This window comes from Pseudomonas putida (genome assembly GCA_041071465.1).
In the GTDB taxonomy this organism is placed as follows: Bacteria; Pseudomonadota; Gammaproteobacteria; order Pseudomonadales; family Pseudomonadaceae; genus Aquipseudomonas; species Aquipseudomonas putida_P.
This window is the reverse complement of the sequence record CP163498.1, coordinates 4,827,089-4,942,431: the sequence shown is the minus strand read 5'-3', so window position 1 is coordinate 4,942,431 and position 115,343 is coordinate 4,827,089. Positions and strand designations below refer to the sequence as shown.

The following is a 115,343-nucleotide window of genomic DNA, read 5'->3' as shown; positions in this document are numbered from 1 at the left end:
GTCATCGCCCCCCAGGAAAACACCGTGCGCCAACGGGTCAGCGCCGAAGAATGGGAGGTGCGAGTAAAGCTGGCTGCGGCCTATCGCCTGGCTGCCCTGTTCCGCTGGACCGACCATATCTACACACACTTCTCGGCACGCGTGCCTGGGCCCGACGAACACTTTCTGATCAACGCCTTCGGCCTGCTGTTCGACGAGATCACCGCCTCCAACCTGGTGAAGGTCGATGTAGATGGCACGATCATCGATGATCCCCTGGGCCTGGGCATCAACCAGGCCGGCTATGTGATTCACAGCGCCATTCACCGTGCGCGGCCCGACCTCAAGGCCGTGCTGCACACCCACACGCGTGATGGCGCAGCAGTGTCGGCACAACGCGATGGCCTGCTGCCAATCTCGCAGCATGCCCTGGCCTACTACAGCCGCGTGGTGTACCACGACTACGAAGGCGTCGCCCTGGACCTGGACGAGCAGCAGCGGCTGGTGGCCAACCTGGGCGACAGCAATATCCTGATCCTGCGCAACCATGGCCTGCTGACCGGGGGAATCAGCGTCGAGCATGCCTTCCGCGAGCTGCACGGGCTGGAGCGGGCCTGCAACATCCAGGTGGCGGCGCAGGCAGGGGGCAACGACCAACTGCTGTACGCGGCGCCGGCAGCAATTGCCAAGGTGCATGAGCAGTCGAAGCGGTTTTCCGATGGGCTGGGGGAAGGGATCCAGCGGCATTGGGATGCGCTGATACGCCAGCTGGATCGGGAGGGACTGGATTACCAGAACTGACCGCGTTCTTGTGGCCTGTACCGACCTCCGCCGCGGCTGAGTTTCAAGGCCGTATCGACTCCATTTGCAGCACAACCCGCAGGTATTCCGATGAGCAAACGACAGATCCGCCTGGGCGCCATGATCCATGGCGTCGGCCACGGCTGGGGCGAATGGCGCCACCCCGATGCATTGGCCGATGCCAGTGTCAATTTCGGTTTCTACAAACATCAGGCAAAACTGGCGGAGGCGGCAACGTTCGACTTCGCCTTCATTGCCGACAGCCTGCACATCCACGCCCGCTCCAGCCCTCACTACCTCAACCGTTTCGAGCCGCTGACCATCCTCTCGGCGCTGGCTACGGTAACCGAACACATCGGCCTGGTGGCCACGGTCACGGTCAGCTACACCGAGCCCTTCCAGGTAGCACGTCAGTTCGCCTCGCTGGACCTGATCAGCGGTGGGCGCGCGGGCTGGAACGTGGTGACTTCCTGGCTTTCCGGTACTGCTGACAACTTCGGCAAGGCTGAACACCCGCCGCATGCCGTGCGCTACCGAATTGCGCGCGAGCACGTAGAGGTGGTCAAAGGGCTGTGGGACTCCTGGGAAGACGACGCCTTTACCCGCGACAAGCAAAGCGGACAGTTCTTCGACCCGGCCAAACTGCACACCCTCGGCCACCAGGGTGAGTTCTTCAAGGTCAAGGGCCCGCTGAACATCCAGCGCTCGCCCCAGGGCCAGCCACTGATCTTCCAGGCAGGCGTGTCGGAAGAGGGTCGCAACTTCGCCGCGCAAAACGCCGACGCCATCTTCGTCAACCCGGAATCGTTCGACGATGCCCACGCTTACTATCAGGACCTCAAGCAGCGTGCCGCGCGCCATGGCCGTGATCCGGATGCATTGTTCATCCTGCCCGGCATACGCCCGATCGTCGGCCGCGACGCCGAGGAGGTCGAACAGCGTTATCAGCAAGCCGTGGACCTGGTAAGCATCGAAGATGCCCTGGTTGCGCTTGGCCGGCCGTTCAACGACTACGACTTCAGCCACCATGACTTGGACGCGCCCTTCCCCGACCTCGGCACGCTGGGCAATGACAGCCACAAGGGCACCTCGGACCAACTCAAGCAGCTGGCCCGTGATGAAGGCCTGACCTTGCGCGAGCTGGCGCTGCGTTTCTCGCGTCCACGCCGGGACTTCGTCGGTACCCCGGAACAGGTTGGCGATGCCCTGCAGCACTGGTTCGAAAACGGCGCGGCCGACGGTTTCATCATCAACTCGCTGCTACCCGACGGCCTGCAGTATTTCACCGAGCAGGTGGTGCCGCTGCTGCAAGCGCGAGGCCTGGTACGCCAGACGTATGCCGGTACAACCCTGCGAGACCATTTCGGCCTCGACGTGCCGGAAAACCGCAACACACTGCGCCGCACCCAGACAGCGGTTGCCTGAGCCCATCACGACAAGGAGTTCTGTTCCATGAGCCTCGAATTCATCGGCCTCATCGGCCCGCAGGAAAGCAGCGAGTCACAGGCAGCACGCGGCCCGCTGGTCGACCTGGAGTTCATCAAAGCCTTCTCCCAGGCCCAAGAGTATGGTGGCTTTGACAAAGCGCTGCTGGCAGTCAATACCAGCGCGCCGGATTCGTTGATTCTGGCCAGCTATGTGGCCGCCCTCACCGAGCGCATCGGCCTGCTGGTAGCCCACCGCCCTGGCTTCCAGGCCCCGACCTTCGCCGCCCGCCAGTTCGCCACCCTTGACCAGCTGAGCCATGGCCGTGCCTCGATCAACGTCATTACCGGCGGCGACAGCGGCGACCTGCAGCGCGATGGCGACTTCCTGGACAAGGATGCCCGTTATGCGCGCACCGACGAATACCTGCAGGTACTGCGTGACACCTGGACTCGCCATGAACCGTTCGACCACCAGGGCACACATTACCGCGTCGAAGACAACCTGACCCTGGTCAAGCCAGTGCAGCATTTGCCGATCTATTTCTCTGGCGCCTCTGATGCGGCCGTCGAAGTGGCCGCCAAACACGCCGATGTGTACATGATGTGGGGCGAACCGCTGGAACAGGTACGCGAACGCATCGCCAAAGTGCGCAAGGCCGCCGCCCGCTACGGACGCGAAAAGCATATTCGCTTCAGCCTGTCGTTGCGGCCGATTCTGGGCGCTACCGAGGCCGAGGCCTGGGGCCGTGCCGAGCGCATTCTGGCCGACGCCCAGGCGCGGATCGGCATCCACCAGGGCAACCGCCGCGAGAAGAACTTCGGCAAGAGCAATGCCGGCTCTGAGCGTCTGGTGCAGCTGGCCAGCCAGCGCAAAGTGCATGACACCCGGCTGTGGACCGAGATTGCCGCGCTGGGTGGCGGTGCCGGTAACTCTACGTCGCTGGTGGGGACTGCAGAGCAGGTGGCAGAGGCCGCATTGGCTTACTACAAGCTTGGGGTGAGCACTTTCCTGTTCCGCGGTTTTGACCAATTGCGTGATGCGGTCGAGTACGGGCAGGACCTGATCCCGCGCATTCGCGCGCTGGTAGCCCAGCGTGAGTCTGGCCGCGATGTTCGAACTGCGTAGATTTCTGCGGTACGGCTGCAGGGATAGCGCCGTCCGGCAGGAACCCGCGCAAGCCTGAAATGGGTGGAAGGCAGATGCACCCACAGATTGACGCCAAGCCCGCCCCATGCTCTCCTTATGCCTCACGTTCAGGTGCCCCCGTAGGGGGTGAAACGGGAAACCGGTGCGTCGCAGGCCCTCCAGCAGGGCCGGACAATGCCGGTGCTGCCCCCGCAACGGTAAGCGAGTGAAGCGTCTGTACCACTGTGCCTCGTAGTACGGCATGGGAAGGTGACGTGTTCCAGGAGCCCTGCTCTTCCTCGCAAGCCCGGAGACCGGCCTGGCGTTCATGAACACCCCGCGGTGGGCGGGCGCTGTTGCATTCCCCTGGGCGACCCCGCCCGGGGCTGCCGCGCTCGCCCGTTGCTCACTAAAAAGCAGAGGAACGCGTCATGCCCGTCACCAGCGCCAAGCAGCACAGCCTTGCCACACCCGTCACCCTCAGCCAGCGCGTAGTCATCGCCGTCGGCGCCAGCCTGTTGGGCCTGTGCCTGGTGTACTTCGCCGGCTTCTCGCACATCGAGGCCGTGCACAACGCCGCCCACGACACCCGCCACAGCGCCGCCTTCCCCTGCCACTGAGTACGCCTGATGATCACGCGCATTGCCCGTACTGCGGGTTTCAGCGGGTTGCTTGCGGCCCTGTTGCTGACCTTGCTGCAAAGCTTTTGGGTCGCCCCGCTGATTCTCGAAGCGGAAACCTACGAGTCCTCGGCCCCGGCCGCCCAACACGAACATGGCGGCAATGAGGGCGCTCATGAACACAGCGCCGAAGCCTGGTCACCAGAAGACGGCTGGCAGCGCGTGCTGTCCACCACCGGTGGCAACCTGGTGGTGGCGGTGGGCTTTGCCCTGATCCTCGCCGCACTGTATGGCCTGCGCGAGCCGAAGCGCGTCAGCACTGGCGCCTTGTGGGGCCTGGCCGGTTTCGCCGTGTTCTGTCTGGCCCCAACGTTGGGGTTGCCACCGGAACTGCCCGGCACTGCTGCCGCCGACCTGGGGCAACGCCAGGCCTGGTGGATTGGCACGGCCAGCGCCACCGCCCTTGGCCTGGCCTTGCTGGTGTTCGCCCGCCACTGGCTGCTGAAGGCGCTGGGCGCCGTGCTGCTGGTTATCCCCCATGTGATCGGTGCGCCACAGCCTGAAGTCCATGAAAGCCTGGCCCCCGAAGCACTGGAGACGCAGTTCAAGATGGCCTCCTGGCTGACCAACGCTGCCTTCTGGGTGGCGTTGGGCCTGCTCAGTGCGTGGCTGTTCCGCCGCTCCAGCGAGGCCTGATGCCGGCTTTCTACGCTGGCTTCGGCTGCCGCCGGGGTTGCCCGGCGGATACCCTGCAAACCCTGCTGCACCAAGCCCTGGCTAGCCAGGGCCTGGCGCTTTCCGACCTGCGCGGCATTGCCAGCATCAACCTCAAGGCCGACGAAGCCGGCCTGCAGCAACTGGCCGCACGCCTGGCCTTGCCCTTGGTGCTGTACCATAGCGCGCAACTCCAAGCCTATGAGCCGTTGCTCAGCCACCGCTCGGCCACCGCCTATGCCCACAGCGGCTGTTGGGGCGTGGCCGAGAGTGCGGCACTGGCCCTGGCCAGCCAACAACTGGGCACGGCTAGGTTGCTGCTGCCACGCAAGGTACTAGGCCCGGCGACCCTCGCCCTGGCCGGCTGACGTTTCATACCCTATTTCTTGCAAGGACTTTCCATGACCGTCTACTTCATCGGCGCCGGCCCTGGCGACCCAGAACTGATCACGGTCAAGGGCCAACGGCTGATTCGCCAATGCCCGGTGATCATTTATGCCGGCTCACTGGTGCCCGCTGCCGTGCTCGAAGGCCATCAGGCCGAGGCCGTGATCAACAGCGCCGAACTGCATCTGGAGCAGATTATCGCGGCCATGCAAAGCGCACACGAACGGGGGCTGGATGTAGCCCGCGTACATAGCGGCGACCCCAGCTTGTACGGCGCCATCGGCGAGCAGATCCGCCACCTGCAAGCACTGGGCATCGATTACCAGATCATCCCGGGAGTGACTGCCACGGCGGCCAGCGCTGCCCTGCTCGGCTGCGAACTGACTTTGCCTCAAGTGGCGCAGACCGTGATCCTCACCCGCTATGGCGACAGCTCGCCCATGCCGCCTGGCGAGCAACTGGGCGACCTGGCGCGCCACGGCAGCACGCTGGCGATTCACCTGGGGGTCAAACACCTTTCGCGCATTGTCGATGAGCTGCTGCCGCACTACGGCGCACACTGCCCGGTAGCGGTGGTGCATCGCGCCACCTGGCCAGACCAGGACTGGGTACGCGGCAACCTCGGCGATATCGTCGAACGCGTGGCAAGCAAGGGCTTTCGGCGCACGGCGCTGATCCTGGTAGGCCACGTTCTGGGGGATACGCCATTCGCCGAATCGGCCTTGTACCGTGCCGGGCACGCCCACCTGTATCGCCCTGGCGACTGAACATTGCCAGCCTTGCCTCGGGCATAGCAGACTGCCGGTTCCCGCCTGCGAACAGGAGCCCTGCCCATGCTGGAATTACGCCCCAACTGCGAGTGCTGCGATACCGACCTGAGGGGTGACAACCCCGACGTTATGATCTGCTCTTTCGAATGCACATTCTGCCGTAGCTGTGCCGAAACCCGCTTCCAAGGCCGTTGCCCAAATTGCACCGGTCAGCTGGTGGCCCGCCCGACGCGGGTCGGCCAGGCATTGACCAACAACCCCGCTTCCACCCTGCGCGTAAACAAATCGCACGCTGCCTGCGCCTGAACCACCGCAAATAACCGACATCACTGCCTTGTCAGCAGTGATGTCTTTCTTGTTTTTTGTAGGGTTTTTCAACAGCAGGCACGGGAAATCTCAACACTTCTATACTCGGCATTACCAAACTTCGGGAATGGTCGTATCGTGCAGCGCTTCCGACAACCCCACTTGCAGACGTATTCCTGAGTGATCCAGGAAGCGGACCACATCCCTACAGGAGTTTTCCACATGACAACCGTGCTGATCGTCGACGACCACCCCATCGTCCGGCTGTCGCTGCGCCTACTGCTCGAACGCGAGCGCTTCCATGTAGTCGGCGAAGTTGGCGATGGCAGTGAAGTGGCGCAGGAGGCTCGCAGGCTGCGCCCGGACGTGGTCATTCTCGATATCGGCCTGCCTGGCCTGGACGGCATGGAAGTCATCAAGCGCCTGCAGTGTCTGGAGCCGGCGCCGAAGATCATGGTGCTGACTGGCCAGGCCACCGACCTGTATGTGCGCCGCTGCCTGGATGCCGGGATCGGCGCCTTCGTCACCAAGGAAGAGGACCACGAAGCGCTGCTGTTTGCCCTCAAGGCCCTGGTCAAGGGCTATTCAACCTTTCCACAGATGTCGGTCAACAGCAATTCGCTGGAAAGCGAGCCAGTACGCCTGGCCAGCCTCTCCAACCGCGAAATGGAAGTATTGCGGCGCCTGGCGCGCGGTGAAAACAACAAGAATATCGGCACCTGCATGAACCTCAGCGCCAAGACCATCAGCACGTATCGGGGCCGAATCATGGAAAAGCTCAAGACTGAATCACTGGTTGAAATGGTCGACCTGGCCAAGCGTAACAGCGTCCTTTGAGCACCCGACTACCATGAAGCAGCTGCTGGCGAGCGCCCTTTTGGCCATCGGCCTGGCCAACGCTAGTGCGCTGCTGGCCAGCAGCGAACCCCGCCAACTGCTGGCCCGCTCGGTCAGCGCCGCCGCCCCGCTAACGCTGTCCGCCGACGACCGCCACTGGCTACAACAACGTCAACGCCTGGTACTGGGCACTTCGCGCCCCGACTACCCGCCGTTTGAAATCAATGTCAGCCAACAAGACTATGAGGGCCTGAGCGCCGACTACGCCGGCATCATCGGCGAACAGCTTGGCATAGCCATCGAAGTACGTCGCTTCGACAGCCGCCACGAGGCAATCACCGCCTTGCGTGATGGCCGCATCGACCTGCTCGGCAGCTCCAACGGCTTCGAGGCGGCAGATGCTCAGCTCAGCCTCAGTACCCCCTACGCTGACGACCTGCCGGTGATCGTCACCCGAGAAGGGCGCAGCTTGAAAAGCACGCCCGACCTCGCCGGCATGCGCCTGGCCATGGTTGATCACTACTTGCCAGCCAGCAGCGTACGCAGCCTCTACCCCAAGGCACAGTTGAGCCTGTACCGTTCCACGCTGGCCGGGCTTGCGGCGGTCGAGCTGGGTGAGGCAGACGCCTACCTGGGCGATGCCCTCAGCACCGATTTCAGTATCGGGAAAAGCTTTCAGGGCGCGTTGAAAGTCGACCATTTTTCCCATGTACCCCCCGAGGTCTTCGCCTTCGCCGTGGCCAACGACCACTCGCGCTTGCTGCAACTGGTCGACAAGGCGCTGGCGCGCATCAGCGAAAGCGAGCGCCTGAACATTCTGCGCCCCTGGAGCAGCGGCAACACCAGCCTGCTACTGCAGCGTCACCTGAGCGCCCTCAGTGCCGAAGAACAAGCCTGGATCGCCGAGCACCCCACCGTTAACGTGTTGATCAATACTTCGCTGGCGCCACTGACTTTCAACGACGCCCAGCATCACCCCAGCGGCATTACTCTCGACCTGCTCAAGCAGATCGGGTTGCGTACAGGGCTGCACTTCAACCCCATCGAAAGCACGTCGGCCTACGCCATGGTTGAACGCCTGAAGCGAGGCGATGCACTGATGATCGGTGCCCTCGGCTATGGCGCGGAGCGCGTGAAGCAACTGCGCTTTACCCGCCCCTACCTGGTCAGCCCACGGGTGCTGGTCACCCGCAGCGACCAGGCATCGCCTGTACAGGCCATGGCCTCGAACGGCCAGCGCATTGCCCTGGTGCGCGGCTCACCGCAGCGGGCCATGTTGCAGCAACGCTACCCGCAGGCCAGCCTGATCGAAGTGGACAACCCGCTCGGCCTGATGGAGGCGGTGGTCAATGGCAACGCCGACGCGGCACTGAGCAACCAAATCAATGCGGCCTACTACATCAGCCACGTGTTCAAGGGCCGCTTGCGCATCGCCAGCGTGCTCGACGACCAACCGGCCATTGCCGCATTCGCCGTCGCCGCCGACCAGCCCCAGCTTCAAGCCATCCTCGACAAGGCACTGCTGAGCATTCCGCCCGAAGAGCTTGACCAACTGATCAACCGCTGGCGCACCAGCACCCTGGTCAGTGACAGCCCATGGCGCGACTACCGCACCCTGGCCTTGCAGGTGCTGGTGTTGTCGGCCCTGCTGCTGGCCGGGGTGGTGTTCTGGAACAGCTACCTGCGCAAACTGATCAACCAGCGTACCGATGCTCAGCACGCGCTGCAGGCACAGCTGGCGCTGAGCCGCGGGCTGCTTGAACAGCTGCGCCAGGCCAAGGATGACGCCGAACAGGCCAGCCAGACCAAAAGCACCTTCCTGGCCACCATGAGCCATGAAATCCGTACCCCGATGAATGCCGTGATCGGTCTGCTGGAAATGGCGTTGGTGGACAGCCGCGGCGGCCGGTGTGACACCCAGACCTTGCAAACCGCACACGATTCGGCCATTGGCCTGCTCGAGCTGATTGGCGATGTCCTCGACATTTCCCGTATCGAATCCGGGCATATCAGCCTGCAGCCAGTGCCCACCGACCTCGTGGAGCTGGTGCGCTCCACGCTGCGGGTGTTCGAAGGCAATGCACGGGCCAAAAGCCTGCATCTGCACGGCGAAATGCCCGCAGAACCGGTCTGGGTGCTGGCTGATCCGCTGCGGCTCAAGCAGATTCTGTCCAACCTTATCAGCAACGCCATCAAGTTCACCAACCGTGGTGAAGTGCAGGCGAGCCTGCTGTTGCCCAACGTTGCCGACCACGGCATGCTGGCCATCACACTGAATGTGCGCGACACAGGCATCGGCATCAGCCCCGCCGACCAGGCCCGGCTGTTCAATGCCTTCGTTCAGGCCGAGGGCCCAAGAACCCGCCAGGGTGCAGGCCTGGGGTTGGTCATCAGCCGTACCCTGGTCGAATTGATGGGCGGCGCCTTGACCCTGCAGAGCGTCGAGGGCGTCGGTACCCGGGTCCAAGTCAACCTGCAACTGCCCACCTGCACTGCACCGACACAGGCCGAACGGGACCTGCCGGCACAAGAGAGCAGCAGTGGCCCGCTGAATATTCTGGTGGTCGACGACTACCCTGCCAACTTGTTGTTGCTGGAGCGACAACTGAATACCTTGGGCCATCGCGTGACCTTGGCGGAGAATGGCGAAATCGCCCTGGCACACTGGCAGGCCGCGCGCTTCGACCTGGTGATTACCGATTGCAGCATGCCGGTCATGGACGGCCACGAACTCACCCGGCGCATTCGCGCCCTGGAGGGTGAACGCGACCTGCCTGCAAGCCGGATTATTGGCGTGACCGCCAACGCCCAGGCCGAGGAGCGTGCCCGCTGCCTGGCCAGCGGCATGGACGAATGCCTGTTCAAACCGATTGGCCTGCGTGCACTCAAGAACCATCTCCCACAAGTCCACCCTCAACAGCAGTCGCCGACACCACGCCACACCGGGTTCGACCTGGCCGAATTGCGCCACCTGACCCAGGGCGACGAACAGTTGACGCGGCATTTGCTCGAACAACTGTCGATCAGCGTGGGAGAAGACCTGGCCGCCTTGAGCGCACTGGCTGACGACGCACCTGATGAGGCTGTGCACACCCTGGCCCATCGCATCAAGGGCGGCGCCAAGATGATCAGGGTGCGCACCGTAGTCAACGACTGCGAAGCCATCGAACGCGCCCACGCACAGGGCTTACCGACTGTCGAACAGCGCGCGCAACTGCAAACCAGCCTGCAGGCATTGCTTGACGAGATGCGCGATGCGCTCAATGCAATTGCAGCGTCGAGCTGATCTGGCTGATGGCATCCACGACGTGCCGCGAGCCTTGCTGAATTTCCATGATTACCGTACCGGCCTCATTGGCCAATGCCACGCCGTGACCGGTGCGGTTCAGGCTCGACTGCATGCTGGCCACGGCCAATAGCGACAGGTCGTGGTTCTGCCGAACCACATCGACAATTTCCAGGGTGGCCTTGCTGGTTCGCGCGGCCAGGCTTCGCACCTCGTCCGCCACCACGGCAAAGCCGCGCCCGTGCTCGCCGGCACGGGCTGCCTCGATCGCTGCATTAAGGGCCAACAGGTTGGTCTGATCGGCAATGCCGCGAATGGTCAGCACGATCTGCCCGATCACATCCGACTGCTTGCTCACCGCATCGATGCTGCGCGCGGCGTCGTTCAGTTCCTGGGAAATCTGCTCGATCACCTGCACCGTCTGCTGCACCACTTCGGTACCCTTGCGCGCGCAGGCGTCGGTCTGCACCGAACTGGCATGGGCAGCGTCTGCAGCGCTTTGCTGGGTGCAGACCTGGTGGGTGATGTCGCTGGCGAACTTGACCACTTTGTACAGGCGGCCCTTGCTGTCGAAGATCGGGTTGTAGGACGCTTCGAGGTACACGGTCTGGCCTTGCTTGTTGACGCGCTCGAAGCGGTGCGAGTGGTACTCGCCACGGTTCAGCGAAGCCCAGAACCCACGGTACTCGGCCGACTCACGTTCATGCGCCAGGCAGAACAGCCCATGGTGGCGGCCAACCACTTCGTCGAGGCGGTAGCCCATGGTGTCGAGGAAGTTCTGGTTGGCCTTGATCACCCGGCCTTGCGGGGTGAACTCGATCACTGCCATGGAACGGCTGATGGCCTTGAGCAGGCTTTCGCTTTCGTGCTCCAGCACCACCCGCTGGCTGATGTCGGATGCCACCTTGATCACGCTGGTGACTTGGCGCTGCTCATCCAGTACCGGCATGTAGCTGGCTTCCAGCCAGACCTCGCGGCCGGCCTTGTCGATGCGCTCAAAAGTACCGCTGATGGCTTTGCCCTGCCCGAGTTCGCGCCACAGTTGCTGGTACTCGGCGCTTTTGGCGTAGTCCGGCTCACAGAACAGCCGGTGGTGCTTGCCCCGCAGTTCATCGACGCTGTAGCCCATGGCCTGACAGAAACGCTCGTTGGCATCAAGGATGGTGCCATCGGGGGCGAACTCGATCATCGCCATCGACCGGCTGATTGCCGCCAGTTTGGCTTGTGCATTGGCCAATGCCTGTTGGCTGCGCTGGATTTCTACCAAATCAGATTTGCGATGGAAATCGAACATGACGCCGGGCTCCTTTTTGCGCGGTGTCCTGAGCATAGATCGCCGTTAGCGCCGTGCAAGCACAGTGCTATCACTTTGTGATTACTACATTCTCATGACTTGGCAGTTGATTCAGAGGCTGGCGGGTTCCCGTCGGAGCCGCCTTGCCAGCTCTTGAATCAGGAGCTTTCCCGCACCATCAGCTCGAAGCCCAGGTCCTGCTGTGCATGCGTCACCCGCTTGCCATCGAGCAACGCCAACAGCGCCTGCGCCGCGCCCCGACCAACGGCAGCCCGTGGTGTGCGAATCGAGGTCAGCCGCGGCACCATGTGCGCCGAAGCTGGCAGGTCGTTGAACCCCACCATCGCCACCTGGCGTGGCACCTCCACCCCTTGGCGCAAGGCCTGTAGCACCGCGCCCTGGGCCAAGTCGTCATTACAGAAGAAGATACCGTCGACATCCGGCGCCTGTTGCATCAGCTGACTGAACAGCGCGCTGCCCAAGGCAATCGATGAAGGCTCCGGCGCCAACACTTCCAGCTCGGCGGCCTGCAGGCCGGCTTCGGCCAACGCTTGGCGGAAGCCCTCGGCACGCTGCATCACCCGAGGGTCGAGCTGCGCAGCAATGAATCCCAGGCGCTTGCACCCACGCTCGATCAAGTGCCGGGCCGCAGCGCGCCCGGCCTGCTGCTGCGAGAAACCGACCGACAACGCGCCTGGCTCACCGTTAAGCTCCATCATGTGCACGCACGGCACGCCGCTGGCAGCCAGCATCTGCCGTGCGGCATCGCTACGCTCGAAACCGGTCAGCAGCATGCCGCAGGGCTGGTACGCCAAGTAATTGCGGATCAGGTTCTCTTCTTCGGCAAGGTCGTAGTGATAGTTGCCGATCAGCACCTCGAGCCCACGCGGGCGCATGACCTCGTGGATGGCCTCCAGGGTGTCGATGAACAGCTGGTTTGACAGTGACGGGATCAACACCACCACCGACTGGCTGCGCGCCGAGGCCAGCGCCCGGGCCGCCGGGTTGGCCACATAGCCGAGGTTCGCTGCTGCGGCGACGACCTTTTCCACCAGTTCTGGCGCAACCGTGCTGACCCCGCGCAACGCGCGCGAAGCGGTAATCGGGGAAACCCCGGAAAGCCTGGCAACTTCAGCCAGGGTGGGACGACCTGTAGTGCGGGAGCCGATGCGGGACATGGATGTTGTAATTTTACTACTTGCAAGGATAGGGAACGGCCACTAAGGTAGCGCTGTCTCAGGACGCAGGCAATGTAATCTTTGGTAGCAGCCACCACGCGTGTGCCGCCAGGCGTCCATACTGCGTAAGGACAAGACCAATAACACCGGGGAGGTGGCTGCTCGTCAACAGCGAGACAGCGCTATCTCACCCCGCAGGAGGTACTGATGAATTCTCCCCTGTCCGCCATTGTGGTGATGGGCGTGGCCGGTTGCGGCAAGAGCTGCATCGGCGCCGCCATCGCTGCCAGAAGCGGCGGCCGCCTGATAGAAGGCGACGCTTTCCACCCTGCCGAAAACATCCGCAAGATGAGCGCTGGCATCCCGCTGGACGACAGCGATCGTGCCGGATGGCTGGTGCGCCTTGGCGAAGAGCTGCAAACCACCACCCAGGCGGGTGAGCGCCCGATCCTGACGTGCTCGGCACTCAAGCGCCGCTACCGCGACACCCTGCGCGATGCCATGCCTGGGCTGGTGTTCGTGTTCCTCGAACTGACGCCTGCCGAGGCCGAAAAACGCGTGCTGGCCCGCCCCGGGCACTTCATGCCGGCCAGCCTCATCGACAGCCAGTTCGCTACCCTGGAGTCGCCACGCGGCGAGCCACTGACGCTGGCACTGGACGCCACCCAACCCATCGAAGCATTGGCCGAAGCGGTGGACCGCTGGCTAAAGCGCTGCGGTGAGCCGGGCCTGGCGCAGACCGCCTGACCCTGGCGGTTTTTCCGTCTCACCCAAGACAGCGCTACCCTGCCCCGTGAATGCGGGAAAAGATCCAAAAAGCTACGCCCAAAACAACGATAAGACCGAGGCCTTCACACCATGTTCGGACTGGCTACTGATACCTTCCTGCTGCTCGACGCGCTGGTTACCATCGTCGGGCTGATCCTGCTGATCACCCACTTCAAGGTCCACCCCTTCGTCGCCCTCACCCTCGCGGCTGGCTTCCTTGGCTTGACCTCCGGCATGCCCGTGGCCAAGGTCATGAAATCGTTCCAGGACGGCTTTGGCGGCGTGCTCGGCTTTGTCGGTATCGTGCTCGCCCTGGGCACCATGCTCGGCAAGCTGATGGCCGACTCCGGGGGCGCCGACCAGATCGCGCAAACCCTCATCCGCGCCTTCGGCAAGAAGAACGTGCACTGGGCGATGATGTTCGCCGCGTTCCTGGTGGGCATCCCGCTGTTCTTCGAAATCGGCTTCGTGCTGCTGATCCCACTGGTGTTCATCGTCGCCAGGCGCTCCGGGGTGTCGCTGGTGAAAATCGGCATTCCGCTACTGGCCGGCCTGTCGGTTGTGCACGGCCTGGTGCCGCCGCACCCAGGCCCATTGCTGGCGATCGGCATTTTCCACGCCGATATCGGCAAAACCATCTTCTATGGCCTGATCGTTGCGTTGCCCACCGCGATCATCGCCGGTCCGCTGTTCGGTAACTTCATTTCCCGCTACATACCGGGTAGCCCGTCGCAGGAGCTGATGGACCAGATCGCCAAGGAGTCCGACCAGGGCAACCTGCCAAGCTTCAGCATCACCCTGATCACCGTACTGCTGCCGGTGGCGCTGATGTTGCTGAAAACCTTTGCCGACGTGGTGCTACCCGCCGAGCACATCGTGCGCCAGTGGATGGACCTGATCGGCCACCCGATCACCGCCCTGCTCGCCGCCCTGCTGCTGGCCTTCTATACCTTCGGCTCAGCCCGCGGTTTCAACCGCCAGCAGATCATGAAAATGCTCGACCAGAGCCTGGCACCGACCGCCGCCATCGTACTGATCGTAGGCGCTGGCGGTGGGTTCAAGCAGATGCTGGTGGACACCGGCGTGGGCAATGTAATCGGGCAAATGGCCGTGCAGGCAGAAATTTCACCGATCATGCTGGCTTGGCTGGTAGCCGCGGTGATCCGCATCGCCACAGGCTCCGCTACCGTCGCCACCATCACCGGTGCAGGTATCGTCGCACCGGTGATCGACCTGGTACCTGGGGTGAACCGTGAGCTGTTGGTACTGGCTACCGGTGCTGGCTCGCTGATTTTGTCGCATGTGAACGACGCCGGCTTCTGGCTGGTGAAGCAATACTTCAACATGACCGTGGCAGAAACCTTCAAGACCTGGAGCATGATGGAGACGATCCTGTCCATCGTCGGCATCATCTTCATCATGTTGCTGTCGCTGGTGGTGTAACCGTTGATCGGGGCCATGGCACTAGGATGCTTTGGGTAGGGCCGAAGGAAAACATGAGACCCACCCGAAGCAAAGGAGCCTGCCATGCCCCGTTCAAGCATCCTGCTGATTGCCCTGCTCGCCTCGCCATTGGCCCTGGCCGCCGGCACTGGCCCGACTTACCCCGACGACCCGCACAACCCGGCGCCACGGCCGGGCGTGGACAGCACCCTCAACCCGATCGAGAAACCCATGCCACGGGATACCGACCCGCGCATTCAGGGTAACGACCCGCAAAGCCCGCCGGCGAAGCAGAACGACAACCGCGACCTCCCGGGTATGGATGGGAGTGGTTCGGAGGGGACCGGTCATCAGGGCAATAGCGGCACGAGCACAGGTAACCCCTGATGACGCGGGCCGGTTGAAATCTGGGCCTTGCGCGGCCCTTTCGCCGCACAAGGCCGCTCTCACCAGTGCCTCGCATGGCCATGATTACCACTGACGCTTGTCAGGCCGGGTCAATCCCAGTTTCTCGATCCGGTAACGCAGCATGTCCCGCGACAGCCCAAGCATTCGTGCTGACTTGGTCACATTCCAGTCAGTGCGGTCCAGGGTCTTGCACACCAGGTCACGTTCCATGTCCGGCAGGCTGGTACCGGGCTCCGGCTCGTGTCGCGGCATTTCGAACATCACCGGCGCTGGCTGCTGCACCAATGGCTCGTCAATCAACGTCATGCACAGGTTCAGCTGATGCGCCTGCACCACCTCGTTCGGCGCCAGCAACACGGTCTGCTCCAGCATGTTGCGCAATTCGCGCACATTACCGGGCCAGCTGTAACCAAGCATCAAGCTTTCTGCTTCGGCAGAAAAACGCAGGTTCGGCTTGCCATACCGCCGGCCATGGTGGGCCAGAAAATGCCTTGCCAGTAACAGAATGTCCTGCCCACGGGCATACAGGCGCGGCACCTTCAGGGCGATGATACGCAGACGGAAGAACAGGTCGCGGCGAAACTTGCCCTGCTGCACCATCTGCTCCAGGTTGCAGTTGGTAGCGCTGATCACCCGCAGGTCGACCTTGCGCTCCTTCACTGCACCAATCCGTCGGATGCTTCGATCTTCCAGCAACTTGAGCAGCTTGGCCTGCAGCACCAGGTCCATCTCGCCGATCTCGTCAAGGAACAAGGTGCCGCCATCGGCAGCCTCTACCAGGCCCACCCGGCGCTCCTTGGCATCGGTGAACGCGCCCTTCTCGTGGCCGAACAGTTCAGCCTCCAGCAGGTTGGCAGGGATCGAGGCGCAATTGAACTCGATGAACGGCCCTTTGCTGCGCGAGCCGTCAAAATGCAGGGCACGGGCCACCAGCTCCTTGCCGGTGCCGGTCTCGCCTTCGACCAGCACTGGTGGCAGGTCGTCGCTGGCCATGCGCCGTTCGGCATCGAGCACCTGGCGCAGGGTGTGCTTGAGCGTGAGCATCACCGGCGACTCGCCAATCAGCGCCTGCAGCCCGGACTTCTGCGCCTCGCGTTCCTGGTAGAACGACAGCGTGCGCTCCATGCGCTCGGCGGCCAGGGCCTTGTCCAGGGTCAGCTTGAGCTCGGCCAGTACCACAGGCTTGGTCAGGTAATGGAACGCGCCCTCCTTCATCGCCTGCACGGCATCTTCGACATTGCCGTAGCCGGTCATCATGATCACTTTCAAGTCCGCCACCTGTGCCACCAGGGTACGCAGCAGGTCATGCCCGCTCATGCCCGGCAGCGAGTTGTCGGTCAGCACCGCATCGGGCTGGGCCCGCTTGATCTGCTCCAGCGCCAGCTCCGCGCTGTGGCAAACGGTAACCTCGTAGCCCTTGAGGCTGAGGTAGGTGCGAATGTTGTCGGCGAGGATTTCATCATCCTCGACTACCAGGATGCTGTGCTCCATGGTCCCCTCCCGCTGCGATATTGAATGTAAGGCTGACGCGGGTTCCTTCCTCTTCGCGGCTGCTCAGGCTGACCGAGCCGCCAAAACGTTCCATGATGCGCTTGACCAGGGCCAGGCCTACACCGAGGCCACCCTGCTTGGTGGTGAAGAACGGCTTGAACACCATCCGTTCCTGTTGTTGGCTCATGCCCTTGCCAGTGTCGGTGAGCACGAACTCGGCACGCTGGCCCTCCTGCACATTGACCTGCGCAGTCAGCATGCCACCCGCTGGCATGGCCTCCAGGGCATTGGAGAACAGGCTATTGAGAATCTGCGTGAGCTGTAGCGGCTGGCTGGCCACCCACTGCGCGTCAGGCCCTTCGAAATGGAACCGCACACCATTGCGCTCGATCTGCTGGACGAATGCCAGATGGGTATCCTCGATGGCCGCTACGAGGTCCACAGCCTCGGCCTCGTCGCTGACCGGGCGCAACGACACCAGCAGGTCACGCACCCAGCGCGACATGCGGTCCACCTGGCTGATGATGTCGGTGATGTTCTTCTGCGCTGCGGGGTTGGCGATTTCCTGGGCCAGCTCGGCGCTGGAACGGATATTGGCCAGCGGGTTGCGCAAGCTGTGGGCCACCGCCGAGGACATCTCGCCCAACGCCACGTAGGTTTCGCTGGCCACCAGCCGGTCTTGCTGCAGGTGCAGCATCTGCGCCGCTCGGCGCACGATCCAGAACAGCCCGAAATAGATCAGCGCCCCGCCCACCAGGGTCGAGGCCCAGATCAGCACATAGCCGCGCTGGATGCGCCGAATCAGGTCCTGCGGCTCCTTGTAGATTTCCACCATGGCCAGCACCTGCTCGCCCTGGCTGTCGAACAGCGGGATGTAGTTCTCGATAAACAGGTAGCGCGGTTCACGCTGAAACTTCTGCTCTTCGCGATCATCCTCGGCCTTGTGGTAGCTGGCCGACACGGCCTTGCGTGAGCGGAATGCACGGTCGAGGTCGCCATCGGCTTCTATCCGCTTGCCGATCAGCTCGACATTGGTGGACCAGACAATGGTGCGGTCGCGGGCATAGACATTGGCCAGCAAGGTGTCCGGTAGGTGCTCGACATGGTCAAGGAACTCGACCCGGGTCGCTTCGGCCAGCGCCGGGGTGAATTGCAGGTGCTGCAAGTCCAGGCGCGGGTCCAGCAACTCGCCCATGGTAGTACCCGGCGGTAGTTGCGAATGGCGCACCTCGGCTTGTGCCATGGCCTGAATGAACTGCGCGGTCAGCATGGCATCGCGTTGCACGCTGTCGCGCACCACGAAGCGCGTCGAAACGTAGCCCAGCCCACCCGCCACCGAGGCAATGATGAGCAGGCTGATGACCGAAAACCAGCGCAGCAGGTTGAATTCACGCAAAGGAACGGCCAGACCGCTGGCGGTCGCATTGGCCTTGTCGGGCGCTTCGTTTTCCAGCATCTGCATCGCGTGGTTCCCGCGCAGGGCGTCCGTTCAGAATTGCATCAAGGCCAATGACCGTAGTCACCGATTTGCAATCCACCTGGGCAGCCGCAGCTGCCATTTGTCGCGTGTTGCGCTCCACAGATCACGTAGCAAAAACTTGGCCAGCGAAATAAGAAATAATCTTTTACTTATCTTTCAATAATTTACGTTAGCTTTATGAACCAAAATGGAGAAAGCTCTCCCCACATTTGGGTAATTTCCACCCAAAAAGCATATTCTTTTATAAATCAATGAATTACCAGAATTTCTTAATGTAATTCAGAGCGTATTAGCCAAGCGAAAACTTAACGAAACCCGGGTGCCATGACCTTCGCTGCTGCTGAGTCGAACCGTTCCGCCGAAACGTTCCATGATGCGTTTCACCAGTACCAGCCCCACCCCCAGCCCACCCTGCTTGGTGGTGAAAAACGGCCGGAAGGCCATACGCTGCTGCGCTTCGTTCATGCCCTTGCCATTGTCGGACAAGCGCAGGGTCAGGCAGCGCCGGTTCTGGCGCACCACCTCGATACGCAGCCGCCCGCCCTGCTCCATCGACTCCAGGGCATTGGCAATCAGGCTGCTGAATACCTGACGCAGTAGCGCCGGGTGCCCCAACACCTGCACTGCCGGTAACGGTTGCACGTCCAGGCTGACCCCATCGCGTGCCAGCGGCACGGCGTAGGTTTGCAGGCTTTCCAGCAATGCCTGGGCAAATCCACCGCCACCGCCTCGTCGTTCAACGGGCGCAGTGACTGCAGCATCTGGCGAATCCACTGCGACATACGATCGACCTGGTTGATGATGTCGTTGACCTGGCGTTGCGCCGGGCCTTCATCGAACGCCTGGGCCAGTTCGGCACTTGAGCGGATACTGGCCAACGGGTTGCGCAGGCTGTGGGCCACCGCCGAAGACACTTCGCCCAGTGCCACGTAGGTTTCGCTGCTGATCAGCCGTTTCTGCTGCACCGCCAGCAACTTTGCGGCGCGGTGCATGATGCCGTACAGGCCAACATAGACCAGCGCGGCGCCGACGGTGATCGCCAACCAGATCAGGATCAAGCCATGCTCGATGCGCACGATCAGGTCATGGGGCTCTTTGTATATCTCGACCATTGCCGTGACCTGTTCGCCATCGGCATCGAACAGCGGTATGTAGTTTTCGATGAACAGCTGCTCGGGTGGGGTAATGAACTTTTGCTCGGCGCGGGCCTGCTCGAAGTTGTGATAGCTGGCCGAGACACGCATCTTGTACTCGAATGCCCGCTCCAGGTCGTCGTCGGCGTCGATCAGCTTGCCGATAAGGGCCGGGTTGCTGGACCAGATCACCGTGCGGTCCGGGGCGTAGATATTGGCCAGCAGCATATCGGGCAGGTGGGCGATATGGTCAAGGAATTCACCGCGCGCTTTGCGCCGGGCATCCGGGTCGACATCGGGCAAGTTGCTGCGGTCGGTGCGCGGGTCGAGCAGTTCGCCCATGGTGCGCACATTGGGGATAGACACATGGCGCACTTCGGCATCGGCGATGGAGGTGATGAACTGCGCGGTTAGCAATGCATCGCGCTCGACGCTCTCGTCGATGATGAAACGGCTTGAAATCAGCCCCAGCCCAGCGGCCACCGACAGGATGATGGCCAGGCTGACCCAGGCGTACCAGCGCAGCAAATTGAATGGCTTGTGCGGGGCAGCCAGTTCGCTACCGGCGGGCACGTCAAGAGCGTCGGAACGAGGGGCGAGGTCCATGGTGGACTCCACTGCTGGGCACCTTCAGAAGGTTATAGCCCAGACTTGGGGAAACTATAGTATTAAATTAATAGCATCTGCCGAAGGGTAGTTGGGAGGTGCGTACTGTGCAGGCTAACTACAAAGGCGAATCAGCTGCCAACCCCTGCAACTTGCGGTATTCCCGCAGTACTGTGGGCACATAACGCCGTGTCTCGGCGAACGGCGGCACGGCCCCCCTTCGCAATACGGCATCCGGTCCGGCGTTGTAGGCCGCCACGGCCAAAGTGATGTCGTTGTCGAACAGCGTGAGCATCTGCTTGATGTAGCGTGCCCCGCCCTGCACGTTGTCTTCCGGGTCCAGGCGGTCTTCCACACCCATTTCTCGGGCGGTATCCGGCATCAATTGCATCAACCCCACCGCCCCCGCCCGCGATCGGGCCTTGGGGTTGTACCCGGACTCGGCCTTGATCAGTGCATGCAGCAGCGCCGGCGGCACATTGTGAATGCGCGCCGCCGTCGCCACCACCTCGGCGTAAGGGCGACCCGTGATCATCTGCGCATTGGCCGGCCCGCCCTGGGCCAACGGCTCGGCGATTACCTTCTCATAGTGGCGCCCTGGTCGATGGACGTTGGTCAGTACATAGCCACCCTTGGCATCGATTGAGATGTACATATCGGCCTGGGCAGCACCTGCCGCCAGCCAGATCAAACCGAGGATGAGTCCACGCATGTCGGTCGCCTCTTCGTCGTGGCCCCCAATGTGGGAAAATGCCCCGGAAAACCCGTGGACGATGACCACGACGCAAGCACTGTGCCGCTTCCTGTGCCGCATGGCGCAAGGCCCCGAGGCAGACGTGCACGGCTGTTGCATGGTGCCTGCCAACACGTGTCCCCATGCAGTGGAGGGCTTCACCATGCAGCGCAGAACCAACCCGCAACGTGGCTTCACCCTGCTTGAACTCCTGGTGGTACTGGTGGTGCTCGGCCTGCTGGCCGGCATTGTCGCGCCCAAATACTTCAGCCAACTGGGCCGCTCCGAAGCCAAAGTGGCGCGAGCGCAGATCGAGGGGCTGAGCAAAGCCCTGGACCTGTACCGTCTGGAGGTCGGCCACTACCCCAACAGTGAGCAAGGCTTGCAGGCACTGGTGGTTGCCCCCAGTGGCGAGACGCGCTGGACCGGCCCCTACCTGCAGAAGGCTGTGCCGCAAGACCCGTGGGGCCGCCCCTACATCTACCGGCAACCCGGCGAGAATGGCGGTGAGTACGACCTGCTGTCGATGGGCAAGGACGGCCAGCCGGGTGGCGATGGGGAAAATGCCGAAATCACCAGTTGGCAGTGAGGAGAACAACCATGCGCTACAGCCTCAAGGCCCTGGGCAGGCAGGGCGTGGTGCAGTTGCAGATCGACGCCGAAGACGCCGAGCAGGCTCGCCGCCAGGCCGAAGACCAGGGCCTGCGCGTGCTCAGCCTGCGCGGCAGCGGCGGCTCCTTGCGTGGTATGGCCTGGCGCCGCGAAGCGGCGTTTGACCTGGTGCTGTTCAGCCAGGAATTGTCGACCCTGCTCAATGCCGGCCTGCCGCTGATCGACGCACTGGAAAGCCTGGCAGAGAAGGCCCCTTCGCCTGCAACGCGCAAGGTGCTGGCCGAACTGGTACGCCAGTTGTACGAAGGCCGCTCGCTGTCCCAGGCCCTGGGCCAGCAACCCCGTGTATTCCCGCCGCTGTATGTAGCGCTGGTGCAGTCCAGCGAGCGCACCGGCGCGCTGGGTGACGCCCTCGCCCGCTACATCAGCTACCGCCAACGCCTGGACCTTGTGCGGCAGAAACTGGTCGGTGCCTCGGTCTACCCGTTGTTGCTGTTGCTGGTGGGAGGCGGCGTGGTGCTGTTCCTGCTCGGCTACGTGGTGCCGCGCTTCAGCCAGGTATTCGAAGGCATGGGCACCGAGCTGCCCTGGCTATCACGGGTGCTGATGCAGATCGGCCTGTTCCTGCATGCCCAGCAATTGCCCCTGGCGCTGGGCACCGTCGGCGGGGTCACGGCGTTTTGGCTGTTGCGGCGTCATCCGCGTGTACGGCATTGGGCCTCCTGCCAGTTACGGCGCCTGCCAGCACTGCACCAGCGTCTGATGATGTACGAGCTGGCGCGCTTCTATCGCTCGCTGGGCATACTGCTGCAAGGCGGTATTCCCATCCTCACCGCCATGGGGATGGCCCGCGGCCTGCTCGGCAGCGCAGCAGCGCAGGGCCTGGCGCAAGCCAGCCAGCGGGTGGGCGAAGGGCTGCCCCTGTCCGATGCACTGGAGGCCGGGCACCTGGTTACACCGGTATCGCTGCGCCTGCTGCGGGCCGGCGAGCAGTCGGGCAACCTGGGCGAGATGCTGGAACGCTGCGCCGACTTCCATGACCAGGAAATCGGCCGCTGGGTGGAATGGTTCGTCAAACTGTTCGAACCCCTGCTGATGACCTTCATCGGCTTGCTGATCGGCCTGATCGTGATCCTCATGTACATGCCGATCTTCGAGCTGGCCTCGAGCATTCACTGAAGCGCCAGGCCTAGGCTTTCGCGCAGTGTGGTGCCTTCATAAGCAGTGCGGTATACCCCGCGTTCTTGCAGCAAGGGCACTACTTCCTGGGTAAGCCGGCGGAACTGCCCTGGGTGGCCGATGTAGATGTTGAAGCCATCCAGCGCCCGCGCCTCGAACCATTCGGCCATCTTTGCCGCGACTGTTTCAGCCGAGCCGACGAAAGCGCCCGGGCGCAGCTTACGCCCGTACTCCACCGCCTGTCGCAGGCTAAAGCCCTGCTCCCGTGCCTGGTCGGCGATGCGCTTGGCGTTGGTGAAAAAGCTGCTGCGCGCCTGTTCCAGGCTTTCTTGTGGGAAGGGTGCGTCAAGGTCGTACTGGCTGAAGTCATGCCAACCAAAATTGCGCCCGAACTCCTTGAGGGCCAGTTCGAAGCTGTGATCCTGCTGGTGGTAATGACGCTCGATCTCGCGGGCGTGTTCGTCGGTGTCGCCCACGTAGACCTCGGCGCCGGGCAAAACCAGCAATTGCTCCGGGTCGCGGCCTAACCGCGCCGCACGGCCTTTCACATCGCGGTAAAACGCCTGCCCCTGCTCGATGCTGGCGGCATGGGTGAAGATGACATCCGCCGTGGCGGCCCCCAGCTCGCGGCCTTGCTGCGAGTCGCCGGCCTGGAAGATCACCGGCTGGCCTTGGGGTGAACGCTGGATATTCAAAGGCCCAACGACCGAGAAGTGCTCGCCCTTGTGGTTCAGCGCGTGCATACGGCCAGGGTCGAGAAACTGCCCGGTTGCGCGGTTGCGCGGGAACGCGCCGTCCTCATAGGACCGCCACAGGCCCTGCACCACCGCTACATGCTCCTGAGCCCGGGCGTAACGGGTGTCGTAGTCGTAATGCTCGTCTCGGCCATAGTTGCCAGCAGTGCCGGCGTCACCGCTGGTCACCACGTTCCAGCCGGCGCGGCCTTTGCTGATCAGGTCCAGCGAGGCCAGGCGGCGGGCGACGTTGAAGGGTTCGTTGTAGGAAGTGGTCAGGGTGCCGACCAGGCCGATATTGCGGGTGGTCACCGCCAGTGCCGAGAGCAGGGTCAGCGGCTCCAGGCGGTTGAGGTAGTGGGACGGTGAGCCGGGGGTGATGTACTGGCTGTCGACGATGAACATCAGGTCGAACAACGCCGCCTCGGCCTGGCGGGCGATATCGATGTACCAGTCGATATTGACGCTGGCATCGGCCGGAAGCTCCGGGTCCAGCCACAGGTTGTGCCGGCCGGGGCCGCCACAGCCCATGGTCAGGGCGCCGAGTTTGATTTTGCGGGTGGTCATGGTCATTCCTCGCAAGCGCAGGTGAAATCAATGCTCGAACGCTGGCGCGAACGAGGTATCGAACAGGCTCGCCGCCGGGTATCCCTTGATCAGCCCCAGCCCGGCAAAGAAGTCCACGGTTTTCTGCGCATCCACGATCACCTGCGGGTTCAGCGGTGCCACATCGGTGCGCGCACGGGCAAACCAGGCACGGGCAATATCGCGGTCGGCGCGGGTGCGCTTGGCCCAGGCATCGGCATAGGCTTCGGTATGCGCCGGGTCGCTCAAGGTCCAGTCACGGGCCTTTTTCAGGCGCTGGAGAAAATCGCTGATCTGCGCCCGCTTGGCCTCTACCGCCTTGGCGTTGGCCACCACGAAGCTCTGTGCCGGGATCAGCCCTTCGGCCGTGGCCAGCACCCGCGCCCCTTGGCGCTCCTGTTGGGTGACATAAGGCTCCCAGGTGGCGATTACGTCCACCGAGCCACCATCCAGGGCATGCGAGGCGTCCAGGGCACTGAGGTAGCGCAGCTCCAGGGCATCACGCGGCACGGCAGCCTTGTCCAGCGCGCTGAACAGCAACTGCTGGCTCCACGAGCCCTTCCAGATCGCTGCGCGCTTGCCGCGCAAGTCTTCGAGGCTGTGAATGTTCGAGTCCTTGCGTGCCAGGATGGCCACGCCATCGAGGTTCTGCCGGCTGACCGCGATCACCTTGATCGGCGCGCCCAATGCCCCGAGGAACAACGGCGGCGCATCGCCCAGCAAGCCGATGTCCAGGCTGCCCACATTCAGCGCCTCGGCCACCGGCGAACCGGCGGTAAATTGCTTCCATTCGAGGGTATACGGCAGGTCTTCGAGCACACCGGCTGCTTCCATCACGGCACGGGCATTGAAGCTCTGGTCGCCGACCACCAGGGTTTGTGCAGCGGCGGCCAGGCTTAGGGAGCTGGCCAGCACACCGGCGGCCAATTGCTTGAGGTATCGCACGTTCGTCTCCAGGTACCGTCGGGTACATAAGGCCGATCCGCGCGTGCGGTCTCGTAGGTTGTACGTTCATTTGAAAACAGATCGGGGCAATCTGTAAATGCATTTTATGCATATTAGCTTATGCATATTTTTACTTTTGAGAATATTTAGCGCATTTGCTAGGGTTAAGCAAAACCGCCAGCCGAGCCTGAACCATGAGCCAACCCCTACGCTTCGAGCGCTTGCGACACTTCATCGACGCCCTTTCGCAACTGCTGGACCGGGAAACCGACGAAGCCACACTCCTCGACCAAGGTCAGGGCCTGCTGCGCAGCCTGGTCGCGCATGATGACTGGCTACCAGAGGCATTGGCGCAGCCAGATCCAGCCCGCTATCAGCAATATCTGCTGCACTGCGATTCGCGCCAGCGCTTTTCCATCGTCAGTTTCGTCTGGGGGCCCGGCCAGCAGACGCCGATTCACGACCACCGGGTATGGGGCCTGATCGGCATGCTGCGTGGCGCCGAATACTCGCAAGGCTTCACCCGTAGCGAACAGGGCGCCTTGCTGCCGGCGGGCGAGCCTGTGCGTATCGATCCCGGCCACGTCGAGGCTGTTTCGCCCCGCATCGGCGATATCCACCAGGTCAGCAATGCCTTCGGTGACCGGGTGTCGATCAGTATTCACGTGTACGGCGCCAACATTGGCGCCGTCAGCCGGGCGGTTTACCTGCCCGATGGCACCGAAAAAGCGTTCATTTCCGGCTACTCCAACCACCTTCTGCCCAACATCTGGGACTTGTCCAAAGAGAACCCTGCCCCATGAGCACCGTTGCCACCCGTTCCTATCACGCCATTCGCCAAGCCCTGCTGGCCCATGAAGAACTGGCACTGATCGATGTGCGCGAGGAAGACCCGTTCGCCCAAGCACACCCACTGTTCGCCGCCAACCTCCCATTGTCGAAACTGGAGCTGGAAATTTTCGCCCGCGTGCCCCGCCGTGACACCCCCCTCACGGTGTATGACGACGGCGAAGGGCTGGTTGCTCTGGCGGCCGAACGCCTGGTGGCACTGGGCTACAGCGATGTTGCAGTGCTCGAAGGTGGCCTGGCCGGCTGGCGCGCAGCCGGTGGCGAGCTGTTCCGTGACGTCAATGTGCCGAGCAAGGCCTTTGGCGAGCTGGTCGAAAGCGTGCGCCACACCCCATCGCTGGCGGCCGAACACGTGCAAGCGCTGCTGGACGCCAAAGCCGATGTGGTGGTGCTCGACGCCCGCCGCTTCGACGAATACCAGACCATGAGCATTCCTGGAGGCATCAGCGTGCCGGGCGCCGAGCTGGTGCTACGGGTTGCCGAACTGGCGCCCAGCCCCGCCACCCAAGTCATCGTCAACTGCGCCGGGCGCACCCGCAGCATCATCGGCACCCAGTCGCTGGTCAACGCCGGCATCCCCAACCCCGTGGCCGCCCTGCGCAACGGCACCATCGGCTGGACCCTGGCCGGGCAAACCCTGGCTCACGGCCAGGAGCGCCGTTTTGCAGCGGTCAGCGATACCACCCGCATCGACGCCGCTCAGCGTGCACGCCATGTAGCCGACCGTGCCGGTGTGCTGCGCCTGACGCGCGAAACGCTGGCCACCTGGCAGGCCGATAGCCGCCGTACTACCTACCTGTTCGATGTGCGCACGCCTGAGGAATACGCCCATGGCCACCTACCGGCCAGCCGCAGTGTGCCAGGCGGGCAACTGGTGCAGGAAACCGACCATGTCGCCAGCGTGCGCGGGGCGCGCATCGTGCTGGTGGATGACGATGGCGTACGGGCCAACATGAGCGCCTCGTGGCTGGCGCAAATGGGCTGGCAGGTAGGGGTGCTCGATGGTCTGTCGGTGGCGGACTTCAGCGAGACCGGCGATTGGCAGGCACCGCAGCCTGCACTACCCGCAGTCACCGAAATCGGCGTCGAGCAACTGCATGACTGGCTGCAAGCGCCAGGCACCGTGCTGCTGGACTTCACCAGCAGTGCCAACTACGTCAAACGTCACATTCCAGGCGCCCATTGGGCGATCCGTGCGCAATTACCGCAGGTGCTGGAGCAGTTGCCGGTTGCCGAGCGCTATGTGCTGACCTGCGGCAGCAGCCTGCTGGCACGCTTTGCGGCGGTAGACTTGCAAGCACTTACGCAAACCCCGGTGTATGTACTGGACGGCGGTACTGCGCGCTGGATTGCGGCAGGCAAACCCTTGGACAGTGGCGAAACCCACCTGGCGGTTGCGCGAACCGACCGCTATCGCCGGCCTTATGAAGGCACTGATAACCCACGCGAAGCCATGCAGGGATATCTGGATTGGGAGTTCGGCTTGATTGCCCAACTGGAGCGCGATGGCACCCATGGGTTCAGCGTATTGAGCTGAGATTGCCGGGGCGCTCTGCGCCCCAACCATGCCCGCCATCGATGATTGATCCGCACATATCATTCAGCGTGATAATAACCTTCGTCTCGTTCGATTCGTGCCTCACGCGCAACACACTCACACTCCGCCCACTACTAATACATTGGCGGAGTTCTCCATGGAACAATCACTCAAACCCTTGCGCTTTCCCCTCGCTGCCCTGGCAGTGGTGGTGATCAGCGCTTGCGGTCGAACCCCCGACGCCGTGCAGGCTCCCGCCGCGCCGAAAGTCACCGTTGCCAAGGTGATCGAACAACCGATCAACGAATGGGACGAGTTCACCGGCCGCCTCGAAGCACCGGAAACCGTAGAGGTGCGCCCACGGGTCTCCGGCCAGATCGACCAGGTAGCCTTCACTGAAGGCGCCCAGGTCAAGAAAGGCGACCTGCTGTTCCAGATCGACCCGCGCCCGTTCCAGGCAGAAGTCCGCCGCCTCGAAGCGCAGTTGCAACAAGCTAAGGCCACCGCCATCCGCAGCGCCAACGAGGCCCGCCGTGGCGAGCGTCTGCGTGACAGCAATGCCATTTCCGCCGAACTGGCCGAATCGCGCAGCAGCGCCGCCGCCGAAGCCCGCGCCGGGGTCGATGCGATCCAGGCTCAACTCGACCTGGCACGCCTGAACCTCAGCTTCACCCGCGTCACCGCACCCATCAGCGGCCGCGTCAGCCGCGCCCAGTTCACCGCAGGCAACATCGTCAGCGCCGATGTCACCCCGCTGACCAGCGTGGTGTCCACCGACAAGGTCTATGCCTACTTCGACGCCGACGAGCGCGTTTACCTCAAGTACACCCAGCTGGCCCGCGAAGGCCAGCGTGGCCAGAGCACCCCGGTGTACCTGGGCCTGACCAGCGAAACCGGCAACCCGCACTTGGGCCAGATGAACTTCGTCGACAACCAGGTCAACCCGCGCACCGGCACCATCCGTGGCCGTGCGGTGTTCGACAACAGCGACGGCCAGTTCACCCCTGGGCTGTATGCGCGTCTGAAGCTGGTCGGCAGCGCCCAGTACGACGCCGTACTGATCAACGACGAAGCCGTAGGCACCGACCTTGGCAAGAAGTTCGTACTGGTCATGGACAAGGACAACAAGGCCGCCTACCGCGCCGTGGAGCTGGGGCCGAAGCTGGAAGGCCTGCGCATCGTGCGCAGCGGCCTTGGCAAGGACGACCGCATCGTGGTCAAGGGCCTGCAGCGCGTGCGCCCTGGCTCGCCGGTCACCCCAGAAGAAACGCCAATGGCCAGCGAACAGACCCTCGCCGCCCTCGCCCAGCAGCGCCAGGCCCTGGAGGCCAGCAACCCGGCGCCGAAGGTGGCGGGCAACAACGTGAAAGTCGCCAGCGCCCAGGCGCCACGCGGTTAAGGGAACCTACCGATGAACTTCTCGAAATTCTTCATTACCCGGCCGATCTTCGCCGCGGTGCTGTCGCTGGTGCTGCTGATTGCGGGTTCCATCTCGCTGTTCCAGCTGCCGATCAGCGAATACCCCGAAGTGGTGCCACCCACCGTGGTGGTGCGCGCCAACTTCCCCGGTGCCAACCCCAAGGTCATTGGCGAAACCGTTGCCGCGCCGCTGGAGCAGGCCATTACCGGTGTGGAGAACATGCTGTACATGTCCTCCCAGTCCACTGCTGACGGCAAGCTGACGCTGACCATCACCTTCGCCCTGGGGACCGACCTGGACAACGCTCAGGTGCAGGTGCAGAACCGCGTCACGCGTACCCAGCCCAAACTGCCCGAGGAAGTGACCCGTATCGGTATCACCGTCGACAAGGCCTCGCCCGACCTGACCATGGTCGTGCACCTGACCTCGCCGGATAACCGCTACGACATGCTTTACCTGTCCAACTACGCCATCCTCAACATCAAGGACGAGTTGGCGCGTCTGGGTGGTGTAGGCGACGTGCAGCTGTTTGGCATGGGCGACTACTCGCTACGCGTGTGGCTGGACCCGAACAAGACCGCTTCGCGCAACCTGACTGCCAGTGATGTAGTGGCCGCGATCCGCGAGCAGAACCGCCAGGTAGCCGCTGGCCAGCTGGGCGCCCCGCCCGCCCCCGGCTCCACCAGCTTCCAGCTGTCGATCAACACCCAGGGCCGTCTGGTCAATGAGGAAGAGTTCGAAAACATCATCATCCGCGCCGGTGCCGATGGCGAAATTACCCGCCTCAAAGACATCGCCCGGGTCGAACTTGGCTCCAGCCAGTACGCCTTGCGCTCGCTGCTGAACAACCAGCCGGCGGTGGCCATCCCGATCTTCCAGCGCCCAGGCTCCAACGCCATCGAAATCTCCGACGAAGTACGGGCGAAAATGGCCGAGCTGAAGAAGGACTTCCCGGAAGGGATGGACTACAGCATCGTCTATGACCCGACCATCTTCGTGCGCGGCTCCATCGAAGCGGTGGTGCACACCCTGTTCGAAGCCCTGGTGCTGGTCGTGCTGGTGGTGATCCTGTTCCTGCAGACCTGGCGCGCTTCGATCATCCCGCTGCTGGCAGTACCGGTGTCGCTGATCGGTACGTTTGCGGTGATGCACCTGTTCGGCTTCTCGCTCAATGCGCTGTCGTTATTCGGGCTGGTGCTCGCCATCGGTATTGTGGTGGACGACGCCATCGTCGTGGTGGAGAACGTCGAGCGTAATATCGGGCTCGGCCTGAAACCGCTGGAAGCCACGCAAAAGGCCATGAGCGAAGTGACTGGGCCGATCATCGCCACCGCGCTGGTGTTGTGCGCGGTGTTCGTGCCGGCCGCGTTCATCTCTGGCCTTACCGGGCAGTTCTACAAGCAGTTCGCCTTGACTATCGCCATTTCCACTGTGATCTCGGCGTTCAACTCGCTGACCTTGTCGCCGGCCCTGGCTGCCGTGCTGCTGAAGGACCACCATGCACCCAAGGACCGTTTCTCGCGGTTCCTCGACAAACTGCTGGGCAGTTGGCTGTTCGCCCCGTTCAACCGTTTCTTCGACCGTGCCAGCCACCGCTACGTCGGCGGCGTGCGCCGAGTCATTCGCTCCAGCGGCATCGCCCTGTTCGTGTATGCCGGCCTGATGGGCCTGACCTACCTCGGCTTCTCGTCCACCCCGACCGGTTTCGTGCCAGCCCAGGACAAGCAGTACCTGGTAGCCTTCGCCCAACTGCCGGACGCCGCCAGCCTCGACCGTACCGAGGCGGTGATCAAGCGCATGAGCGAAATCGCCCTGAAACAACCTGGCGTTGCCGACTCGGTGGCGTTCCCAGGCTTGTCGATCAACGGTTTCACCAACAGCCCGAACAGCGGCATCGTGTTCACCCCGCTCAAGCCGTTTGATGAGCGCAAGGACCCGAGCCAGTCGGCGGCAGCCATTGCAGCCGCGCTGAATGCCCAATTCGCCGACATCCAGGACGCTTACATCGCCATCTTCCCACCGCCGCCGGTACAGGGCCTGGGCACGATTGGCGGCTTCCGCCTGCAAATCGAAGACCGTGGCAACCTGGGCTACGAAGCGCTGTACAAGGAAACCCAGAACATCATCGCCAAGAGCCACAACGTACCCGAGCTGGCAGGCCTGTTCACCAGCTACCAGGTCAACGTGCCGCAGGTCGATGCCGCCATCGACCGGGAAAAGGCCAAGACCCACGGTGTGGCGATCACAGACATCTTCGACACCCTGCAGGTTTACCTGGGCTCGCTGTACACCAACGACTTCAACCGTTTTGGCCGCACCTATCAGGTCAACGTCCAGGCCGAGCAACAGTTCCGCCTCGATGCCGAGCAGATCGGCCAGTTGAAGGTGCGCAACAACCTGGGCGAGATGATCCCGCTGGCGACCTTCCTCAAGGTCAGCGATACCTCCGGGCCAGACCGCGTCATGCACTACAACGGTTTCATCACAGCCGAAATCAACGGGGCCGCAGCGCCAGGCTACAGCTCTGGCCAGGCCGAAGCCGCCATCGAGAAGCTGCTGAAAGAGGAACTGCCCAACGGCATGACCTTCGAGTGGACCGACCTGACTTACCAGCAGATTCTCTCGGGCAATACTGCACTGCTGGTGTTCCCGCTGTGCGTACTGCTGGCGTTCCTGGTACTGGCTGCCCAGTACGAAAGCTGGAGCTTGCCGCTGGCGGTGATCCTGATCGTACCGATGACCCTGCTGTCGGCCATCACCGGTGTGATCGTGTCGGGTGGCGACAACAACATCTTCACCCAGATCGGCCTGATCGTACTGGTGGGCCTGGCGTGCAAGAACGCGATTCTGATCGTCGAGTTCGCCAAGGATGAACAGGCCAAGGGCCTCGACCCGCTGGCTGCGGTGCTGGAAGCCTGCCGCCTGCGCCTGCGGCCGATCCTCATGACGTCGATCGCCTTCATCATGGGTGTGGTGCCGCTGGTGTTCAGCTCCGGTGCAGGTTCCGAAATGCGCCATGCCATGGGTGTGGCGGTGTTCTCGGGGATGATCGGGGTGACCGTGTTCGGCCTGTTCCTGACCCCGGTGTTCTTCTTCCTGATCCGCCGTTTCGTCGAGCGTCGCCAGGCCCGCAAGGCCGAACGCGTTCAAGTGCTGGAGAACCATGCATGAACCTGCTCAAACCCCTGACCCCAAGCCTGCTGGCACTGGCCCTGGCGGCCTGTGCGGTAGGCCCGGACTACCAGGCCCCCGCTACCGAGCCTGCGCAGCTGGCCAGCGATGTGCAGGCCAAGGCCTACGACCGAAGCCGCTTCGAGAGCCTGTGGTGGAAGCAGTTCGACGACCCGGTGCTGAACCAGCTGGTGCAGGCTTCGCTGGACGGCAACCGTGATTTGCGCGTGGCCTTCGCCCGCCTGAAGTCGGCCCGCTCGATCCGTGAAGACGCTGAGAACGATCAGTTCCCGGTGGTCACCAGCCGCGCCAGCAGCGACATCGGCAAGGGCCAGATCCCAGGCCAGACCACCCAGCGGGTGAACAGCGAGCGCTACGACCTGGGCCTGGACATGGCCTGGGAGCTTGACCTGTTCGGCCGCATCCAGCGCCAGATCGAAGCCAGCGAAGCCCAGGAAGCGGTAGCCGCCGCCGACCTGCAGCAGTTGCAAGTCAGCCTGATCGCCGAACTGGTCGATGCCTACGGGCAATTGCGCGGTGCCCAGTTACGCGAAAAAATCGCCCTGGCCAACCTCAAGACCCAGCAGGAATCGCGCACTATCACCGAAACCCTGCGCGATGCCGGCGTGGGCAACGACCTTGACGTGGTGCGTGCCGATGCGCGCCTGGCCGGGGTCGAAGCCACCGTGCCGCAACTGCAGGCCGAACAGGCACGGGCGCGGCACCGCATCGCCACCCTGCTCGGCCAACGCCCTGACGCGCTCAGCGTAGACCTGTCGCCCAAAGCCCTGCCGGCCATCGCCAAGGCGCTGCCGGTGGGTGACCCGGGTGAGTTGCTGCGCCGCCGCCCGGACATCCGCAGCGCCGAACGCCAGCTGGCGGCAGCCACCGCCAACGTGGGCGTGGCCACCGCCGACCTGTTCCCGCGGGTCAGCCTCAGCGGCTTCCTCGGCTTTACCGCCGCGCGCGGCTCGCAGATCGGCTCCTCGGCGGCCAACGCCTGGGCGCTGGGCCCGAGCATTACCTGGGCGGCCTTCGACCTGGGCAGCGTGCGGGCCCGCCTGCGCGGCGCCAAGGCCGATGCCGAAGGGGCATTGGCCAACTACGAGCAGCAAGTACTGCTGGCCCTGGAAGAGTCGGCCAACGCCTTCAGCGATTACGACAAAACCCAGCAACGGCTGTTGTCGCTGATGCATCAGAGCGACGCCAGCCGCAAGGCGGCGGAGCTGGCCTCGATTCGCTATCGCGAGGGTACGGTGGATTACCTGGTACTGCTCGATGCCGAGCGCGAACGGCTGAGCGCTGAAGATGCACAGGCCCAGGGTGAGGTTGAGCTCTACCGCGGCATCGTCTCGATCTACAAGGCCCTGGGCGGTGGCTGGCAACCGGAGACCGTTGCCAGCGCCCGCTGACCCCCGTTTCAACGACTCCTTTGGTTGGTTCCTCCCCCAACCGTTTGCCCCGCAGGCCTTGGCCCGCGGGGCTTTTTATGCCCGACAGCATCGGGGGCCGAGGCTCGGTACGCAGCGCTCAGGCCTTGTTCAACACGCCCCGCAACAGCAACTCCAGTGCGTTCAAACCCTTCAACAGCCGGCCTTGGCCGTCTTCCCCCTGTGCAATCCAGCAGGCGGCTTCCGCCAGGCTCCCGTAAATCAACGATGCCAACGCCTGTGGGTCGGCTTCGGCAATGACGCCCTGCTGCATGAGGTCTGCGATCAACCGTTGCATCGACGCAATGCACTGCCGTTGCGAACCCGGCGAAGCCCCGCCGAGCACCGCTTTGGCGTCACGCAACACAATGCGCTGAATCTCCGGCTCCAAGGCCATTTCCAGGTAAACCCGACAACGTTGGCGAAAGCCCTCCCAGGCATCTTCGGCCGCCTCCGAAATTGCTTGCAGGCGCTGGTCCATCTCGGCGTCGATCTGCTCCACCACCGCAGTCAACAAGCCTTGCTTGTCACCAAAATGATGATAAAGCGCCCCTCGAGTCAGCCCCGCCTGTGCGGTGAGGTCATCCATGGAGGTGTCCGCATAACCCAGCGCAGTGAAGCACTGGCGGGCGGTTGCCAACAGCGTGGCGCGGGTTTCTTCCATCTCGGCACGGGTGCGGCGAACCATGTGTCTCTCCTTACATACGCAATGCATGTAATGTCACCACGCAGGCCTGGCCCGTGGCAAGCAGCCTGTTCGGTTCGGTTGCAATTACCCCCCAGCTGGCCCAAGCTCTGCCCTTCCCGCCGCCACGGATCGTCAGATGCCCAGACGCAACCGCTACCTGATCGCCCTACTGTCGTCGATTGTGGTATTGGCCCTGTTCGGCTACCTGTGGCGTGATGCCCCACCCGCGCAGCCTACCTTGCCGGCACACAGCTACACCAAGGCGCTACGCCAGGCACACGACGGTCAGCCTGGAGCAGCACGGGTGCTGTACCAGCAATTGCAACGTAACGACCTGCCCGCCATCCGCCGTGCGGCGCTGTACACAGAGTTGCCCAACTACCCCTCGCCGCAGGCATTGAAACTCGCCAGCCAGGACCTGGAGCATGGCGACCCGCTGGTGCGTCGTGCGGCCATTGCGGGTATCCGTCGCCTGCTGCCGGCGGCGCAGCGCAGCCTGGTACTCGGCCCGCTGCTGGACGACGACGACCAAAGCGTGCGCTTTGCCGCCGTGGATGCCCTGCTAGGCCTCGATCCCGACGCCATCGGCCTGTACTTCGGCCCGCTTCAGGCAGCCCTTGAGCAATACCAGCAAGCCCTGGAACAGCAACCCGAGGATGCCGACGCGCAGGTGCACCTGGCGCGCCTGTACCTGCATGAAAACGACTACACCCAGGCCTCCACAGCACTGCAACGCGCGCTGGCGGTTGACCCGGCAACCTCGACGCGCTGGCCACTCAAGTGCGCCTGCTGGAACGCCAGGGCCATCACGACGCCTCACGCCAAGTACTGGGCAAAGCCTTGGCGTTGAGCCCTGACTCGGCCTTTCTGCAGTACGAACTCGGGCTTTGGCTGAACCGCCACGAGCAGCGCGAATATGCCTTGCTGGCCCTTTCCCGCGCCGTCGAACTTGACCCGGACAACACAGACTATCGCTATACGCTGGCGGTTACCCTGCACGAACTGGAGCAACTCGATGCCGCGCAGAAGCAACTGGAAACCGTGCTCAATCGGCAACCCGCCAATCGTCGGGCGCGGGTATTGCTGATTCAGTACTGGAAAGAATCCGGCCAACTGCAGAATGTGCAGGTACTGCTGGCCGAACTGGAACGCCAGAACCCGGACGATCCCGTATTGCAACAGGGCCTGTAGGCCATTCCTGATTTATTGTTGAACCCCGTGCCAGTGCCCGGGGTCCAGTGGATAACAGGCCACCCTACAGGAGAGCCGTTTTGGCCAGTTCGTTGACGCTGGATCAACGTGCGTTGATTCTGGCACCCCCGCCGTTGGCGGCGGACACCTCGAACCTGCTCGCTCGCGCCGGCATCGCAAGCCTGTGTGCGGTCGACATGGCCAACCTGCAGGCGCGCCTGGCCGAAGGCGCAGGTTTGGCGATCATTGCCGAACAAGTGTTCAGCCATGGCCCATGCGAGTCGCTGCAAGCCTATATTGACCAGCAACCAAGCTGGTCGGACCTGCCCATCGTACTGGTGACCCAGGGCGCCTGGTCAGCCACTGGCGCGACTAATCACCCCGTGGGCAACCTGGCATTGCTGATTGCGCCCTTCGAACACGCCCAGCTGTTGCACATGACCCAGTCCGCACTGCGCAACCGCCGCAGGCAATACCTGATACGTGACCAGCTCCATGGCCTGCAGCAGCGCCTGGACACCCAGCTTGAGCCGCCAAACGAAGAACAGCAGCACAGCGAATTCTCCCGTTACCAAGTACGCAAGATGGAAGCCATCGGCCAATTGGCCGGCGGCGTCGCCCATGACTTCAACAATTTGCTCACCAGCATTGGTGGCAGCTTCGAACTGATCGAGCGGCGCCTGCACCAAGGCCGCAGCGACGGCCTGGACGGCGTGCTGAGCATGGGCCGCGAGGCTGTAGCACGCGCCGCCCGCCTGACACACCGCCTGCTGGCATTCTCTTCCCGACAATCGCTGCATAACGAACGAATCGACCTGCATACACTTCTGCAGGCAAAGCGCCTCAAGGCTCGGGTGAGCCCGGCGGTAGCCCTGCAGGTGCAGGTTGCCAAAGGGCTCTGGCCTGTGGAGGCAGACGACGAGCAGCTGCACGAAGCCCTGGACAACCTGCTGCTCAATGCCTGCGAGGCCATGCCCAGTGGTGGTCTACTGCGCATCGAGGCGAGCAATCAATACATCGCCACCGAGCAATTCGCCGACGGCGCTCTGCGCGAGGGCGATTATGTGCGCCTGCGGATCATCGACGACGGCCAGGGCATGGCACAAAGCACACTGGAGCACGCCTTCGAGCCGTTCTTCAGCACCAAGGCGACCGGCCAGGGGATCGGGCTCGGCTTGTCGATGGTGTACGGCTTCAGCAAGCAATCCCACGGGCATGTCACGCTGCACAGCGAGCTTGGCCAAGGCACCCAGGTAGAACTGTACCTGCCCCGCCATCGCGGTGAAGCTCGGCGAGTGTCCAGCCCAACGCCTCCCAAACAAGGCGATTGTAGCCGGCATGTCTTGGTGGTCGAAGATGACCCTGATGTGCGCCATCTGCTGTGCCAGGCTCTGCGCGACGACGGCTTCCCCTGCCACAGCGCCGCCAATGCCAACGAGGGTTTGAAAGTTTTACGCTCGGCACAAGCGGTAGACTTGCTGGTCAGCGATGTTGGCTTGCCCGGCATGAATGGCCGGCAACTGGCCGAAATTGCTCGCAGCCTGCGACCGCACTTGCCAGTGCTATTCATCACCGGCTATGCGGAGACAGCCATGGCCCGTGAGGGCTTCCTGGGCACGGGCATGCACCTGATCTGCAAACCGTTCGAACTGAAGCAGTTGCAGGCCCAAGTGACGCAGATTCTTGGCAAGCCCTGAAGCGCCCTACTCATCAAGCATGCGTATCGCTTCGTCGGCAAGGTCCGCCAACGAGAACGGTTTGTTCATTAACGCCGTGCCCGGCTGGCCGAGCAGTTGCGCTTCAATCGGCTGATCCGCATAGCCTGTGATAAACAGAATCTTCTGCTGTTCAAGTTGCATGCGCATGGCCTTGGCCACTTGCCGGCCACTGAAACCACCCGGCAGGCCGATGTCGGTGATTACCAAATCGAAGGGGCCGCCATGGCGGAAGCGGTCCAGCGCAGTATTGGCATCGCCCACGTCGGTCACGTTGAAACCACGCTCAGTCAGGTATTCGCGCATCACCGCGCGCAAGTTAAGCTCATCATCGACCAACAGCAGGCGCTCGCCTCTTGCCATACGCTGCGGACGCGGTGCCGGCGTGACTTCGTCCGGTACCGGCTCATGGCACCGAGGGAAAAGCATGGAAACCTTGGTGCCCTTTCCCTGGGTCGACTCGATCCAGGCATACCCGCCCGACTGGCCGACAAAGCCATAAACCATCGACAAACCAAGGCCGGACCCACGCCCGACGGGTTTGGTGGTGAAGAACGGTTCAAATGCCCTGGGGATATCTACCGCCGCCATGCCATGGCCATCGTCCTCGACATGCAAAGCCACGTAGTCGCCTGGGGGCAAGCCACCCTCATCCGGGAAAAAGGCAATCAGCCGTTCGTTGACGCTGCTGATGGTGACATTGCCTTGCGCCAGGCATGCCTCACGGGCATTGGCGCACAAATTGATCAGCGCATTTTCAAGCTGGCGCACGTCCAAGTTCACCGCCCAGTGCGCAACATCCAGTTGCCAGTGCAAACGCATCTCTGCCCCCAGCGCCTGCAATAACAGCGGCTCGCTCTGACGTAACTGCCGATTGAAATTCAGCGGTCCAGGTGCCAACGGCTGATGGCGAGAAAACGCAAGCAAGCGATGAGTCAGTTCCATCGCACGCTGCACTGAGTCACGCGCGACCTCCACATAGGCCTCCACTCGCTCCAGGCGCCCGTCCTGCAGGCGCCGCTGCAGCAATTCGAGGCTGCCACCAATACCGGACAGCAAGTTGTTCATTTCATGGCCCATGCCGCCCGCCAACTGGCCTACCACCTCCATACGCTCGCTGCTGCGCATCAGCGCCTCGGACTGACGTGCAGCCTCTTCGCGCTCTGCGGTAATGTCCCGGCCAACCACGTTCAGAAGGCTGCCATCAAACCGCGCACTCCAGCAAAACCAGTGGTAGTGACCATCGCGGTGGCGCAGACGGGTCTCGATCTGTTCCGCATGACTGTCTTGCAGTAGCCCCGACACTGCCACTTGCACTTCGACACGATCGGCGGGGTGAACCAGCTCCAGTATCGGTATGTCCTGCACCTGTTCTTGAGGCCATCCCAAAATGCGGTGCCAGGCCGGGTTGGCGGCATGCAGTTTCAGTTCCGGGGTAATCGTCATTATGGCGTCGCGCGACAGCTGCCAGAACTGCTCGCGCTCGGCCACATGGCGCTCGACCTGCCGTTCAAATCCCTGCGCCTGCTCACGCCAGTGACGGTGCGCCTCGACGCTGGCCGTGGTTTCGATCACCGTATGCAGAAACCCGGCCACGTTACCGAGTTCATCATGCAGGGGGGCATAACCGAACGCGCACCATAGCGGCTCGGCGCCTTCGCCCCGGACGATTCGCAGGGGTGGGTCCTCGACGAAACTCGAGCGCCCCTCAAGTACGTTGAACACCCAAGGCCCCACTGCTGGCCAGACATCATGCCAAAGGGCATCGAACGTCTTACCCAGCGCATCATGGGTAACAGCCCGCAGCGCCCGATAGCCATCGTTGTGCACCACACAGAGGTCAGGCCCCCAGACCACCGCACACGGGAACGGCGACAAGTGCATCATGTCTACAGCAATGCGCAATGAAGCCGGCCAGCGCGGCAATGGCCCGAGCGAGGTATGCCCCCACTCGAACTGGGCGATGCGTTCCCCCATCGGCTTGATCGATGACGAAACAAGCGACTGCCGTATAGCCTGCGGTACAGGCTCGCGTGGCGTACCGTTTGCGATCAATGTCGTGGCTCCAGCTGTGAATTCATTCAACTTAGCACAGCATGCATCGCACACCATGACGCCCTGGCTGGTGGCAGCTATGCTCATTAGGTTTTTCCTCGGGCCAGGGAGCAACGGCCCATTCAGGTTGCCGACGGGAGCGTGGTCATGAGCAAGAAAATACTGGTAGTACTGACCAATACAGCCAAGTATCCGACGCTGAGTCGGGCGACCGGGCTGTGGCTGGGCGAAGCGGTGCACTTTGTCGAGAAGGTCGAAAAGGCCGGCTACACGGTCGATTATGTCAGCCCACAGGGCGGCTACATCCCCATCGACCCACACAGCCTGCAGATGGCCCCCGACCTGGACTGGCAATGGTATGACGACAAGGGCTTCATGAATCGCCTGGGCAGCACCTTTAGCCCTGGCCAGGTAAAGGCCGAAGAATACAGCGTCATCTACTACACAGGCGGGCACGGAGTGATGTATGACTTTGCCGAAAACCAACCGCTGCAGGAGCTGGCACGCAAGGTCTACGAAAATGGCGGCATTGTTGCCGCAGTGTGCCACGGTGTGGTCGGCCTGCTGAACATCAAGCTCAGCGACAATAGCCTGCTGCTGAAAGATCGGAAGGTAACCGGCTTTTCCAATATCGAGGAAAAACTGGTCGAGTTGGACAACGTGGTGCCATTCCTGACAGAAAACGAGTTGGGTGGCCGTGGCGGCGTGTACAGCAAGCATGACGATCCATGGAAGCCATACGTGGTCGATGATGGTCGACTGATCACCGGGCAGAACCCTGCCTCTACCGCGCTGCTCGCCGAAAAAGTCCTCGCGAAACTCCAGGGCAAGTAAAACCTTACATTAACCTTGTTGGTTTCCTATCGAGCAGACTGCACGCGGACTACAGCAGGCAGCTCATTGAAAACATAGGCTCAAGGCTCAGCTGTTCAACGCGAACAGCTTCGGGCCGGAGAACCCTTGTCCTATGTTGAAAATCTTGCACGCCGGGCGCCGCATGCGGGAGCTGCTGCTACTCACCACTGTGGGCCTTGTACCTGTGATTTCCGGTTTGCTGGTAATGATTGTTCAACTGGAAATGAAACTTGCGGAAAACGCGAACATCTCGGTTCGGGAAGCGGTGTTCAGCATCGATCAGGCGCTGAACAGGCTGAGCGAGGCTGCCCATCGCGCATTGCCACTTGCCGGCAAGCCCTGCGAAAACGTCAGAAGCGTTTTACAGGACCAGGTTGTCAGCCGCTCCATGCTCAGGTCATTGACCTTGGTGGAGGACAATGAAGCTTACTGCAGCAGCGCTTCAGGCTCAATGGACTACTTGTCGTCCTTGACGCTGTCGGGCCAACAGGTCGAACTGTCTTATGGGCAACCCGACAACCGCCGCAAACTGCTGGTCAACTTCTACCTGCAAAGCAATGGCGTCGGCGTAATCGTGACCGCGTATGCCTCACAGCTGCGCAATGAACTGGATGCTTTTCAGGATGGGCTGACACTGGTAGTGGAGTTCGACGATCGCTATATCTGGAGCAAGGGTGATAGCCGTGACGCACAGCCCCCCTCGCAGTCCGAGTTCTTGGCCAACGCCTTGTCGGCCAAGTATGGATACAGAATCAAAGGCGGCTATGCACAGGGTTTCACCGCCCAGGAAATACGCCAGTCCATGCTGCAGATCCTGCCTTCGTTGATGTTGGTGGGGATCGCGACCAGCTTGATCGTGTATCTGGGCCTGTTCAGGACCCGCTCCTGCAAGCCTGAGAGCGCCGCCAACAACCCATGAAGGCAGGCGCTACCCAGAGCGGCATCAGTCGGTGCTCAGTACACCACGGCGAACTTGGTCCCGTTCGATGGATTCGAACAACGCCTTGAAGTTGCCTTCACCAAAGCCGTCGTCACCTTTGCGCTGGATGAACTCGAAGAACACCGGCCCAAGCAAGGTTTCCGAGAAAATCTGCAGCAGCAGGCGCTTGTCGCCGGGCTGCGAGGCGCCATCGAGAAGGATGCCACGCGCTTGCAGTTGATCGACCGGCTCGCCATGGCCAGGCAGGCGCTCTTCCAGCATTTCGTAGTAGGTTTGCGGTGGCGCGGTCATGAAGCGCATACCGAAGCCCTTCAGGGCATCCCAGGTCTTGAGCAGGTCATCAGTCAGGAAGGCCACGTGCTGGATGCCTTCGCCGTTGAACTGCATCAGGAACTCTTCGATCTGCCCGGCACCCTTGGAGGACTCTTCGTTGAGCGGGATGCGGATCATGCCATCAGGAGCGGTCATGGCCTTGGACGTCAGGCCGGTGTACTCACCCTTGATATCGAAGTAACGGATTTCACGGAAGTTGAACAGCTTCTCGTAGAAGCCGGCCCAGTAGGCCATGCGTCCGCGGTAGACGTTGTGGGTGAGGTGGTCGATGATTTTCAGGCCGGCACCCACCGGGTTGCGGTCCACGCCTTCGATGAAGTTGAAGTCGATGTCGTAGATCGAGCTGCCTTCCTCGAAACGGTCGATCAGGTAAAGCGGTGCGCCACCAATACCCTTGATCGCTGGCAGACGCAGTTCCATCGGCCGGTTTCGATTTCCACCGGCTGGGCGCCCAATTCGAGGGCACGGGCATAGGCTTCATGGGCATTGCGTACACGGAATGCCATACCACAGACAGACGGGCCGTGCTCAGCCGCGAAATACGAGGCGATGCTTTTGGGCTCGTTGTTCAAAATCAGATTGATGCCACCCTGACGGTAGAGGTGCACATCTTTGGAGCGGTGGGTAGCCACCTTGGTGAAACCCAGTATCTGGAAGACCGGCTCAAGTACGCCAGGGGTCGGCGAAGCCAGTTCGATGAATTCGAAGCCCATCAGGCCCATTGGATTGTCGAAGATATCAGCCATGTTCGTGTCCTCATCTGCAGCGAAATATTATTGATTGCGTGGGATGCGGAACAAAAACGGCGGTGAGCACGGGATGCCCCGCACGCTGCGAGCGAGGAAGCCACCTATGATCAGCTTGAACCCATGGTATGTCATATGGACCCATTCTCGGCGGGCTTGATCCTTCGGAAATGAAGGACCTTATTGTTGTATTCGTAAACCGATTCTACATTGCGTAAAAATTTTTGTCGCGTTTTAGTTGCTCGCACGGTCAGGCAAACGGCTATCCTCTCGTTTATCCCTCATAGTAGTCAGGTCAGCATGCCCCTCACCACCAAACGCCGCGCCGCGCTCAGCTGGCGTACCCTGTTGCCCTGGGTCGTCGGCGTACTGCCGGTAATGTGCGGCCTGGGCGTGATGAACTGGCAGATCGAGCGCGAAATGCAAGCCAGTAGCCAGGCCACCACCCGGCAGGCGGTGGAGCACGTCGAGCGCATCCTCGACAACCTGTCCGCTGCTGCCAATGCGCTGCTGCCCCTGGCTGGCAGCGCTTGCGATCAAGCCCAGCTCACGTTGCGGGCCCAGGTTACCCGCAATGCCTTCGTGCGCTCGACCAACCTGTTCAGGCACAACAACCTTTATTGCACCTCGTTGTTCGGCGAGTTCGAGGAACCGGTCAATGCAGCCGACTACGTAGACGGCAAGCTATGGCTGATGGACGGCAATTCGGTTACGCCTGGCCACCCGCTACTGGTATACCGTGCCAGCGATGGTGACCACGGTGCAATCACCACGGTGGATGGCGACCACCTGCTGACGGCATTGCGCCTGATCGGCCCCGATGAAGAACTGCAAATCCGCGTCGGCGACGCCTGGATGGGCAAAGACGGAGTGGTGCACAAAGGCGTACCACCTGCCGCCTCCAGCGCCAACGTGTTGCTAGGCTCCACGCGATACCCGTTTAGCGTGCAGGGCGGCTACAGCGCCAACAAGCAAGGCCAACTGTTACGCAGCCACTACCCGGCCCTGCTCAGCCTGCTGCTGGTGCTGGGGGTTGTGGCGGCGCTGGCATGCCGCTGGCAGATTCGTCGCGTCACCTCCCCCCGTGCCGAACTGGATCGCGCCCTGCAGGCCGATGAGTTTCTGCCGTACTTCCAGCCGGTGGTACGCAAAGGCGATTACCGCTGGGCCGGCGCCGAAGTGCTGATGCGCTGGAATCATCCACGAGAAGGCCTGGTTCGCCCTGACCTGTTCATCCCATATGCAGAACACAGCGGGCAGATTGTCGCCATGACCCGGGCGCTGATGACGCATACCGCGCAAAGCCTGGCACCTTATGCCGGGCTGATGGAGGACGGCTTTCATGTTGGTATCAACATCACCGCGGACCATTGCCGCGATCTCAGGTTGCTGGATGACTGCCGTACGTTCCTGCAACACTTTCCGCCCGGCCGGGTGGTACTCACCCTGGAGCTGACCGAGCGCAAACTGATCGAACCCACGCCCGTGGCCCTCGAACTGTTCGAAAAACTGCATGCCATGGGCGTAATGATTGCCCTCGACGACTTCGGCACCGGCCAGTCGAGCCTCAACTACCTTCGGCAATTCAAGGTCGACTACCTGAAGATCGACCAGAGTTTCGTCGCCATGATAGGTGCCGATGCGCTGTCGGTGCACATTCTCGAAAGCATCATCGAGCTGTCGGCCAAGCTGGGCCTGGGCATCGTAGCCGAGGGTGTCGAAACCGACATTCAGCGCGACTACCTGGCCGAGCATGGGGTGGACTTCCAGCAGGGTTACCTGTTCGCCAGGCCCATGCCAGCTGCCCAGTTCCTTGAAGCCCTGGCCACACGCCCGGGCGCTGCGCAGTTGCCGCAAGGCGCTGCCCCTGAGATCATGCGCGGCTGATTCACTCGCTCAACTCCCGTATTCGAGGCATTCGTGTCAAAAGGCATTGTTTCATCGGTCATGGCGTCTTGTCTGTTCGCCGTGATGTACTTCTATACCTCGCTGCTCAAGCCACTCGATGGCGAAGAAATCTTTGGCTGGCGCACCCTGTTGACGCTGCCCTGCCTCACCTTGTTCATGCTTGTCTCGAAGGACTGGAAACGGGTCGGCGAGCTGTTGGGCCGGGTAAAGCGCACGCCGGTGCTGTTGCTCGGCATGGTCGGTACTTCGTGGCTGATGGGCGTGCAGCTGTGGCTGTTTCTCTGGGCGCCCCTGCACGGGCGTAGCCTGGAAGTGTCGATGGGCTACTTCTTGCTCCCGCTGGCCATGGTCCTGACCGGGCGACTGGTGTATGGCGAGCGCCTGTCGCGCCTGCAGAAGGTGGCGGTGGCTTGCGCCGCGCTGGGCGTGGGCCACGAGCTGTACCAAAATGGCAGCTTTGCCTGGGAAACCCTGTTGGTGACGATCGGTTACCCGATCTACTTCGTGCTGCGCCGGCGTTGCCGCACCGACCACCTGGGTGGCCTGTGGTGCGACATGTGCCTGCTGCTGCCGTGGGCCCTGTACTTCGTTATCCAGGGCCCGCTATCCAATGCCGACCTGCAAGCACACCCTGGGCTGTATGCGCTGATCCCGATACTTGGGGCGATCAGCGCCTCGGCCCTGATCGCTTACGTACTGGCCAGCCGCATGTTGCCATTCAGCCTGTTCGGCCTGCTCAGCTACGTCGAACCCGTGCTGCTGGTGGGGGTGGCATTACTGCTGGGCGAAACCATCGGCCCGGATCAGTGGTTGACCTACCTGCCAATCTGGGCCGCAGTGCTGGTGCTGGTGCTCGAAGGCTTCAAGCACCTGTTGCGTCAGCGCCGCCGTTCGGTGTAAGCCGAACCTGGCGCACCCGCCGCTCTTCAACCGCCTCCACGGTCAGCATCCAGCCGTTCCAGGCCAACTGATCACCCACCATCGGCAGGCGGTCGAGCAAGCTCATCACCAGGCCCGCGAGGGTCTGGTAATCTTCGGTAGCACGGGCACTGAAGCCTGTACGGGCCTGCACCTGGCTCAAGTTCAGTGCACCACTGACCACAAAGGCTTCACCCTCCTGAACGATGCCGGGGCCTTCTACCTCGCTCGCATCCGGCAATTCACCGGCAATCGACTCAAGGATGTCGGTCATGGTCAGCAGGCCGGTAAAGTCGCCGAACTCGTTGACCACGAATGCGATGTGGGTCGACTGGCCACGCATCTGCTCCAGGGCATTGAGGATGCTGAAACTCTCCAGCAGGTTCAACGGCGCCCGGGCCATGCTTTCCAGATCGGGTTGGTCGCCCGACAGTAGCTCTTTGAGCAATTCCTTCTTGTGCACAAAACCCAAGGGTTCGTCCACACGGCCATCGCGGATCAACGGCAGGCGCGAGTACGGCGAGTTGACCAAGGCCTGGGTAATGGCCTCGGCCGGCTGTGCCAGGTCGATCACATCGACCTCGGCACGCGCGGTCATCACCGTACGGATCGGCCGCTCTGCCAGGTTCAGCACACCACTGATCATTACCCGCTCACGGCGGTCGAACAGCACCTGTTCCTCGCCACCTTCGACCAGATCGGCGATTTCCTCACCCACCTCGTCAGCTTCGATCCGGCGGCCGCCCAGCAGGCGCAGCACCGCATGGGCAGTACGTTCGCGTAGCGGTCGATGCTGCTGCAAGCTGCGCTTGCGGCGGGCACGGGCCAGCTGGTTGAACAGCTCGATCAGGATCGAGAAGCCAATCGCCGCATACAGGTAGCCTTTCGGGATATGGAAGCCCAGGCCTTCTGCAGTGAGGCTGAAACCGATCATCATCAGGAAGCCCAGGCACAGCATGATTACCGTGGGGTGGGCGTTGACGAAACGGGTCAGCGGCTTGCTGGCAACGATCATGATACCGATCGAGAAGATCACCGCGATCATCATCACCGACAGCTCATCGACCATGCCCACCGCCGTGATCACGGCGTCCAGCGAGAACACTGCGTCCAGTACCACGATCTGGGCGACGATCGGCCAGAACGCGGCATGGCGCAATGTGCCACTGGCCTGTGTCACGTGGCCCTCCAGGCGTTCATGCAGCTCCATGGTGGCCTTGAACAGCAGGAATACACCACCGAACAGCATGATCAGGTCACGGCCAGAGAAGCTCTTGCCGAATACGTCGATCAGCGGCGCGGTAAGTGTGACCATCCACGAAATACTGGCCAACAGGCCCAGACGCATGATCAACGCCAGGCCAAGGCCAATGACCCGTGCGCGATCACGCTGGTGAGGCGGCAACTTGTCGGCGAGGATGGCGATGAACACCAGGTTGTCGATACCCAGCACCAGCTCAAGGACGATAAGCGTCAACAGGCCTAGCCAGGCCGTTGGGTCGGCTAGCCATTCCATTAGCGGGTACTCACGAGGAAGGCGTCACAAGGACAGGGAAAGGATGGCCGAAACGGCCGAAAACTGGGGGGCTCCGCGAAGGTGCTCATATAGACCTTGATAACAAATTGGGAGGATGATGCTACAAGCACAGCAGGTTTCTCTAGTAGCGCAAAACTATTACAAAACCTGTAACACCTCTGCACTGCACGCTTCCAGTTGTGGAGAGGGTACTTTTGTTCAATACCTCTGCAAGCGGATGCCCGAGGATGAAGCCCTCCTTCAGCCATTCGGATTTCCCTCATGAGCCTGTCCTTGTCAATGGCCGCCTTCGCCTTGGCGGCCTCGATTTCCCCCGGCCCGGTCAACATCGTCGCACTAGGCAGCGGTGCCCGCCACGGCCTGCGCGCCAGCCTGGCACATGTGGCCGGCGCCACGCTGGGCTTTTGCCTGCTGCTGGTGCTGGTCGGGCTGGGCGTGCATCAGCTGATGTTGCGCTGGCCTTTGCTGGGCCTGCTGTTGCACTGGAGCGGTGTGGCATTTCTGCTGTACATGGCGTGGAAACTGGCCAGTGACGATGGCAACCTGGGCAGCGAACACCCGACCATGGCCCCTTCAGCCTGGCAGGGCGCGGTAATGCAGTGGCTCAACCCCAAAGCCTGGTTGGCAGCAGTCGCCGGCGTGGGCGCCTACACCGGCGGTGAACAGCACCTGCTGTGGCTGTTCGCCTGGATCTATGGGCCAATCTGTTTCATCTCGGTGGCCTGCTGGGCGTGGGCCGGGAGCGTGATTCGGCGGTATCTGGGCAATCCACGGCATATGCGCCTGCTGAACCGAGGGTTGGCCGTGTTGCTGATTGCCAGTGCGGTTTACCTGATCATTCAGCCAAGCGCATTGCGATAATGCCCTGGTGTCGCCGCCAGTTGCTGCTTGAATGCCCGCTGCAAATGCGCCTGGTCGGCAAACCCGGCCTCCTGTGCCACTTCGGCAATCGCCCGGCCTTGCCGCAGCCGCGCCCTGGCCAGCTGCACGCGCTGGTCGAGCAGATAGCCATGCGGGGTCAGGCCGAAATGTTGGCGGAACGCACGAATCAGGTAGGAGCGTGACAGGCCGCAGGCCGCGCAGATGTCCTCGAGGCTCAACGCGTCACTGCGGTGGGCGCGTATGAATGCTGCCGCCGCCTGCAGTCGAGGGTTGCCCTCGTCACTCACAGGGGCACTGCCACCCAGTAATTCCGGCAATCCGCTGAAGAAAGCCGCCAGGCGCGCTTCGCGATCTGGCAGACGGGTATCGAACAGGTCGGCGAAGGTTTGCAAAAGCCGCTGGTACAACAGCGGCGAACGGCTCCAGGTCTGCGCCGGCAAGGCAAACCCCAAGGCCTGCAACCAAGGCTGGTCGACGAACAGCATCAGGTAGGACCACGGCTCCCCGGCAACAGGGTTGCAGGTATGCACCACACCCGGGTTCATCAGCACCGTGGTCCCCGCCGTCACCTCGACACCCTGACCGGCGTTAAGGTAGGTGCTGCGCCCACCCGTGATCACCCCGATGGAGAAGCTTTCGTGGGCGTGCGCGGCGTAACACACCTTGCGCCCGTCCCCTACCCTTCGGGCTTCGACGAACGGCAGCGCCGGGTCGCGCCAGAACCGTGATACCTCGATCATCCTTCGCCTCGCCCGCCGCAGCCATGTGCCCGAATACTACACACTTAGCGTGGGAACAGGTCCAGTGTGCGCTCTACCTCGCCGATATCGATCCGAAAACCGTCACCTTCGGGTATGCCGACCACGAAACCGAAATGCTGGTGGTCGCGGTCCGTCAGGTACTTGTAGTAACTGACAAAGCGGTTAGGTGGCTGCAAGGTCAGCAGGCAACCGCCTGCCTGCAGCACATTCACGCCGTGCACCAACTGGCTGCCCTCTACCCCGATCACCACTTGGGCACCGGCGCAGGCAGCGACAATACTCGGCAGGTCGGACTTCAGCGGGTTGACGATGCGAAAACCACGGGTAACGCGCAAGTGCTCGGCAAGCTCAAGCTCGTTGCGCAAGAGGCGCAGGTCGCCATCACCACCGCGCAGCAGGAACACCCCAGGATGTTGCGCATGCGGCACATGCGAAAGCAGCTTGTCGCCCATCGCACGATAGCGGGCATGCCGGCTGCGGTTGTTGCTCTGGTCATCGAACAGCACCAGCTCACGGAAGAACGCACTGCGCAAACGCAGCGGTTTCATACCCAGCAACTCCTCATAGGCCGGTGCCTGAGTAAACAGTGGAAACCGGGCAGAAGGTGCGGTGGTCACCGGGATACCTTCGTTACAAGCCAGCGCATAGGTCGGGCAATCTTCCATCAGCCAGGTGCCGAACCACGAGTTGCCGTTTTGCGTGCAGTAGATAGCCGCGCGGTCGATCTCATTGTCGACGATGATGGTCGGGAAGGTGCTTGGCTTCAGTGACAACCAATGGCTGGCCTTGCCCTTGTACAACGCCCCGTCGATTAGCCACACATCCTTGATCAGGTAGCCGCGGGTTGGCCCTTGCAGCGTATTGACGCCGCCTTCCATGGTGCGTGCCGGGTGCACGTAGGGGTAGAAGCGCTTGCCTTCCCAGCCTGTCACCCGTTCCAGCTGGCCGGGCAGAAAAATGGCTGGCGGCGAAACCGTGGCTTCGCCAGGGGCTATGTCCCAGCTCTTGGTGGCGATGCTTTTAAGGTCGATGGCCGTGTTCTTGCCCAAGCGTTTGCGCGCCATGTAGCGATAGGCGGCCAAGGTCCAGGTGTGATGCTTGGCTGCGGGCGATGCACTGAACTGCGAGATATCGCCTCCCATGAAGCGTCCTCCCTTGATGACGAAGTCTGAAGCCTGGCGCAAGGCGCCCTATCAATGCCTCCCTGGCAGCCACTCAGTTGCATGTGACCCTTTCCATGGTGGGCGGTGACTGCTGGCTTGCGTAACGGCTGCGCAACGTTTCCACGAACGGCTCACCTGCACCGTTGCCACCGTAGAGATAAATCTTATGCAGGCCGCCAAACACCATTTCGTGGTAACGGCTGGCAACTTCCTCATCGCTAGGCCCATCCGGCAACCCCAGATGCAGCGTGAGCTTGTCGCCTTCGACGGCGAACATCGGCGTGTCCCACAAAAACTTCGCCGTGCCGGTCTTTGGCAGGCGGACAAACAGGTACGCATGGTTACCCAGTGAGTCGATATCACCACCCCGGCGGCGCTTCCATTTCAACAGGCCGTCGTCCGGGCGTGCCAGGCACAGGCCGATGTCGTAGTAATCGAAGCCCTGCTCCAGTGCCCATTCAAGCGCCATGAAGGTGGTGATCGAATTCACCTCGCGCAGTTTCTTCGCATCGGAAAACACCGCCTCGCAATAGCCAAAGCGCAAGGTGCTCCAGTAACGCTTGCCGCCGCGTACCACTTCACACCCCAGGTGGCAGCCGATCACTTCATCGCCCAGCATGATCAAGTCGAGCCGGCCGACGCTCTTGGCAATTCGGAACACCTCTTCGGTAGGGAACTGCGCGGCGTGGATGCCTTGCCTGGCCGTGGCATAAGGGCGCAGCAGGTCCCGGTCGGCCATGCTGATTTCGTCGTCCGAGAGGGCTTGGCGCATGTGATACAGCGGCCGGTTCTTGCGAATGCTGCGGCGCAGTTCGCTGTCGTAGCGGGCCGTGATGTCATCCAGTGGTCGCCCCAGCGGCACCACGGCGCTCAGGTAATGCGGCACGGACAGCGCCCCCGAGGTCGGCATTTCGCTGATGACCACCACATGGTTGGCAGCCGCCGTGGCATTTGCACCCTCCACGATCGATGCGCTGCCCTGGCCTTTGCCGCCGATCAGCAGCTTGGCCATTTCCCGTTGCTGCTTGCGGCCGATGTAGAGGATTTCGTACGGGCTCTCCTGCTGCGGCCGAAACCTGGCAACCTCCCACCGCCAGAAACAGGCACGCGCCATCATTTCTCGCGTTTTGCTGGCCAGCAGCCTCATTTCGTAGCGCGTGGAGGGCGACAGGAGCTTTCGCGCCACAGCTGTCAAGGTCTCTTTCATTTCTTCTTCGACGTCCTTTGAAGTGCTCTATGGCCATGCGTAAAGAGAGAAAAATGCAGCAAAAACACTTAACGCTTTGATTTTTATAGTTTGCCCTACAACTTTATTATCACATTCAGTAACAATTTAAGATGCCCCGAAAGGCTTTGGCAAGCGGCTCTTCGCTGACTTTAGATCAAGTTTCATGGCGTCAAATTTTCTGCTCTAAAAGCCTCCATCAGCGAAACTTTGCTATAAGCGTGCCGATAAGCACGATACTCCGTTACCACTTGGCTATTGATAATTAGCGTTTGATGCCTTCTTTGCATAAAAGGAGCATCACCATGCCTGATTACCTTCCGCATCAAGCCCTGCTGAAGGCGCAACTACCCCATTGGGCCCACCGGGCAACACCCAAACAGTGGGCCGCGTTGCAGCAAACCCAGGCTAATGCCTGGCAAGAGCAGGACTGGTTCGCCAATGCCGCCCCAGACCTGCGCCAGGCAGTGCACGCCAGCCAGGCACGCCGGGTTCGCTCACAAGCCGCCTTGGCCCGCTCACTCAAGGGCCTCGCACAGATCACCGAATTCGCCGAACCGTTGCTGCAAGGCCGCCTTGCGGCACATGGTTTTCACGCGCCACTGCGCAACAGCCAGTTGCTGCGGGTTGAAAGCAACTGGCACTGGGTCGGCTTACGCTATCTCTACAGCCATCGTCGCGACAATTTGTTACAAGCGGCCCTGCAGAACTTTGCCGATGACGAAGTATTTACCTCCCAGAGCGCGATTGCGCTGAAGGACAACATTCATGTCACGGCAATTCAGGTTCAAGGGTACGCTCCCCTTGGCATGCAGGTGCCGGCTGCGCAGTTTCCACTGAAGTCCGAACACTACCAGGTAGATCGTTTGCCGCTTAGTCCCGAAGCCTTCGCCACACTGTGTCGAGAACTGGACTTGGGTGGCACCTACCAGGCCCATCTGACACACCATTTAGGGCAACCCGGCGTTCGCGCGCAAGCCATGCACGTGCAACAAGACAGCCTGCGGCTGGCGGCCGACCTGGCCTACCTGCGACACCTGCTTGGCGGCAACGCTCGTGACGAAATAGAGCGACTGTTGCAAGGTGACAACGTGACGTGCTGGCAGCTGGCGCTGTTCGGCAGCATCCTGCACGAAGTGATGCTGATCGATGTCGGCAACGCGGGGCTTGCGCTGTTCTTGCCTGGCCATGACCCAGCGCTGCGCCAGTGCCATGACCTTGAAGCGGTGCATGAAGCGTTGGCGACGTTGTTGCTGGAGCCCGCAGCGCGCCAGGCATTTACCGCCTACATCAGGCTGGATGAGCGCGCGCACTTTCTCGACCTGCTGCAACAGAACCTCGACGCCTCCGGCAACGCTGCCTTCGACCGCCCCTGGCTGCGTGCAGCGCACGTGGACTTGCGCCCGACGCACCAGGTGATCGCGGCAGAGCCGTTCGGCTACTACCAGGACCAGCACCTGGCCCGCCTCAAGCATGAAGCCAGCCAGCTTGCGGTACCGACCGCAACGGCCGATGCCAACGCTCGAACCAAACGCCTGGAAGAATGGGAAAGCCTTGGCTGGGATGCACTGAACGTTGCCGGCTTCTTCATACCAGGGGCAGGCCCCTTGATGCTGGCCGTCACCGCTTGCCAGTTGCTCGGCGAGGTATTCGAAGGCTACGAGGCTTGGGAGGAAGGCGACCGCCACCTTGCCCTGCGCCATCTGGAAGCCGTCGGCCTGAACCTGGGCCTCATAGGCGGCCTTGCCGTGGCAGGCCGCGTGGTCCCCAAACTGTTCGGCAGCCCGCTGCTGGAAAACCTCCAGGAAGTGCCCGGCAACAACGGGGGCTACAAGCTCTGGAATCAGGACCTGACCCCTTACCGCAGTAGCATCGAGCTGCCAGAGCATCTGCAACCCAATGCGCAAGGCCAGTACCTGCACGAGGGCCAGCAATTCATCCGCCTGGACGGCCATCTTTTCCAGCAGCACTTCGACAACACGCTGCAGCAATGGCGCATCATTCACCCGGACACAGCGGATGCCTGGCAGCCACCGTTGGAACACAATGGGCAAGGTGCCTGGCGCGGCCAGCATGAACAGCCCGCCCAGTGGCCTTTCGCAACACTCGTGCGGCGCCTGGGTGAGCCATTCGCAGCGTTCACACCCCAGCAACTGGAGCAGGCCGGACGCATCTGCGGCATCGACGCAGAACGCTTGCGCCAGGTGCACCTGCAAGGCCAGCCAACCCCGCCGCTATTGCTCGACACCCTGCAACGCATGGCGGCACGGACCGAAGTGCGAGGCATGGGTGCAAACGCAGCGCCGGGTCTGTTCGACCAGCTCTACAACGGCGACGCGGCAGTCGCCCCCGCAACGCAGCAGCTGCTTACGGCCTACCCACGCCTGTCTCCCGCCTTGGCCAGGCGGTTGCTGGCACGGCTGGACGATACTGAATCACTCACCTGGCAAGAGCACGGCGAGCTCCCCAAAGCGATTGGCCAACAGATCCAACGGGCACACAGCGAGCTGCCGCTGGTACGTGCGTTGGAAGACTTGTTGCATCCTGCGCAGTGCAGCGCTGACAGTGAGCGCCTGCTGTTCAGCGCACTGGACGCCCTGCCCGAATGGCCTGCTGACCTACGCCTTGAGTTGCGCGCTGCAAGCCCGCAAGGCCCAACGTTGAACTACGTCGGCAGTGAGCAGGCCACCACCCTGTGCCGGGTGATCAAAACGGCCGAAGGCTATGAGGCCGATCTGGGAGAGCGCCCGGCGCCCGCGCTGCGTGATGAGGACCTGTGCCGTGCCGTGGAGCAGGCGCTGCCACGCGTGCAGCGCGAAGCCCTCGGCATTGCACGAAGCGACGGCAGCGTAGTGCGCCAGCGCGTACTGGCGTGGGTCGATAGAAACAGGCCCGTGCTGGCGCAGCGACTCTGGGGAGCGCCTCTGCAGCGGCGCTCGACACAAGGCTGGCTACGCGGCGGCCGCCCCCTGGAGCCGTTGCCAGCGCCCCCGCTTCAGGCCGGTTCTCTGGCAGCGGCTTACCGCCGCATTTTCCCCGATGCCACCGATGCGGAATTCGCCGACTGGCTGGGCGATGAACAGGAAGACCACGACCTGTATGACATGCGTACACCCACCGAGCGACTGCGAGACCTCCAGCAGCACCTGAGCGCTCTGCGGCAAAACCTGCAGCAATGGGCAAGGCCCGACCCATCAAGCCCGCACCAGCGGCACCTGGCAGTGCGCCCGATCATCAACGCCTGGCGCCGCCTTTCCTGGCTGCCATTCGGAAGCACTGGCCGACTCTTCAGCCTTGACCTTTCCGGCCTCGACCTGCGCAACGAGGACCTGGCGACACTCTACCTGCCCGATCAATTCACCCACATCGAACACATCACACTTAACGACAACCCGATGCTCAGCCACCTCCCAGCTGATTTTCACGAACGTTTCCCCAACCTCAAGCGCCTGTTTCTCACCAATTGCCGCTTCCAGCGCCTACCTGAACTGACCAGCCCCGAGCATCTACTCTGGCTGGACCTGGACAGCAATCGCATTACCTGGGATAGCCAGGCTCAACGAACGCTAAACCAGTTCAGCCAACTAGGCATACTCGATCTGACTGACAACCCCCTGCTTCAGGCACCCGACCTGCGTCGGCTTTCCGGGCTCAGGACCGTGTTCCTGTCCGGTTGTGCGCTCACCGAATTGCCGCGGGGCCTGCAGCTCATCAGTGAACCTGTGGTGCTGGACCTTACATCCAACCAGTTCCAGCAACTGCCTGCCGCGTTCAATGTTCCACACCCGGTAGCTGAATCCCTGAGCCTTGAAAGCGAGTGGCTGGGCCAGACTGCATTGGCACAAATCGATGCCTACAACACCGCCCACGGTGTCGATCTGATGGTAAACGAAGATGATTACCTGGACTTCTTCGAGAACACAGGCCCTGCAGAAGCCGAATTGTGGCAACGCTTGCCACTGCAATTTCGCCGTGACCTTCGGCCATTGCTCGACCAAGAGCCCTTCCTGTCGCAGCCGAATCAGGCCCGCAGGGAATTCTGGAGACGTTTGACAGTGATCGATACGACTCAAGCCCTGCGCGAGGAGTGGCTCACCCACCCGCCACGCGACCTTTTCAATCTGCCGCTTTAGTCATGTTCGCGGTGCCTGTCGGCGCATCGGCAGGCATTTGCTCTGCGGGTGAGCCAGACTGGTGTTTTTTCCGCAGCCGGTGCATGCTCGAGGCTGAAGCGATCCACCTGGCTTGAAACCCGCCCTGTAATGTGAGGTGCAGTACCCATGGACCGTCTGCTCGATTCACTCTTCCCCAGCGCCGATAACATTCCGGAAGCCTGGCGCCTGGGAGCCCCCCTGGAACAACGCGACTACCTGGTCAACGGTGAACTCAGGCGCTGGGACGGCCCCCTGGCCACGGTGCGCAGCCCGGTGTGGCTCAAGCAAGGCGACACCGAGCATCAGGTCATTCTGGGCAGCGCCCCGCTGCTCGATGCCGACACCGCGCTCACCGCCCTCGACGCCGCCGTACAGGCCTACGACAAAGGCCGTGGTGCCTGGCCGAACATGCGCGTGGCCGAGCGTATCCAGCATGTCGAAACCTTCCTCGCACGCATGCGTGAACAGCGCCAGGCCGTGGTCAAGTTGCTGATGTGGGAAATCGGCAAGAACCTCAAGGACTCGGAAAAGGAATTCGACCGCACCTGCGACTACATCGTCGACACCATCAACGCCCTCAAGGACCTTGACCGCCGCTCCAGCCGCTTCGAACTGGAACAGGGCACCCTCGGCCAGATCCGCCGTGCGCCACTGGGCGTCGCACTGTGCATGGGGCCGTACAACTACCCACTGAACGAAACCTTCACCACGCTGATCCCGGCGCTGATCATGGGCAACACCGTGGTGTTCAAGCCGGCCAAGTTCGGTGTGCTGCTGATTCGCCCACTGCTCGAGGCGTTCCGCGACAGCTTCCCGCCGGGGGTGATCAATGTCATCTATGGCCGCGGCCGGGAAACGGTGAGCGCGCTGATGGCCAGCGGCAAGGTGGATGTGTTCGCCTTCATTGGCACCCACAAGGCCGCCAGCGACCTGAAGAAGCTGCACCCACGCCCCCACCGCCTGCGCGCCGCACTGGGCCTGGATGCCAAGAACCCAGGCATCGTGCTGCCCCAGGTAGACCTCGACAATGCCGTCGAAGAGGCCGTCACCGGGGCGCTGTCGTTCAATGGGCAGCGCTGCACGGCACTGAAGATCCTGTTCGTTCACGAGGACGTGGTCGACGCCTTCCTCGACAAGTTCCAACGCAAACTGGCAGCGCTCAAACCCGGCATGCCGTGGGAGCCTGGCGTGGCGCTGACACCGCTGCCCGAGCCTGGCAAGGTCGACTACCTCGATGGCCTGGTCGCCGATGCCACGGCCAAAGGCGCACGCGTGCTCAACGAAGGTGGCGGGCACAGCCGCGGCTCGTTCTTCTACCCCGCCTTGCTGTACCCGGTCAGCCAGCAAATGCGCGTGTACCACGAGGAGCAGTTCGGCCCGCTGGTGCCGGTGGTACCCTACCGCGACCTGCAAACGGTGATCGACTATGTGCTGGACTCCGACTACGGCCAGCAACTGAGCCTGTTCGGCAACGACCCGGCCACCATTGGCAGCCTGGTCGACATTTTCGCCAACCAGGTCGGGCGCATCAACATCAACGCACAATGCCAGCGTGGCCCGGACACCTACCCGTTCAACGGCCGCAAGAACAGCGCCGAAGGCACACTGTCGGTGCATGACGCCTTGCGCGTGTTCTCGATCCGTACCCTGGTCGCCACGCGCTTCCAGGAGGCCAACAAGGAACTGATCAGCGACATCATCCGCAACCGCCAGTCGAGCTTCCTGACCACCGACTACATCTTCTGACGGCCGCGCTTATAGACAATCGATCTAGCGTCACTGTCGATTTTCCATCTGTGCAAACGACTCTAAGCAACAGGGCGTCCTCCGGCGCCCCTTGCACAGGAGCGTCCAACATGGCAGTCAAACCCATCCCCGAAGGCCAGCACAGCATCACCCCCTACCTGGCCATCAACGACGCCGCCAAGGCCATCGAGTTCTACAAGCAGGCCTTTGGCGCGGTTGAAATGTTCCGCCTCGATGCCCCAGGTGGCCGCGTTGGCCATGCCGAGCTGAAGATTGGTGATTCGTCGCTGATGCTGGGCGACCCCTGCGACATGGAAGGCGGCCTCACCGCCAGCCAGAAGCTCAGCGGCGCAGGCGTGGGCCTGCACCTGTATGTCGAAGACTGCGACAAAGTCTATGCCCAGGCCCTGGCCGCTGGCGGCACCCAACTGCACCCCTTGACCGACCAGTTCTACGGTGACCGCAGCGGCACCCTGAAGACCCGTTCGGCAACATCTGGTTCGTCTCCACTCACAAAGAGGACCTGACACCCGACGAGATTCGCGCCCGCGCCGCGAAGATGTTCGGCGGTAACTGAGCGGCAAGTTGAAAGCGGCGCGACTTTGCTTGAAGCTTGAGGCTCGTAGCTTGGAGCCGCTTCATGCGAATCATCGACAAAACCGCCGTTCAGGTGCGCAGCCTGACCCCTGCCGAAGAAGAGCTGCTGGTCGGCTTTGCCACCGGCAGCCTCGCCGGCCCGCGCCTGCTGCAAGCCAACCAGCTGCTGATGAAGGTGCGCAATGCCAACCAGTGGCTGGCCTGCGATTGCCGCAACGACGCCTTGCCGGTGCTCAATGTCACCCTTAACGGCAACACTGGCACGCTGTTCCTCAAGAACAACCCAGGCACCGCCGAGCACGCGCCCGGCTGCCCGTTCACCAAAGACGAGCAGGAAGCCGCCGAGCGCGAAAACGACCCCGCGCCACCCGCCGCCTGGCTGCCGCCAGACGCCCCCTTGCGCCTGATCGGCGACTTGCGCGCAGGCACAGCCGGTGCAGGCAGCGATGGCAGCGATCGGCGCGAACAACAGCGCCTGCTGTCACTGCTGCTGACCTGGCTCGAAACCAGTGGCCTCAACCTTTACGCCACCCACCTGAAAAAGGACCTGACCGGCCAGTTCGCCGAACTGCGCAGCGTGGCCAGCCGCTACCCGCTGCTGGAACGGGTGCCTGCCAGCAACTACCTGGAAACACGCCTGGACATGAAGCACATGATGATGCTCAAGTCCCGCCTGCGCGAAGCCTCGGTGTTCGGCAACCACCGCCGCCACGGCCTGCTGCTGGACTGCGTCGACCAGATCAAAGGGCGCAAACTGTTCAACAACCGCAGTGAAGACGGCTTCGACTTCCAGGGGCACCACCTGTACTGGGGCGGCAGCCGTACCACCGGGCCGTTGCTGGCACTGATGATCTACTCGCCGACCAGCGCCGGTAGCCATTACTACGAGCTGATTCATGTGGCCAGCGTGCCCGTGCTTTCACGCGCGCACCTGTTCCCGGTGTACCGCAATGAAGAACGCGAGCCGCTCAAGGCGCTGGTGTCGCTGATCGACTGGATGGCCAGCAAGGGCGTGAAAGTGCAGATGCGCCGGCCGGTAATTGGCGGGCAGGTCATGGATGAGCTGGTGATGACCTCGGACCAGGACCGGGTGCTGTCGGTGTCACTGCTGGAACAGCCGATCGGGCCCGAGCCGGATGCTGAAAACTTCAAGCGCTACGCCGACTTCAAAAGTTTGGAAACCTTCCGCAAGTTCGTCGCCGGCTTTTTTATGCGCGAGCGTTGATACCCGCCCTTGCACGAACCCTTGTAGGAGCGGCCTTGTGTCGCGATCGGGCTGCAAAGCAGCCCCTCGATTTTTGCGGCGGCAATGATATTCAGGGGCCGCTTTGCGGCCCATCGCGACACAAGGCCGCTCCTACACGAGATTGCATTGTTCAACGATTGCGTGTCAGCCCAAAAACAGCGTGTACGCCGGGTTATCCGTCTCATCCCAATACCGATACCCCATCTCATCCAGCGCCAACGGCAACCCCGCCAGCTCATCCACCGGCACTTCCAAAGCCGCAAACACGCGCGCCTCCGCTGCCCCATGGTTACGGTAATGGAACAAGCTGATGTTCCAACGCTTGCCCAACCGCTCCAAAAAGCCCAGCAACGCCCAGGCCGCTCGGGGAATTCGAACCGCAGCACCCGTTCATCCGCGCCCGGTGCGGCATGCCCGCCCACGGTATGGCGCACATGCAGCTTGGCCAGCTCGTTGTCGGTCAAATCCAGCACGTTGTAACCCTGCTCGCGCAAGTTGGCCAGCAACTGCTCGCGTGGGTCGTGCACGGGGTGGGTTTGCACACCCACGAACAGGCGCGCTTCCTTGCCGGGGTAGTAGCGGTAGTTGAATTCGGTGATTTGCCGCTTGCCCAGCGCCTGGCAGAAGGCGCGGAAGCTGCCGGTTGCTCCGGGATGGTGACGGCGATGATCGCCTCGCGCTGCTCGCCCAGTTCAGCCCGCTCGGCCACATGGCGCAAACGATCGAAGTTGACATTGGCCCCGGAGTCGATTGCTACCAGGGTCTGCCCCTGCACGCCTTCGCGCGCCACGTACTTCTTGATCCCGGCCACGGCCAGGGCCCCGGAAGGCTCGGTGATCGAGCGGGTGTCATCGTAGATGTCCTTGATTGCCGCGCACAGTTCGTCGCTGCTTACCGTTACCACCTCATCGACGAAGTGCCGGCACAGTTCGAAGCAATGGGCACCGATCTGCGCCACCGCCACGCCATCGGCGAAGGTGCCGACCTGCGGCAAGATCACCCGCTCGCCAGCTGCCATGGCAGCCTGCAGACAGTTGGAGTCTTCCGGCTCCACGCCGATCACCTTCACCTCTGGGCGCAGGTACTTCACATACGCGGCGATACCAGCGATCAAGCCGCCTCCGCCCACCGGTACAAAGATGGCGTCCAGGGCACCTGGGCGCTGACGGAGGATTTCCATGGCCACGGTGCCCTGCCCGGCAATCACGTCCGGGTCATCGAACGGTGGTACGAAGGTGGCGCCTTCGCTGTCGGCCAGTTTCAATGCGTGGGCCAGGGCATGAGGGAAGCTCTCGCCGTGCAGCACCACATGCCCGCCGCGCGACCGCACCCCTTCCACTTTCAACGACGGGGTGGTGGTCGGCATGACGATGGTGGCCTTCATGCCCAGGTGCGATGCCGCCAGGCCACGCCCTGGGCGTGGTTGCCCGCCGAAGCGGTGATCACCCCGCACTCGCGCTGCGTGGGGGTAAGACGCGACAGGCGAGTGTAGGCCCCACGAATCTTGAACGAGAACGTAGGCTGCAGGTCTTCGCGCTTGAGCAGTACTTGGTTACCCAGGCTGGCGGACAAGGCAGGCGCGGCCTGCAGGGGCGTTTCGATGGCCAGGTCGTACACCGGCGCGGCAAGAATGCGCCGCACCTGCTCCGACAGCAGTTGCTGGGGGGTGACGGTGGTACGAAGGACACTGAAGCTGGTCATCGATGACTCCTTGGCTGTTTTCACGTTGCCCAGGAGTCAGAGAAAAAACCCGCCTCCAGGGCGGGTTCGGTGCACGTACGCGCTAGCCCGCCAAGCTGATAATGGCGGTAATAATAATGGCGTTCACGTACGGGAATGTGTTCATGGGATAGGAACTTAGCCTGCCGCCCGGCCGCAAGTCAACACTTGGCTTGCTGCGCCGAAAGCGGCACATCGAACACCTTGTCGAAGCCCCACTGGAAGACGAAGGCGTAAACGAAGAAGAACACGAACAACGCCAGGTTGGTCAGCAGTGCCGCCCACAGGCTCACGTCCAGCCAGTACGCCACCAACGGCAGCAGAATCACCACCAACCCGCCCTCGAAGCCCAGCGCATGCAACAGGCGCCGCAAGAAAGTGCGCTCCCGCTTGTGCTGGCGCGCTTCCCAACGCTCGAACACCCAGTTGTAGCCCATGTTCCAGCTCATCGCGATGCCCGACATCAGCACCGACAACACGGTCGACTGCGCCATCCCGGCACCGAACGCCAGTTCCAGCGCGGGCGCCACGCAGGCGACGGCGATGGCCTCATAGAGAATGGCCTGGACGATCTTGCGGGCCTTGCCTTGCATGTTCAACTCCCTGAATAAACGACCTGTAAAACTACAAGATGTAGCCTGTAAGAAAAAGCCCGAAATTTGGACAACATCGCGTTCGGCTGCTTGTATCTATCCCGTACAAATAGTGACATCTCGTACAACTTCGTCGAAGGAACCGAGCGAGGATAATGACGATGGCCCCCTCTACCCTTTCGGTGGCTGCCACATGAGTTTGGCATTCATCGATTTTCTCACCTATGTGCTGTTCGGCCTGAAAATTCTGGCAATCACCCTTGCCTCGCTGATGTTCCTGTTGGGCCTGGACGACCTTTTCATCGACCTGTGCTATTGGGGGCGAAAGCTGATCCGGCGTTTTCGCATTTACGACAAGTTCGAAAAAGCCGATGAAAAGCGCTTGTTCGAGGTGCCGGAAAAACCCCTGGCCATCATGGTCCCGGCCTGGAACGAAGTAGGCGTGGTCGGTGAGATGGCGCGCCTGGCAGCCTCGACGATCGACTACGAGAATTACCAGATTTTCGTCGGCACCTACCCCAACGACCCGCAAACCCAGGCCGACGTCGACGCGGTGTGCCTGCACTACCCCAACGTGCACAAGGTGGTCTGCGCGCGCCCTGGCCCCACCAGCAAGGCCGACTGCCTGAACAACATCATCGACGCGTTGCTGCGCTTCCAGCAGGACGCGGGCATCGAGTTTGCCGGCTTCATCCTGCATGACGCCGAAGACGTGATCTCGCCCATGGAGTTGCGCCTGTTCAACTACCTGCTGCCAAGCAAGGACATGATCCAGATCCCGGTGTACCCCTACGCACCGGAATGGAAGGGCTTTACTGCCGGCCACTATGTCGACGAGTTCGCCGAAAACCACGGCAAGGACGTGATCGTGCGTGAAGCGCTGACGGGCCAGGTGCCCAGCGCCGGCGTCGGCACCTGCTTCAGCCGCCGCGCCATCAGCGCGCTGCTCGAGGACGGTGACGGCATCGCCTTCGACGTACAGAGCCTGACCGAAGACTACGACATCGGTTTTCGCCTGAAGCAAAAAGGCATGAAGTGCATTTTCGCCCGCTATTCCATCACCGACCCGGCACTGACCCTGAAGCAGGACTGGCGCCCGGGCATGAGCCGCGAGTTCTCCCAGGTAATCTGCGTACGCGAGCACTTCCCACGTGACTGGCAGCATGCCATCCGGCAGAAGTCGCGCTGGATTGTCGGCATCGTGTTCCAGGGCACCAGCAACCTCGGGTGGAGCCGCAAAGGCGCACTCAACTATTTCCTCTGGCGTGACCGCCGTGGGCTGTTCGCCTACCTGCTGAGCTTTCTGGTCAACCTGTTGCTGCTGGTATTGCTGGCCATGTGGCTGGTCACGGTGGTCGCGCCGAATTCGTGGCGTTTCATGTCGATCCTAAGCGACAGCTGGCTGCTGTCGACCCTGCTGTGGCTGAACGGCCTGATGCTGTTCAACCGGCTGTTCCAGCGCGCCTGGTTCGTCACCCGCTTCTATGGCATCGGCGAGGGCCTGCTGTCGGCACCGCGGATGATGTGGAGCAACTTCGTCAATTTTTTCGCCAACCTGCGCGCCCTGCGCCAGGTCATGGAAATGGGCGATTCGCGGCGCGTGGCCTGGGACAAGACCACCCACGAGTTCCCCGCCATCGCCGCACCTGCCCGCATACCACTGGGCCAGCGCCTGGTGGCCAAGGGCCTGATCAGCGACGAACAGCTGCAGCAGGCCATCACCAGCCCGGTTCGCCGGCGCCTGGGCCGCGAACTGCTACTGCGCGGCTGGTTGAACAGCGAGCAGTTGGTGGCCACCCTGGCCGAACAGTTGGACTTGCCCTGGGCACCGCTGAACCCGTTCAAGCTCGACCCGCAGTTGATCGCCAAACTGCCGCGCAAGCTGGCCACGCATTATGGCGTGCTGCCGGTGGATGAAGACGGCGACACGCTGATCCTGGCCAGCGAAAGCCCGGTCAGCCAGGTGTCGCTTGGGGTTATCAGCCGCCAGCTGAAACGCCCGGTCAAGGCCCGCCTGGCACCCCAGGGCCGGGTCACGCTGGGCCTGCGCTACCACTACCCAAGCCCCTGGCAGAAGCCAGAAACCCGCGACATGCTGGCCGTCCTTGAACGCCACCAGGACAACGAAGCGCTGCTGGAGCGGGTCAGCCATCACCAGGTCATGCTCGGCGCACTGCTGCAGGTGCGGGGCATGGTCCCGGTCACCCTGTTCAACCAGGCGCTGATCGACTTCGACCCTGAACACCAGAGCCTGGGCGAGCACCTGATCGCCCGAGGCATCATCACCGAACAGGTGCTGGAGCAGGCCCTGATCGAACAGGCCAGCGAACAGCAGGCCGCCTTTGACCTGACCCGGGAGGTGGCATGAAGCCGCGCTTTTCCCTGACTTTCACTGGACTGTTGCTGTTCTGCGCTGCCCTGCCCGCCGCTGCTTCGGCGCCGATGACCGACTTTCAGCGGTTCACCAGCTTTCCGTTCATGGACCGCAGCTACCGCGAGGCCAAGAAGGACAATTGGGCGGAAGTCGAGCGCCTGACTCGCCACGTGCTGGGGCGGGTGCCGAACAACGACGAGGCGCGTGCCCTGCTGGTCGAGGCCCTGGCCCACCAACGCCGTTACAAAGAGGCCCAGGCGCAGGCCGAGCAGCTGGGCGACAGCCCCGAGTATGCCGACGCCCTGCTGGCGCTACGCTTGACCTGGATCGAACAGGACCCACCGGCGGCCAGCCAGGTGGAACAATGGCTGGCCGCCAGCGACGGCAACCAGCGGGTGCGCCTGTGGCAGGCCTACAGCCTGAGCCTGGCCAAGTTTGGTGGCGCGGCCAAGGCGCTGGACTGGCTCAACCAGCTACCGCCCGGCAACGACGGCCAGGTACTGCGCCTGGCTCGGGCCAACTTCGCCGAGCAACTGCGCAACTGGAAAGAAACCATCGAACAGCTGCAGCCGCTGGCCGACAAAGGCCAGTTGCCCGCCGAAGACTGGCAACGCCTGGCCAATGCCTATATCCAGAAAGTCGACGAAAAAGGCCTGAATGCGCTGTTACCCAGCGCGCCATCCGCCACAGCGGCCAACCAGGCGCGCCTGGCCATGGCCAACCGCGCCATTGCCGTTGGCCACCACCAGCAAGCCCAACGCTGGCTGCAGTCGCTACCGCCCGAGCAACTGCAGCACCCCGAACAGCGCCAGCAACTTTGGCAGTTGGCCCGCGAAGGCGACGACGCTGCACTGGTGCAGCGCCTGAGCAACGACCTGCAACGCCCTTGCCTGGAAACGGTCGACTGGTTGTCACACCAAGACCCGGATCTGGCCCGTGAACAGTTCAAAGGCTGCACCGCCAGTACCGACCCGCGGGCCTACGCGGTGCTCAAGCAACGCCTGTACGGCGACCCACCACAACCTGCGCAGCCGCGCACCGCTGCCGAATGGGAGAAACGCTACCGGCAGAGCGGCGACCTCGCCGCACTGGAGCAAGCCACCTTCCTGCTGACCGAACAGGGCCACGGTGATCGCGCCCGGCAACTGCTGGAGCAGGCCTACGACCGTCGCCAGGGCCGCCTCACCCCCTCGCTGCTGCAGCGCCTGGGCAACCTGTATGCCCGCAACGACGGCCCACTGGACAGCCGACGCATGCTCAGCCTGATCCCCCGGGTCGACGCCAATACCCGCGCCCAGTTGCTTGGCCGGCTGGCCGAGGCCGGCCTGTGCGATGCCGTGCGCCAGGCCGTGCCAGCTACCCCAAGCGAGCCCGGCCAGTACCGCGCCCTTGGGCGTTGCGCCATGCCCGAGCAGCCGGGCGAAGCGGTGGTCTACTACCAGGCCGCCGAACGCCTGGGCGACAATGGCAACCGTCTGCCACTGGCCTACGCACTTGAAGCGGCCGGCGACTCCGAAGCCGCCCTGCCCATCTGGCGCAGCCTGCCGGACAGCGCCTGGACCGACAACGCCCGCCTCACCGCCGCCCGTGGCGCGCTGAATGCAGGCGACGCGGATGCCGCCCGCCGCTACTGGGACGCCGCCGCACACCGCAGCGCCGATGACTGGGCGCTGGGCGCCGCCATCGCCCAGCGCCAAGGCGACCCGCAGACCGCGCTGGGCTTTCAGCGCCAGGCTCTGGCGCACAACCCGCGCGCCGATCACTACTACGCCGCATCCAGTACTGCGCAACTGGCTGGCGACAGCGCGCAAAGCACCGCCTGGCTGGCCGAAGCCGTGCGCATGGCCCCCGATCAGCCGCGCTATCGAGCCGATTACGGCATGCGCCTGGCCGGTTCGACAGACAAGGCCCAGCGCATTCAGTCGATCCCCTACCTTGAGCGCGCCACCCACGACTTCCCCGAAGACTACCGCCTGGGCGAAACACTGGCCCTGCGCTACGACGAGCATGAAGACAGCGCTGCGGCACGCCGCGAACTGCGGCGCATCCTCGACGTAGAGCAGAACCTGGTCGACGCTGATGACGAGTACGGTAGCCTCGAAGCCCGCAAGTACCGTCAGCGCCGCGCCCACGAGAGCCTGTCACGTCGCGACACCATTACCCTGGCCAGCACCTGGTCACCAGCCGGCACCTCCACCAACGACAAGTTCCTCGACAATGGCCAGCGCAGCGGCAGCTCGCGCCGGGCGCAATCGCAGAACGTACAACTGGCCATGTGGGACCACGCTCTGGGCGAGGAGCCCAGCCGCAACGGCAGCACCCTGTCGGTGTATGGCCGGGTATTGTTCGGCGGCCAGAGCCGCACCGACTATGCACAAAGCATGGGTACCGGGGTCGGCCTGCGCTACAAGCCGCTCGGCCAGGCCAACCTCAACCTGTATGCCGAGTTGTACCACCAGCGCCAGATCGACGAAGAACACTACCGTGGCCTCAGCCTTGGCCAATTGCTGAGCCCGGCCAAGGTCGGCGGCAACTGGGGCGATTTACGTCACCACGCCGAATCGAGCAACGACTTGCTGCTGCGCGCCACCGCCTCGTTCCTTGACCAGGGTGACTGGCGCAACGACTGGCGTGTCGATGAGGACGATTGGAACGAGCGTTTCCTCTACCTCGACGCCGCCTGGTGGACCCGTGCCGGCGACCACGCCTGGCTGTCACGCTTCCAGCAGGGCCACGCCTGGAAACTGCCGGGCAGCTCCCCGCAAACCCTCATGCCTTACGGTTTTGTCGAATTTTCCAGCCAGGACCCAAGCAACGACTGGCGCCAGGATGCCCGCGCCGGGGTCGGCGTGCGCTGGCAATGGTGGTTCGACGACGACCGCTACAACGCCTACCGCGGCTCGCTGAAAGTGCGTGCCGAATACCAGCAATCGCTGGGCGGCAACCTCTACGAGCGCGCCAACGGTGTGCTGGTCGGTGCGGAGATGACTTTCTGATGCGTACGATCATCGCCTATTGCCTGCTGGTCCTGTGCCTACAGGCCTCCGCCGACCAGCGCCTGTTCTACCAACCGCTGAACCGTGATGCCAGCGTCACCCCCGCCCAATGGCAGCAACTGTGGCATGCCACCGCTGCCCAAGGTGGCAACACCCTGATCGTGCAATGGAGCGCCTATGGCGACAGCGATTTCGGTGGCGCCCAGGGCTGGCTGGCCAACAGCCTGCGCACGGCGCGTGCCGAGGGCCTGCAGCTGGTTATGGGGCTGTACATGGACCCGGCCTATTACCAGCGCCTCGAGCAACTGGATGGCGAGGGCCTGAACAGCTACTGGAAGGCGCAATTGGGCCGTTCGCTCAGCCAGTACCAACACCTTCGTCAGGTGTGGCAGTTGCCGGTGGATGGCTGGTACCTGCCCATGGAACTGGACGACCAGCATTTTCGTGATGCCGAACGACGCGATGCGCTCTACAGCCAACTGCAGGCGTTCAACCGCCAGCTGGACAAACCGTTGCACATCAGTGCATTCAGTGCTGGCAAGCTGTCGCCGCGCGTCCATGCCAGCTGGCTGGATCAACTGGTCGGGTTGGGCTTGACCGTGTGGTGGCAGGATGGCGCCGGTACAGAGCGTTTGCCGCCGTTGGTGCGCCAGAGCTACGAGCAGGCCTTGCCATGCCGGGTAGGCGTGGTGCGCGAGGCGTTCCGCCAGGTGAGCGCGCCTGGGCAGCCATTCAGGGCCGAACCTGCCGAGCCCAAGCTGGGCAGCGGGTGCCATGCCGAGGCGGTGTTTGCCTTGCGCTACCGGCCTTGGGCCACAGGTGTCTTGCCACAAAATTGAGTTGTTTGGCCTGGCAAAGCAGTACTCCGAGGAGCCCACCGATGTTCAAGACCATCGAAGAACACGTGCGCAAGCAGGTCGCCCCCGCCGCCTTGCGCGCCGAGTTCCGACAACACGAATTCGAGTCCATGCGCCCGTTCTGCCTGCTGGTGTTCTGCATCAGCATCCTGATCTGGCTGGTCTTCGACCTGATCGTCAGTTTTCTCGGCGGTCAGGGTTTCACCTGGCTGTCCTACCTGTTCATCGCCGCGCTCGGCAGCCTTTGCGTAGTACTGCATTTCACCCGCCGCAGCCATCACTTCGATGTACTCAACCTGCTGTTCATCACCATCATCACCTTGGGCATGCGCCTGCTGATCGAAGGCATCCCGGTGGCCCTGCGCCCGGTGTGGCTGGTACTTGGCGTATCCACCGTGCTGTACGCCGTGTCGGTGCTGCCGGTGCGACGCTGGTCGTTCTTCAGCGCCATGGTCATCACCTGGGTGATGCTCAACCCGTTCTACCACACCCGTATCGAGCCCGACGCGCTCGAAGGCGCCATGCTGGTCAGTTACGCCGTGTTTCTCAGCGGCCTGATCACCTACAGCTACCTGCAGACGCGCAAGGCCAAACTGCACAATTTCTACCTGTCCAGGGTGCTGCTTGAACAAGCTTACGTCGACGCCCTGACCGAAATCCCCAACCGCCGCTCGTTCATGGCCAAAACGGAGCAACAACTGAAACTGGCAACGCCCGGGCAATACCTGGCGATGGTCGACATAGACAACTTCAAGAAAGTGAATGACCGTTTCGGCCACGACATTGGTGATGAAGTGCTAAGACGCGTGGCACTGCATATCAAGGCCGCCATGGTCGATTCCGAGTTCGCCCGACTGGGCGGCGAGGAGTTTGCCATTTTTCTTGAAGGGCTGGACCAGCAAGGTGCCGAGCAGCAGATGGAGGCATTGGTACGCAGGGTACGCGAGGATGCGGGCACACACCCGGTGACCATCAGTATCGGGCTGGCCCAGGTGAGCGCGGGCGATACATTGACCATGGCGTTGATCAAGGCCGACCAGGCGCTGTATGAAGCCAAGCACACCGGCAAGGACCGGTTCGTGCTGTGGACTACCCGGCTGGCAAGCGAATCCTGAACTGCGCCCCACCCAGCGCCGACTGTGCCACGGTCAAGGTACCACCCTGCCCCTCGATGGCCCGCCGGCTGATCGCCAGCCCCAGGCCAAACCCACCGGTATTTCGGTCGCGGCTTCGGTCTAGCCGGTAGAACGGCTGGAAAATGCGCTCGCGCTCCTCCACCGGAATGCCAATCCCGTCATCCTCCACCGTCAGCAGGCAGGCGCCATCCTCTTCCAGGCGCAAGCGCAACAACAGGCTTTCGTCGCAATAGCGCATGGCATTGCGCACCAGGTTCTGCACCGCGCGCGCCGTCAGCCGAGGGTCCAGCACAAAGCGCGGCAGGTCACCTTCGGCCCGCACTTCCCACTGGATACCACGGCCATCAAGCTCCTCGGCAAAGCTGCCAAGCACACTGTCGACCAGCTCCAGCAGCGACACTTCGACCCGTTCGCGAGCCTGGTCAGCGTTGTACAAGCGGCTATAGGACAGCAACTCCAGTACCAGCTCGTCCAGTTCGCGCACATGCCCGACCAGTTCCAGCAGGCGCTTGCGGCTGGCCGGCGGCACTTCGTCGAACAACAGCACCAGGCCGAAATCCAGCCGGGTCAGCGGCGTGCGCAACTCGTGCGATACCGCATTGAGCAGCTCGCGCTGCTGGTTGACGTGGCGCTCCAGGTCACTGGCCATGGTGTCGAACACCCCGGCCAGCTCACCGATGTTGGAGTGTGGTGAAATGTGCGTGCGCTCGGCCATCTGCCCTTGGCCCAGGCGCCGAGCGGTCTCCTTGAGGCGCTCCAGGTCGCGCCAGTGCGGCCAGACCCACAGCAGCAGGCACCCGAGCATGGCCGCACCGATCAGCACCGTCACGCCCCACGACAGCACGTTGATGTCCAGCGGGTCTGGCGGCGAATGCAGCCGCACCAGCCATTGCTTGTCCAGCGGCGCCAGCACCGTTTCGTAGTAGCCCCACTCGGCAATACGCACCGCGTACAGGCCATGCTCCAGGCGTGCCTGTTCTTCCTCGCTCAAACCCGCCTGGTCCATGCGCAGCAGTTTCAGCTCCAGCGGCGCAAAATCACCGGCCAGTTCCTGCTCCACCGCCGGCCACTGCTCACGCGGGGCCTGGCGGAACTGGCGTACGATCAACGCCTGCACACCCTTTGCCTGGTCCAGGTTGTAGGCCATGAAGCGCTCGCGGAACAGGCCAACGATGGTGTCGGGGATGAACAGCAACGCGCCGGCGTAGGCGACGATGATCACCAGGTACAGCCGCACCAGGATCTTGAGCATGGCCGATCAGCACTCCCACTCGACGCGGCTGAACAGGTACCCCTTGCCCCACACGGTCTTGATCTTGCGTGCTTCGCCAGCGTTGTCGTCGAACTTGCGCCGCAGTTTGGAGATGGCCACGTCCACCGAGCGGTCGGTGCCATTGAACTCGATGCCACGCAGTTGTTGCAGGATACGGTCGCGGTTCATCACCTCGCCGGCATTGCGCGCCAGCACCACCAGCAGGTTGTACTCGCCGCTGGACAGCTCCACCTCTTCGCCGCGCCAACTGACCGTGCGCTCGGCCAGGTCGATGCGCAGGCCGCCGATCAGGATCAGGTCGTTGTCCAGCCGCGGCTCGTTGACACTGCTGCGGCGCAGCAGCGTACGCACGCGCGCCAGCAGCACGCGTGGCTCGCAGGGTTTGGTCACGTAGTCGTCGGCACCCATTTCCAGGCCCAGTACCTGATCATGGCTGTCGTCGCGGGCGGTCAGCATGAGAATTGGCAGGCTCTGCGACTCCTGGCGCAGCAGGCGGCACAGCTGCAGGCCATCGATGCCTGGCAGCATCAAGTCGAGTATGACCAGGTCGGGCTTTTGCCGGCGGTACTCGTCCAGCACATGATCGCCCCGGGCGATCACCTGGACATGGAAGTCGTTGCGTTGCAGGTAGCTGGCGATCAACTCGGACAGGGCGCTGTCGTCTTCGACCAGTAAAATATTCGGCATAGGTGCTTGGGAGTCTGGGTTGAGGTATACCTGTGCCCGCGAAGAAGCCGGCACAGGAACACTCAGGATATAGAACACTACCGCGCCACAGGCTTGTTCTTCACACTTTTTCACACTCGCCCTACAGGTATTAACAGCCGCCCAGGCAGCACCTGCCTTAGCATAGACACGGTCATCATCGGAAGATCCGCATGCCTACTACCCTCTCCCCGCGCCTGCGCCCATTGGCGCTCCTGGCGTTCCTGAGCCTGTCCCTGGCCGGCTGCGGCGACAGCGCCGAGCAAGACGAAAAAGCCCCCACCCCGCAAGTGCGGGTGGAAACCTTGCAACTGCAACCCCTGGCCATCAGCAGTGAGCTAAGCGGCCGTATCCTGGCCCCGCGCACCGCCGAAGTGCGCGCGCGGGTCGCTGGCGTGGTGCTCAAGCGGGTGTACCGCGAAGGCAGCGACGTCAAACAGGGCGATGTACTGTTCTTGATCGACCCGGCGCCGTTCAAGGCCGACCATGACAGCGCCCGCGCCACCCTGGCCAAGGCCGAGGCGACCCTGTACCAGGCGCGCTTGCAAGAGCAGCGCTACCGCGAGCTGGTCGATGACAAGGCCGTCAGCCGCCAGGAATACGACAACGCCAAAGCCAGCTTCCTGCAGGCCGACGCTGCAGTGGCCGAAGCCAAAGCAGCCCTGGAGCGGGCTCGCCTGAACCTCGGTTACGCCACTGTGACCGCGCCGATCTCCGGCCGTATCGGCCGCGCCCAGGTCACCGAAGGCGCGCTGGTCGGGCAAAACGAGACCACCCCGCTGGCGACCATCCAGCAACTGGACCCGATCCATGCCGATGTCACTCAGTCGACCCGTGAGCTGAACGCCTTGCGCCGCGCCCTGCGTGCTGGCGAGCTGCAACAGGTAGGCGACAGCCAGGCCCGCGCCACCCTGATCCAGGACGACGGCAGCGCCTACCCGCTGCCGGGCAAGCTGCTGTTTTCCGACATCAGCGTCGACCCCAGCACCAACCAGATCACCCTGCGCAGCGAGTTCCCCAACCCGGACCTCGACCTGCTGCCCGGCAGCTACGTGCGCGTACGCCTGGAGCAGGCGGTGCAAGCCAAGGGCCTGAGCGTGCCGCAACGCGCCATCCTGCGCGACAGCGCCGGCGTGCCGAAGGTGCTGGTGGTCGACCAGCAGGCCCGCGTCAGCGACCGTCAGGTAGTCCTGGGCAGCGCCCAGGGCGACCGCTGGATCGTCAGCGAGGGCCTGGCCGCCGGCGAGCGGGTGGTGATCGAGGGCCTGCAGCACGTCAAGGCCGGCGACCAGGTGCAGGTCGACACCACACCCGGTGCCCCTCCCATCGCTCAGCACATCGGCCAGTGAGGGCCTGATCAATGCCGCAATTCTTCATCGATCGCCCGGTATTCGCCTGGGTGGTCGCACTGTTCATCCTGCTGGCCGGTGCGCTGGCCATCCCGCAACTGCCGGTGGCCCAGTACCCCAACGTGGCACCGCCACAGGTGGAGATCTACGCCGTGTACCCAGGCGCCTCGGCGGCGACCATGGACGAAAGCGTGGTCAGCCTGATCGAGCAGGAACTCAACGGCGCCGACAACCTGCTGTACTTCGAGTCGCAGAGCAGCCTGGGCAGCGCCACCATCACCGCCACCTTCGCCCCAGGCACCAACCCGGACCTGGCCCAGGTCGACGTGCAAAACCGCCTGAAGGTGGTCGAATCGCGCCTGCCACGCCCAGTCACCCAGCAGGGCCTGCAAGTGGAGAAGGTGTCTACGGGCTTCCTGCTGTTGGCCACCCTCACCTCCGAAGACGGCAAGCTCGACGAAACCGCGCTGTCGGACATCCTTGCCCGTAACGTGATGGACGAAATCCGCCGCCTCAAAGGCGTCGGCAAGGCTCAGTTGTACGGCTCCGAGCGCGCCATGCGCATCTGGATCGACCCACGCAAGCTGATCGGCTTCAACCTCACGCCCAACGACGTGGCCGAGGCCATCGCGGCGCAGAACGCCCAGGTCGCCCCTGGCAGCATTGGCGACCTGCCCAGCCGCGACACCCAGGAAATCACCGCCAACGTAGTGGTCAAGGGCCAGCTGAGCACGCCTGAAGAATTCGCCGCCATTGTCCTGCGCGCCAACCTGGATGGCTCCACGGTGACCATCGGGGATGTCGCCCGGGTCGAGATCGGCGCCCAGGAATACCAGTACGGCACGCGCCTGAACGGCAAGCCGGCCACCGCCTTCAGCGTGCAGCTGTCGCCGGGGGCCAACGCCATGGAAACCGCCACCCTGGTACGGGCGAAGATGCAGGACCTGGCCCGCTACTTCCCGGAAGGCGTCAAGTACGACATCCCCTACGACACCTCGCCGTTCGTCAAAGTGTCGATCGAGCAGGTCATCAACACCCTGTTCGAAGCCATGCTGCTGGTGTTCGCAGTGATGTTCCTGTTCCTGCAGAACCTGCGCTACACGCTGATCCCGACCCTGGTGGTGCCCGTGGCATTGATGGGCACCTTCGCCGTGATGCTGGCCATGGGCTTCTCGGTCAATGTGCTGACCCTGTTTGGCATGGTGCTGGCCATCGGCATCCTGGTCGACGATGCCATCGTGGTGGTGGAAAACGTCGAGCGCATCATGGCCGAAGAAGGCCTGCCGCCCAAAGAGGCCACGCGCAAAGCCATGGGCCAGATCAGCGGGGCGATCATCGGTATCACCCTGGTACTGGTGGCGGTGTTCCTGCCCATGGCCTTCATGCAAGGCTCGGTGGGGGTGATCTACCAGCAGTTCTCGCTGTCGATGGCGGTATCGATCCTGTTCTCGGCGTTTCTTGCCCTCAGCCTGACCCCGGCATTGTGCGCCACCCTGCTCAAGCCCGTGGCCAAAGGTGAGCACCACGCACGCAAAGGCTTCTTCGGCTGGTTCAACCGCCGCTTCGAAAGCATGAGCAACGGCTACCAACGCTGGGTGGTACAGGCGCTCAAGCGCAGTGGCCGCTACCTGGCGGTGTACGCAGTGCTGCTGGCGGTGCTGGGCTACGGGTTCAGCCAGTTGCCCACGGCGTTTCTGCCCACCGAAGACCAGGGTTACACCATTACCGACATCCAACTGCCGCCCGGTGCCAGCCGCATGCGCACCGAACAGGTAGCCGCGCAGATCGAGGCGCACAACGCCGAGGAACCGGGGGTGGGCAACACCACCTTGATTCTCGGTTTCAGCTTCTCCGGCAGCGGGCAGAACGCGGCGCTGGCCTTCACCACGCTCAAGGACTGGTCCGAGCGCGGCACCGATGACAGCGCCCAGTCGATCGCCGACCGCGCGACCATGGCCTTCAGCCAGCTCAAGGACGCCATCGCCTTCTCGGTACTGCCACCCCCAATCGACGGCCTGGGCGAATCGACCGGCTTCGAGTTCCGCCTGCAGGACCGTGGCGGCATGGGCCACGCCGAACTGATGGCGGCCCGTGACCAGTTGCTGGCAAGCGCCGGCAAAAGCAAGGTATTGACCAACGTGCGTGAAGCCTCGCTGGCGGAAAGCCCGCAAGTGCAGCTGGAAATCGACCGCCGCCAGGCCAATGCCCTGGGCGTATCGTTTGCCGATATCGGCACGGTGCTGGACGTGGCTGTGGGCTCCAGCTACGTCAACGACTTCCCCAACCAGGGCCGCATGCAGCGGGTGGTGGTGCAGGCCGAAGGCAACCAGCGCAGCCAGGTCGAGGATTTGCTGAAAATCCACGTACGCAACACTAGCGGCAAGATGGTGCCACTGGGCGCGTTCGTCCAGGCCAAATGGGTCAGCGGCCCGGTGCAGCTGACCCGCTACAACGGCTACCCGGCGGTGTCGATTTCCGGCGAACCGGCGGCCGGCTACAGCTCCGGTGAGGCCATGGCCGAAGTCGAGCGCCTGGTGGCGCAGCTTCCAGCCGGTGCCGGCCTGGAATGGACCGGCCTGTCCCTGCAGGAACGCCTTTCCGGCAGCCAGGCACCGATGCTGATGGCGCTGTCGTTGCTGGTGGTGTTCCTGTGCCTGGCGGCGCTGTACGAAAGCTGGTCGATCCCGACTGCGGTACTGCTGGTGGTACCACTCGGCGTGCTGGGTGCAGTGCTGGCCGTGACCCTGCGCGGCATGCCCAACGATGTATTCTTCAAAGTTGGCCTGATTACTCTGATCGGCCTGTCGGCGAAGAATGCCATCCTGATCATCGAGTTCGCCAAGCACCTGGTCGATCAGGGCGTGGACGCCGTCGACGCTGCCGTACAAGCCGCCCGCCTGCGCCTGCGGCCGATCGTGATGACCTCGCTGGCGTTCATCCTCGGCGTGGTGCCACTGGCCATCGCCAGCGGCGCAAGTTCCGCCAGCCAGCAAGCGATCGGCACCGGGGTGATCGGCGGCATGCTCAGCGCCACCCTGGCGGTGGTGTTCGTGCCGGTGTTCTTCGTGGTGGTGATGCGCCTGTCCGGGCGGCGCCAGACGCAAAACGCTGCCACGCATCCGGTGGCCGGTGAAAGCTGACTGGACAAGCCCCGCGTGAAATGGGAGGGTTCCCGGCAATGACTGCCCGGAACCCTTTTTCATGCCTGATGCATTTCCCCCCTGCTCCATCCTCATCCTTGCCGGCGGTCGCGGGCAGCGTATGGGCGGCCGCGACAAGGGTTTGATCGACTGGCAGGGCGAACCCTTGGTGGCGCATGTACAGCGAGTGGTGCGCCCGCTGAGCGACGACCTGGTGATTTCCTGCAACCGTAACCAGGAGGCCTACCGGGCGTATGCCGACCAGGTGGTGGGCGATGCCGAGGCGGACTTCCCCGGGCCTTTGGCGGGAGTGATTGCCGGGCTCAAGGTGGCACGGCATGAATGGGTTGTGCTGCTGGCCTGCGATGCACCACGTGTCGATCAGGTGTTGATCGAAGACCTGCTGCGGCTGGCGAAGGCCAATGACAGTGCGGCGATGGTGCGTCAGGGTGAGTATTGGCAGCCGATGTTCAGCGTGCTGCCAAAACGGGTGTTGCCGGTGCTGGAACAAGCCTGGGCGGCGGGTGAGCGGAGCTTGCAGAAGGCCTTGCTGCGCGAGGCGGTGCAAGGGCTGGCGTGTGCCGACGATGATTGTCGGCTAAGCAACTTCAACAGCCCGGAACTGCTGCAAGGCTGAGATCCTCTGCTGCCTGTGCCGGCCCCTACATCAATTGGCAGTCAGTTCCTCGACGCTGATCTCGCGCATCCTGAACTTCTGCACCTTGCCGGTCACCGTCATCGGGAACTCGTCGACAAAGCGGAAGTACCGGGGCACCTTGAAGTGCGCAATTCGCGCCTTGGCCCACTCTCGCAGTTCTTCTTCACTGGCAGCATGCCCTGGGTGCAGCCGCACCCAGGCGACGATCTCTTCGCCATACTTGCTGCACGGCACGCCAATCACCTGCACATCGGCCACCGCTGGGTGGGTGAAGAAGAACTCTTCCAGCTCACGCGGGTAGATGTTCTCACCGCCGCGAATGATCATGTCCTTGCTGCGCCCGACAATCCGCACATAGCCTTGTTCGTCCATCACTGCCAGGTCGCCGGTGTGCATCCAGCCGTCTTCATCGATGCTCTCGGCCGTGGCCTTGGGGTTGTTCCAGTAACCCAGCATCACGCTGTAGCCACGCGTGCACAGCTCGCCAATCTCACCGCGCGGCACTGTGCCGCCGTCGTTGTCGATCACTTTGTTCTCCAGCCGTGGCTGGGTGCGCCCCACGCTGGTCACGCGGCGCTCCAGGTCGTCAGTGGCGCCGGTCTGTAGCGACACCGGGCTGGTCTCGGTCATGCCGTAGGCAATCTGCACCTCGGCCATGTGCATCTCGCCAATCACCCGGCGCATCACCTCGATCGGGCACGTAGCGCCGGCCATGATCCCCGTGCGCAGGCTCGACAGGTCGAACTCGCCGCGCTGCGGGTGGTCCAGCTCGGCAATGAACATGGTCGGCACGCCATACAACGCCGTGGCTTTCTCCTCCGCCACCGCGCGCAGGGTAGCCAAAGGGTCGAAGGCATCGTTGGGATAAATCAAGGTGCTGCCGTGGGTCATGCAGCCAAGGTTGGCCATGACCATACCGAAGCAGTGGTACAGCGGCACCGGCACTACCAACCGATCATGTTCGGTCAGGCCCAGGCTTTCACCCACCATGTAGCCGTTGTTGAGAATGTTGCTGTGGCTGAGGGTGGCGCCCTTTGGGAAGCCGGTAGTCCCCGAGGTGTACTGGATGTTGATCGGATCGTCGCAGCGCAGTTGTGCCTGCCGCTGGGCCAGGGCCTCGCGGCTGACGGCCTCGGCGCGGGACTGCAGGTCGTGCCAGGCGAGGAACCCAGGTGGGGGCGCAACGGCCAGACTGACCACGCCACGCAGTTCGGGAAAACGCTCGCAGATCAGCGCGCCCGCTTGACCGCTGGCCAGGCCAGGTACAAGGCCCTGCAGCATGGCGTGGTAATCGGAGGTCTTGAACGCATCGGCACAGATCACCCAACGGCAGCCGGACTGGCCGAGCGCATAGTCCAGCTCGCTGGAGCGGTAGGCCGGATTGATGTTGACCAGGATTGCGCCAACCTTGGCGCTGGCGAACTGGGTAATGCACCACTCGGCGCAATTGGGCGCCCAGATACCCAGGCGGTCACCGGGCTGCACGCCCAGGGCCATCAGCGCGCGAGCATGCTGGTCGACGGCCTCGGCCAGTTGCCGCCAGGTGTAGCGAAGGGCCTGGTGGCGCACCACCAGCGCCTCGCGCTCGGGAAAGCGAGCGACAGTGGCGTCGAAGGCGTCGCCGATGCACTGGGTAAGCAGGGCCTTGTCCTGGTTGCCCTGGGAGTAGCTTGGCTGGGGCATGGGCGTTCTCTTGTTGTTCTTGTGTTTTTTGTACCGGCCTGTTCGCGGGTAAACCCGCGAACAGGCCCACACCGATCTAGCGGATGAACACCTGGGGCGTCGTGGTAGACATGTCACCACCCGGCAACTTGATGTTCTTCACTTTCTCCAACGTTTCCGGGTTGAACACCGCCAGGTCGTTGAAGGTGCCGCCCAGGTACAGTTTGTCGCCCTTCTTGTCGAAGGTGACGCAGTAGTAAGTGTGCTCCAGGTTAGCCGCCTTGATCAGCTTGCGCTGTTTGATGTCGAACTTGGCCAGGCGGTTGAGCACGCCGTAGATCTGGTTCGGGTCCTTGGGCGAGCGCAGGCCGGTGAAGTACAACTCAGTCAGGTCGGCGAACTCCTGGGTGTGGGTCTTGCCGGTCTTCAGGTCGACGCTCAGGTAGCCATACAGCGGCTCGGCGGTGGCCGGGTCCTGCTTGTCGTCCTTGAACTTGGCAATGGTGTACAGCATGGTGAACTCGTGGCGCGGACTCTGGTGCGGCCAGAAGTACAGCACGTCCGGGGCGCTGTAGCCCTTGCGGTTCCAGTTGCGCAACGGCAGGGCCACTGTGTATTTGCCGGTCTTCACGTCCATCTTGTAGATGTCCGGCCCTGCGACGAACAGGCTGCCATCGTCAGCGGCGCGCATCAGGTACACCTGGCGCGGCATCGGGAAGGTACGCACCGGCTTGGCCTGCAGGCCATCGGCGGTGCTGAACACCTCCAGCCGCGGCGGTTTGACCACGTAATGGTCGTTCAGCATCTGGGTCGGGTTGACCGTGGCGTACACTTCCTTGCCATCGGGGCTGATGGCGAACGAGTACATCGACCGGCCGACTTCGCCTGCCACGCTGGACAGGTTGGCGCGGAAGGTGTTCTTGCAGGTGTCCAGGTCGATACCGTAGATGTCGCCGTAGTGGTTGTTGAGCACGTAGGCGGTGCGGTTGTCCGGCGCCATCATTGCGGTGCCAGGGCCGAACTTGTCGGGCATCTGGCAGCTTTTGTAGACCGTGTCACTGGCCACATCGACCACATGCAGGTTGTTCGGGTAGTTGGTCACGATCATGTATTCGTGGCCAGCCTTCAGTGCCGGCCCGGTGTCGTCGGCCTGTACCAGCCCGGCGCAGGCCGTGGCGGCGATGGTGAGCGCAAGTTGCGCGCAGCGTCCAGCTTTCATGCGGTTTCCCCTTGTCATTCTTGTTGGGCCGTCACTTGTCTTTCGGGAACACGGTGCCGAGGTTGCGCCAGTCGTCCGCCGAGTTGGTCGCCTGGGCGTTCCAGTCCTGGTAGGTGCTCATCATGTCCGGCACCTGGGCTGGCCACCAGCAAGGGTCGGAGCAGCCATACAGGTCGGCCTCCATCGGTTGGCACAACGAGCTGACGCCGCCAAAGGCATCCACTTCCCAGCCCGGGTCGGTGGTGGCCGTGCAGCCTGCCACCGCGCTCATGGCCATCACTTCTTCGACACGGTCTTCGGCGGCGGCCTGCTCCAGGATGCGCGCCTTGTTGTTCAGGGGCTTCAAGTGCTTCATGTCAGTGCGCCTTCCGCGGGGTGATGTAGCGATCGATGAAGGCCGGGTTGGCGGCCATGATGCGGCTGTAGACTTCGATGCCGAAGTCCACCCAGTCGCGCATCAGTTCGCAATAGTGGTAGGTCGGGTGCTGCGGGTCGCCGTAGCGTGCATAGCTTTCGTGGTAGCAGCCGCCCGAGCACAGGTTGCGGATGCGGCAGCTTTCACAGCCGGTGTTGCTACGGTCCAGGCGTTGTGACAGGAAGTCGTTGAGCTGCGCCTGCTTCACCCCTTGGTGCACATTGCCGAAGGTCGGCAGGCTGGAGCCGGTGAAGCGGTGGCACAAGTTCAGCTCGCCCTCGTGGTCAACCGCCAGCATCTTCAGCCCGGCGCCACACGGCAGGGCCTTCTTGTGGCCTTCGTGGATGTCGGTGATCAACTGGTGCAGGTTGGAGAAACCGATGTTGCGGTGCTCCAGCGCCGCCTCCAGGTAACGCCGGCCGAGGGCCTTCATGTTGGCGAACACCTGCACCAGCTCTTCGCTCGTGAGGTTGAAATCGGCCATGTCGCCCGAGGTCACCGGGGCAAAGCCGACTTCGGCGAAGCCCATTTCATTGAACAAGTGGTTCCAGATGGTTTCGACATCGGTAATGCCACGGGTCAGCGTGACCCGCGCGCCCACCGGGCGGCTGGTGTAGCGCGACAGCAGCAGGTCGGCCTTGCGCCGCACCACGTCATAGGTGCCCTGCCCACCCACGGTGATGCGGTTACGGTCGTGCACGGTCTTGGGGCCGTCGATGCTGATCGACAGGCCGAAACGGTGGACGTTGAGCCAGTCGATGATTTCTTCGGTCAGCAAGGTGGCGTTGGTGGTCATGATGAACTCCACCTGCTTGCCCGCCTCGGCGAAACGCCGTTCGCAGTAAGCCACCATGTGCTCGATCAACGGCCGGTTGGACAGTGGCTCGCCACCGAAGAACACCACGCTGTAGCGCTCCTCGTTGGGCGATTCCTTGAGCAGCATCTCCACCGAGGCCTCGGCGGTGGCGGTGCTCATCTTCTTGCCGGCGGAAGGCTTGTCCAGGTCTTCCTTGTAGCAATAAGTGCAGCTGAGGTTGCAGCCAGTGTTGACGTTCAGAACCACGGTGTTAAGCGCGGTGCGTTCGACCTGCTTCAGGGCGATTTCCGGGGTCAGCGGCGAGCCGTCGCTGACCAGCTCCAGCGCGATCAGCTCGCGCAGGGTGTCCTGGATATCGTCGCCGGCAAACTGCTGGCCAAGGCGCTGCATCAGCTCCTCGGCCGAGCAGCCTTGCTGGCGCAAAGCGTCGATGATGCTGCCGGTCACCGCATCGGTGGCAAACAGCGAGCTGCTGGGAATATGGAACAGCATGCGGTCGGCATCGACCTGCACTTCGTGCAGGTTACGCTCGACCAGGTTCAGTAGTACGCCCATGGCGACCTCCCGATAATCGATCCGTTGGAAAACCGTTGCGCCCTGCCGTTATGGCAGCGGCGGGTTGTTCCAGCGCTGTACGGTGACGATCATGTGCCCTTCGCCGGTCTGGCCACCGTCGGCCAGCGTGGCGATGACTTTCAAGTTACCGGCGTTGTTGGTCATCATCTTGCGCTCGGGGTTGGGCCCGGCACCGCCTGGTACGAACACGCCATCAGCCTGCATCTGCCCGGCGAACTTGACGTCTTCGTCCTCGACCGCACGCTCGTTGAACGGCTCGACCTTCCAGGTGGCCGGCAGGTAGCCGATGCGCAGCGGTTGTCCGCTGGCGTCTTTACCCCAGGCTTCGGCCTCGAAGCGGCCCTGCACTTTCGGCACCGAAGCGCCGTTCTCGCCAATGCGGGCGATGGAGAACGCCGGCACCACCTTCACTTCGTCGACCTTGTCGTAGACCGCCAGGTTGACACCTTTGAGCGCGCCCACCGCAACCTCGCGCTGGCCAGGCTTGGCGTCTGCCGCGGCGCGGGCCTTGACCCGTACCAGGGTCGGGGTTTGCTCCAGCACCTCGGTCACTTCCACCCCTGCACCCAAGTCGGGCTTGCCGTCCAGGCCGCTACCCACCAGGGTGATCTCGCTTTCGCCGCCGGCCTTGATGAATGCCGGCTGAACCGCCAGCAGGCGCGCCTTGCCTTCCTTCGCCGCAGTGAAGTCCAGGCCGCGTTCATCGTGTTCGGCTTCGAACATACGGCCTTTCATCTCGCCATCCAGCGCGGCGAACACCTGGCGCAGGTTGGCATCGCCGACCTTGACGTTGCCACGCCACTCATAGCCGTTGTAGAGGATCGCCGTGCCGCTGCCGTTGAACGGCGTGCCGTCGGCGTAAGCGCCCTTGACCTCGACCTTGAAGGTATCGCCCTCCCCAGCCGTGACGCTCATCACCCCACGTACGTCGCCCTTGGCAAGCATATGGCCGCTGAATGCCCACTGCCCCGGCAGTGCGTCTGCCTTGGGTTTGGCCTTCTGCCATTCGGCCCAGGCTGCGCTTTCCATCGGGAAGCGCTTGGCAAGCTCCGGCACCACTTGTTGCAGGGCAATCGGCAGCCAATCGCGGTCACGCGCCTGGGCCTGGTACTCAAGGGACGGCCATTGGCCAAGGTGGAAGTTGACCAGGTGTTCCCACTCCTTGGCCGGGCGCCGTTGCAAGGCGACGCGGGCACCGGAGTGGCAACGGCCACAGGTCTCGCTGAGCTGGGTGTCGAAGTGCTCGACGGTATTGAGCCGGCGCTCCATGGCGTAACGCACGCCATCGGTTTCGCTGGGCGCCAGGCCCTGCTTGTCGGCCAGGTACTTGACCAGCGTGCGACGGTCGTCGTCACTGATCTGCAGGCCGTGCATCATCTGCATGCGGGCAATGCTCATCAGCCAGCCTTCCGGCGTCTTGCGCTGGTGGCTGATGCGGCTATAGGTGTCGTTGCCTTCGGGGATATGGCACCCATGCACTTGTTCTGCAACAGGCTCGGGCCCTGCTCGGCCGCCATGGCCTGGGTGCTCAGCAGCGCGGCGGCGACCAGCGCCAGTTTGCCCGCATGCCGCCGGAGTCGAGTCGTCTTCAAGGTCAGACCTCCACGGTTGTTGTTCTTATCGTTTTCGCACGCTTTGGTACAGCAGGTGTGCATGTGACGGTTGTGATACAGGAACTGTGCCAGGTGCTGTAAAAGTGTTGCCTTTCAACCTTTTAGGCAGTTTCCGGGGCTTGGCCAGCAGCACGGATGGCCAATTGCAGCGTGCCATTTCGCGACAGTGTGTTTCAGGTTGAGACAACACCTGACATGTCGGCTGCTGGCCCTGAGAGCCGCTGTTTCACCACCGTCTCACACCGTCTCATTGTGCAACAGCGCACCTTTGCAAACCGAACCTTGCGTCACGGCAAAACCCAGTCAGCTCAAGGCCTTGCCGCCATCTGCCCAGGTTGGCACGGCCATTGCGCCGGTGCCCGCCACATCCAATGACAAGAGGCACCGTCCCATGCTTTCCGAACTGCCCATCCTGCCCGCCACCCGCGCCTTTCTCGAACGCAAGCTGAAGATGCGCATCGGCGCCGAGTGGCAGGACGCCGCCAGCGGTCGCACCCTGTCGTTCCGCAACCCGGCCACCGGCGAAGTACTGGGTGAAGTGCCCGCCGCCGAGGCCGAGGATGTCGATCGCGCCGTGCGCGCGGCACGTCAAGCCTTCGATGATTCGCCCTGGAGCCGCCTGCGTCCGCGCGAGCGGCAAAACCTGTTGTGGCGCCTGGCCGACCTGATGGAGCGCGACGCCCGCCAGCTGGCCGAACTGGAGTGCCTGAACAACGGCAAGAGCGCCGCCGTCGCCCAGGTGATGGACGTGCAACTGGCCATCGACTTCCTGCGCTACATGGCCGGCTGGGCCACCAAGATCGAGGGTAGCACCGTCGAAGCCTCCATGCCGTTGATGCCCAACGACCAGTTCCATGGTTTCGTGCGCCGCGAGGCGGTGGGCGTGGTCGGCGCCATCGTCGCCTGGAACTTCCCGCTGCTGCTGGCCTGCTGGAAACTCGGCCCAGCCCTGGCCACCGGTTGCACCGTGGTGCTCAAGCCCGCCGATGAAACCCCACTGAGCGTGCTCAAGCTGGCAGAACTGGTAGACGAAGCCGGCTACCCGGCAGGCGTTTTCAACGTAATCACCGGTACAGGCCTGAACGCGGGCGCTGCGCTCAGTCGCCACCCTGGGGTGGACAAGCTGACCTTCACCGGCTCGACCGAAGTCGGCAAGCTGATCGGCAAGGCGGCCATGGACAACATGACCCGCGTCACCCTGGAGCTGGGCGGCAAGTCGCCGACCATCGTCATGCCCGACGCCAACCTGCAGGAAGCCGCAGCCGGTGCGGCCACGGCAATCTTCTTCAACCAGGGCCAGGTGTGCTGCGCGGGCTCGCGGCTGTATGTGCACCGCAAGCACTTCGACAACGTGGTGGCCGACATCGCCGGCATCGCCAATGGCATGAAACTGGGCAACGGGCTGGACCCAGCGGTGCAGATGGGCCCGCTGATCTCGGCCAAGCAGCAGGACCGCGTCACCGGCTACATCGAGCTTGGCCGCGAACTGGGCGCGACCATCGCCTGTGGCGGTGAAGGCTTCGGGCCGGGTTACTTCGTCAAGCCGACGGTGATTGTCGATGTCGACCAGCGCCACCGCCTGGTACAAGAAGAAATCTTCGGGCCGGTGCTGGTGGCAATGCCGTTCGATGACATCGACGAAGTGATCGGCATGGCCAACGACAACCCCTATGGCCTGGGCGCAAGCATCTGGTCCAACGACCTGGCCGCCGTGCACCGCATGATCCCGCGCATCAAGTCGGGTTCGGTATGGGTCAACTGCCACAGCGCACTGGACCCGGCACTGCCGTTTGGTGGCTACAAGATGTCTGGCGTTGGTCGCGAGATGGGCGCAGCAGCCATCGAGCATTACACCGAGCTCAAATCGGTGCTGATCAAGCTCTGATCATTTACCTGTAGCGGCCTCTTCGCGGGCTCGTCCGCTCCCACAGGATCACCACAAGCCGGAAAACTGTGGGGTCCCTGTGGGAGCGGGTTTACCCGCGAAAGGGCCGGCCCAGGCAACTAAAAACAACAATAAAAACCATGGAGCAAACCCATGAGGCACACACTCGCCTGCACTTTGGCCCTGCTGGTGGCCGCACCCGCCAGCCAAGCCTACGAGCTCTACAACCACAACGGCACCACCCTCAACGCCGACCTCGAAGCCCTGTTCGGTGTGTTCCACAGCGACGAAAGCTTCAACCAGGCCGGCAACCGCCAGCCCGGCAGCACCGCCTGGCAAGAAGGCTACGTCAAATATGGCCTTAGCGGCAGCCAGGCCCTGGCCGACAGCGGCGCCCTCTACGGGGCCGTCAACCTGCTCAGTTCCGCCACCTGGGGCGATGGCGATGCCGCCGGCCTGACCCTGGGCGACGAACGCCGCACAGCCATCGAAGACCTGTACCTGGGCTGGCGCTCGGCCAACCTGTTCCCGGCCCTGGGCGAAGACGGCGTGGACATTTCAGGCGGTCGCCAGGTAGTGACATTGGGCGATGGTTTTCTGATCCAGGGCGACCCGGTGAACCTGGGCAAGGTCGACCTGGGCGCCAACTTCGATCGCGGCGGCGCCTACTACCTGGCCGCCCGTAAAGCCTTCGACCGCACCGCCGTGCTGCGCCTGGGCGGCAAGCAGGGCTGGCGCGGCGACCTGATGTGGCTGAAGTCCGACAACCACTACCAGGCCGATACCTCGCTGGCGGTAGCCAATTTGGAACACGTCGCCGACGCCGGCACCGTGGGCCTCAGCTGGATCCGCGGCCTGGACGTGGACCAACGCTACGCGCAAATCATGGGCCTGGAACACCGCGACGGCATGGACACCGCCAGCCTGCGCGGGCGCGGCAATGTGGGCGTGAAGGACCTGGAACTGGCCGCCGAGTACGTGAGCCAGGACAAGACCGGTGGGCGCGAGAATGCCTGGTACCTGGAGGGCAACTGGACCTTCTCCGAATTGCCCTGGTCACCGACTGCCACCTACCGCTACAGCCGCTTCTCCGAAGGCTTCGACCCACTGTTCTATGGCCTGAGCCGAGGCTATGGCACCTGGTTCCAGGGTGAAGTAGCGGCCAACTATGCCGGGCCGTTCAACAAGAACAGCCAGGTGCACCATGTGGCGCTGAAAGGCAAGCCACGGGACAACCTGACCGTCGGCGCGCTGTACTTCGACTTCGATACGCTGGACACGGATCAGGGCAACCTCGGCGGGCGTGAGCTGGACCTGTACGTGGAATGGATGGTCAACGAGCACCTGCTGATCAGCCCGTTGGTAGGGTTCTATAAGCCGGAGCGCAGTGCGAACAACGGCGGCACGCAATTGGGTGGGCGGGATACGGGGGCCTACATGCAACTGATTGTCGGGACCTTTTTTTGACTCTGCAGCCTGGGGCTGCTTCGCAGCCCTTTCGCGACGCAAGGCCGCTCCTACACAAGTACAGCGCAAGCATCACAGGCGATGTTGTACCTGTGTAGGAGCGGCCTTGTGTCGCGATGGGCCGCAAAGCGGCCCCGGCCATCTCAAGCCAACCCCTGCTCCACCAGCCACCGCCGCACCATCATCTGCTGCTCACCCGGTAAGCCCGACAAAACCGCCCCAATTGCCAGGCCACCCAGCAACGCCCGTACCACAGGCGCCAACTCCACCCCCTGCAAATGCCACACCCCCAACGGCTGGTCCGCCGTCACCACCACCTCGGCCTCGTCCACCAGACCGTCGCGCAACACAGGCCGCCGTTCAACCCGCACGGCGCTCCAATCCGCGGCCGTATGCAAGGGCTGCGCATCCGGCCAGCCTTGGCGCCGAGCCCAAAATGGCTGCCCTACCCGCCCTTGCTCCTGCCCATAGAAATCCCGCCCAATGCGGGCAAATCGCAAAAACAGCTGTTCGACCCGCTGCTGGTGAAACTGCCACGCCAACACCGCCCGCTCGGGCCGGCGCAGCAAGGTGTTGATCACCACCGGCGCCTGCAACGCCGAAGACAGTGACTGGAAAATCCCGTTACCCGACAGCGGGTCAACGGCCATCGCCGCATCACCCACCCGTATCCAGTCATGCCCGACGCATTCGCCCGCCAGAATGGCAGTACTGCTGCGTGCATGCACCTGTGCCGGCACCAACGCCTGATCGTCGAACAGCTCCGCGACCAACCCGCTGCGTGCCCGCAGCGTCGCGCAATAATCGGCCAACCCGGCCTTACCCGGCAGGCCTGCAGCGTCCTGGGTGACTTGCCAGTAGCAACGGCCATCTGCCAGCCGCGCCATCCACGCCCAGCCATCCTCCAGGCTTTCCACTGCCGACGCAGGCGCGCCAGGGCTACCCTGCCAGACATTCAGCAGGCTGACTGTTTCCGGCCCGCGCAGGCGGTCTGCGGCCAGCGGTGCCTGGCGGCCTCGGGCCTCGACGAGAAAATCAGCCGTCAGCACTTGCCCATCGTCAAGACGCACATGATGACCGCCCTCGTGCACCACCTCGCGTACCCGCCCCTCGACCACGCTTACACCGGCACGCTGAAGATCGTTGCGCAGCGCCCGATCAAACCGTTGCCGATCCAGCAAGAACTCCTGGTTCATTCGCAGGTGCTGGCCATTCCAGTGCACCTGCCGGGTAGCCGGCGTGGCCGCCTGGCTCAAAGCACCGCCGAGGCCCGCATGCCGCAAGCCCTCCAGCACCCGTTGCGAAACCCCTTCAACAGCCGCGAAACGGCGCCACTGCGACACCACCGTCACGGTATAACCCAGCCGCCGCAGGCCTATGGCCGTGGCCGCACCCGCAGGGCCGGCACCCAACACCACAATGTGCGGTTCAGGCATGGCTCGCCCCCCGTCGCTCTGGGCCTGAGAACGTCGCATGCTGACGCAACCACTCATGGATTCGCTGGCGATCCATGCCCGGCTCGGCACGCAGCAACGCCGCAATCCTACCGCTCAATGCCGCACAACCCAGGCTAGCGCCCGCTCTGCCGCCCGTCCCTACATAACCGCCAAAGTCCGCCTGCCGGGTGCCCAGCCACGACCACTGGCCGGGCGCGCAACGTGCATCACCGGTCACCCGAATCACGCCTGGGTAGCTGGCTGGGAATACGGGCCCGCCCTGTGCCGGGCTGGATGCACACAACACCACGCCCGCAGCCAAGGCCTCAGCGCAGGCCTGATGCAAAACCGGTCGGTCCTGCTGCAGGCCAAGGCTCAGGTTAACCAGCGTAGCCCCCGCTTCCACCAGCCACAGCAGCGCTGCCGCCACCTGCAAGGCACTGGTGCTGGCCTGGCCGCCGAACACCTGGGCCACCAGCAACGGCACAGGGCCAGCCTCCCGTTGCAAGCTGGCCAGCACGGCACCGCCATGCCCTAGCTCGTCGGGCAGCATTGCGCCTTCACGTAACTGGCCGTCTTCCAGCCAGAAACGGCGGGCATCGAGCAAGCCGTTGGTTTGCTCCCGCGAGCAGCCACTGTCGATGACCCCAACGCGCACGTCAGCGCCCATGTTTGACCGTCTCCTGCGGCAGTACCTGCAACTGGCCGTCATGCAACTGCAAGTGCAGGTCGGCATCAGCCAAAGTCGACGCGCGGTGGCTGATGAGGATCCGCGTGCGGCTGGCAAACAGCTGGTCGATAGCTGCGATCACCTCACGTTCGGTGGCTTCGTCCACCGCCGAGGTGGCCTCGTCCAGCACCAGAATCGCCGGGGCCTGCAACACCGCACGGGCGATGGCGATGCGTTGCTTCTGGCCGCCGGACAACTGCTGGCCACGTTCGCCCAGCAAGCCGTCCAGGCCCAGCGGCAGGCTGTCGACCAGGCCGTCCAGCCGCGCCAGGCGCACCACACGCTCAAGCTCTGCGCGGCTGGCCTCGGGCACGCCGTAGGCCAGGTTCTGCGCCAGAGTGCCACGGAACAGCACGATGTCCTGGCTGACGACGGCGATACGCCTACGCAGCGCTGCCAAGTCCAGCTCGCGCAGGTCGGTCCCGTCCAGCAGGATGCGCCCAGCGTCCGGGTCGTAGAAGCGCTGCAACAGGTCGATCAGGGTCGACTTGCCCACCCCCGAAGCGCCGCTGATGGCCACCTTCAGCCCGCCTGGTACACACACCTGTACGTTATTCAGCACCGCACCCTGGCGCCCTTCATGGGCAAAGCTCAGTGCTTCGAGGCGCAATTCGCCTGGCCCATCGGGTATGGGTTGCGGGTTGGCTGCCGGGCGTACGGCCACGGTTTCCCGTTTCAGCTCCATCACCCGCCCAAGGCTCACGGCCATGCGCTGCACCGCCACGTACAGGCCCAGCAGGCTCTGCACCGGCCCTACCGCCATGCCCATGTAGGTGGAAAAGGCGATCAACGCGCCCAACTGCCAGGTCCCCTGAATCACCCACCAGCCGCCGACCAAAAACGCGCAAGCGCGGCACCATGAGGTGAGCGTACCGGGAATGGCCTGGGTGAAGAATTCGGTCACCTGCACCTTCAGCAACTGGCGCATGTAGCCTTGGCCCAGCTGATCCAGCCGCCCTGCCTCGCGGCCTTGCTGGCCGGCCGCCTGGATGAACTTCATCGCCGGCAAGGTCTCTACCAGAAACGACGACACATCCGCCGAACGCTCACGCAGGTTTCGCACCTCGTGCTCTACCTTGCGCCGCATCCAGCGCAGCCACAGCACCTCGATCGGTACCAGCAGCGCCAGCAACAGCGACAACTGCCACGACAGCATCAGCATCAACGCCACCGCGCCCACCAGGCCGATCACCGCCGACACCGCCGAGAACAGCGAATCCACGGCAAAGCGCTGGATCTCCGCCACATCGCCGTCCAGCCGCGAAAGAATGTCGCCCATGCGCCGCCGCCCATAGAACGTAGGCGACAACTGCTGCAGGTGGCGGTACAGGTCATCGCGCAGGGCGAACAGAATGCGCCCAGACAAGCGCGTGTGCAGGTAGCGGTTGACGCCGGCCAGCACCGTGCCCAGCAGGCCTGCGCCGATCATGATCGCTGCCATGTGCCAGAGGGTCTGGTAGTCCTTGGCCAGCAGCCCCTCGTCGATCAGCGTCTTGACCAGCCAAGGTTGCGCCAGGGCCAGCAACGAGGCGCCCAGCGACAAACCCAGCAGCAGGCCGATGGCGCGCCGGTGCGGGCGCACGAAACCATACAGCCAGGCCAACGCCTGGCGCATGAGTACAGGGTCGCTGGACTCCACCAGCTTTGCGAACAATGGGCCCATGGTTCAGCCGCGCAACTGTTTGAGCTTGCGGTACAGCGTCGCCCTGCTGATGCCCAGTGCTTCGGCGGCAGCCGACACATTGCCCTGGTGGCGCGCAAGGGCGCCACGGATCAGCTCCAGCTCGTTGTCCTTGAGGCTGCCGGAGGGCGCCGAGCCGCTGGCCAACTCGTCCAGTAGGCAATCGGTGAGGTGGTCCAGCGTCAGCACCTGCTCGCCGTTCTCGCGCATGGCCAGTGCCGTGCGCACCACCATTTCCAGCTGGCGGATGTTGCCTGGCCAGTCGAAGCCTTCGAGCAATGCCGCCAACGCCGGGTCTAGCGTGACGCCACGGGCATCGGACTTGTCCAGCAGGCCTTGAATGATCGCCGCCAGGTCGTCACGCTCGCGCAGCGCCGGCAGGCGCAGCGACACGCCGTTGACCCGGTAGTACAGGTCTTCGCGGAAGTGCTGCTCCTGCACTAAACGCTTGAGGTCGCGGTGGGTGGCGCAAATCAACGCCACGTCGATGTCCTGCTCGTCGCCGGCACCCAGCGGCGCCACACGGCGCTCTTGCAATACCCGCAATAGGCGCGCCTGCAAGGCCAGCGGCATGTCGCCGATTTCGTCGAGGAACAGTGTGCCACCATGGGCCTGCATCAGCCGCCCGACCATGCCGCCCCGGCGGGAGCCTGTGAAAGCACCCTCGCGGTAGCCGAACAGCTCGGACTCGATCAGCCCTTCGGGGATGGCCGCGCAGTTGACGGCCACGAACGGTTTGTCGGCACGCGGGCTGGCCTGGTGCAAGGCTCGGGCGACCACTTCCTTACCGGTACCGGTCTCGCCCAGCAGCAGCACCGGCAGGCCATTGCCCAACCCTTGGCGGGCCATGCGCAGGTTGCGCGCCAGCCGTGGGTCACCACCGGCCAGCGCGTCGAGCGCGGGCGACTGCTTGCTCAGCGTCGGCTTGCTTGCCGGCGTACTGCCATTGACCCGGCCATGGCGCGGCAGCTGCAGGGCACGGAAGTAGAACTCGCCCTTGGCGGTTTGCACGCTGCTCACGCCGCCCTGCCACAGGCGTGCAATAAACGCAGGTGAACGCTCACCGAGCAGGTCCGTGCTGCGCCGGCCAATCAGCTCCTGGCGCGCCACCTGCAGCAACTGGCAGGCACTGTCGTTGGCGGCCAGCACTTCACCGTCCAGGCTCAGCGCCAGCAGGCCATGCCAGGCACTGTTGAGGTACTGCGGACGGCTGTGGAAGGCCAACACCAGTTGGTCCGGGTGGCACAGGCCGAACATGCGGCTTTCGATGTTGCCAGCGGCCAGCATGAGTGTCGACAGGCTGTCCTGCGGCTGCGCCATCACCCCTTCGCGGGTAATGTCGAGCACACCGATCACCTCGCCACGCGGATCGCGCAGAGGCACGGAAGTGCAGGAGAACGGGCTGAGGCGGTCGAGGTAGTGTTCACCGCAGTTGATCAACGTCGGCCGGCCTTCCACCACGGCGGTGCCGATGGCATTGGTGCCGCGCAGCGATTCGCTCCAGCAACTGCCGGGATGCAGGTCGCGCAGGCCCTCGCGGCTGAGTACGTGCGTCTGGCCTTCGATGGCCAGGACGTTGGCCTGGGCGTCGCCGAGGATGACGATACCGGCCTTGCCCTGGCGGGCGACCAGGTAGTCCAATTCGGGGGTGACGGCGTCGACCAGCAAGCGGTTGCGCTCCAGCAGCATGCGCAGGTCGTGGCCCTGTTCCAGGCCCAGGCCGACTTGTTCGCCTTGCAGGCAATCCAGGCCATGGCCTAGGCTGCGCCGCCAAGAAGCGTCGATTTCGTCGCGCAGCATGCCCAGCGGCAACTCGCCTTCGCTGGCCAGTTTCAGGCGGGCCTGGCGGGATTCGTGCAGCGGGTCGTGGGCGTTTGTTATTAGTTGTCGCGCCATTTTCTACTCCGGCTGTGCCCCGCAAGGTGGCGGGGTACGGGCTTGGGAATTTTCCGCAGTGTGCGGGAGAAATGGCTGGGCGTCATCTGGTTGATGGGTTGGGGGATGGCTGGGGGTGTATGGCTTGGGTTTTCGGGTGGGGCGGATATCGAGCGCCGCCCGCGCGGCGCATCGCGAGCTACGCTCGCTCCTACGTTTGTTTTTGGCCAGTAACGCCTGTGCCAGGTGCGCGCGACCGCCTTGTTTGTTCGACGCGATATTGAGCCGTGTGCCAAGGCATTCGCGCGCAAATCCCACAGACATAATTGGCCCGAAACAAACGTAGGAGCGAGCGTAGCTCGCGATGCGCCGCGCGGGCGGCGCTCGATCTCACAGGCGCCAAACCTGTATAGGCGTGCACCTGGAGGCCCATACGCAGGCCCCGAGCCAGCCCTCAAAAACCCTGCATCTGTACCGCCTTCCCTCGCCCGGTCAGCTGCTGCCTTTCAACCCCATCCAGCAAAGCCTCCACCACCGCCTTTGCCGAATCCAGCCCATGGTCATTGCTCAACAACAGATCACGACAAGTCCCCTTGGCCAACTCCAACGCCTTGAGGTTGGTCGCAAACGCCCCCTGAGAGCAGCGTGGACAGATGCACCAGCGCATCTTCGTAGTCCACCCCTGCACGCACGGCAAACAACGGCGGATGGCTGCATTCACAAGTCGAAAAACTGGAGGACGCCGTGGTGGCGCGTACGGGAGGATCAGGTAAGCCTTTTGTCATTGTGTCGCTCCTTGATTCACTGGAGCCGCCACAGATCGCTACCAAACGAAGTGGTGACGGCTGTACGCAGGTTGGTAGACCGGGAATCAAGGAAACCGGCGCGCACGGAGGCGCCCTACGCACAGCCGCCATAAAACGAAACAGCCGGGCACAAAAAAGCGCCAACTGTATCGCAGAGCGGGCGCTTGTGCGCCTTGATTGATCGCGGGCTACCAAACCCGGCTGCTGGATTGACAGCAGCGGGCAAAGACTACCGAGGTCAGGGAAGGGTTTCAAGCTGAGGGCATTTGTCGTAACACTTCTGTCAACCGCATTGGCCTCTTCGCGGGCAAGCCCGCGAAAAGGCCCTCAAGATAGATCACGGCTGGAGGTGTCGATACCCAGGTGGTGTCGTCGGCGATGATGCCACCCTCCAGCTTCAGGTTGGCGGACTGCAGCGGTGGCAGCTCGACCATGATGTCCCTCCGACATTAGGCTTTTTCTGTGAGGCGGGGATGAAACGGATTGTTATTGCTTACTCCCAGAGCGTACCGGCCTTTTTTCTGCTACTGAGGGTACTGAAAGTTGTGAAAGCCCCGAAAGTTCTGATTTCCACGAATATCCTGCATATTCTGGAAGCCCTGAAAACTCTGGAAGTTCTGAAAACCCTGGAAGCTCTGAAAACTCTGATTACCCTGAAAACTCTGATAACCCTGATAACCCTGATAACCCTGAAAAGTCTGGAAGCTCTGAAAGCCCTGAGATCCCTGAGATCCTTGATAGCGCTGCGAATGAGACCCCGGATTTTTGACAAACGAATTTCTACGAACAAGATGGCCGTAAGTTGTTTCCAGCACTTTTACTTTATTAAATACTGATTCACGAATCCGGTAGCTTTCTTTGACGCGTCTATCAGTGCCACGCCAGAGGTTAACGACTTCCGCTCCCGCCTTCAGTTCTTTGAAATTTTTTACATATACTCCAAACACGTGCGGAGTTGACCCATCCCGTTCACGACTACTTGTTCTCCTTGCATAATGCCAAGCCAATTTTCTGTCTTGCGTAAAGTAAAACCCCTTGCCATGATGAACCGTAGGACGTGACTTGAGCTGAACGCCACTTAACAACGAGCTTTGATGTTTTAGCGTACTACCATGATACCCTACAAAATCATAGCCTGGGGGCACTGGGCCATGCCCGCTGGGATCTTTTAAATTTATTGGATCCCCTTGGCAATATCCATATGAATTCAATCCACCGTACCCGAACGGACTTACACTGTCCGGAGAACCAAATCGCATCAGAGCAGGGTTAAATAATCGATAACCGCTCCCAAGCAGATAACTACAGGTACACGGGTCTAGTCGCTCGCCGTTAAAACCGAGCAAACTCGTTGACCGAGGAACGAAACCATAAGGCGAATAAGGAAAAGCACCAGACATCGGTCTGCCACGTGACGTGTCAAATAACGTTCCTAGCGTAGGTGTCACGATGATTCCCCACCTCCAGCTTTACACAAGATAATCATGGCTAATGGTAAAAATTTCTACTGGCAAAAATGTTAGGCTCAGGAGCGGCCTTGTGTCGCAAAATGCCTCACCCACGTCGACCGCACCGGTGCCGTTCAACCTGTTTCACGGCTGCTGATTCTGGCTCAAATACTTGTCCACCGTGGCCTTGCCATCCCCCGCATCCCCGGCCACCTGCCACAACCGCCGCTCGATCCCCTGCGCCAGCAAATGCCCCACCGCCGCCTCGATCGCCGACAGCACGCACAGCTGCGCCGGTTCGTTGGTGGTGTAGCCCACCTCGGCTTCCAGCAGTTTCTTGAACTCGATGAACTTGAACACCCCGGCGCTGCGGCCAACCGAGTAGATGGTCTTGCTGGTCATCACGTTGGCCAACACCTGCCCGGTGCGCACGTCAACGGCACGCAGGTTCACGGTCACCTGGTCCACCCGATACTCGCGGGAGATGTCTATCCCCAGGTAACGAGCCCCCTCCCCGCCGCTGCGTACGTTGGTGTCGTAGGCAATGATGCCGCCTTCGAGCATCAGATTAGCGGCCTGCAGCGGTGGCAACTCGCCCATGATGTTTTCCGCCACATCAGGCTTTTTCTGCGAAGCCCGGATGATCTTGCGTTCGGTCAGCAGGTTCTGCAGGCCTTCACGCTCCAGCACCACGAACCAGCCGCTGGCGCTCAGGGCGTCCATCAGCATGCTGGCAGCACCCTGGGTGACACTGGTGGAGAACGAGCTGGCCGGGGTCGGCTTGTACTGCCCGGTCTGGTCGCGGAAGCCGTAAACCACGGCCATCAGCCGGCCTTTGGGGCGTGGCATGTTGATCAGGTCGTAGTAAGTCGAGGCCCGCGGGGTCAGGGTCGGGGTTTCCGAGTCCTGTTCGGCCGACATGGGTTCGCGCAGGCTGCAACCCGTTTGCAGGCCAAGGGCGGTGAGGATCAGCAGCGTGCTCAGCAGACGATTCATGGTGTTCTCTCCCCAACATAAAAGCCCTTCCCTCTCAGGGGTTCAGGCCGCTGACCTCAATGATCGAAATTTCTCCTGTGGCGCGATCGGTGACCTTGATGCTCAAGGCCCCGGAATCGTCGATGACGTCGATGAGAAACGCATCGGTCGCCATGCTGCCGGTGCTGCCGTTGCTGATGTTGTCCAGCAACTGCGACAACATCCGCGACTCCAGCTGGTTGCTGAAGCGCTCCAGGGCTGTGGTGCCGGTAAAGGCCGAGGCACGGTCCTTGAGATCGGGGTCGTCGTAGTCGTTCTGCGCCTGGGCGTTGTTCAGCAGCCAGGTGCCGTTCAATGGGTTGCCGCCAAACGCCGGGTTGACCGGGGTGTACACCAGCTCGGTGGCCTGGGCAGCAAAAGCGCTGGCCAGCAGGCAGGCGGCGATGCAACGTGGAATGCGGTGGTTCATAGCTCGTCCCTCTCCAAGTCGGTGGTGTCCTGCAGCAGGCGTTGCAGCTTGCGTTGAATGATTTGCTGCTTGACCAGGTCGGCGGCGGCAACGGCCTCGTCTTTCAGTTCGGTGGTGTTTGGTGGCAGGAAGCGGCGGTACATCACCTCACGCTCGAATTCCACCGTCACCAGGCTGCCCCAGCGGGCATCGGGGCGTTCGCGTACCACCAGGTTGAAGTCCAGGCGGCTGGTGGCGCGCAGGCGGTCGGCGAAGTAGTAATAAAAGTCGTGGCCGATGTGCGAGATGGTGTTGTCGACGATAAAGCCTTGCATCTCGTCTTCATTACCGGCCTTGGCCGAGGTGGCCAGCAACAGCAGGCTCAGGCACAGCGCTGCCAGGCTGTTCATGGCGTGTCTCCCGGGCCGCTGTGGGTCTGCACACCGCCGGCACTTTCGCTGAAGGCCTGCTCGGCGACGAACTGCCAGTCGCTGTAATGCTCCAACCCCTCGAAGCCTGTCCATTCGGCGCTGAAGCCACTGCGTTTGAATGGGGTGGCGTCCGAACGGCTGTGCACGCCGGTGATGCGGCCGTCGATCGAGCGCAGCAGGCCCCACTCGTCGCTGTTGGTGATGGGGTCGGGGTACAGCCTGCGAATGTGCCGCCTGGCCTGGGGGAAACGGTTGTCCTGCAACAGGTCGGCCAAGTCCTGCGGGTACTGGGCCAAACCCGGCGAGGCGCGATAGTAGCTGCGCAAGGCCTGGGCGTACTGGCTGCCCACCCACAGCAGTTGGCGTTCGCGGTCACGCTGGGCGGCGCTGGCCCAGATCGTGCCGGTAGCGGCCAGTGCCACGCTGCTGACCGCAATCAGCAGCAGCACGCCCAGGTAGGTGAAGCCGCTTTGGGCCTTACCATTCAGCGAAGAGGCTGCCATCACGCGCCCTCCCTGTGGCACCGCTCTTGATATCGGCCACGCCGCCGGCCACGCCTTCGGGTGGTGGCACCAACTGCCAGGCATCGCTGCGTTCGGTAATCGGGTCGACCGGGGTGTTGCGCAGGTAGCGTTGCTCCACCAGTTGCTCCAGCGAGTCCGGGTAATGGCCGGTGTCGCCGTAGTAGTGGTCCAATGACTCGCGCAGCACCGCCAGGCTCTGGCGCAGGGTGGCCTCGCGGGAGCTTTCCAGGCTGTTGAAATAGCGCGGCATGGCGATGGTCATCAGCGTGGCGATGATCGCCATGACCACCAGCAGTTCGATCAGGGTGAAGCCTTTGCTGCGTTTCATGGCTGTCACCATTGCCCGTAAGGGATGCTGTTGAGGCCTTTGCCTCGAGCCCTGGAGTACACGTCGAACACGTCTTCGCCTTCGCGCGGGTTGTCGGGGCTGCTGTCGTAGGCGCGCAGGCCCCAGCCGCCTTCGTCTTCATCCTTGGCCGCCACCAGCGGGTCGTGCGGGATGCGCCGCAGGAAGTAGAACTTGGCGCCCTTGGCACTGCGCACATCGCGCACGCCATCCACCAGTACCTGCAAGTTCGGCGGGTAGCCGCTGGCATCCAGGCGTTTCTCGATGTAGCCGGCGTCGAAGGCCCGCTTGTAGGCGTCGATGGCATCGCGAATCTGGTACAGCGCCTCGCGCAGTTGCTGCTCCTTGCCACGGCGCACCACGGTTTCGGTCAGCGGCGCGGCCATGCTGGCCAGCAGCCCGAGCAGTGCCAGGGTCAGCACCACCTCGATCAGGCTGAAGCCGTGCATACGGCGCCGGGTTTTCATGGCCGTGGGCTCCCGTTGACCGGGGCGACCGCCATTTGGCTGTCCACGACCGGTGCGTCGGTGGTTGGCGCATTGCCAGGCACGTCCATTGGTGGCAGCGGGGCCATCTGGCGTACCTGCATGGCCGACTCGGTGCCGGTGGAGAACTCCATGTCCGACGGGCTCTGGTACGGCAGGTTGCGCACGATGCGCGGGGTGATCGCCAGCACCAGCTCGCTCTTGCTCATGTCGTCCTTGTTGCTGCCGAACAGCCGGCCCAGGCCGGGGATGTCGCCAAGCCCGGGATTTTGTTGCCGCTGGCGTTGTGGTCATTGCGCACCAGGCCTGCCAGTACCTGGGTTTCGCCATCGTGCAGGCGCAGGCTGGTCTGCGCGTTGCGGGTGTCGACCTGGACCGGAATGGTGCCCTGGCGGGTGGCTTCCAACGGCGTGGCGTTGCTCACTTCCAGCGCCACCTTGATCGCCACTTCGTTGTTCAAGTGCACGGTGGGCTGTACTTCAAGCTTCAAACCGACGTCCAGGTAGGTGACGCTTTCGGTGATCACCGGGCCCTGGGTGGACGGCACCGAGGTGGCGCTTATGATCGGCACCCGCTGGCCGATGTGGATGCGTGCCTGCTCGCGGTTACTGACGCGGATCACCGGGCTGGCCAGGGTGTTGATGTCCTTGTCCGAAGCGTTGATCTTGGCCTGCGGCGCCGGCGAGATGCTGATGCGGCTGGAGTCGATGCCCTTGAGCTGGTCGAGCACGCTGACCGGTTTGCCGTCGTTGCTCAGCACGCCGAAGGTGTTGGGCCATTGCAGGCCGAGGTCGAGGATGCGCGAGGTGGCCACTTCCATCACCTCCACCTCCAGCACCACCTCGGGGTTGGACTGGTCCTGCGATTGCAGCAGCTTCTCGGCCATGCGCACGGCATCCGGGGTGTCGCGCATGGTCAGGGTATTGAGGCGCTCGTCGACGAACACGTCGCGGGTCTTGAGCATGGTCTTGACCATGTTCAGCGCGGTGTTGGCGTCGATGCTGGTCAGGTAGAACGTGCGCATGACCAGTTCCTGGTAGTCCTTGGTCTTCTGTGGCGAGTCGGGGTAGACCATCACGGTGTTGTCGTTGACGATCTTCTGGCGCAGCTGGTTCTGCTCCAGCAGCAGGGCCACGGCGTCTTCGATGCGCACTTCACGCACGAAGATGGTGGCTTTCATGTCCGGGCGCAGGTCCTTGTCGAAAATGAAGTTGATGCCGGCGACCTGCGACAGCACCTCGAAGATGGTCTTCAGGTTGGCATCGCGAAACTCCAGGGTCACCGGCCGCTCCAGCTTGCTGCGCAACTGCGGGTATGGCTGTGCTGTGCGCGCCTGGACGTTTTCGATGTCGCTGCGCAGGGTCATGCCCTTCTGGTTCTGCGGGTCCAGGCGCAGCACTTCGCGCATGTAGCGCTCGGCACCGAACAGGTCGCCCTGGCGCAGCGCGGCCTGGCCCAGCGCCACGCGCTCGTCGAGGGTGCGGATCAGTTCCAGCTGGCGGATGCCTTCCTGGGCGCGGCGGTTGTTCGGCTCCAGGGTCAGCACCCGGCCATAGCCCATGCGGGCATTGGCGAAGTCGTGGCGGATGCGGTCGGCGTCGGCCTGGGTGATCAGCGCCTCGACTGCCGCCTGACGGCTGTGGGCCAGGGCGATGTTCAGCTCGGTGTCGCGTGGGTCATCGCGCAGGGCTTCTTCCAGGCGAGCAATGCCGGCCTCGTACTGGCCCTCTTTCATCAACTGGTCGCTGTCCTTGCGTACCGCGCTGGTACCGCAGCCGGCAATGGCCACGCACAGCGCCACGAGCAGGAACGGAGCAGGCTTGCACAGCTTCGACGACTTCATGGTGCGCTCCCGACAGACAAGGTCTGCGACTGGTGCAAAGGCAGGTAGACCAGGCTCAGCTCACTGGCCGAAACCCGATCGAGGCGATAGGTGTCTTCGATCACGTCGCCTTGGCGCACGACGTAGAGTTTTTCGCCGCTCTGCAAGAAGATCTGCAGGTCGTCGCGGTCACCCATGCGGCCGATGAATTCGAATGGCAGTGCCGGAGCGGTTGGCGCTGGCACTACTGCTGGCGCGGCAACCACGGGTTGTTCGGTGACGGTGGCCAGGGCTTTGGGCTTGGTCCACTGCTGGGTGGGGAACAGGTCTCTGGAGGCCTGGTCCGGCCCTTTCGCGGCCAAAGCCGCACCCGCAGAAGCGGCGCTGCCCGCAGTCTCTGTGGGAGCTGGCTTGCCGGCGACCGGGGCCAGCGCGTCTTCTTGGCCGAACCAATGGCCGGGTGCCCAGGCCAGCGCTGCGCTCACGCCGAGGAAACCGGCCCAGATGACTGCACGTTGAGTGTTCATCACGACCTCGACAGGTAAAGGGTCATGCGCAGGCGGGCATTGAGCTCGCTGTCGCCAATGCGTTTGCGTTGCAGCTCGAGGTCTTCCAGCACCAGGGTCGGCAGTTGCTTGAGCAGGCCCTTGAGGAAGCCGCGAATCTGCGGATAGCTGCCGCGCACCGGCAGCACGATCTGGTAGCGCGCCAGCTGGGTCTTGGGGTCGATGCCCAGGGCGTACTCACCACGGGCCAGGCTGATGTGCTCGGCGCTGGCCAGGTGATACAGGCGCTCGATCAGCTCGCTGGCCTGGGGCTGCCCCGGCAGTTGCTGACGCAGGCTGTCCAGGGCCTGCTGTTCGGGTTTGACGGCAATTTTCAGCTCTCCCGCTTGACCCGCCCTACCTGCACGCTGGCGTCCGCTTCGGTGGCGCGCAGTTCGCGCACGTCCTGCCATTGCGGCAGCACCCCGGCACAGGCCACACCAATGGCCAGCAGGCCTACGGCCACCGCCGCCAGGCCGACCGGGCCGACACTGCGCAGGCGCTCCTGGAGGATCAGGCTGTTCAGCGATTCAAGGGCGCGCATGGCCGGTCTCCCAAGTGGCGGTGAGGGTGAAGCGCACGGGGTGCTCAGGCTGTGCGGCCAGCACCTCGTGGTTGAGCAGCGATACATCGCTTAGCTCGTCACTGGCTTCCAGGCGCTGGTGGTACTGCAGCATCGCTTCGAGGTTGCGTGCCTCGGCGGCAATGCGCACCTGGCCCTTGCGTGCATCCGGGGTCAGGCCAAGCAACGCGACATCGTCCTGGGGCATGGCTTCGAGCATGGCGAACAGCTGCTGCCAGGGGCGTTGCAGTTGCTGCGACACACTGCGCATCTGTGCCAGACGCTCGGCTTGCTCGCGGCTGGCAGCGCTGTTTTGTGGCGCTACGGTGGCCGGACGGCGGCCCAGTTGCAGCTCAAGGCTGTGCACGCTGGCCTCCAGGTCGACCTGCTCGGCCTGCAAGCTGTGTTGCAGCAGCACCAGGCCTACGACCACGGCGCTGCCCAGAGCAAGCAGCGACCAGGCCAAAGGGCTGGTGCGCCGGGGCTGGAATTCCAGGTCGAGGCGGCGCATGTCAGGCCACCGCCCGCCACATGGCGCACAGCGGGTCGGCTTCGCTGGCCGGCTGGCACAGCTGCACCGCCGCCAGTTGCGGCACGTCGCCCCGGCCTGGGGCATGCAGGTACACCCGTGGCAGGTGCTCGCCGTACAGCTCGCAGGTGCGCTCGATCAGCGCTTGCAGGGCCTGGTCACTGTCGGCACAACCTTGCGCCAGCACTTGCTGCCAGGCCCCACCTGCAGCCAGCAGCAGCACGCTGCGGCGCGGTTCGGCCAGCACGAACAGGAAGTCGCCTTGCTCCAGCTGCGGCGAGCAACGGTTGTAGGCGGCCATCAGGTACGGCTGCACCGAACGCAGGTTCAGGCGGCTTTCCCGGCCCAGCGCCTGAAGCCGTTGCAGCAGGGCTTCGGGCAGCGCCGTGGCGATGCGGGCAGCACCGGCAGGCTCAGGCGACAGCACGATGCGCCAGTCGTCCAAGGGCTGCCCGTAGAGGTTTTCGAAGCAGGCCCGGGCATAGGCATCCAGTTCGCGGGGGTGGCCGATGGCATCGCTCCAGGGCACCAGGCAGAAGCGGCTGTAGCGGGCCGACAGCAATACCCGCAACTGGGCGCCACGTACGGCATGCTCGGCCAGCAGCGCGGCCAGTGCATCGACGGCGGCTGCCCAGGCCGGTTGGGCGGCATCGCAGCTGAACTCACGGCTACCCAGCCATTGGTGGTGGTTATTGTGCCAGCGACCCAGGCCGACACCCTCGGCGCCCAATACAGCGCAGAAACGATCAGATGAATGTGACACGGTTGATCTCCTCAAGGGTGGTACGGCCATCGCGGACCAGGTCCAGGGCCGAGGCCCGCAGCAGGCGCAGGCCGCGCTGGCAGGCAAGCGTCTTGATTTGCGCCAGGGGGCGGCGCTCCACGATCATTTGCCGCAGGTCGTCGTCCAGGTGCAGCAGTTCGGCAATGGCGCTGCGGCCGCGGTAGCCACTGCCCCGGCATTGGCCGCAGCCCTGGGCGCGCACGAAGGTCCAACCGGCTACGGCCTCGCGGGTCAGGCCCGAGCCATACAGGGTGTCGTCATCGTGTTCGCAGGCCGTGGCGCAGTGCGGGCAGGCCAGGCGAATCAAGCGCTGGGCCAGCACTGCATTGAGCGCGGAAACGAAGCTGTAGGGGTCGACCTGCATCTGGCTGAAGCGGCCGATCACGTCGAATACGTTGTTGGCGTGGATGGTGGTGAACACCAGGTGGCCGGTGAGCGCCGACTGCACGGCAATCTGGGCGGTGTCGGGGTCGCGGATTTCGCCAACCAGGATCTTGTCCGGGTCATGGCGCAGGATCGAGCGCAGGCCACGGGCGAAGGTCAGGCCCTTCTTCTCGTTGACCGGGATCTGCAGCACGCCGGGCAGTTGGTACTCGACCGGGTCTTCGATGGTGATGATCTTGTCCACGCCGTGGTTGATCTCGCTGATCATGGCGTACAGGGTGGTGGTCTTGCCGCTGCCGGTGGGGCCGGTCACCAGGATCATGCCGTAAGGTTCGGCGGCCAGCCGGCGCAGGGCGCGCAGGGTTTCGTCGGCAAAGCCCAGGGCTTGCAACTGCACGCCGCTGACCCGGTCGGACAAGTCCTGCTTGTCGAGCACCCGCAGTACGGCGTCCTCACCGAAGATGCTGGGCATGATCGACACCCGAAAGTCGATTTGCCGATCGCCCACGGCGACCTTGAAGCGCCCGTCCTGAGGTACGCGCTTTTCGCCGATGTCCAGCTCGGCCATGACCTTGATCCGCGAAATCACCTGGTCGGCAAAGGCGCTGCCGCTGGCTTTGCCGGCACCGTTGAGCACGCCGTCGATACGGTACTTGATGGTCAGGCCCTGGCCGGTCATGCCCAGGTGGATGTCGCTGGCGTGCAGCTTGAGCGCATCGTACAGGGTGGAGTTGACCAGTTTGACCACGCGGCTTTGGTCTTCGCTGATACTGGCCAGTGACAGGCGTTGCAGCGGGTCGCTTTCGCTGCTGGCCTCGGGGTCGTGGTCCAGGGCATCGACTGCATGGAAGCTTTCTTCGTGCCGGGCCAGAAAGGTGGCCAGTTCGGCGGCGTGGGCCAGGTACAGCGGCGCGCCTTGCAGCACATCGTCGATCCAGGCCAGGCGGGTGTGGTCGAAGGGGTCGGCGAACACGCCCAGCAACTGGCCGTTTTGCTCGATCAGCACGAATTCGCGCTTCAGGCACTGGGCCAGGGACACCTTGTCGAAGCGTGGGTTGCTGGCCAGCAGGGTGTGGCTGTCCAGTACCGGGTAGTGCAGGGTCAGGCCCAGGCGGCGGGTGAAGGTATCGGGGGTGTCGCAGGCCAGGCGTTCCAGGCAATTGAGCAGGCGCTCATCACTGGCTTGCAGGCGGGCTTGGGCCAACAGGTCGCGGGGGTAGGCTGATACTGCTGCATCGAATGCTTCTGACATGGCCTGCGACTCCGCTCAGGGGCGCGTCGCAGGCTGGCTCGGCCAGGGGTGCGGGCGCCGCTATTCCCCTGTGAGCAGTTGATCGTCGTCGGGCCCTGGCGGCTTGACGCCATTACGGCGGCGGTCGGCCAATACCCAGCTTCCATCGTACAACTGCAGGGGGAACGATTCGTTCCTGTTCTGGCGTCGTTCGACGAACCCTTCTGCCGGGTTGTCCGTGGCCCTGCGCCGGCGCTCGATGCCCATCAGGTCGAAGATTGCACGGGCCAGTTCCACCAGTGGGAACGGCTTGAACAGGACATGACTCACACCCAGTTCGGCGGCCCGCTCACGCACCTCGACGGTGGGATGGGCGGTAATCAGCACGAAGTGGCATTGCCTGTTCTTGCGTACAGCCTCCAGAACCTGAAAACCCTCCATGTCGGGCAAGCGGTAATCCAGCACAACTACTTGCGGTGCCAGGCTTTCAGCCTGTTCGATACCACTGGCACCGTCGTGGGCAACATGAACTTCCAGGCCTTGCGCCTGCAGGTACGCTTGCAGGTTCTGCGCAAGAGTCTGTTCGTCATCGACTACCAATACTCTGTTCACCAAGGTCGACTCCTAAAAACTGCCCGGTTACCCGGTCTGCGAAGTGCGCCCTTAACAAGGCTTGAGCAGGCTTCGTGCCAGGCGTGAATAGTCATGTTGCACCGCTGTAAGTCACTGATTTGCCAAGGGTGCCGGCCAGCACCCGAAATACGCTGAGCACGCGCACCCAACCGGTTCCCCACAAGCGGGGGGAATGATGGCACATTGCCAAACCTTAATTCCCCAGCATTGGGGAAACGCCATCGTGGGCCTCAGTCGGCGATCTCCACTTTAGCGGATTCGCGCAAACGTTGGCGCACGGATTGGCGCGCCTGCGCCTCGCGTTGACCGATGAGCGTAGCCCTGGCCAAGACCAGGCCCTGTTCGCGTATGACCGAAGGGTTATCACTTTGGTTCTGCGCTCCTTGCAGTCTTTCTTTGTTGGCATCATAGAATGCCTCCACTTCGCCCTGGCTCGGCGCGTCGACTGCGCTGAGCTGGGCATACACCTGCTGGGCTGCCATGTCCTGCCGGGTGTATTCAGTGTACTGTGCCCTATCGAAGCCTGCCTCTGCCAGCCGCCGTTCGAAAACCGCCGGGCTGCCAAAGGCTGCTTCCACTTCACCGACGTGCGCCGACACCCGTTCATCGCTGACGGCAATGCCTTGGCGTTGCGCTTCCTGCCACAACAGCTCCTTGTCGATCAGTTCGTCCAGCGCCTGGTCACGCAGGCGCTTGTACAGGCCTGGGTTGCGGATACTGGTCACCGCACGGCCCTGGGCGTCCAGGTACTCGCTGAAGTAGCGCTCCAGGCGCAACAGCTCGATCTCCACACCATTGACCCGCGCCGCCGGCACATCGGCCCAGCTCGCCCTGGCCAGCACCAGCAACAGGCACAACAATACGATACGCATGGCAACCTCCGCTCAGGGGGTGTCCGGCACAGGCCGGTACGGTGTGACCGCAGTAAAGCGTGGCCCCGGCAGGGCCACCGCCACCACATGGGCCCCGGCCATGCCCTGGCGGCGGCCGGGGCCGAAGCCCAGCGCCGGGGTCAGGCCGGTAGGCACATCGTGCAGGCCTTCCAGCGCAGCAATCAGCTGCTCGCGGCTGGCATCACGGCCAATCTGTTTCAGCGCTTCACTCAACAGCTGCAACGCGCACAACGTGTTGACCTGCAACGACGCCTGGCGTGGGTCCAGGCCCTGGCGCTGCTGCAGCCCGGCGAGGGTTGCCAGGCCTTGCTCGGTCCAATCCTCCGGCACGTAGGGGTAGGCCAGAAACAGCCGTTGCGACCACTGCTCGGGCACGCGTGCCACCGCACCGGCCACTTGGCTGGAAGCGGCGAACAGATAAGGCTGGCGGCCCGCCGCCTGCAACGCCGCCGCCAACTCGGCGAAGGCCTGGGCGCGGCCAAGGAAGACGATGCCCTGCCCGTCCACCGCCTGGCCGTCGAACGCCTGGATGGCCGGTGGCGCCCAGCCTTGCTGCAGCAAACGCTCGCGCACCTGCTCGGCCAACGCGGCCTGTTCGTTGCCGGCATACACCACGCGCAGCTCATCCGCGGCCAGCCCCAGCGTTGTACGGGCATGGCCTGCCAGGCTCAGCAGTTGCTCGGGCAGGCCGGGTAGCGGGTCGAAGATTTGTGCGCTGCCGCCGCTGCGTGGGGTGCTGCCAATCAGCGGTACGTTCTGTGGCGCCAACAAGGTCGTCAGGCGCTGGTCGAGCATCGGTGCCAATGGCGTGACCAGGGCGAACACCCGCTCTTGCTCCAGCAACTGGTGCAAGGCGCGTTCGGCGCTGGCGGGATCGAAACCTGGGTCAAGCACTACCAGTTCCAAGCGCCGGCCGTGGATGCCGCCTTGCTGGTTGAGCTGCGCCAGGCCATCTTCCAGCACGGCCTGTATCACTTGCCCGGCTTCGGCCAGCGGGCCGCTCGCGGGCAGCAAGGTGCCCAGGCGCAGCACACCCTCCTCCACACCTGGGTCGCGTTCCTGGGCTAGCCGCTTCAGATAGGCGGTGAGGTTGCGCTGGTCGGCCAGGGTCAGTTCGAAGCGTGGCATGGCCGGGTCCAGGCGGTTGCCTGCCGGGTCGACGCCATGCTGGATGGCGCGGGCCAGGCTGCTGTCGGTATAGGCAGGGTAGCTGCGGCCGTTGGCCTCGCGTGTGCCCTGGCCGAGTGCCAGGCGTTGCCAGTCGAGGCTGGGCGGGCGCACACCGCCTTCGGCGCGGCCACGGCCGTCGTTGCCATGGCAGCTGGCGCAGGGCAGTACGCTGGCGGGCACCGCCATATCGCTGGCGCCGACCCGCGCTTGCAGCTGGGCGTCGCTGCTGGAGACACCTTCGCGGTACAGGCGTTTGCCGGCTTGCTCGTGGTCGGTGAGGTCCAGTGCAGAGGCAAAAGGCGACATGCCCAGCAAGCATGCCAAGCAGATCGCAAGCCCTGTGGGAGCGGCCTTGCGTCGCAAAAGGAGCGCGCAACGCTCCCCACTTTCGGGGTCAAGGCTGCCAGTGCTGGGGCTGCTGCGCAGCCCTTTGGCGACGCAAGGCCGCTCCCACAAAGGCTGCCCCCTCAGAGGTTGACTCCACAGGGAACGCACCATGGCAATCACCGGCCTGCCAGTGGCTGAGCCAACAGCTGCATGCGCTGGGCAATCGCCGCCGGTGGCGCATCCGGGCGGATCTTGCTCCAGCGTTTGCCGGCCACGTCACCGGCAATCAGCTGAGTCGAATGCTGCTCAGGGCTGGGCAGGAACTGCCCTATACGCCCCAGCACCAGGTCGACATTGGCCTTGTCGCCGGTCAAGAACAGCCAGTTCGGCCCATCCACGCCCTGCTTCTCGGCGAACGCCTTCAATGCCTGCGGGGTGTCGTTCAGCGGGTCACTGCTGATCGACACGAAAGTCACCTGGCTGGCCAGCTGCGGCCCCATCGCTTCGCGCACTTCACGCAACTTGCGGGTAATCAGCGGGCACGCGTCGGTGCAGTGGGTGAAGATCACGTTAAGCATCACCACCTTGTCCTTGAGCACGTCGCTGTAAAAGCGCAGCTCGCGGCCATTCTGGTCCTTCAACACCGTGTCGGTGAACCAGGTCTGGGCATCACGGGTGCCGCCACCACTGGTCATCGCCTGCGGCGCCGGCTGCGGCTCGGGGGCCTGTGGCGCATGGCCTTCGTGGGCGAAGGCCACCGAGGCCAGAATCCACAGGCAACCACCCAGCACCAGCCAGTCGAACCCGCGCATGCTTGCGCGGCGGGAGCTTGCAGTGCTCATGGTTGCACCTCGTGACGGTCGGCAATGGCAGTGCTCTTGGCATGCACCCGGCGGGCGCTGAGGCGGTTGATCTCTTCGATCAGTACCGCCGGGTCGGTGAAGCCGTAGTAACGTGTCCAGTGCCCACTGCGCCCGTCACCCACCAGGATCAGCGGCGGGTGCTGGCTGAGGTCGGCACTGAAGCTACCCAGGCCCTTGAGGGTCTCGGTGACGGCGTACGGGGTGCCGGTCAGCCAGCTCCAGCCCGGCCCCTTCTGGAAGGCCTTGGCGTAGTCTTGCAGGCGCTTGGCATCGTCACGCTGAGGGTCGACGCTGATCGACACCATGTGGATCTCCTCGCCTACCCGGCCACCCAGCTGCTGCTGGACCTTGCCCATGATCGACGACACCACCGGGCACACCGTGGTGCAGCTGGTGTAGATGAAGCCCATGACCACCAGGTGGTCGCTTACCAGGTCTTTCTCCAGGCGTACCGGCATGCCGTCCTGGTTAAGCAGCGAAACATCGGCAAAGCGCACGCTGGTCTTTTCCTGGCGAGCCGCTGGCGGTTGCGCGCCATGGCCGTCATGGTCGTGACCGGCGTGGGCAAGGGCCAGGTTGCTGGCAAACGCCAGGCTCAGGGCCAACAGTGTGAAAGCATGCTTGGCGTTCATCGCACATTCCTCACGTCAGTCTGGGAAGCGTTGGTCGCTGCAGCCGGCAGGACGCGCAGGCTGGTGTAGTTTTCTTCGGCAAACTTGCGCCCCAGCGAGGGCGACTGCACATGCAGGTACCAGGCGCCGGCTTCAGGCAGGTTCAGCGCCGCCTGATACACACCCTCGCCCACCTCTTGCAGCTGCAGGTTGCGCGGCATCGACGATGGCGCCAGAAAGTAGCGCAGGCTCAGGTCGTTCAGGCCCAGGCGTGGCTGGCCGTCGTCGCCGACGATACGCACCCGCGCGGTAAAGTCGCTGTGCTGCGGCAAAGGCTGGTCGAGGCCGATGAACTCGGCACGCGCGCCCTTGCGTTTGCTGGCATTGGGCGCTGCGGCCACATCGGTGCTGAAGCAATGGATGATCTGCGGCTGGTTGAGCAGGAAGGCCACGTCGAACTTGCCGGCGGCGGGCAGCTTCACGGTCGAGCCATACACCCCAGGCGCCACTTCACGCAGGCTGCGGTCGACGACGATGGCCGCGCGGGCCTGGTGGCCACGGTTGTTGTAGCCGGACATTGGCGCGTTCATGCCTTCGGCGTAGAAGTAGGTGGTGTTGTCCACCGGGTTGACCACGAACACCGAGTTGTCATCGCGTGACACCGACAGCCCCTGGGCCAGCGGCAGGTCACCTGCCTGGCGCGGCGCTGCCGGGCCGGCCTCGAAACCTTGCACGATCGGTGCACGCCCCTCGCCCAGGCTGGACAGGTTGATCATGGTGACCTTGGGCGAAGCCAGGCCACGTATGTAGGCATAGCCCTTGGTGAAGGTCAGCTGGTACGGTTCGGCCGCCACCGGGATGTGGTGGATCAGCTTGTCGGTACTGGCATCTATGACCAGCGCCTGGTTCTCCAGGGTATTGAGCACGATGCCGTAGCGGCCATCGCTGCTGAAGCGCATCGGCCCCAGGCCCTGCTCGGCCTTGACCGTGTGGCGCAGCTGATGGCTGCGGGCGTCGAAGACCCGCACGCTGCCCTCCTCGCCATCGACCACGTAGACGGCCTGGGACAGCGCCGAATAGCTGACCGAGAGCGGGTGCGGGCCAACCTTGATGGTCTTGGCCAGGCGCATTTCCGGGATGTCGATGACGCTCAGGGTGCCGCTGTCGCGGTTGCTGACGTAGGCATAGCGCGAGTCAGCGCTGAAGGCGATTTCGTGGTGCCCGGTGCCGGTATTGAAGCTTTTCAGGGTGTTGCGCCCCGGCACGTCGATCACGGTTACCCCGCCTTTGGCCGGGTCGCTGCTGTTGTTGCCAACCCACAGCCGGTGTTGGTCCGGCTGCAAGGCCACGCGCAGCGGCTGGTCGCCGGCGTCCAGATCGGCGACACGGGTGAAGGTTTCGGTGTCGATCACCGCCACCTTGCCGCGCTCGGGGATCGACACGAACACCTGCTTGTCGTCGCTGGTGGCCACCCAGTCCATGGGCCGTCCGGGCAGGTCGATGCGGGCCATGGTGCTGGTCACGCCGCCCACCGACACAGTCGGGTCGATCACGGTCAGGCTGGCGTCCTTGTTCAGCATCAGCAGGAAGTAGCTGTTCAGGTCGAGCAGCGGCCGGGCCCCGATGCTGCTCTTGAGAAACAGCGCGACCCGCGCCTTGCAGCTTTGCTCGCGGTCACCCAACGGGGCCGACTGCGCGGGGTCGATCCACGCCCCTGGGGCCATGCCCGACAGCGGCTGGCCACTGCTCTGGTCGCTGAGCTTGAAACGGATGTTGGCGAAGCTGCCTTCCTTCAGCTCCCCGCCGGCCAACGGTCGGGCTTCGAACTCCACGGTGACGCCGTCCCGGCTGAGCCGGTGCAGGGCCTGCGGGTCGGCAGGTTCCTGCAACAGCTCGCGCGGGTCGCACCAGAGCTTTTCATACGCCACGCCCAGGCCAATCAGCGCCACACCCAACATTACCCCCAAGTAAGCAGGGCGAGTCTTTTTGTTCATGCTCGCGCTCCTTTTCCGTCACTGCGCCGGGGCCGTTGCCGGCGGCGCTTCGTTGGTCACCCGCAAGATTCCCCACAGCCCCGAAAGGTTGCCGTAGGCGGCGTAGTCGCGGAACAGGTAGTCACCCGCCACCGCGTTGGCACCGCCGGCACTGGGCAGCATGAAGCTGAAGTGCGCCGCTGGCAGTACGCTTTCCTGCGCGCCGATGTACATGGCCATCGGGTTGTTGCCGAAGCGCACCGAACCGATACCCGGCAGACTCATCGGGTAGCCGTCCACATCACTCTTCTCGGCTTGGTAGTTGTGCAGTGGCCATATGTGCCCGTCCAGCTGGTAGACCATGCCGCGGCTGCCCCCACTGGGCATCACGATATGGTTGCGCACGGGCTGACCAGGCTTGGCGTACAGCACCGGGGTCTGCGGGTCGCCACCGACCAAGGCGTTGGCGTACGCCATGTGGGCGTTGGGCACATCACCAAAGCCCAGGCCATTGGCGCGGCCGAATGGCGAGTCGGGGGCCATGCCGAAGCGCAGCCACAACGGCTCGGTCTTGTAGTTGACCGCCATGTTGCCGTTGTCCTGCGGGTCACCGGCAGCGCCGTTGCCTTCGGTATTGATGCCTTCTACCGGGCGACCATCGGCCCAGCGCATGTTCAGCGCACGTTGCCACACCGTGACGAAGTCGCGGTAATCTGGCTGGCCGCTGACCTTCACCGTGGCCTGGGCACGGGTGGCGGTGTCTTCGGTCCAGGTGGCGGTTTGCGGCAGAATGCTCATGGCGCCCACCAGGCCTTTTTGCGGCTGCTTGATGAAGTCCGACGGGGTCAGGTTGAGGCCGCCGAACTCGATGGCCGTGGTGTTGATGTTGTCCACGGTGCGGCCAAGTTGCGACACCGGTTTGCCTTCACGCTCCAGGTGGCCGGCGTAGTACTGGTACACCTTGGTTGGGTAGGCGCCGCTGGTGCCGGCACGGGGTGGCACGGTCTGCACCGGGTTCAGGCCAACGTTGGCACCGTCTGACTTGGTGATGTCGTAGGCCAGCAACTGGGCATGCAGGCCCACGTGGCTGGACGGCCGCATCAGGTTGTTGGCGAAGGCGGTGGAGCCCTCGCTACCGAAGCGGTCACGCTTGACCACGTTGTGCATCACGGCGGTACTTGGCAGGTCTGGCATCACCAGTGGCAGGCGGTTTTCCAGGGTGATGCTGATGCAGTCGCCAGCGTTGGCGCGCAGTACCAGCGGCTCTACCGGGACACCTGCCTTGAGCTTGCCAGTGCTGGCATCGAGGTCGGCCTTGCGCACATACAGGATCGCGGTCGGGTCATGCAGCGGTGCACTGTGACCACCGATGGTGAAAGGTTCCCCATCTTCGGGGTCTACCCCACTCACCAGCGGGATGGCGGTTCTACGGCTGTTGAACACCAGGGTGCCGCCGTTGGCCTTGAGCGCGCCACCCACGTGCTGGCCGATGCCCGCCGGGTCGTTGATGCTGACGCCGTTGCGGTTTTCGAGAATGTCGTTGGCCAGGGCCGCGACAATCTCATAGTTGCGCTTGACCGTGGTGCGGGTGCCGATGCCGTTGGGGTTGGCCGTGGTTTTCGGGCAGATGCCGTCAAAGTTCACGGTGTTGCGCATGGCCACCGGTTGCGGGTTGTTAGGCAGCGCAAACAGGTCGGCACGTTGCACGGTGTAGTTGCGCATGATGCCCCATATACCGTTCCAATAGCCTTCCAGGGCGGCGTCCAGCGAATACAGGTAGTCGCCGTTGGTGGCTGCGGAACTCGAGATCATCGACACCGGCGCCATGAAGCCCAGTTGCTCGGAAATGCCGATCATCTGTGATGACTTCCAGCCCGAGTTGGAGCTATTGCCGAAGCCGGTACCGTTCTGCAGCCATTTCACGCCATGCAGGGTGACGTTGTGCTCTTCTTCGTGGCCCCCGGCGTGCATGCGCAGACGCACGTTGTCACCGGAGTAGGTGCGCAGCAACGGGGTGAATGGGTCGCCCGGTTCGGCGCCAGCCTTGTTGATGTGCGGCGGGAACAGCGTGGTGCCGCCGGTAGGGCCAACCGCCGAGGTGATCGCTGAAGGCGACAGGTTCATCGCCGGGATGGCGCGGTCGGTACGGGTTTGCAGGGCATAGCTGAGGTCGCCGGCCAGACCGTCGGCCTGCATGCCACGCTTGCCGTCCGGGCCGACCTTGTTCGGGTCGTACACGCGCAGCGCCAACGGTTCGTTACGGTAGTTGACGACGAACATGCCTGGGTCGTCCACCGAGATCGCCTGCGGGCATGGCCGGCTTGGGCAGCCAGGGTTGATACCGCCACGTTCTTCGACGATGGCTTCAAGCAGGTTCGACGCCTTGCCGCGCACTGGGGGGTTGATGGCGTAGCGGAAGCTGTCAGCGGTGGCAGGGTACGACTGGGCATTGGGGATGCCGTCTGGCCCTGCGCCCACGTAAACACCCGCTTCATAAGCATGCTGGAAGTCGCTGTACTCCAGGAAGAACTCGCGGTAGCTATCGTTCTTGCCATCGCCATCGTGGTCGCCGGTCTGGATCACTGCCTGCCACGAGGTCGGGCCGCCATCCTGGCGCGTGGCCGGGTTGTACAGCTGCTCACCGGTTTCGGCGTGGTACCAGGTGGAGCCAGCGGGTTCGGCCAGCACCGTGGCATACAGGCCCAGTTGCTGGTGGGTCGATGGGCCAAGGTGGTCATGGGTGAAGATGGTACCCAGGCCACGGTCGACGTTGTACACGTTCACCAGCGGGTCGGCGAACCAGCGCTGCATGGCAGTGCGTGCGCCCAGCCAGTCGGCGCGGCCGAAGCGGCCGAAGTACGGGTGCTGCTTGGCTTTCGGGCAGGCAGCGGTACCGTCGCGGCTATCGCCCTCGGTGCAGCCGTTGTAGGCACGGATGGCATGTACGCGCTCGACCACGCTGCCGGGCGAGAGAATGCCGTCTTCGTAGTTCCAGCCGTTGGCCGAGCCATCGGCAGCGGTCAGGTCCCATTTAGGCAGGTGGATGTGCTGGCCGATCACGTCGGTCGGGGTGCGCACCTGGTAGTCGTCCATCTCGTAGATGTTCGGGATCAGGTTGGTGTGCTGGTACATGGTGCAGTCGAAGGTGTTCATGCGCATCACCAGTGGCTCTGGTGGGCGCTGCTTGGTAATCACCGGCCAGGCGTCTTCCCATAGGGCAATGATGCGTGCCTGTGGGAAGTGGTAGCCGACCTTGTTGTACACCGCGTCGAATTGAATATTGGCACCTTTGTAGATACGTGGGCGGTCGGCGGTAAAGGCCGAAGCGCCACGGAAGTTCAGGCCGGTAGGGCTCTCGCCGCTAAAGAACTCGCCCACGCCCGAAGACTGGGTCAAGCGTTTGCCACGGTCATCCATGCACGGTTCGTAGTACGGTGCGCCGGCGGTGGGCAAGGCACCGTTGGTGCGGAATGCCTTGGCCACGGGTTGGCTGCCAGGGATCAGGGCATAGCTGGGGTGTTCGGCCATGGCGTGGAACTGCATGGCAGCCTGCTCGACATCGGTGCCCTCTTCCGGTAGGTAGATGGGCTTGGCCTTGTGCACGACCTTGGTGAAGTCCAGCTTGGTGGTGGTGGTCTCGGCTTCGCCGCCGGCCGAAACGCCGTCCAGCGCGTGGCGACCAAGGCCACCGTCCCAGCCATCGACCTGGTTCGCATCCAGGTTGGCCCACAGGGCTTTGCCGCTGTCTTTCAGCTGCCGGGCCAGGGCCGGGTCGAGCATGTCCAGCGGCGGGGTGGGTGGGCGGTTGCCGACGCTGCTTTCCATGCCGCCGATCCAGAATGGGTAACCTGGGTTTTTCAGGGTGCCGTCGGCATTTCGGTTGGCTTCGGTACGATCGACCAATGCCAGCGAGCCGACAGCCTTGCGCACGGGGGGTTGGTTGGCGTGGTCGTCATCGCCCTCCTCATCGTCGTCATCATCGTCATTGGCAGCGACCAGCGTTTCGGAGAGTTTGGGTACCACCACCACTTTTCCAGGCATCGGTGCCATGGCTTTGCCCGGCAGCGGCACGATGGCCGGGATCGGCGTGCCGGCGACGATCTCGCCATCGGGTAGCGCCCGAGCGCCCGCTGCCGGTTTGCCGCTACGCAAGGCGAATGGCGTACTGTGGAAGCCATTCTCGCCCTGCCCACTCACCTCCAGGCGGGTGCCTTCTTCGAACACATCGTGTACCCGCCACATGGCCCACATGCCTTGGGCGAAATGCGGGTAGAAGTGGCAGTGGTAGATGGCATCGCCGGCCACCCGGTTGCGGTTGCCCGAACCACCGTTGGCGATCTCGTAGGTGTAGCCGACACCGGCGCCGATACCTTGGGCATCGATGTAGTCAGAGTTGTCGTCATTGGGGTTGAACAGCCACTGGTGGCCGTGCAGGTGGAAGATGTGCTGCTCATGCCCGTTGTGGGTGTTGCGGAACTTGGTGAAGTCGCCGATGTAGCTGTGGTGCACGTTGGCAGGTTCCGAGGGGTACAGGGCCATGCTGGCTTTGACCCCAACGGCACTGGCCGGCGGGACTTCGCCTGGGCGGATGTGCTCCAGGCCGACGTTGGCCGGCACATCCACCAGGGTGCCGATGTCGCCGACGGTATGGGCGCTGAGGAAGAACTCTTCGTAAGCGCACGACAGGCAGTCGTGCATCGGGCCCACCCCCAGGCGGTTGGCCACCACTTCGGCGCCCATGCCACCGGAGCCATAGTTGATCATGAAGGAGTCACGCGTCGGCTCCAGTACATGGCCCATCACAGGGTCCGCCCAGTAGCCGGGGAACGCCTGAGTGCCCGCGACCTCGTCGGCGAACTGCGAGGCGAAGTCGCGGAACGCCTCCAGGCGGTTGGGCAGCGCCGGGTTGCGCTTGCCCATGCTTTCCAGTGGGTAGGTCGACTTGGGGAAGCTGCCGTCGGGGTTTGGGCCCATGACGATGGCATCGGTTTCGCTGTTGATGATCTCGTTACCGTTGACCATGGCTATGATCGGCTTGCCGGCCTTGCCTTCAGCGATCCATGGTTCTACTTGCGGGTAACGCGCTTCGTAGTCGATCACCGGCTGGCCGGTGGCAGTACGGCCAGTGGTGGCCAGGCGCATTTCTTCTTCGGTGAGGGTGTTGCGGTAGGTGCGGCCAAGCTTGGGCACCACCACCACCTGGCCGAACAGGCCATTGGCAACGTTGCCCGCCGTGCCTTCACCGCCAAACGTGGCGGCTTTGCTGGTAGCGGCAAAGGCACCTTCGCGCTCGGCATACAAGGTGTAGCTGCGGGTGCTGCCGGGGCTGACGAAGAAGTTGCCATTGCGCCCGGTGTAGGCAGAAATGTCGGCGATGCTATTGACCGCCTGCATACCGTTGACCTGGAAGCCGACCATGCGCTCGGCCACCTGTTCGTCGGCAACGAAGCCTTCATCCGCTTCGTTTTCCACCTCTTCACCCTCGGGCCCCTCTGCCTCGATGCCGTGCTTGTTGGGGTTGGCCCGGTAATCGAGCAGGTTGGTCAGGTTGACCGTGAGGCAGTCACCGGCAGCCACGCGCAGCACGATCGGCCGTGGGCGCTTGTCCGGGCGCAGCGTAACCTTGCCGGGTACCGCAGCCCCGCCTTTGCTCAGCGGCACCTGCTTGTCGTCCACCACATCCTCGCGGAGCGCGAACAGCATGCCGTTGGCGTTTTGCGCACCAAGGCGGTTGAACATCAGGGGTTGGTCCAGTGCCACCACGTTGGCGACCAAGGTGCGCTGGCACTGCACGGCCGCCTCGCTGGTCGATTCCCAACCCAGCAGGGCCAGAACGAGTGATGACAGAAGGGGGCCTTTGCGTGGCGTAGTCATGCTGCACCTCCGGGACACAGGAACTCTGCGGGGAGCTGCAGCAAGGTGTATGCCAGAAGATAATGTTCTTCCTTATCAATAAGTTATGAGATCAACCGAAACAGATTGGGGAGGATCCCCCAACGGATTTCCCAGAATCGGGGGGTGCCGCATCGCAGGGTTTAATGTCGATGCGGCGGCTCCCACGAATTCGCTGTCAGCCGACCAGACCGCGAACACAAAAGTACAAGATCGACGGGCCCATCAGGCAACCCAGTCCAGTATGGAAAGTGGCCGTCAAAGCCCCATACGGCACCAACCGCCGATCCGTCGCGGCCAGCCCGGCCGTCACCCCCGACACCGTCCCCGCCAACCCACCGAACACCATCGCCGAGCGTGGGTTGTCCAGCGCCAGCAGGCGCGCCGATACAGGGGTGAACACCATCACCAGAATCGCCTTGATCAACCCGGTGGCAATCGACAGGGCCATCACATCCGAACTGGCCCCCAGCGCCGCCCCGGTCACGGGCCCGACGATATAGGTCACCGCACCCGCACCGATGGTGGTCATGCTCACCGCATCGCGGTAACCGAAGGCGTAAGCCACCGCTGCGCCAACAATGAACGGCAACACAGTGCCCAGCAACAGCGCCACCGCGCCGATCATGCCGGCTTTGCGCGCCTCGGTGGCCTGCACCTCGAAAGCCGTGGCGACAATGGCGAAGTCACGCAGCATGGCCCCGCCCATCAGGCCGATACCGGAAAACAGCGCCATGTCGGCCAGGCCTTTCTGGCCGCCGGTGAGGGTGCCGCCGACCCAGGCCAGGACCAGGCCAATGACGATGGCGATGGCCGAGCCGTGCACGCGGCCGAAGGTCAGGTACTTCGACAGCACGACCGACAACCACATGATTGCGCCTACCGCCGCGAAGGCAGTGATCAGGCCGTTGTGTTCCAAGGCACTTTCAATGATGGGCCACATGTTCAACGACCTCCTGCAGGGGCAACCTGCGCACTGGCTTCAGGGGTGGGGTCAAGCGCGGGCAAAGGCTCGCCGCGATGGCTGCGGCTGATCAGGGCGATGGTCGCGCCGCACACCAGCACCGCGCCCACCGCCGCCAGCAGCGCCACCGGCCCGCCGTGCAGGGCGGTGACCACGTTCTGCTGGGCGGCCATGGCCACCACAACCGGGATGTACATGGCGCCCCAGAAGCCCACGCCAAACTCGCACTCCTTGCTCATGCCACCGTTGCGGTGCATATAAAGGCGTGCGCAGATCAGCAGGATCATGGCGATGCCAACCCCACCCACATTGGATTTGACGCCCAGCAGCACGCCCAGGAAGTCACCGACGATAACGCCGGCCAGCGTGCAGACTGCCAGCAGTGCCACACCATAGATGATCATTGTTGTTGCCCTCAGATAGTGTCGAAGTTGCTTGTTGTTGTTCTTCGTAAACACACTTGCCCGGCTCACGCGATCAATGTGGGAGCGCATCAGCCTGCCATCATCGGTTCTGGGCCACCTCCTGGCGCAGCAGCGCATCCAGGCTGTCCCAACGGGTACCCTCCACAGCCACCACCCTGCCCTGTTCGAACACCGGGCGGGCCAGCCC

The 115,343-nt window shown here is 63.2% G+C and carries 84 protein-coding genes, 12 pseudogenes and 1 riboswitch (2 of these 97 running past the window's edge); of the genes and pseudogenes, 40 read left to right on the top strand and 56 right to left on the bottom strand.

All coding sequences use genetic code 11. From position 1 onward, the window contains the following. From AB5975_22755 to AB5975_22710, 10 genes are all read left to right on the top strand, one after another. On the top strand, positions 1–780 hold the 3' portion of the coding sequence (locus AB5975_22755) for a class II aldolase/adducin family protein (protein XDR19325.1). It extends 15 nt beyond the left edge of the window; the window shows 780 of its 795 coding nt (coding positions 16–795); the start codon falls outside the window, past its left edge; its stop codon occupies positions 778–780. 90 nt (positions 781–870) lie between these two features. After that, positions 871–2,205, top strand: coding sequence for an LLM class flavin-dependent oxidoreductase (locus AB5975_22750; protein XDR19324.1), 1,335 nt, complete (start codon positions 871–873; stop codon positions 2,203–2,205). A gap of 27 nt (positions 2,206–2,232) precedes the next feature. Then, on the top strand, positions 2,233–3,333 hold the full coding sequence (locus AB5975_22745; GenBank protein XDR19323.1) for an LLM class flavin-dependent oxidoreductase: 1,101 nt from the start codon (positions 2,233–2,235) through the stop codon (positions 3,331–3,333). Between the two features lie 113 nt (positions 3,334–3,446). Beyond that, positions 3,447–3,671, top strand: a riboswitch (cobalamin riboswitch). Positions 3,672–3,764: 93 nt separating this feature from the next. Continuing rightward, entirely contained in the window at positions 3,765–3,953 is a 189-nt protein-coding gene (locus AB5975_22740; GenBank protein ID XDR19322.1) for a CbtB domain-containing protein, read from the top strand. A 9-nt stretch (positions 3,954–3,962) separates the two neighbouring features. Continuing rightward, positions 3,963–4,649 carry a CbtA family protein gene (locus tag AB5975_22735; GenBank protein ID XDR19321.1) on the top strand — a complete coding sequence of 229 codons (687 nt, stop codon included), beginning with the start codon at positions 3,963–3,965 and terminating at the stop codon, positions 4,647–4,649. Next, entirely contained in the window at positions 4,649–5,035 is a 387-nt protein-coding gene (locus AB5975_22730) for a cobalamin biosynthesis protein (GenBank protein ID XDR19320.1), read from the top strand. The genes AB5975_22735 and AB5975_22730 overlap by 1 nt, the downstream gene beginning before the upstream one ends. Positions 5,036–5,068: 33 nt before the next feature. Further along, a complete protein-coding gene (gene cobM / locus AB5975_22725; GenBank protein XDR19319.1) occupies positions 5,069–5,821 on the top strand; it encodes a precorrin-4 C(11)-methyltransferase in 753 nt (250 codons plus the stop codon). A 66-nt stretch (positions 5,822–5,887) separates the two neighbouring features. Next, positions 5,888–6,130: a DUF1272 domain-containing protein gene (locus AB5975_22720; GenBank protein ID XDR19318.1), complete on the top strand. Its 243-nt coding sequence runs from the start codon at positions 5,888–5,890 to the stop codon at positions 6,128–6,130. 222 nt (positions 6,131–6,352) lie between these two features. Then, positions 6,353–6,967 carry a response regulator gene (locus tag AB5975_22715; GenBank protein XDR19317.1) on the top strand — a complete coding sequence of 205 codons (615 nt, stop codon included), beginning with the start codon at positions 6,353–6,355 and terminating at the stop codon, positions 6,965–6,967. A 13-nt stretch (positions 6,968–6,980) separates the two neighbouring features. Further along, positions 6,981–10,253: a transporter substrate-binding domain-containing protein gene (locus tag AB5975_22710; GenBank protein ID XDR19316.1), complete on the top strand. Its 3,273-nt coding sequence runs from the start codon at positions 6,981–6,983 to the stop codon at positions 10,251–10,253. On the opposite strand, the gene AB5975_22705 is transcribed toward AB5975_22710, so the two are convergent. Together AB5975_22705 and AB5975_22700 are read right to left on the bottom strand one after the other, a co-directional pair. Continuing rightward, a complete protein-coding gene (locus AB5975_22705; GenBank protein XDR19315.1) occupies positions 10,228–11,547 on the bottom strand; it encodes a PAS domain S-box protein in 1,320 nt (439 codons plus the stop codon). The two genes, AB5975_22710 and AB5975_22705, sit on opposite strands and share 26 nt — an antisense overlap. Before the next feature lie 158 nt (positions 11,548–11,705). After that, positions 11,706–12,725 (bottom strand): LacI family DNA-binding transcriptional regulator, encoded by a 1,020-nt coding sequence (locus AB5975_22700; GenBank protein ID XDR19314.1) that lies wholly within the window; start codon positions 12,723–12,725, stop codon positions 11,706–11,708. A gap of 207 nt (positions 12,726–12,932) precedes the next feature. Between AB5975_22700 and AB5975_22695 the strand changes: the two genes are divergently transcribed. The 3 genes from AB5975_22695 to AB5975_22685 all read left to right on the top strand — a co-directional run bounded on the left by AB5975_22695 (position 12,933) and on the right by AB5975_22685 (position 15,323). Further along, positions 12,933–13,472 (top strand): gluconokinase, encoded by a 540-nt coding sequence (locus AB5975_22695; GenBank protein XDR19313.1) that lies wholly within the window; start codon positions 12,933–12,935, stop codon positions 13,470–13,472. A 111-nt stretch (positions 13,473–13,583) separates the two neighbouring features. Then, positions 13,584–14,936 carry a GntP family permease gene (locus AB5975_22690; protein ID XDR19312.1) on the top strand — a complete coding sequence of 451 codons (1,353 nt, stop codon included), beginning with the start codon at positions 13,584–13,586 and terminating at the stop codon, positions 14,934–14,936. An 84-nt stretch (positions 14,937–15,020) separates the two neighbouring features. Continuing rightward, on the top strand, positions 15,021–15,323 hold the full coding sequence (locus AB5975_22685; protein ID XDR19311.1) for a hypothetical protein: 303 nt from the start codon (positions 15,021–15,023) through the stop codon (positions 15,321–15,323). Positions 15,324–15,407: 84 nt separating this feature from the next. On the opposite strand, the gene AB5975_22680 is transcribed toward AB5975_22685, so the two are convergent. From AB5975_22680 to AB5975_22665, 4 genes and pseudogenes are all read right to left on the bottom strand, one after another. Further along, positions 15,408–16,835, bottom strand: a complete 1,428-nt coding sequence (locus AB5975_22680) for a sigma-54-dependent transcriptional regulator (GenBank protein XDR19310.1) — start codon at positions 16,833–16,835, stop codon at positions 15,408–15,410. Beyond that, a complete protein-coding gene (locus AB5975_22675; GenBank protein XDR19309.1) occupies positions 16,804–18,297 on the bottom strand; it encodes a sensor histidine kinase in 1,494 nt (497 codons plus the stop codon). The genes AB5975_22680 and AB5975_22675 overlap by 32 nt, the downstream gene beginning before the upstream one ends. Positions 18,298–18,594: 297 nt before the next feature. Continuing rightward, positions 18,595–20,054, bottom strand: a pseudogene (locus tag AB5975_22670) (PAS domain-containing sensor histidine kinase). 118 nt (positions 20,055–20,172) lie between these two features. Next, positions 20,173–20,766 carry a lytic transglycosylase domain-containing protein gene (locus AB5975_22665; protein XDR19308.1) on the bottom strand — a complete coding sequence of 198 codons (594 nt, stop codon included), beginning with the start codon at positions 20,764–20,766 and terminating at the stop codon, positions 20,173–20,175. Positions 20,767–20,950: 184 nt separating this feature from the next. On the opposite strand from AB5975_22665, the gene gspG reads away from it, so the two are divergent. Continuing rightward, positions 20,951–21,376, top strand: coding sequence for a type II secretion system major pseudopilin GspG (gene gspG, locus AB5975_22660; GenBank protein XDR23013.1), 426 nt, complete (start codon positions 20,951–20,953; stop codon positions 21,374–21,376). An 11-nt stretch (positions 21,377–21,387) separates the two neighbouring features. Next, a complete protein-coding gene (locus tag AB5975_22655; GenBank protein ID XDR19307.1) occupies positions 21,388–22,578 on the top strand; it encodes a type II secretion system F family protein in 1,191 nt (396 codons plus the stop codon). On the opposite strand, the gene AB5975_22650 is transcribed toward AB5975_22655, so the two are convergent. Further along, complete coding sequence (locus AB5975_22650; protein XDR19306.1) at positions 22,572–23,879, bottom strand: LLM class flavin-dependent oxidoreductase; 1,308 nt, start codon at positions 23,877–23,879, stop codon at positions 22,572–22,574. The genes AB5975_22655 and AB5975_22650 overlap by 7 nt on opposite strands. Positions 23,880–23,906: 27 nt before the next feature. Next, the gene (locus tag AB5975_22645) at positions 23,907–24,842 is read right to left on the bottom strand and encodes an ABC transporter substrate-binding protein (protein XDR19305.1); all 936 of its coding nucleotides are present in this window, start codon (positions 24,840–24,842) and stop codon (positions 23,907–23,909) included. A gap of 194 nt (positions 24,843–25,036) precedes the next feature. Between AB5975_22645 and AB5975_22640 the strand changes: the two genes are divergently transcribed. The 5 genes from AB5975_22640 (at position 25,037) to AB5975_22620 (ending at position 33,231) form a co-directional block, all read left to right on the top strand. Then, complete coding sequence (locus AB5975_22640) at positions 25,037–25,645, top strand: cysteine dioxygenase (protein ID XDR19304.1); 609 nt, start codon at positions 25,037–25,039, stop codon at positions 25,643–25,645. Continuing rightward, a complete protein-coding gene (locus AB5975_22635; GenBank protein ID XDR19303.1) occupies positions 25,642–27,228 on the top strand; it encodes a rhodanese-related sulfurtransferase in 1,587 nt (528 codons plus the stop codon). Before AB5975_22640 ends, AB5975_22635 begins: the two co-directional genes overlap by 4 nt. 157 nt (positions 27,229–27,385) lie before the next feature. Further along, positions 27,386–28,627: a multidrug efflux RND transporter periplasmic adaptor subunit MexE gene (gene mexE / locus AB5975_22630; protein ID XDR19302.1), complete on the top strand. Its 1,242-nt coding sequence runs from the start codon at positions 27,386–27,388 to the stop codon at positions 28,625–28,627. A gap of 12 nt (positions 28,628–28,639) precedes the next feature. Further along, the gene (locus AB5975_22625) at positions 28,640–31,819 is read left to right on the top strand and encodes an efflux RND transporter permease subunit (GenBank protein ID XDR19301.1); all 3,180 of its coding nucleotides are present in this window, start codon (positions 28,640–28,642) and stop codon (positions 31,817–31,819) included. Continuing rightward, positions 31,816–33,231: an efflux transporter outer membrane subunit gene (locus AB5975_22620; protein ID XDR19300.1), complete on the top strand. Its 1,416-nt coding sequence runs from the start codon at positions 31,816–31,818 to the stop codon at positions 33,229–33,231. Before AB5975_22625 ends, AB5975_22620 begins: the two co-directional genes overlap by 4 nt. A gap of 118 nt (positions 33,232–33,349) precedes the next feature. Here the strand turns inward: AB5975_22620 and AB5975_22615 are convergent, their stop codons facing one another. Continuing rightward, entirely contained in the window at positions 33,350–33,937 is a 588-nt protein-coding gene (locus AB5975_22615) for a TetR/AcrR family transcriptional regulator (GenBank protein XDR19299.1), read from the bottom strand. 136 nt (positions 33,938–34,073) lie between these two features. Between AB5975_22615 and AB5975_22610 the strand changes: the two are divergent. Beyond that, positions 34,074–35,128, top strand: a pseudogene (locus tag AB5975_22610) (tetratricopeptide repeat protein). A gap of 80 nt (positions 35,129–35,208) precedes the next feature. Further along, complete coding sequence (locus AB5975_22605) at positions 35,209–36,825, top strand: response regulator (protein ID XDR19298.1); 1,617 nt, start codon at positions 35,209–35,211, stop codon at positions 36,823–36,825. Positions 36,826–36,831: 6 nt separating this feature from the next. Here AB5975_22605 and AB5975_22600 read toward each other — a convergent pair whose 3' ends face one another. Further along, positions 36,832–38,955: an ATP-binding protein gene (locus AB5975_22600; protein ID XDR23012.1), complete on the bottom strand. Its 2,124-nt coding sequence runs from the start codon at positions 38,953–38,955 to the stop codon at positions 36,832–36,834. Positions 38,956–39,045: 90 nt separating this feature from the next. On the opposite strand from AB5975_22600, the gene AB5975_22595 reads away from it, so the two are divergent. Both AB5975_22595 and AB5975_22590 read left to right on the top strand, forming a co-directional pair. Next, the gene (locus tag AB5975_22595) at positions 39,046–39,732 is read left to right on the top strand and encodes a type 1 glutamine amidotransferase domain-containing protein (protein ID XDR19297.1); all 687 of its coding nucleotides are present in this window, start codon (positions 39,046–39,048) and stop codon (positions 39,730–39,732) included. A gap of 133 nt (positions 39,733–39,865) precedes the next feature. After that, positions 39,866–40,672, top strand: coding sequence for a CSS-motif domain-containing protein (locus AB5975_22590; GenBank protein XDR19296.1), 807 nt, complete (start codon positions 39,866–39,868; stop codon positions 40,670–40,672). Positions 40,673–40,696: 24 nt separating this feature from the next. On the opposite strand, the pseudogene hppD reads toward AB5975_22590, so the two are convergent. Then, positions 40,697–41,772, bottom strand: a pseudogene (gene hppD, locus AB5975_22585) (4-hydroxyphenylpyruvate dioxygenase). A gap of 300 nt (positions 41,773–42,072) precedes the next feature. Between hppD and AB5975_22580 the strand changes: the two are divergent. After that, positions 42,073–43,659, top strand: a complete 1,587-nt coding sequence (locus AB5975_22580; GenBank protein XDR19295.1) for an EAL domain-containing protein — start codon at positions 42,073–42,075, stop codon at positions 43,657–43,659. A gap of 33 nt (positions 43,660–43,692) precedes the next feature. Next, entirely contained in the window at positions 43,693–44,580 is an 888-nt protein-coding gene (rarD, locus tag AB5975_22575) for an EamA family transporter RarD (protein ID XDR19294.1), read from the top strand. On the opposite strand, the gene AB5975_22570 is transcribed toward rarD, so the two are convergent. After that, on the bottom strand, positions 44,543–46,114 hold the full coding sequence (locus AB5975_22570; protein ID XDR19293.1) for a TerC family protein: 1,572 nt from the start codon (positions 46,112–46,114) through the stop codon (positions 44,543–44,545). The two genes, rarD and AB5975_22570, sit on opposite strands and share 38 nt — an antisense overlap. 282 nt (positions 46,115–46,396) lie before the next feature. Between AB5975_22570 and AB5975_22565 the strand changes: the two genes are divergently transcribed. After that, complete coding sequence (locus AB5975_22565) at positions 46,397–46,996, top strand: LysE family translocator (protein XDR19292.1); 600 nt, start codon at positions 46,397–46,399, stop codon at positions 46,994–46,996. Here AB5975_22565 and AB5975_22560 read toward each other — a convergent pair. The 3 genes from AB5975_22560 to AB5975_22550 form a co-directional block, all read right to left on the bottom strand. Continuing rightward, positions 46,975–47,757 carry an AraC family transcriptional regulator gene (locus AB5975_22560; GenBank protein ID XDR19291.1) on the bottom strand — a complete coding sequence of 261 codons (783 nt, stop codon included), beginning with the start codon at positions 47,755–47,757 and terminating at the stop codon, positions 46,975–46,977. The genes AB5975_22565 and AB5975_22560 overlap by 22 nt on opposite strands. 44 nt (positions 47,758–47,801) lie before the next feature. Next, positions 47,802–48,920, bottom strand: coding sequence for a glycosyltransferase 61 family protein (locus AB5975_22555; protein XDR19290.1), 1,119 nt, complete (start codon positions 48,918–48,920; stop codon positions 47,802–47,804). Positions 48,921–48,993: 73 nt separating this feature from the next. Next, positions 48,994–50,148, bottom strand: a complete 1,155-nt coding sequence (locus AB5975_22550) for a hypothetical protein (protein XDR19289.1) — start codon at positions 50,146–50,148, stop codon at positions 48,994–48,996. Positions 50,149–50,471: 323 nt separating this feature from the next. On the opposite strand from AB5975_22550, the gene AB5975_22545 reads away from it, so the two are divergent. The 4 genes and pseudogenes from AB5975_22545 to AB5975_22530 all read left to right on the top strand — a co-directional run bounded on the left by AB5975_22545 (position 50,472) and on the right by AB5975_22530 (position 57,888). Then, positions 50,472–54,299: a DUF6543 domain-containing protein gene (locus AB5975_22545; GenBank protein ID XDR19288.1), complete on the top strand. Its 3,828-nt coding sequence runs from the start codon at positions 50,472–50,474 to the stop codon at positions 54,297–54,299. A 147-nt stretch (positions 54,300–54,446) separates the two neighbouring features. Further along, positions 54,447–56,066 carry an NADP-dependent glyceraldehyde-3-phosphate dehydrogenase gene (locus AB5975_22540; GenBank protein XDR19287.1) on the top strand — a complete coding sequence of 540 codons (1,620 nt, stop codon included), beginning with the start codon at positions 54,447–54,449 and terminating at the stop codon, positions 56,064–56,066. 110 nt (positions 56,067–56,176) lie between these two features. Beyond that, positions 56,177–56,643: pseudogene (locus AB5975_22535) on the top strand (VOC family protein). Between the two features lie 63 nt (positions 56,644–56,706). Continuing rightward, complete coding sequence (locus AB5975_22530) at positions 56,707–57,888, top strand: hypothetical protein (GenBank protein ID XDR19286.1); 1,182 nt, start codon at positions 56,707–56,709, stop codon at positions 57,886–57,888. 165 nt (positions 57,889–58,053) lie between these two features. Here AB5975_22530 and AB5975_22525 read toward each other — a convergent pair whose 3' ends face one another. From AB5975_22525 to AB5975_22510, 4 genes and pseudogenes are all read right to left on the bottom strand, one after another. Next, positions 58,054–58,281: a hypothetical protein gene (locus AB5975_22525; protein ID XDR23011.1), complete on the bottom strand. Its 228-nt coding sequence runs from the start codon at positions 58,279–58,281 to the stop codon at positions 58,054–58,056. A gap of 119 nt (positions 58,282–58,400) precedes the next feature. After that, positions 58,401–58,508: pseudogene (locus AB5975_22520) on the bottom strand (hypothetical protein). A 95-nt stretch (positions 58,509–58,603) separates the two neighbouring features. Then, positions 58,604–59,610, bottom strand: a pseudogene (ilvA, locus tag AB5975_22515) (threonine ammonia-lyase, biosynthetic). Between the two features lie 179 nt (positions 59,611–59,789). After that, a complete protein-coding gene (locus AB5975_22510; GenBank protein ID XDR19285.1) occupies positions 59,790–60,221 on the bottom strand; it encodes a PACE efflux transporter in 432 nt (143 codons plus the stop codon). A gap of 193 nt (positions 60,222–60,414) precedes the next feature. On the opposite strand from AB5975_22510, the gene nrfB reads away from it, so the two are divergent. Genes nrfB through AB5975_22490 form a run of 4 tightly spaced genes read left to right on the top strand, consistent with a single transcriptional unit; the run spans position 60,415 to position 67,563 of the window. After that, entirely contained in the window at positions 60,415–62,589 is a 2,175-nt protein-coding gene (gene nrfB / locus AB5975_22505) for a cyclic di-3',5'-guanylate-activated glycosyltransferase NrfB (protein ID XDR19284.1), read from the top strand. Beyond that, positions 62,586–65,591, top strand: coding sequence for a phage receptor (locus AB5975_22500; protein ID XDR19283.1), 3,006 nt, complete (start codon positions 62,586–62,588; stop codon positions 65,589–65,591). The genes nrfB and AB5975_22500 overlap by 4 nt, the downstream gene beginning before the upstream one ends. Continuing rightward, positions 65,591–66,430 (top strand): DUF4434 family protein, encoded by an 840-nt coding sequence (locus AB5975_22495; protein XDR19282.1) that lies wholly within the window; start codon positions 65,591–65,593, stop codon positions 66,428–66,430. Before AB5975_22500 ends, AB5975_22495 begins: the two co-directional genes overlap by 1 nt. A gap of 41 nt (positions 66,431–66,471) precedes the next feature. Beyond that, positions 66,472–67,563: a diguanylate cyclase gene (locus tag AB5975_22490; GenBank protein ID XDR19281.1), complete on the top strand. Its 1,092-nt coding sequence runs from the start codon at positions 66,472–66,474 to the stop codon at positions 67,561–67,563. Here the strand turns inward: AB5975_22490 and AB5975_22485 are convergent. Then, positions 67,538–68,836 carry an ATP-binding protein gene (locus tag AB5975_22485; GenBank protein XDR19280.1) on the bottom strand — a complete coding sequence of 433 codons (1,299 nt, stop codon included), beginning with the start codon at positions 68,834–68,836 and terminating at the stop codon, positions 67,538–67,540. The genes AB5975_22490 and AB5975_22485 overlap by 26 nt on opposite strands. Positions 68,837–68,842: 6 nt before the next feature. After that, complete coding sequence (locus tag AB5975_22480) at positions 68,843–69,544, bottom strand: response regulator (protein XDR19279.1); 702 nt, start codon at positions 69,542–69,544, stop codon at positions 68,843–68,845. Between the two features lie 191 nt (positions 69,545–69,735). Between AB5975_22480 and AB5975_22475 the strand changes: the two genes are divergently transcribed. From AB5975_22475 to mobA, 3 genes are all read left to right on the top strand, one after another. Then, a complete protein-coding gene (locus tag AB5975_22475; protein ID XDR19278.1) occupies positions 69,736–70,911 on the top strand; it encodes an efflux RND transporter periplasmic adaptor subunit in 1,176 nt (391 codons plus the stop codon). Positions 70,912–70,922: 11 nt separating this feature from the next. Beyond that, on the top strand, positions 70,923–74,051 hold the full coding sequence (locus tag AB5975_22470) for a multidrug efflux RND transporter permease subunit (protein XDR19277.1): 3,129 nt from the start codon (positions 70,923–70,925) through the stop codon (positions 74,049–74,051). A gap of 61 nt (positions 74,052–74,112) precedes the next feature. Further along, positions 74,113–74,688 (top strand): molybdenum cofactor guanylyltransferase MobA, encoded by a 576-nt coding sequence (mobA, locus tag AB5975_22465; protein ID XDR19276.1) that lies wholly within the window; start codon positions 74,113–74,115, stop codon positions 74,686–74,688. A 30-nt stretch (positions 74,689–74,718) separates the two neighbouring features. On the opposite strand, the gene AB5975_22460 is transcribed toward mobA, so the two are convergent. The 5 genes and pseudogenes from AB5975_22460 to peaA form a co-directional block, all read right to left on the bottom strand. After that, positions 74,719–76,392, bottom strand: coding sequence for a fatty acid CoA ligase family protein (locus tag AB5975_22460; GenBank protein ID XDR19275.1), 1,674 nt, complete (start codon positions 76,390–76,392; stop codon positions 74,719–74,721). Positions 76,393–76,468: 76 nt separating this feature from the next. Beyond that, positions 76,469–77,590, bottom strand: coding sequence for a quinohemoprotein amine dehydrogenase subunit beta (gene peaD, locus AB5975_22455; GenBank protein XDR19274.1), 1,122 nt, complete (start codon positions 77,588–77,590; stop codon positions 76,469–76,471). Between the two features lie 31 nt (positions 77,591–77,621). After that, positions 77,622–77,945, bottom strand: a complete 324-nt coding sequence (gene qhpC / locus AB5975_22450; GenBank protein ID XDR19273.1) for a quinohemoprotein amine dehydrogenase subunit gamma — start codon at positions 77,943–77,945, stop codon at positions 77,622–77,624. A gap of 1 nt (position 77,946) precedes the next feature. Beyond that, positions 77,947–79,377, bottom strand: coding sequence for a quinohemoprotein amine dehydrogenase maturation protein (gene peaB, locus AB5975_22445; GenBank protein ID XDR19272.1), 1,431 nt, complete (start codon positions 79,375–79,377; stop codon positions 77,947–77,949). Between the two features lie 48 nt (positions 79,378–79,425). Then, a pseudogene (gene peaA / locus AB5975_22440) lies at positions 79,426–80,990 on the bottom strand (quinohemoprotein amine dehydrogenase subunit alpha). Between the two features lie 412 nt (positions 80,991–81,402). On the opposite strand from peaA, the gene AB5975_22435 reads away from it, so the two are divergent. Both AB5975_22435 and AB5975_22430 read left to right on the top strand, forming a co-directional pair. Further along, complete coding sequence (locus tag AB5975_22435) at positions 81,403–82,896, top strand: aldehyde dehydrogenase (protein ID XDR19271.1); 1,494 nt, start codon at positions 81,403–81,405, stop codon at positions 82,894–82,896. A 153-nt stretch (positions 82,897–83,049) separates the two neighbouring features. After that, a complete protein-coding gene (locus AB5975_22430; GenBank protein XDR19270.1) occupies positions 83,050–84,363 on the top strand; it encodes an alginate export family protein in 1,314 nt (437 codons plus the stop codon). 143 nt (positions 84,364–84,506) lie between these two features. On the opposite strand, the gene AB5975_22425 is transcribed toward AB5975_22430, so the two are convergent. The 30 genes and pseudogenes from AB5975_22425 to mdcH form a co-directional block, all read right to left on the bottom strand. Continuing rightward, positions 84,507–85,799 carry an NAD(P)/FAD-dependent oxidoreductase gene (locus tag AB5975_22425; GenBank protein ID XDR19269.1) on the bottom strand — a complete coding sequence of 431 codons (1,293 nt, stop codon included), beginning with the start codon at positions 85,797–85,799 and terminating at the stop codon, positions 84,507–84,509. Continuing rightward, the gene (locus tag AB5975_22420) at positions 85,792–86,469 is read right to left on the bottom strand and encodes a peptidase S8 and S53 subtilisin kexin sedolisin (protein XDR19268.1); all 678 of its coding nucleotides are present in this window, start codon (positions 86,467–86,469) and stop codon (positions 85,792–85,794) included. Before AB5975_22420 ends, AB5975_22425 begins: the two co-directional genes overlap by 8 nt. Continuing rightward, positions 86,459–88,192 (bottom strand): ABC transporter ATP-binding protein, encoded by a 1,734-nt coding sequence (locus AB5975_22415; GenBank protein XDR19267.1) that lies wholly within the window; start codon positions 88,190–88,192, stop codon positions 86,459–86,461. The genes AB5975_22420 and AB5975_22415 overlap by 11 nt, the downstream gene beginning before the upstream one ends. Before the next feature lie 3 nt (positions 88,193–88,195). Continuing rightward, positions 88,196–90,106 carry a sigma-54-dependent Fis family transcriptional regulator gene (locus AB5975_22410; GenBank protein ID XDR19266.1) on the bottom strand — a complete coding sequence of 637 codons (1,911 nt, stop codon included), beginning with the start codon at positions 90,104–90,106 and terminating at the stop codon, positions 88,196–88,198. A 433-nt stretch (positions 90,107–90,539) separates the two neighbouring features. Continuing rightward, a pseudogene (locus AB5975_22405) lies at positions 90,540–90,786 on the bottom strand (hypothetical protein). A gap of 470 nt (positions 90,787–91,256) precedes the next feature. Further along, positions 91,257–91,366: pseudogene (locus AB5975_22400) on the bottom strand (curli production assembly/transport protein CsgG). Between the two features lie 676 nt (positions 91,367–92,042). After that, a pseudogene (locus AB5975_22395) lies at positions 92,043–92,291 on the bottom strand (RHS repeat-associated core domain-containing protein). Between the two features lie 192 nt (positions 92,292–92,483). Then, the gene (locus tag AB5975_22390) at positions 92,484–93,335 is read right to left on the bottom strand and encodes a CsgG/HfaB family protein (GenBank protein XDR19265.1); all 852 of its coding nucleotides are present in this window, start codon (positions 93,333–93,335) and stop codon (positions 92,484–92,486) included. Between the two features lie 34 nt (positions 93,336–93,369). Next, positions 93,370–93,783: a curli assembly protein CsgF gene (locus AB5975_22385; protein XDR19264.1), complete on the bottom strand. Its 414-nt coding sequence runs from the start codon at positions 93,781–93,783 to the stop codon at positions 93,370–93,372. Continuing rightward, complete coding sequence (gene csgE / locus AB5975_22380) at positions 93,780–94,172, bottom strand: curli production assembly/transport protein CsgE (GenBank protein ID XDR19263.1); 393 nt, start codon at positions 94,170–94,172, stop codon at positions 93,780–93,782. The genes AB5975_22385 and csgE overlap by 4 nt, the downstream gene beginning before the upstream one ends. Continuing rightward, positions 94,169–94,696, bottom strand: a complete 528-nt coding sequence (locus AB5975_22375; protein XDR19262.1) for a type II secretion system protein — start codon at positions 94,694–94,696, stop codon at positions 94,169–94,171. The genes csgE and AB5975_22375 overlap by 4 nt, the downstream gene beginning before the upstream one ends. Beyond that, entirely contained in the window at positions 94,671–95,045 is a 375-nt protein-coding gene (locus AB5975_22370) for a type II secretion system protein (protein ID XDR19261.1), read from the bottom strand. The genes AB5975_22375 and AB5975_22370 overlap by 26 nt, the downstream gene beginning before the upstream one ends. 5 nt (positions 95,046–95,050) lie before the next feature. After that, positions 95,051–95,530, bottom strand: a complete 480-nt coding sequence (locus AB5975_22365; GenBank protein ID XDR19260.1) for a type II secretion system protein — start codon at positions 95,528–95,530, stop codon at positions 95,051–95,053. Continuing rightward, positions 95,527–95,757, bottom strand: coding sequence for a hypothetical protein (locus tag AB5975_22360; GenBank protein XDR23061.1), 231 nt, complete (start codon positions 95,755–95,757; stop codon positions 95,527–95,529). The genes AB5975_22365 and AB5975_22360 overlap by 4 nt, the downstream gene beginning before the upstream one ends. 12 nt (positions 95,758–95,769) lie before the next feature. Then, positions 95,770–96,728, bottom strand: a pseudogene (locus tag AB5975_22355) (type II secretion system protein GspD). Between the two features lie 659 nt (positions 96,729–97,387). Next, complete coding sequence (locus AB5975_22350; protein XDR19259.1) at positions 97,388–97,897, bottom strand: hypothetical protein; 510 nt, start codon at positions 97,895–97,897, stop codon at positions 97,388–97,390. Next, a pseudogene (gene pilO / locus AB5975_22345) lies at positions 97,897–98,459 on the bottom strand (type 4a pilus biogenesis protein PilO). The gene AB5975_22350 and the pseudogene pilO overlap by 1 nt, the downstream one beginning before the upstream one ends. Continuing rightward, a complete protein-coding gene (locus AB5975_22340) occupies positions 98,446–98,988 on the bottom strand; it encodes a pilus assembly protein (protein ID XDR19258.1) in 543 nt (180 codons plus the stop codon). The pseudogene pilO and the gene AB5975_22340 overlap by 14 nt, the downstream one beginning before the upstream one ends. Before the next feature lies 1 nt (position 98,989). Continuing rightward, positions 98,990–99,769 carry a hypothetical protein gene (locus tag AB5975_22335; protein XDR19257.1) on the bottom strand — a complete coding sequence of 260 codons (780 nt, stop codon included), beginning with the start codon at positions 99,767–99,769 and terminating at the stop codon, positions 98,990–98,992. Continuing rightward, on the bottom strand, positions 99,753–101,426 hold the full coding sequence (locus AB5975_22330; protein XDR19256.1) for a GspE/PulE family protein: 1,674 nt from the start codon (positions 101,424–101,426) through the stop codon (positions 99,753–99,755). The genes AB5975_22335 and AB5975_22330 overlap by 17 nt, the downstream gene beginning before the upstream one ends. Positions 101,427–101,486: 60 nt before the next feature. Next, positions 101,487–102,020 carry a response regulator gene (locus AB5975_22325; protein ID XDR19255.1) on the bottom strand — a complete coding sequence of 178 codons (534 nt, stop codon included), beginning with the start codon at positions 102,018–102,020 and terminating at the stop codon, positions 101,487–101,489. A 248-nt stretch (positions 102,021–102,268) separates the two neighbouring features. After that, a complete protein-coding gene (locus AB5975_22320; GenBank protein XDR19254.1) occupies positions 102,269–102,910 on the bottom strand; it encodes a SurA N-terminal domain-containing protein in 642 nt (213 codons plus the stop codon). 12 nt (positions 102,911–102,922) lie between these two features. After that, positions 102,923–104,407 (bottom strand): ABC transporter substrate-binding protein, encoded by a 1,485-nt coding sequence (locus AB5975_22315; GenBank protein XDR19253.1) that lies wholly within the window; start codon positions 104,405–104,407, stop codon positions 102,923–102,925. Positions 104,408–104,604: 197 nt separating this feature from the next. Beyond that, positions 104,605–105,270, bottom strand: coding sequence for an SCO family protein (locus AB5975_22310; GenBank protein ID XDR19252.1), 666 nt, complete (start codon positions 105,268–105,270; stop codon positions 104,605–104,607). Beyond that, positions 105,267–105,923: an SCO family protein gene (locus AB5975_22305; GenBank protein XDR19251.1), complete on the bottom strand. Its 657-nt coding sequence runs from the start codon at positions 105,921–105,923 to the stop codon at positions 105,267–105,269. Before AB5975_22305 ends, AB5975_22310 begins: the two co-directional genes overlap by 4 nt. Further along, positions 105,920–107,896: a cytochrome D1 domain-containing protein gene (locus AB5975_22300; GenBank protein ID XDR19250.1), complete on the bottom strand. Its 1,977-nt coding sequence runs from the start codon at positions 107,894–107,896 to the stop codon at positions 105,920–105,922. Before AB5975_22300 ends, AB5975_22305 begins: the two co-directional genes overlap by 4 nt. An 18-nt stretch (positions 107,897–107,914) precedes the next feature. Further along, a complete protein-coding gene (gene mnxG, locus AB5975_22295; protein XDR19249.1) occupies positions 107,915–113,749 on the bottom strand; it encodes a manganese-oxidizing multicopper oxidase MnxG in 5,835 nt (1,944 codons plus the stop codon). Positions 113,750–113,945: 196 nt separating this feature from the next. Beyond that, the gene (gene madM / locus AB5975_22290) at positions 113,946–114,710 is read right to left on the bottom strand and encodes a malonate transporter subunit MadM (GenBank protein ID XDR19248.1); all 765 of its coding nucleotides are present in this window, start codon (positions 114,708–114,710) and stop codon (positions 113,946–113,948) included. A 2-nt stretch (positions 114,711–114,712) separates the two neighbouring features. Further along, positions 114,713–115,135, bottom strand: a complete 423-nt coding sequence (gene madL / locus AB5975_22285; GenBank protein ID XDR19247.1) for a malonate transporter subunit MadL — start codon at positions 115,133–115,135, stop codon at positions 114,713–114,715. 100 nt (positions 115,136–115,235) lie between these two features. Beyond that, a protein-coding gene (gene mdcH / locus AB5975_22280; GenBank protein ID XDR19246.1) for a malonate decarboxylase subunit epsilon crosses the window boundary here: on the bottom strand, positions 115,236–115,343 show its 3' portion. Its footprint extends 813 nt past the window's final position; the window shows 108 of its 921 coding nt (coding positions 814–921); its start codon lies beyond the right edge, outside the window; the stop codon is at positions 115,236–115,238.

What these genes read in the sequence shown, in the direction of transcription:
- AB5975_22650 (XDR19306.1), bottom strand. Translation starts at nt 23,879, where the DNA reads ATGACCACCCGCAAAATCAAACTCGGCGCCCTGACCATGGGCTGTGGC.
- AB5975_22625 (XDR19301.1), top strand. Translation starts at nt 28,640, where the DNA reads ATGAACTTCTCGAAATTCTTCATTACCCGGCCGATCTTCGCCGCGGTG.
- qhpC (XDR19273.1), bottom strand. Translation starts at nt 77,945, where the DNA reads ATGAAGCACTTGAAGCCCCTGAACAACAAGGCGCGCATCCTGGAGCAG.
- mobA (XDR19276.1), top strand. Translation starts at nt 74,113, where the DNA reads ATGCCTGATGCATTTCCCCCCTGCTCCATCCTCATCCTTGCCGGCGGT.
- AB5975_22500 (XDR19283.1), top strand. Translation starts at nt 62,586, where the DNA reads ATGAAGCCGCGCTTTTCCCTGACTTTCACTGGACTGTTGCTGTTCTGC.
- AB5975_22745 (XDR19323.1), top strand. Translation starts at nt 2,233, where the DNA reads ATGAGCCTCGAATTCATCGGCCTCATCGGCCCGCAGGAAAGCAGCGAG.
- AB5975_22375 (XDR19262.1), bottom strand. Translation starts at nt 94,696, where the DNA reads ATGGCAGCCTCTTCGCTGAATGGTAAGGCCCAAAGCGGCTTCACCTAC.
- AB5975_22320 (XDR19254.1), bottom strand. Translation starts at nt 102,910, where the DNA reads ATGCGTATCGTATTGTTGTGCCTGTTGCTGGTGCTGGCCAGGGCGAGC.
- AB5975_22490 (XDR19281.1), top strand. Translation starts at nt 66,472, where the DNA reads ATGTTCAAGACCATCGAAGAACACGTGCGCAAGCAGGTCGCCCCCGCC.
- AB5975_22565 (XDR19292.1), top strand. Translation starts at nt 46,397, where the DNA reads ATGAGCCTGTCCTTGTCAATGGCCGCCTTCGCCTTGGCGGCCTCGATT.
- AB5975_22620 (XDR19300.1), top strand. Translation starts at nt 31,816, where the DNA reads ATGAACCTGCTCAAACCCCTGACCCCAAGCCTGCTGGCACTGGCCCTG.
- AB5975_22730 (XDR19320.1), top strand. Translation starts at nt 4,649, where the DNA reads ATGCCGGCTTTCTACGCTGGCTTCGGCTGCCGCCGGGGTTGCCCGGCG.
- AB5975_22595 (XDR19297.1), top strand. Translation starts at nt 39,046, where the DNA reads ATGAGCAAGAAAATACTGGTAGTACTGACCAATACAGCCAAGTATCCG.
- AB5975_22430 (XDR19270.1), top strand. Translation starts at nt 83,050, where the DNA reads ATGAGGCACACACTCGCCTGCACTTTGGCCCTGCTGGTGGCCGCACCC.
- AB5975_22640 (XDR19304.1), top strand. Translation starts at nt 25,037, where the DNA reads ATGAGCCAACCCCTACGCTTCGAGCGCTTGCGACACTTCATCGACGCC.
- AB5975_22715 (XDR19317.1), top strand. Translation starts at nt 6,353, where the DNA reads ATGACAACCGTGCTGATCGTCGACGACCACCCCATCGTCCGGCTGTCG.
- AB5975_22470 (XDR19277.1), top strand. Translation starts at nt 70,923, where the DNA reads ATGCCGCAATTCTTCATCGATCGCCCGGTATTCGCCTGGGTGGTCGCA.
- AB5975_22545 (XDR19288.1), top strand. Translation starts at nt 50,472, where the DNA reads ATGCCTGATTACCTTCCGCATCAAGCCCTGCTGAAGGCGCAACTACCC.
- csgE (XDR19263.1), bottom strand. Translation starts at nt 94,172, where the DNA reads ATGAACAGCCTGGCAGCGCTGTGCCTGAGCCTGCTGTTGCTGGCCACC.
- AB5975_22615 (XDR19299.1), bottom strand. Translation starts at nt 33,937, where the DNA reads ATGGTTCGCCGCACCCGTGCCGAGATGGAAGAAACCCGCGCCACGCTG.
- AB5975_22740 (XDR19322.1), top strand. Translation starts at nt 3,765, where the DNA reads ATGCCCGTCACCAGCGCCAAGCAGCACAGCCTTGCCACACCCGTCACC.
- AB5975_22300 (XDR19250.1), bottom strand. Translation starts at nt 107,896, where the DNA reads ATGAACAAAAAGACTCGCCCTGCTTACTTGGGGGTAATGTTGGGTGTG.
- madM (XDR19248.1), bottom strand. Translation starts at nt 114,710, where the DNA reads ATGTGGCCCATCATTGAAAGTGCCTTGGAACACAACGGCCTGATCACT.
- AB5975_22750 (XDR19324.1), top strand. Translation starts at nt 871, where the DNA reads ATGAGCAAACGACAGATCCGCCTGGGCGCCATGATCCATGGCGTCGGC.
- AB5975_22310 (XDR19252.1), bottom strand. Translation starts at nt 105,270, where the DNA reads ATGAGCACTGCAAGCTCCCGCCGCGCAAGCATGCGCGGGTTCGACTGG.
- AB5975_22580 (XDR19295.1), top strand. Translation starts at nt 42,073, where the DNA reads ATGCCCCTCACCACCAAACGCCGCGCCGCGCTCAGCTGGCGTACCCTG.
- AB5975_22460 (XDR19275.1), bottom strand. Translation starts at nt 76,392, where the DNA reads ATGCCCCAGCCAAGCTACTCCCAGGGCAACCAGGACAAGGCCCTGCTT.
- AB5975_22510 (XDR19285.1), bottom strand. Translation starts at nt 60,221, where the DNA reads ATGCAAGGCAAGGCCCGCAAGATCGTCCAGGCCATTCTCTATGAGGCC.
- AB5975_22410 (XDR19266.1), bottom strand. Translation starts at nt 90,106, where the DNA reads ATGGCGCGACAACTAATAACAAACGCCCACGACCCGCTGCACGAATCC.
- AB5975_22340 (XDR19258.1), bottom strand. Translation starts at nt 98,988, where the DNA reads ATGCGCCGCCTCGACCTGGAATTCCAGCCCCGGCGCACCAGCCCTTTG.
- AB5975_22420 (XDR19268.1), bottom strand. Translation starts at nt 86,469, where the DNA reads ATGGGCGCTGACGTGCGCGTTGGGGTCATCGACAGTGGCTGCTCGCGG.
- AB5975_22685 (XDR19311.1), top strand. Translation starts at nt 15,021, where the DNA reads ATGCCCCGTTCAAGCATCCTGCTGATTGCCCTGCTCGCCTCGCCATTG.
- AB5975_22480 (XDR19279.1), bottom strand. Translation starts at nt 69,544, where the DNA reads ATGCCGAATATTTTACTGGTCGAAGACGACAGCGCCCTGTCCGAGTTG.
- peaD (XDR19274.1), bottom strand. Translation starts at nt 77,590, where the DNA reads ATGAAAGCTGGACGCTGCGCGCAACTTGCGCTCACCATCGCCGCCACG.
- AB5975_22590 (XDR19296.1), top strand. Translation starts at nt 39,866, where the DNA reads ATGTTGAAAATCTTGCACGCCGGGCGCCGCATGCGGGAGCTGCTGCTA.
- AB5975_22555 (XDR19290.1), bottom strand. Translation starts at nt 48,920, where the DNA reads ATGGGAGGCGATATCTCGCAGTTCAGTGCATCGCCCGCAGCCAAGCAT.
- AB5975_22530 (XDR19286.1), top strand. Translation starts at nt 56,707, where the DNA reads ATGCGAATCATCGACAAAACCGCCGTTCAGGTGCGCAGCCTGACCCCT.
- mnxG (XDR19249.1), bottom strand. Translation starts at nt 113,749, where the DNA reads ATGACTACGCCACGCAAAGGCCCCCTTCTGTCATCACTCGTTCTGGCC.
- AB5975_22495 (XDR19282.1), top strand. Translation starts at nt 65,591, where the DNA reads ATGCGTACGATCATCGCCTATTGCCTGCTGGTCCTGTGCCTACAGGCC.
- AB5975_22415 (XDR19267.1), bottom strand. Translation starts at nt 88,192, where the DNA reads ATGGGCCCATTGTTCGCAAAGCTGGTGGAGTCCAGCGACCCTGTACTC.
- AB5975_22600 (XDR23012.1), bottom strand. Translation starts at nt 38,955, where the DNA reads ATGGTGTGCGATGCATGCTGTGCTAAGTTGAATGAATTCACAGCTGGA.
- AB5975_22485 (XDR19280.1), bottom strand. Translation starts at nt 68,836, where the DNA reads ATGCTCAAGATCCTGGTGCGGCTGTACCTGGTGATCATCGTCGCCTAC.
- AB5975_22390 (XDR19265.1), bottom strand. Translation starts at nt 93,335, where the DNA reads ATGAATCGTCTGCTGAGCACGCTGCTGATCCTCACCGCCCTTGGCCTG.
- AB5975_22475 (XDR19278.1), top strand. Translation starts at nt 69,736, where the DNA reads ATGCCTACTACCCTCTCCCCGCGCCTGCGCCCATTGGCGCTCCTGGCG.
- gspG (XDR23013.1), top strand. Translation starts at nt 20,951, where the DNA reads ATGCAGCGCAGAACCAACCCGCAACGTGGCTTCACCCTGCTTGAACTC.
- AB5975_22680 (XDR19310.1), bottom strand. Translation starts at nt 16,835, where the DNA reads ATGGAGCACAGCATCCTGGTAGTCGAGGATGATGAAATCCTCGCCGAC.
- AB5975_22735 (XDR19321.1), top strand. Translation starts at nt 3,963, where the DNA reads ATGATCACGCGCATTGCCCGTACTGCGGGTTTCAGCGGGTTGCTTGCG.
- nrfB (XDR19284.1), top strand. Translation starts at nt 60,415, where the DNA reads ATGAGTTTGGCATTCATCGATTTTCTCACCTATGTGCTGTTCGGCCTG.
- AB5975_22550 (XDR19289.1), bottom strand. Translation starts at nt 50,148, where the DNA reads ATGAAAGAGACCTTGACAGCTGTGGCGCGAAAGCTCCTGTCGCCCTCC.
- cobM (XDR19319.1), top strand. Translation starts at nt 5,069, where the DNA reads ATGACCGTCTACTTCATCGGCGCCGGCCCTGGCGACCCAGAACTGATC.
- AB5975_22675 (XDR19309.1), bottom strand. Translation starts at nt 18,297, where the DNA reads ATGCAGATGCTGGAAAACGAAGCGCCCGACAAGGCCAATGCGACCGCC.
- AB5975_22315 (XDR19253.1), bottom strand. Translation starts at nt 104,407, where the DNA reads ATGTCGCCTTTTGCCTCTGCACTGGACCTCACCGACCACGAGCAAGCC.
- mexE (XDR19302.1), top strand. Translation starts at nt 27,386, where the DNA reads ATGGAACAATCACTCAAACCCTTGCGCTTTCCCCTCGCTGCCCTGGCA.
- AB5975_22690 (XDR19312.1), top strand. Translation starts at nt 13,584, where the DNA reads ATGTTCGGACTGGCTACTGATACCTTCCTGCTGCTCGACGCGCTGGTT.
- AB5975_22695 (XDR19313.1), top strand. Translation starts at nt 12,933, where the DNA reads ATGAATTCTCCCCTGTCCGCCATTGTGGTGATGGGCGTGGCCGGTTGC.
- madL (XDR19247.1), bottom strand. Translation starts at nt 115,135, where the DNA reads ATGATCATCTATGGTGTGGCACTGCTGGCAGTCTGCACGCTGGCCGGC.
- AB5975_22435 (XDR19271.1), top strand. Translation starts at nt 81,403, where the DNA reads ATGCTTTCCGAACTGCCCATCCTGCCCGCCACCCGCGCCTTTCTCGAA.
- AB5975_22705 (XDR19315.1), bottom strand. Translation starts at nt 11,547, where the DNA reads ATGTTCGATTTCCATCGCAAATCTGATTTGGTAGAAATCCAGCGCAGC.
- AB5975_22365 (XDR19260.1), bottom strand. Translation starts at nt 95,530, where the DNA reads ATGAAAACCCGGCGCCGTATGCACGGCTTCAGCCTGATCGAGGTGGTG.
- AB5975_22665 (XDR19308.1), bottom strand. Translation starts at nt 20,766, where the DNA reads ATGCGTGGACTCATCCTCGGTTTGATCTGGCTGGCGGCAGGTGCTGCC.
- AB5975_22655 (XDR19307.1), top strand. Translation starts at nt 21,388, where the DNA reads ATGCGCTACAGCCTCAAGGCCCTGGGCAGGCAGGGCGTGGTGCAGTTG.
- AB5975_22360 (XDR23061.1), bottom strand. Translation starts at nt 95,757, where the DNA reads ATGAGCAAGAGCGAGCTGGTGCTGGCGATCACCCCGCGCATCGTGCGC.
- AB5975_22700 (XDR19314.1), bottom strand. Translation starts at nt 12,725, where the DNA reads ATGTCCCGCATCGGCTCCCGCACTACAGGTCGTCCCACCCTGGCTGAA.
- peaB (XDR19272.1), bottom strand. Translation starts at nt 79,377, where the DNA reads ATGGGCGTACTACTGAACCTGGTCGAGCGTAACCTGCACGAAGTGCAG.
- AB5975_22540 (XDR19287.1), top strand. Translation starts at nt 54,447, where the DNA reads ATGGACCGTCTGCTCGATTCACTCTTCCCCAGCGCCGATAACATTCCG.
- AB5975_22330 (XDR19256.1), bottom strand. Translation starts at nt 101,426, where the DNA reads ATGTCAGAAGCATTCGATGCAGCAGTATCAGCCTACCCCCGCGACCTG.
- AB5975_22385 (XDR19264.1), bottom strand. Translation starts at nt 93,783, where the DNA reads ATGAACCACCGCATTCCACGTTGCATCGCCGCCTGCCTGCTGGCCAGC.
- AB5975_22370 (XDR19261.1), bottom strand. Translation starts at nt 95,045, where the DNA reads ATGAAACGCAGCAAAGGCTTCACCCTGATCGAACTGCTGGTGGTCATG.
- AB5975_22635 (XDR19303.1), top strand. Translation starts at nt 25,642, where the DNA reads ATGAGCACCGTTGCCACCCGTTCCTATCACGCCATTCGCCAAGCCCTG.
- AB5975_22305 (XDR19251.1), bottom strand. Translation starts at nt 105,923, where the DNA reads ATGAACGCCAAGCATGCTTTCACACTGTTGGCCCTGAGCCTGGCGTTT.
- AB5975_22350 (XDR19259.1), bottom strand. Translation starts at nt 97,897, where the DNA reads ATGAACACTCAACGTGCAGTCATCTGGGCCGGTTTCCTCGGCGTGAGC.
- AB5975_22570 (XDR19293.1), bottom strand. Translation starts at nt 46,114, where the DNA reads ATGGAATGGCTAGCCGACCCAACGGCCTGGCTAGGCCTGTTGACGCTT.
- AB5975_22425 (XDR19269.1), bottom strand. Translation starts at nt 85,799, where the DNA reads ATGCCTGAACCGCACATTGTGGTGTTGGGTGCCGGCCCTGCGGGTGCG.
- AB5975_22720 (XDR19318.1), top strand. Translation starts at nt 5,888, where the DNA reads ATGCTGGAATTACGCCCCAACTGCGAGTGCTGCGATACCGACCTGAGG.
- AB5975_22710 (XDR19316.1), top strand. Translation starts at nt 6,981, where the DNA reads ATGAAGCAGCTGCTGGCGAGCGCCCTTTTGGCCATCGGCCTGGCCAAC.
- AB5975_22560 (XDR19291.1), bottom strand. Translation starts at nt 47,757, where the DNA reads ATGATCGAGGTATCACGGTTCTGGCGCGACCCGGCGCTGCCGTTCGTC.